This window comes from Rhodococcus sp. B7740, from assembly GCF_000954115.1.
Lineage (GTDB): Bacteria > Actinomycetota > Actinomycetes > Mycobacteriales > Mycobacteriaceae > Rhodococcoides.
The window spans coordinates 2,645,564-2,760,906 of the sequence record NZ_CP010797.1; the positions used below are offsets into that span (position 1 = coordinate 2,645,564).

A 115,343-nucleotide genomic window follows, 5' to 3' on the forward strand; every position below is an offset into this window, starting at 1 on the left:
TCAGCGCACCCCCGCGCTCGGCGGCCAGTCGACGGCGAGCCCACGAATTCCCTTGGCGATCATGGCAGTCGCCGCTGTGGTGCTGGTTGCCGGCGGGGCCACGAACAATGCATTGTGGGCCGTCGTGCTCGTCACCACTGCGGTCGCAACGCTGATCCCGTTGCGGTGGTGCCTGGCGGCGGCCGTGGCCGCTGCTGGACTTGCAGCAGCTCTTGGCACCCCGGCAGTGGAAACACTGGTGCTCGGTCTCCTCATCGCCTTCATGGCCTTCACCGTCCAACTGTCGGCGTGGCTGCTGCGTATCGTCACCGAACTCGATGCCACCCGCGACGCTGCTGCCGCGCTCTCCGTTGCCGAGGAGCGTCTGCGATTCTCGCGAGATCTGCACGACGTCGTCGGCCGCGCACTCTCGGCCATCGCGGTCAAGAGCGAACTCGCCGCGGCACTGGCGCGTCGAGGTGACGATCGAGCTGCGGCCCAGATGGACGAGGTTCGCATTCTGGCCCAGGAATCCATGGCCGACGCCCGAAAGCTGGTTCGCGGCTATCGATCGATCGATGTGGCCTCGGAACTCGACGGCGCTCGGTCCCTGCTGTCCGCCGCGGGCATCGCCACCGAGCTCGTCGGTGAAACCTCGATGCTCGACGAGCGCGCAGCCGAGGCCGCCGCGTGGGTGGTCCGTGAGGGTGTGACGAACATTCTGCGTCACTCCGAGGCCACCTATTGCCGGATCGAGCTGACCGACAACAGTATTCGACTGATCAACGATCATCCGCAGCCATCGACCGGCCGCGACGACGGCACGGGCCTGAGCGGACTGCGAGAACGGCTGGTCGCCGTCGACGGTACCCTGCACACCGAGCAGACCACCGACGAATTCACCCTCACTGCGACGTTGCCGACCTCGCCCCAGAACGCAAGGACCACACCATGATCCGAGTTCTCTTGGCCGACGACGAGAATCTCATCCGTGCTGCGCTGGCAACCATGCTCGATCTCGAGGACGACATCGAGATCGTCGGGCAGGCCGACTCCGGGGAGAAGGCGCTGACCGCCGCAGCCTCGCTCTCCCCCGATGTGGCCGTGCTGGACCTGCAGATGGGCGGAATCGACGGCATCGAGACGGCCCAGAAGATCGCCGAGACGTTGCCCGACTGCGCGTCGATCATCGTCACCAGCCACGGCCGGCCGGGCTACCTCAAGAAGGCGCTCGAAGCAGGCGTGCGCGGTTTCCTCCCCAAGACCACCTCGGCCGCCACTCTGGCCGAGGTGGTGCGCACCGTGCACGGCGGCGGGCGCTACGTCGACCCGACGCTGGCCGCGGAAGCCATCGGGGCCGGAGACTCGCCGCTGACACCGCGCGAGGCCGATGTGCTCGAGTTCGCCGCCGACGGCGCGTCGATCGCGGAGATCGCACGGCGCGCCCATCTTTCGCCCGGCACCACTCGCAACTACCTGTCTGCGGCGGCTGCGAAACTGGGTGCAGCGAACCGGCACGAGGCCTGCGCTCTTGCCCGACGCCACGGCTGGATCTGAACGCCTCACACCTTCGCGGTGGCGGCCACGGTGTCGAGGGTGGGCAGCCGGTGACCGTCTGCGGGCGGCACCACGGTGATCCGCAAATTGTTGTGTCGCAGTAGATACACGGCCGCGAACAGCCCCGTCGCCAGTGAGATGACGCCGCCGAACACCAGTGGTGCGCGTGGATCGAGGACGTCGGCGAGCCAGCCGAGCACCGGGCTGCCGAGCGGAGTTCCGCCCAGGAAGCACAGCATGTAGATGCCCATCACGCGTCCGCGCATGTCGGACGGCACCGACATCTGCAGAATGTTCATCGCCGACGTCGTGAACGTCAACGTCAGGGCACCGGTGGGTATCAGCAGAAGTGCGACGAGCAGGTAGTTGGGCATCAATCCGACGATCAGCTCGAAGGCTCCGAATGCGATGACGGCACCGATGAACAGCCGCAGGCGCGGCGCGCTCGCCCGCCGCGCCGCCAGGGTCGCGCCGGCCAATGTGCCCACGGCCAGAGTTGTCGAGAGCAGACCGTAGGCGTCTGCCCCGCTACCGAACGTGTTGCGCGCCAACACCGACAGACTCAGCGGAAAGTTGAGGCCGAACGTCGAGACCATGAAGACCGTGGCCAGCAGTACTCGTAGGTCACCGCGTCCCCAGACGTATCGAAAGCCCTCTCGCACCTGCCCTTTGGCGCGTGGGGCGGGTTCGACGCGGAAGAGCTGACCGACGTTCATCGCCACGAGGGCACCGAAGACCGCCGCGAACGACACGGCGTTGATGAGAAACACCCAGCCGGTGCCGACGAGGGTGATCAGTACTCCGGACACGGCAGGGCCGACGATGCGCGCCATGTTGAAGGTCATCGAGTTCAACGCGATCGCATTTGCGAGGGTCTCTTTGCCGACCATCTCGATGGTGAACGATTGCCGTACCGGAGCGTCGATCGCCGACGAGCAGCCGAGGACGAATGCGATGACGTAGACGTGCCAGAGTTCGACCATCCCCCGACGTCGAGGACGCCGAGCACCAGACCGCAGACCGCGGCGAAGACCTGGGTGATCATCAGCAGCTTGCGCTTGTCGTAGCGGTCTGCCAGGACCCCACCCCAGACCGAGAGGAACAGCGTCGGTCCGAACTGCAGGGCCATGACGATGCCGACAGCGAAGCCGTTTCCGCCGGACAGCGTCAGAACGAGCCAGTCCTGGGCGACCCTCTGCATCCACGTGCCGACCAACGAGACGATCTGCCCCGACGCCCACAATCGGTAGTTGTGGGTCTTGAGAGCAGCGAACATCGTCGAGCCGGGGGTACGGGAAGCAGGGGCCACCGTTCAAATAATAAACCTAGGTAACTACTCGGAGTCGCTGACGAGGGCCCCGATGATCGCTACCGCGTCACGGAGTGTGTCGAGTTGCTCGGGACCGAGGCCTGCGAGCTGCGCCGTCATCCATGCTTCGCGGGCACTGGCCTCGTCGGCGATCAGTTCTCGACCGGCCGGTGAGAGCGAGACGATCACCTGCCGCCCGTCGGTGGGATGTGGGGTGCGCGCCACCAGGCCGAGTTCGGCCAACGATGCGATCACCCGTGTCATCGACGGCGGCTGGACCTTCTCCCGCGCGGCCAGTGCGCCCGGCGTCATATCGCCCTCCCGACTCAGCGTGGCCAGAGCCGACAGCTGAGTGAGCGAGACTTGCGAGTCCACTCGCCTACCCCGAAGGTGGCGAGTCAGCCTCACCACCGCAAGCGACAGGTCGCTTGCCAATTTCCGATTGTCCTTCACACCATTTCCCGACGTCACAGCGCAGAGAATACGCCCTGGTACCGACCATGCGTCATGTAACCGCCTCGGTGATGGGTCCGACGGCGAAATATGCGACGAACAGCAACGCGACGATCCACAACAGGGGATGAACCGACTTCGCGCGACCGGAACCGACCGCAAGTACGACCCAGGTGATGAAACCGACGCCGATCCCATTGGCGATGGAGTACGTGAAGGGCATCACCACGATGGTCAGGAAGGCGGGCAGTGCGTAATCGAAGCGGCGGAAGTCGATGTCGAGAACCTGCCCGATCATCAGTGCACCCACCACGACCAGCGCAGGCGCAGCCGCCTCGATCGGAACCACGGCCGTGAGCGGGGTGAAGAACATGGCCAGCAGGAAGAGCAGTCCGGTGACGACGTTGGCCAGTCCGGTACGCGCCCCCTCGGCGATTCCGGACGCCGATTCCACGAACACCGTGTTCGACGACGCCGAAGCACCGCCTCCCACGATCGCTCCTGCTCCCTCGACGACCAGCGCCTTACCGATGTTCGGCAGGGTCCCGTCCTTGTCCAGCTTCGCTTCCTTGCCCAAGCCGGTCATCGTGCCCATCGCATCGAAGAAATTCGCGAGCACCAGCGTGAAGACCAGCAGGCTCGCGGCGAGCACGCCGATGCGCGTGAACGCTCCGAAGAGATCGACGTTGCCGACCAGCGACAGATCGGGAGACTGCACCAACTGGCTCGGCAACTGCGGCACCGACAGATTCCACCCCTTGGGGTCGACGCCGTTGGAGGGCCCCACATCGGTGACGGCCTCGACGATCGCCGCGAAGATCGTCGTGACGACGATGCCGATCAGCAGTCCGCCGCGGACCTTGCGCACCACGAGCACACCCATCAGCAGCAGCCCGAACACGAAGATCACCGTCGGCCACGACGCGATGGACCCGTCGATACCGAGCCCGACGGGAACCGTCGTGCCTGCGGCGTCGGGGATGCGACGCACGAAGCCCGAGTCGACCAATCCGATGAACGCGATGAACGCGCCGATACCGGCGGCGATCGCCGCCTTCAGCTCCGGCGGGATCGCGTTGAACACCGCGGTGCGGAACCCGGTGACGGCCAGCAGCACGATGATGATGCCGTCGATGACGACGAGCCCCATCGCCTCGGGCCACGTCACCTGCGGCGCGATGGTCACCGCGAGCAGGGTGTTGATGCCGAGGCCCGCTGCGATGCCGAAGGGGTAATTGGCGATGATGCCGAAGGCGATGCTCATGAATCCGGCCACCAGCGCCGTGACGGCGGCGACCTGGGCGACCGGCAGTATGTTGCCGAGTACGTCCGTCTTGGCCGCTGCGTCGTCGGCGGAGAAGCTGCCCAGGATCAGCGGATTGAGGACGACGATGTACGCCATGGCCACGAACGTGACCACGCCACCTCGAACCTCGGATCCGACCGTCGAGCCGCGTTCGGTGATCTTGAAGTAGTTGTCGAGTAGCCGCGACGACAATTGCATGAGCGAACGATAAAGCACACCGAAGCAGTTGGGTAACTGCAGCGACGCAACCGAGACCAACGCAGTGGCGTAGCGTGATTTCGTGGCCGACCTCCCCCAGATTCCGCGCAGCCTCACCGATCCGGTGCCGGTGTTGACGATCGGCATACTCGGCTGGATCGTCGCGCTGGTGGTGTTCACCGCCACAGGAGAGCGCACCGACGACGCACTGGCGACGTGTTGGTCCGGTATCGCCGTGGGTGCAGTAGGGTTCGGAATCTTCCTCGCGCAGAGAGCGGCGTCACGTCGCGGAAGCAAAACCGCCCAACGAGGCCTCGATTGAGATCAGGATCACGTTAGCCCGGTCACCGCACCGCCCCTGACGTGGGCAAACTAACCCGTCAGCCGGTTGAGTAACACAAAGTTAACGTGGACCATGGGTTATGTCAGTTCAGATAACCACTAGATCCACGAAAGCCAGGCCATGAAGCTCGTCTCTCAGTACCGCAACCGCCGCAACCACGTCCGCTCGCTCCGCGCCCTCTACGCACGCGCCAACGCTGTCTCCAGCCCGGCCATGCGCGACGAGCTGCTCGTCATCGCCCAGCGCTCCGATTTCTCGCGCTGATCAGCCTGACGGCATAGATCGACCCCAGCCCCCACAGGGCACCGAACACCCAGCCGGCCAGCACGTCCGTGGTCCAGTGCGCACCCAGGTAGATCCGAGAGAATCCGATCAGCAGGGACGCGACCACAGGTAGTACGAGCAGGGCCGGCCGATGCAGCCACGGAGCAGGCGATCGCAGCATCACCGCGATCGCCACCGTGGCAAGCACCATCGACACCATCGCGTGGCCCGACGGAAACGAATGGCTCGCAATGTCCACCAGCCGCTCCGGAATCGGTGGACGCTCCCGCGCGAACGCGAATTTGAGCGCATTCATCAGACCCCACCCGGTCAGCATCGAGCCCGCGACGACAACGGCATCCGATCTGCGTCCGACGCGAAGCAACGCACCCACGATCACCGTGGACAGCAGAAACATCGACACCGTGTTGCCCACCGTGGTGATGATCCAGAACATCGTCGTGACCCAACCGACTCGATGCTCGACCATCCAGTCCAGGGTCACACCGTCAAGCCCCACGAGGTCGCTCCCAACTCTGCGTGCAGTGGACCGTTCCGTCGGCGGTCACCCACCACGGGACTTCTCGATCTCCGCTCACGTCACCGGACAGCCGAACCACCAGCTCGTGATGGACCACCACCCCTCCTGACGGCAGCGGCAATCCCATTACGGCACAGGCCAACACGGCTCCCGGTTCACGATCCCACGAGCTGACGCGTCCTACACCGATCACTTCTCCGCCGATCGCCTCCGACGCCTGCCCGACGTCCAGAACATCGGCCAGTGCCGCAGCGGTTGCCATGTCCGAGAGCACGGCGACCTCCGGCGGTACCACGCTCGCCAGCCACGGAGCGTCGATCACCAGCGCATCCGATGCGTCCACGACTGTGCCGCCGAGCGTGCGGACGCGATCCGGTGGATCGATGTCCGAGACCTCGATGCGTTGCTCTGCAACAGCGGTGGCGATGAGCGTGTGGGTTCGCGCGATCACCGCGGGAGTCGGGTTGCGCTGCGAATCCGACAGCGCCGCCAGCAGCACGCGGGCAGTATCGGCGTTCTCGCAGTTCGACGCACTGAGCACCGCCTGCAGTTCGTCGGCACGCGGATGATCCAGCGGATCGAGCAACCCGGCGAACGTCTCGTCCGATGGCGCTCGGAACTCGATCGGACGCGAATCGTGCAGTCGTGCATGACGCCTGAGCCACCACGCCGTGTAGCCCTCACGATCGACCAGTGCCGCACAGGTACCGGGATCGTCGAGTAGCACCGTCAGGGCCTCGGTCCATGCGTCAGATCGAACGAGGTCGAGATCCCGGACCGCGAGAAGTGTCTCCGGCTCATCGGACAGACTCGACCACCACGCCGCCTCGTCGTCGAGATCGTGATCAGGCCCGGTCGGCAGCTCGTCACGCACCACCGAGAATCCCCACCCGACCCCCACTGCACGCAGCGCACGCTCACCGAACTTGTCCACCACCGCGGACGCGAGAACACCGAACGGCGAGTCCTGAACCAGCAAATCCGCCAACGGCGCTCCGGGAAGCAACAATTCGTCGGCGCTGCGCAATTCGCCCTCGTCGTCCGCGAGGGGCAGGCCGCCCAGCCAACTCGGTAGCTCACCCGCCTCTCCCGCCAGCGCGAGCACGGCATCGACCAGCCGGTCGACCTCCTCGCTCTCGTACCAGTCGAGATCGTCCAGAGCCGCCTCGAGTGCCGGGTCGCTGAGCAGTTCGGTCGCAGTCGCCTCCCGAGCATCCAAGCGTGTGAGCAGCGAACTCACCGCGTCCGGATGCACCAGCCGGACCCAGGTGACCGCGGCAGAGGCATCGGAGCCGATCACCGTCGTGCGCGGGCCGGTCACCGTACGACCGTCTGCGAGCGGAACAGGCAGCGCGGCAAGCTCTTCCGCAGCCACGCCATCGACCACGAGCGGGGTCAAGGCGTCGTACACTCGCCGCCACCAACTCGGCTCGCGATCGAGCCCACCGACCATCTCCGCCAGCCTCGCCAACCCGATCCGGTGCACACCCACCGCCGACAGCGCCGATGCATGCCGCGCACCCGACAGCGATGCGTCGACCGGATTCGGTACGACGTCGACCAGCGCCGAGACGAGTTCCTCGGTGGCGTCCGCGATGACGTTCGCCTGCTCGGGCACGAGGTCACGTCCGTCGGCACCGGGAAGCCATGGTGCACTGGACAATCGGCGGAAGATCAGTTCACGCAGTGCGCCGTCGACCTCACTGCGCGCGAATCCGACTTCGGGTACGAACGACGCCCTCGACCCGGCAGGCAGCGAGGCCACGAAGTCCGGGTACCCGTGCGCAACCGCGTCGAACGAGACACCCGGCAACACGCGCCTCCGATCGGGCTGCATCGGCACATCGGCAATGACCAACGCGGGCAACGACATCAGCTCGTCCGAGCGAGTCGGCGCGCGCAAGACGTCGGGCGGCGAGGGAACGGGCACACCGTCGACGACCGGAGCGAGCCAGCGCGCCGCCGGGGTGACGAACTGCCGCCAGGTTCGCGATCCGATCGTGATCTCGGCGCTGCTGTCATCGAGTGTCGTTCTGACGCAGTCGATCACGACACCATCGATCTCGATGGAGTTCAGCGCCTCCAGTTCGAGCAATAGGTCGACCGCCTCGTCCGCGAAGCCCGCGGCGACAGAATTCGCTGCCGCGTCGGCTCGCACCGTCAGCACGATCTCGGTGTCGAACCCATCGGCGGGCGGGACGGCGACCGGCCACGCGAGCCGCAGCACCGGCACGCCGGTGTCGGGCGTACGCATGTCTCGCTCACGCAGCGACTCGAGCGTGCGATGCGCGCTGAACATCACGCCGCCGTTGCGGGATCGCACCTCGATCTCGTCGGACACCGACCGCACGGCGGTGAACCCGACCCCGAACTGTCCGACGCCCGAATCCGCAGCAGTCTTGCCCGACGCCCTCAAGGCGGTCAACGCGTGCACACCCGAAACATCCAGCGCAGCACCGGTGTTGGCCACATGGACGGCACCGGCGTCATCGGTCCACACCGCCATGCGACCCGGGACGCCGGCGCGTCGGGCAGCATCCGCTGCGTTCTGCGCGAGCTCGGTCAACAGCCGGTCGCGGTAGCCCCCGCGCACCAGATCGGACTCGGACGCCGAATCCTCCCGAAGCCGGGTGGGCGACGAGCCCCACGCCGCGAGAACAGACTCCCGCAACGACCCGGTATCGAACGGATCGATCAGCTCGGAGATGCCGAATCCTCTTCCCGCGCAGCGCGATCGGTGGTGGTCGCGGCATCATCGGCCACTGTGTCGGCCTGGTCGGACGCAACGAGATCGGCAGCCGCGGACTCTGCCGGGGCAGCCTCGGTGACTCCCGTCGTCCCGACGGTGTCGGTCGTCTCGACCGTATCGGCCGATTCAGTTGTCTCGACGCTGTCCGTTGTCTCGACGCTGTCCGTTGTCTCGACGCTGTCCGTTGTCTCGACGCTGTCCGTTGTCTCGACGCTGTCCGTTGTCTCGACGCTGTCGGCTGTCTCGACGCTGTCGGCCGGCTTCACCGGGGGAACCGGCGTTGCGATGACGTCGAGTGCTGCGTCGTCGTACGGCTCGAATTGTGGCGATCCGGCCCCGGTGGGGAGTTCGGTGTCGGAGTGCGCACCGCAGCCGTACTCGGCGTGCACCACGCGTCCGTCGGCGGCGAATTCGTTGCCGCACACCCCGAATGCGGCCGACAGAGAGCCGGCGATGGGGAGATAGAAGCCGCAGAGCCCGCAGGTCGACGGCGCGGCCTTTGCCATCTCGGTATCGGGACCGTAATCACCGTCGTGCCACCGCTGGGCAGCGTCGAGGCGCCCCTCGAGGCTGGTGACCTGTGTTCGGCCCAGACCGATCTCGCCTGCCACCTCGTCGATCGCAGGGTCACCGGACGCCAGGTACCCCGGCACGAGCCGCGGATCGTTCTGACGCGGAGAGAGCAGATCGCCCGGTCCCAGGTCGCCGGGACGGATGCGCTCGTCCCACGGCACCCAGGACGGAGCCACGAGAGCATCGGGGCCAGGAAGCAGAACAAGCTCACTGATCGTGGCGTGGTCCGCGTCCTCCGGGGCGGCGACCACGACGGCCCACTGCCATCCTCGGTACCCCTCGAGATCGCTGGCGAACCGGTGAGTGGCCGCACTGGCGTCCTCAGCGGTGACCCCGAGGTACTCCCCGACACCGCCCTCTCCCAGGTCGAGCAGAGCCTGCCGCGCGAGGTCCACGGCATCGGCCAAGACGGGGCGGATGGAATCGAGCTCTGGAGAAGATACGAAACTCACACATTCAGTTTGCCGCATCGACTCGGTGACGCCCAGTTCGGGCTGCCATCATGGGTGCAATGACCGCCAGCGCTCGCACCTACGCCGCCATAGTCACCTCGCTGCTGGCTGTGTCCGCCTGCTCGTCGTCGACGCAGCCGGCCCCGGTGACCTCCGACTCGGTTCCGGCCCTGACGACAGAGATCGTGCGCGAATACGACCGCGGCGACGACGCATTCACCCAGGGCTTCGAGATCGACGGCGACGTCCTCTACGAGGGCACCGGACTGGAAGGCTCCTCGTTCGTCAGGCGGACCTCGCTCGAGACCATGACCGAACTCGATCGCGTGGATCTGCCGACCGACCTGTTCGGCGAAGGCATCACCGTCGACGGCGACACCCTGTGGCAGATCACCTGGCAGGACGGCGTCGCGATCGCCCGAGACCCGAACACTCTGGCCGAGCGACGCCGGGTGAACTACGACGGCGAGGGCTGGGGGCTGTGCACGCAGACACCGAACGACCGCCTCGTGATGAGCGACGGCTCGTCCACCCTCACCTTCCGCGATCCCACGTCGTTCGACGTCGAGTCCACCGTGAACGTCACGCTCGACGGCAATCCGGTCGAGCGACTCAACGAACTCGAATGCGCCGACGACGGATCGGTGTACGCCAACGTGTGGCAGACATTCGACATCATGCGCATCGATCCCGCGACCGGCACGGTGACCGCCGTGATCGACGGCACCCCACTGTGGAATTCGATGTCGGCCACTGAACGAGGCGGTGCCGACGTGTTCAACGGCATCGCACAGATCCCCGGCACCGACCGGTTCCTCGTGACCGGCAAATACTGGCCCAAGATCTTCGAGGTGCGATTCACCGATACCGCGCCGGTAGGACAGAATTGACCCGTGACCGATCCACGTCTCCCCCACACCCCACCGGGTGCGGACGACCCCGAGCGCAACGGCGCTCCCGACCCCACCGGTCACTCCGCAGGCTCCGCTCCCGACTCCACCGAGCACTCCGCAGGCTCCGCTCCCGACCCCACCGAGCACTCCGCAGGCTCCGCTCCTGACCCCACCGAGCACCCCGGTCTGGCGAACTACCCACCCGCTGTTCCCCTGACGTCCACCCATGTGCCGAGTCGGCGTCAGCCGTTGCCGCCGTTGCACCCGCCGCGGACCGAGCAGATCACTGCCGCGCGTGGCAGGGCCGGCGCACGCAAGCCGCCGCCGATGCCCAAGAAGTTGACCGTCACCCGCGTCGCCGCCATGCGCGGCCGCGAGCTGACCGGCAAGGGCATCGCGTCCTTCCAGCGAGCCGCGAAGGCGGACGGTGCCGACAAGTCCGGTTTGACCGCACTCACGTACGCCACCATGGCGAACTTCGCTTCGGACGCCGCCCTGGCGATCGCATTGGCCAACACGCTCTTCTTCTCGGCTGCCACCGGTGAGGACAAGACCAAGGTCGCGCTGTATCTCGTCATCACCATCGCACCGTTCGCGCTGATCGCGCCGCTCATCGGGCCACTGCTCGACCGATTGCAGCACGGCCGTCGCATCGCGCTGGCCACCTCTTTCGGGTTGCGCACCGTGTTGGCGGTGGTGCTGGTGTTCAACTTCGACAGCTGGGTGTTGTATCCGGCCGCGCTCGGCATGCTCGTCCTGAGCAAGTCCTTTGCGGTGCTCAAGAGCGCGGTGACGCCGCGAGTACTGCCGCCGGAGATCGACCTCGTTCGCGTCAACTCCCGTCTGACGGTGTTCGGTCTGCTCGGCGGCACCATCGCTGCCGGGGCGCTCGCCGGCGGCATCGCGTTCGTCGCAGGTTCACCGGGAGCCCTGTGGTTCGTCGCCGCGATCACCGTGCTCGGCGCGTATCTGAGCATGCGCATCCCGTCCTGGGTCGAGATCACCGAGGGCGAAGTGCCCGCGACCCTGAGCTACCACGCCGATCAGCACGGTGGACGCGATTACGCCGGAAGCGGTGCCCCGACCGAGAACCTCCGCCGCACGGTCTCGGCCCCGCCGACGTCGAGCAGCACCAAGAACCGCAGACAGCCCCTCGGCCGCGCGGTCATCGTCGGTCTGTGGGGCAACGGCACCATCCGGGTTCTCACCGGGTTCCTCACGCTCTACATCGCGTTCGTTGCCAAGTCCCGTACCGAACACGAGCCGCTTCAGCAGGCTGCGATGCTCGGACTCGTCGGGGCCGCCGCCGGTCTCGGCAACTTCTCGGGCAACGCGCTCGGTGCCAGGATCAAGCTCGGTCGGCCGTCCCTGGTCGTCCTGCGGTGCACCATCGCCGTGACCGTGGTGGCCGTGGTCGCTGCCATCACCGACAGCCTGCTGACCGCGGCGGTGGCCGCGCTCGTCGCGTCGAGCGCCAGCGCACTCGCCAAGGTCTCCCTCGACGCATCGCTGCAGGCCGACCTGCCGCCGGAATCGATCGCGTCGGGATTCGGCCGCTCGGAAACCGTCATGCAGCTGTGCTGGGTCCTCGGCGGCACGCTCGGCGTCCTGCTCCCCACCGAGTACTGGCTCGGTTTCACGGTGGTGTCGGTGTTGCTTACGATCGGGCTCGTGCAGACATTCCTCACCTACCGCGGCAGATCGCTTCTGCCCGGCTTCGGCGGCAACCGCCCCGACCACGTCGAACAAGAAGTGTCCGACGGTTCCTTCGGCGAAAACGTGACCAAGTGAATCTCGCTCCCCGTACCAAGAAGATCGCCGCCCTGACCGTCGCTGGTCTGTTCGTCGTCGCCGCTGCGTTCGTCGCGGTCCTCGCACTGTTGATCGGGAACGCACCGGAGAAGGAACCGACCGTCTCCGCCTACGCCAACGGCCGGGCCGTCGAGGTGGAGCCGTACCTGTACTGCGCCGTCACCGACCCGCTGTGCACCAATGTCGGCGAGACGACCGAAATCGAGGTCGGCAAGGCCCCGACGGTGCAGCTCTCACTCCCCGAGGCCGTCTACTCGGCGCCGTGGGTGCTGGCCCGTGTCTACGGCGACGACAGCGGGAACGTCGTCGAGGACAGCGAGTTCAACGAACCCGGAACCAGGCTCAGCGTCACGGTGCCCACCACGGACGACAGCGACCGGACCCTGCTGGGTATCGAAATTCGTCTGCCCACCGGCATCATCGACACCGACACCAATCAGGAGGGCTTCGTCAGCCACGCCATCTGGTCGATCGGCACGCGCCCGTAGTTCCTCCCCGGGATCAGCTGTCCAGCTCGCGGGCGACGGCCCGGACCACCTCGGAGATGCGCTGCGCGATCTTGCGGTCCGGGTACTTGCCCTTGCGGAGCTCGGGCTGCACGGTCGCTTCGAGCAGCGTGATCATGTCCTCGACCATCCCGTGCAGTTCGTCGGGAGTGTGCTTGCGCTCGACGGGTTCGCGGCGGGTGCTGCCGGTGTTCTGACGCACCGACGGTGCGGGCTCGAGGACCTTCAGGCTCAGTGCCTGCGGCCCGCGGCGGCCCGCGGCCATCCCGAACTCGACCCGCTGGCCGGCTTTGAGGCCTTCGACGCCCTCGGGCAGCGCCGAGGAACGCACGTAGACGTCCTCGCCTTCCTCCTGCGAGAGGAATCCGAATCCCTTGTCGACGTCGTACCACTTCACCTTGCCGGTCGGCACTGAGCTCACCCGTTCATCTGTTGCTGTCGATAGTTGCGTTGTTCGTGGGACCGATGGTCGGCCCGCACAAGTTTCGCGCCCCACGAGAACGTAGGACGCGAATACTTCAGTCTAGCGCGGTGAGCCCGGATAGAGCATTCGACTTGTTCCCGCACCGTGCTCCTCACAGCGCCCCGCTTCGCACTACCGTGGGGTACGTGGACACAACGACCCGTAAGAGCAGCACCGCCCTGCTGCGCATCGCGCTGACCCTGTTCGCGATCGGCCTCGTCGCCATCGTCGCGATCCTGATGTTTCCGATCTTCTCCGACGCCAAGCCCCCACTGGGGCTGTATCTGACGGCCATGTTCTCCGCGCCGACCGGCTTCCTGCTGGCCCTGGTGTACGCGCTGGCATCCGGACGACGGGCGCGCTGACCATGCGATTGATTCTGAACATCATCTGGCTGGTCTTCGGCGGCCTGTGGCTGGCGCTCGGCTACTTCCTCGCCGGACTGCTGCTGTGCATCCTCATCGTGACGATCCCGTTCGGGATCGCGTCGTTCCGCATCGGCGTCTACGCGCTGTGGCCGTTCGGGTCGACGATCGTCGACAAGCCGGGGTCCGGATCGGGCGCGCTCATCGGGAACGTGCTCTGGCTGATTCTGGCCGGTTGGTGGCTGGCCCTGACTCACGTGCTCACTGCGCTCGCGATGGCGATCACCATCATCGGCATCCCGCTGGCGATCGCGAACCTCAAGATGATTCCCGTATCCCTCATGCCCCTCGGCAAGGACATCGTTGCCGTTCGGTGACCTCTCGAACGAGGCGACGCCGATGTGACTTCCATCACATCACGCTCGGGTAACGGACAGGCAACGGACAGGGGTTCAATGCCCGGCACGTCCACTAGCTGGGCCGACTCGAGAGACCCGAAACAGGTACGAAATGCGCTCTCGACGACGCCCCGAAATCGACAGTTACCAAATAGTGACGTAAGGCGGGAATTTCAGTACGGTCAGCAGCGGCCGGAAAGTTCGGCCGAATTCCGGCCCGCAGCGCCAAACCTCGTCCCGCGGGAACCGGAACACCCTCGACGATCACCCAGGGGACGAGGACGGGGGACCCACGTCCTCCACGGACAACCGGGAAGTTGTAGCGGCTCACGAAGCCGCCCCGACTTCCCTTGGGGTTAAGCCCAATTGCTCATTCCGAGGAGTGAGCGAAAAGGCCGGGCTACCTCTCAGCCCGAACCCGACAGCTGACCTCGCAGGCGCGTGTGGAGAGGATTTCAACTCGTATGAGCGGACGTCATCGCAAGCCGAGCACCACTGGCAAGACCGTCGCGAAGGTGGCAGTCACCGGAGCCATCATGGGCACCGCGAGCATCGCCTTCACCGGCACCGCCAACGCGGCACCGGATTCCGACTGGGACCGCCTGGCACAGTGTGAAGCCGGCGGCAATTGGGGCATCAACACCGGCAACGGCTACCAGGGCGGGCTGCAGTTCTCCCCCAGCACCTGGAACGCACACGGCGGCCAGCAGTACGCCGCCACGGCCAACCAGGCCAGCCGCGAAGAGCAGATCGCAGTGGCGGAGAAGGTCCTCGACTCGCAGGGCTGGGGCGCATGGCCGTCCTGCTCCTCGAGCCTCGGCCTGAACAGCGCGCCCACCGAGCGCAGCGTTCCGGTCACCCCGAAGGCACCGGAGGTTCCCGCTCTCCCCGACCTCACGTCCATCCCGGCCGTGGACAGCTCGGCCGAGGTCGTCGAAGGCATCGTCACCGCCGTCCAGAACATCACCAACGATCCGCAGATCGCAGCGTTCGTGCAGAACGCGGCTCAGGGCATCCAGCTCGATCCGCAGATCGTGAACTTCTACCAGGCCAACAAGGCATTCCTGCCCCAGTAGGCTGCACGGCAGTTCGAGCTCGTACGAGAAAAGCCCCCGACGATCGTCGGGGGCTTTTTCGTGTTCGAGGTCCGCAATCAGCGATTGACCACGGTCACCGGGTGGGCGTAGGGCAGGTCTTCGACGGGCAGCGGGAACTCGGTGTCCTCACCGAAGGGTGACAAGCCACCCGATCGAGCGGACGAGAGTTCGGTCACCGCGTGGTCACCGCGAGCGGTGTCCGGCCAGCCTGGATCGACGTAGGGCTTCTTCGACTTGTTCACCATGGGCCCATTTTGACACCTGCCCTGCGGCGAGCACCAGCCCAGGTCTCTAATCTGATAGACGATGACCGACACGACTGCGCACCGACACACCGACACGGCTCCTGATCTGCCGCAATGGATCGCAGCTCGCAGCGACGCCGAGCTGATCAAGGCCATGTCGCTGCGTCCGGATCTGACCGCGCCGCCGCCCGCATCCCTGGCCGTGCTGGCCGGACGGGCCGAGCAGCGCCGATCGATCCTGCACACCGCGGACACCCTCGACACCCTGGCCCTGACGATCCTCGAGATCCTCGCCATCGAGGAAGCGTACGAACGACCCGTCACTCGCGCCGCGCTGCTGGCAGTGGTCGCCAAACGCGCACCGGCCAAGAGCGTGGACAGGGCACTGGCCCAGCTGCGCGAACGCCTGCTGGTGTGGGGCGATGCAGCCGGCTTCCGAATCAGCGCCACCGCGGCGGACGCGGTGCCGTGGCGTATCGGCCGCGCACTCGACCCGGTCGACAACCTCACCGAATCACACATCACCGCGGCTCTGGCCGAGCTCGGCGACGGCGAACGCAGCCTTCTCGATACCCTCGCCAGATCGTCCCCGACCGGCCGCACCCGAGACGCCGCACCGGGCACACCGCCCGATCGACCCGTCCAGAAGCTGCTCGCCGCAGGCCTACTGATCTGGTTGGACGAGCAAACCGTCGAGCTTCCCGTCCAGGTCGGGCAGATCCTGCGCGGCGAACCGATGTCCGATCCACGCTCGCTCGCCGAACCCAAGCTCGCCACCAGCACCTATTCGCTCGCCGATGTCGACGCCGCTGCCGCGGGAGAGGCACTGGAGCTGAACCGACACTGCGTGGCCGTGATCGAGGCGTTGTCGGCCTCGCCTGCACCCGCCCTCAAGGCCGGCGGCCTCGGAGTGCGCGAGCTCCGCAAGATCACCAAGGCCACCGGCCTCGACGACGATCGAGTGAGCATCCTCGTCGAGTTGCTGGCCGCCGCCCATCTCATCTCGAGCGGAACACCGGACCCGGTGCCTGCGTCCGACAACGGCGACGACTACTGGGCACCCACACCCGCCGTCGACGCGTGGCTCACCGCGGCCCCCGCCGCCCGCTGGCACACCCTCGCCTCCGCCTGGCTCGAAGTGCCACGGGCACCGTGGGTCATCGGGATGCGTGACCCCAACGACAAGCCCATCGCCGCCCTGTCCGACGAAGTCCGCTCCCCGGCCGCACCCCGGGATCGACGGATGATTCTCGAGTTGCTCGCCGAACTCGGCAGCGGACACGCAGCACAGCCCGCCGATCTCGCCCGCACCCTGGCGTGGCGTCGACCCCGGTGGTCGGGACGCTTCGGCGTCACCCCCGTCGGACATGTTCTCGCCGAAGCTACGGCTCTCGGTATCGTCGCCCGCGGGGCGATCTCGACCCCGGGACGCTCCCTGCTGCACGACGGCAACGCCGAGGCAGACATGCGCGCGACGCTGCCCGAGCCCATCGACTACGTCCTGGTGCAGGCCGACCTCACCCTGGTGGCACCCGGACCCCTCGAGCCCGAACTACAGGATCGAATCGAACTGGTCGCCGACGTGGAGTCCGCGGGCGCAGCCACGATGTATCGGATCAGCGACACCAGCCTGCGCCGCGCCCTCGACGTCGGACTGACCGCCTCCGAACTGCACTCGTTGTTCGCCACCCACTCGCGAACGCCGGTACCCCAGGCCCTGACCTACCTGATCGACGACGTGGCTCGTCGGCACGGCCGCCTACGAGCGGGCGTCGCCGCGTCGTTCGTTCGATGCGAGGACCCGGCCCTGCTGGCCGAGGTGATGGCGTCGCCGGCAGCCGAATCCCTGGCCCTGAGGGCACTGGCTCCGACCGTCGCGATCTCACAGGCCCCGCTCGCCGAGGTGCTCACGGTCCTGGCCGGAGCGGGATTCGCGCCTGCGGGCGAGGACTCGTCCGGCACCATCGTCGATCTGCGTGCCCGCGGGTCGAGGGTATCGGCCAGGCGGCCGCGCCAGACGTTCCGCACTCCGGCCGTCCCGACCGAGGAACAGCTGGGTTCGTTGGTGCGTGGAATGCGCGCAGCCGACAGAGCGGCAGGCAACGGCGGCGCGGTGGTGCGCGCCGACGGATCTCGAGCCAGCAGCACCGCGACGATGACGCTGCTGCAGACCGCGGCGAAGGTCAAACGGAGCGTGAGCATCGGCTACGTCGACGCCCAGGGCGTGGCCACCCATCGCATCGTCGATCCGATCAGCATCGGCGGCGGCCAACTCGACGCGTTCGACCCCGCAACCGGTGGGGTTCGACGCTTCACCCTGCATCGCATCACCTCGGTCGCACTGGTCGAGTAGACCGGGCTCACGTGCACGCGCGCCCCTACCTGTGGACAATGGAGAAGTTGCGCTCTTTCGGGCGCAGCAGATGTCTCTAGGAGGAACCGTGACCGACGGCCCGCTGATCGTCCAGTCCGACAAAACGCTGTTGCTCGAGGTCGATCACGAACTCGCGGGCGCAGCGCGGGCGGCCATCGCACCGTTCGCGGAGCTCGAACGTGCCCCCGAGCACGTGCACACCTATCGCATCACCCCGCTGGCCCTGTGGAACGCCCGTGCCGCGGGCCACGACGCCGAGCAGGTGGTCGACGCGCTGGTGAACTTCTCGCGTTACGCGGTGCCGCAACCGCTGCTGGTCGACATCGTCGACACCATGGCGCGCTACGGCCGGTTGCAGTTGGTCAAGAGCCCGATACACGGTCTGGTCCTGATCAGTCTGGACCGCGCCGTGCTCACAGAGGTGATGCGGCACAAGAAGATTGCACCCATGCTCGGCGCGATGGTCGACGAGGACACGGTGATCGTGCATCCGTCCGAACGCGGCCACGTCAAGCAGATGCTGCTCAAGATCGGCTGGCCTGCCGAGGACCTCGCCGGCTACGTCGACGGCGAAGCTCACCCCATCGAGCTCGACACCGAGGGCGGCAACTGGACGTTGCGCGACTACCAGGAGATGGCGGCCGATTCGTTCTGGGCCGGTGGCTCGGGAGTGGTGGTACTGCCCTGTGGTGCCGGCAAGACGATGGTCGGCGCAGCCGCGATGGCCCGAGCGAAGGCGACCACGCTGATTCTGGTCACCAACACCGTCGCCGGTCGGCAGTGGAAGCGCGAACTCATCGCACGCACCTCGCTCACCGAGGACGAGATCGGCGAGTATTCGGGAGAGCGCAAGGAAATTCGCCCTGTGACAATCGCCACGTATCAGGTGATCACGCGTCGCACCAAGGGTGAGTACAAGCACCTGGAGCTCTTCGATTCCCGCGACTGGGGATTGGTGATCTACGACGAGGTGCACCTGCTCCCCGCGCCGGTGTTCCGCATGACCGCCGATCTGCAGTCCCGTCGACGCCTCGGCCTCACCGCGACCCTCGTCCGCGAGGACGGCCGCGAGGGCGACGTCTTCTCGCTGATCGGACCCAAGCGGTACGACGCTCCGTGGAAGGACATCGAGGCACAGGGCTGGATCGCGCCTGCCGAGTGCATCGAGGTTCGCGTCACCCTCACCGATGCCGAGCGCATGTCCTATGCCGTCGCCGAGCCCGAGGAGCGCTACAAGCTGTGCTCGACGGCGCACACCAAGATCGCCGTCGTGAAGTCGATCCTCGCCAAACATCAGGACGCTCCGACGTTGGTCATCGGCGCGTATCTCGATCAGTTGAACGAGCTCGGTGAAGCGCTGAACGCTCCGGTCATTCAGGGCTCGACCAAGAACAAGGAGCGTGAGGTGCTGTTCGACGCGTTCCGCAAGGGCGAGATCCAGACGCTCGTGGTGAGCAAGGTGGCGAACTTCTCGATCGACCTTCCGGAAGCCTCTGTGGCAGTTCAGGTTTCGGGAACGTTCGGCTCCAGGCAAGAAGAGGCGCAGCGCCTCGGCCGATTGCTCCGGCCGAAGCATGACGGCGGTCAGGCGCATTTCTACTCGGTGGTCTCCCGCGACACCCTCGACGCCGAGTACGCAGCCCACCGTCAGCGTTTCCTCGCCGAACAGGGCTACGCCTACCGCATCACCGACGCGGACGATCTGCTCGGTCCGGCGATCTGAGACGTCGGGTCCACTCGGGACCGTGCTAGGAATACCTCTGTGCGCAAGTTCGAGTTCCCTGTAGACGTAGCCCACGCGAAGTCGGTCAACGAGACGTTCACCGAGCTTCGTCGGCTGCGTTCCTCCGCAGCGCTGACCGCCGTGTTCCTCATCGCGCTCGGGTCCTGGTTCATCTGGATCGCCGCTCCGTGGTCGTACATCCTCGGCGCAGTGTTCCTGATCGGTGCGGCCACCTCACTCTGGGTGATGCTGTGGGCACCCCGAAAGATGGGTTCCATCGAATCGCAATATGCTGCAGGCGATCTGGTGCCGGCGATGGTGGCCGAGAAGCTACCGAGCGGAGCGATACTGCTGGCTCTGATCGACATCGCGAAGCCGGAGGTGGACGAGCCGCACTACGTGTTGATCACCCGCGTCGTGCGCACGCTTCCCGGCCACGCCGTCGAGCGGGGCGCTCAGGTACCTGCGGTGTCGGTTCTCGCGGACCGTGGCCGCAACACCGGTGGGCGAACGTGGCAGTTGGCCACGGCGATGCCCATCGCATGGGGAACCACCGATCCGGGGGTCATCGCGCGGGCAGTCGAGGAGATCACCGAGGGCGAGTGGGCGTTGCTGCACGCCAACATCGGCCTGTCGGAGAAGGTCCGCACCGCCAAGAACCAACAGTTGCTCATCGATCCTGCGGATCTTCCCGACGACCTGCGCTGAACCGAACCGCATCCCCGGCCTAGGCCAGGGCGGGGATCACCTCGCGCTCGAAGAGTTCGATACCGGACCGGTCGTACGCCGCTTCGGGGAAGTAGAAGATGCCGTACGTCATCCCTTGTTCCTGCAGCGCCGTCAGATTCTCGACGATCTGCTCAGGAGTTCCCACTGCGGTCATCCCGCGGTACGCGTCGAGGGCACTGTGGGCCTTCTCTGCACCCACGTACTCGGTCAGGCGACTTTCGAGGGCGCGCAGTCGGTCTTCCACCTCGGCCTCGGTTGCACCGATGGCGACGTTGTAGTTCGCCGAGCGGACGATGGCATCGAAATCGGTACCCACGGTTGCACAATGTTCACGCAACAGAGCGGACTTGGTGGCGAAACCGGTGGGGGTTCCGTCGAAGTTGGTGTAGTTGGCGTACTTCGCGGCGATCTTCAGGGTGACCTTCTCGCCGCCACCCGCGATCCACAGCGGGATGCCGCCCTCCTGCAACGGCAGGGGTCGCACCACGGCACCGTCGATCTCGTAGTACTTTCCGTCGAGGAACACCTCGCCGGCCGTCCATGCCTGCTTGAAGATCTGCACGCCCTCGTCGAGCCTGCCCAATCGTTCTCCGGCAGAGGGAAATCCGTAGCCGTAGGCTCGGAACTCGTGCTCGTGCCAGCCGCCGCCGATGCCCATCTCGACGCGGCCGCCCGACACGATGTCCACGGTGGCAGCAACTTTGGCCAGGTAGGCCGGGTTGCGGTACGCCATCGCCGTGCACATCTGCCCGAGCCTGATCCGCGAGGTGGACGCGGCCAACGCGGACATCAGCGACCAGGCCTCGTGCGTGGCCTCGTCGGTCGCGGTGGGAACGGTATGGAAGTGGTCGTAGACCCACAGAGATTCCCACGGACCGGCCTCGGCGGCGAGCGCGTGGTCGCGCATCGCACTCCACTGCCGGGCAGGGTCGATACCGACGAGATCGAGACGCCACCCCTGTGGCACGAACAATCCGAATCGCATGACAGGCACAGTACAGACGCAGGGCGAACGACCGGCTGCCGTCTGTGAACTACGCTGCAGGAATGTCCGAGTCGTTCCCCTCGCGCACAGTGGCACGGTTGCGCCCGTTCGCATCGACGATCTTCGCCGAGATGACCGCGCTCGCCGTCCGGAAGAATGCCGTCAACCTCGGGCAGGGCTTCCCGGACACCGACGGCCCACCCGCCATGCTCGAAGCCGCGCGCCAGGCCATCGCCAGTGGCCTCAACCAGTACTCCCCCGGCCCTGGCATGCCGGTGCTGCGCGCTGCCATCGCCGAGGACCGGTCGGCGCGATTCGGTCTGCGCCACGACCCCGATTCGCAGATACTCGTCACCGTCGGTGCCACCGAGGCGATCTCGGCGTCCCTCCTCGGTCTGATCGAGCCGGGCGACGACGTCCTGCTGATCGAGCCGTTCTACGACTCCTATGCCGCCGCCATCGCTCTCGCCGGTGCCACCCGGACCGCCGTGTCGCTGGTCGCCGACGGCAACGGGTGGACCGTCGACACCGACGCCCTCCAACGCGCCATCGGGCCTCGCACGCGCATGCTGATCGTCAATTCCCCGCACAATCCCACCGGCACGGTCTTCGACCGCGACACCATGATCCGCATCGCCGAGATCGCGGTGGCACACGATCTGCTGGTCCTCACCGACGAGGTCTACGAGCATCTCGTCTTCGACGGCCGCGTACACACGCCGATCGCGACACTGCCCGGGATGTTCGAGCGAACCGTCACCGTCTCGAGCGCCGCCAAGACCTTCAACGCCACCGGGTGGAAGACGGGGTGGGCGTTGGGGCCTGCCGAACTGATCGACGCCGTCCGCGCCGCCAAACAGTTCATGAGTTTCGTCGGCGGTACTCCCTTCCAACCGGCCGTGGCCTACGCGCTCGAGCACGAACAGGCCTGGATAGCCACGATGCGCGACGGCCTGCAACGCAAGCGGGACACGCTCTCGGCCGCGCTCGCCGCCGCAGGAGCAGATGTAAAGTACAGCGCGGGAACGTATTTCGTCTGTGCCGACATCGCGGCGATCGGGCGCGGTGACGCCTACGAATTCTGCCGTGCCCTCCCGGACCTGGTCGGCGTGGCGGCGGTTCCGGTGACCGCGTTCGTCGACGAGCCGGGCCCGTGGAAATCATTGGTGCGCTTCGCTTTCTGCAAGCAGGACGAGGTTCTCGCCGACGCAGCCGAGAGGCTACGAAAATTGTGACTGCGCAACCGACGATCCCGGCGTACTTCGTCAGGCAGGCCGTCGACCTCGCGACGAAGAGCGGGGTGGACCTGACCTACCCGCTGTCGATGGCCGGCATCGGTTCCACCATCCTCGACAATCCTGCGGAGCGCCTGACCACCCGGCAGGTCACCGCGTTCACCCAGGCGGTCTGGGCGATGACCGGCGACGAACTGTTCGGCCTCGCCGCAGTTCCGGTGCGACGCGGCAGCTTTCGCGTGGTGTGCCAGACGCTGATACACACCGAAAACCTGTGGGCTGCGCTGGTTCGGATGTCCGAGACCATGCGGGTGCTGATTCCGGTGCGCCCCATGACGATGGACCGAACCGAGGAATCCACGGTGTTGACCGTGCACGTCACCCCCACCACCCACCTGAGCCCGGAGGGAAACGAACTCGCCGAGCGACTGCTGACCGACTTCCTGTTGATTCTGCTGCACCGATTCGCGGCGTGGCTCATCGGCAACCGGGTCAAACTTCTGTCGGTCCAACTGCCCTACCCGCTGCCGGGACCCGAAGCGGGAAAGATGTACGACGCCATCTTCGGCACTCATGTGGAGTTCGGAACCGATCTGGCCACACTGGAATTCGACAGCGCAGTGATGCGGGCACCGATCGTGCAGACCGAGGCGACGCTGGCGGACTATCTCGCGGAGTCGCCCAATCTACTGTTCTCGTCTCGAGATTACGACAGCACGGCGTCGAGCCAGGTCCGCCGCGCCCTGGAAACCGGTTTCAAAGGTGGAGCACCGGGAACCGACGAGATCGCGGCGATGCTCAACATCAGCCCACCGCACCTGCGACGCATTCTTCGGCAGGAGGGCACCTCCATCAACCAACTGCGCGAAGAAGTACTGCGCGATGCGGCGATCTCCGGGCTCAGTCGCGGCGACAGCGTCGACGACATCTCGACCCGCCTGGGGTTCTCCGAGCCCAGTGCCTTCCGCCGGGCCTTCAAGCGATGGACCGGCCAGACTCCCGGTGCTTACCGGCTCAACTGACGCAGAACTCGTTGCCCTCCGGATCGGTCATGGTGATCCAGACACTGGGGCCTTGGTGTCCTCGATGCAGTACCGATGCACCCCGGGCCTGCAGTTGCGTGACCACCGTCTCGCGCTCGTCGCCGACGCGGATGTCGAGGTGCAACCGATTCTTCACCGTTTTCGGTTCGGGCACCGATTGGAACAACACCCGCGGACTGCCGGGCGACTCGGGATCCGAGATGCCGGCGCCCGCCCGCCACACCAGAACGCCCTCGAAGACGGTCGTGTCCTCTTCGCGGGCGTGACCCGCGGCGACCATCTCACGGATGAAAGTCTCGTTGCTGGGTTCGACCTGCCAGCCCAGTGTCTGCGCCCACCACTTCGCCAGCGCATGGGGGTTCGAGCTGTCGACCACAACCTGAAGTCCGTATCCCATGCGGGCACGATACCGCCACTCACTGGTAATGGGAACACCTGTTCGATACAGTCGATCCATGTCGCTCGCGATGCAAGGCTCCCTGTTCGGTGACGACGACGGTGGCGTCGGATCGCTGCAGTCCGTCACCCGCCGCGAACTCACGCTCGGGGCGTGGGTGGACGTTCGACCGGGCTGGTTGGCCGGTTCCCACCTGTTCGATTCGCTGGTGGACGCCGTCGATTGGCGAGCCGAACGTAGGCAGATGTACGACCGCGTGGTCGACGTGCCGCGCCTGGTTCGGTTCTACGCCGAGCGCGAACGGTGGCCCGACGCAGCCCTGTACGACGCACGCGATGCGCTCGACGATCACTACCGCACCGAACTCGGTGAATCGTTCGCCACCGCCGGACTGTGCTACTACCGCGACGGATCCGACAGCGTCGCCTGGCACGGCGACAACATCGGTCGCAGCGCCACCGAGGACACCATGGTCGCGATCGTATCGCTGGGTGCCACACGGCAACTCATGCTTCGACCGCGTGGCGGCGGAACGTCGCTGAAGTTCACGCTGGCCCACGGGGACCTGGTGGTGATGGGCGGCTCGTGCCAACGCACCTGGGAGCATGCGATTCCCAAGTCGACCCGCGCGATCGGCCCACGCATCAGCGTGCAGTTCCGACCGCGCGGGGTTCGCTGACGGGCCGGGTTCGTCAACGAGCGGTGATCGAGTTCCGTCGCTCCACCACCGCTGCGCCCAACGTGTCCAATTGCGTTGCCGTCGTGTCCCAATCGAGGCAGGCGTCGGTGATCGACTGCCCGTACACCAGCTCGTCCCGGTGGCCGAGTTCGAGATCCTGACGGCCCGCGACCAGGAAGCTCTCCAGCATCAGTCCGACGGTGCCGTGTTCGCCTGCCGCCACCCGAGCGGCCACGTCGGTGACCACGTCGACCTGCTTGTTGTGGTCCTTACGACTGTTGCCGTGGCTGGCGTCGATGACCACCCGCTCCGGCAGACCCGACTTACGCAGTCGCGCAACGGTATCGGCGACCGATTCGGCGTCGTAGTTCGGCCCGTCGACACCGCCGCGCAGGATCACGTGGCAGTCGGGGTTCCCGACGGTGCGGATGAGAGCCGCCTGACCGTCGAGATCGGTGCCGGGGAAGACGTGGCTCGCGGCGGCAGCGCGGGTGCCGTCGACCGCAACCTGGATGTCCCCCTCGGTGGAGTTCTTGATCCCCACCGGCATCGACAACGCGCTGCACAGCTGCCGGTGCACCTGGCTGGCCGCCGTTCGCGCACCGATTGCGCCGTAGCTGACCAGGTCTGCGATGTACTGCGGGGTGATCGGGTCGAGGAACTCGCACCCGACCGGCAGACCGAGCGCGGAAATGTCGAGCAGCAGTTGGCGTCCCACTCGCAGACCGGCGTTGATGTCGAAGCTGCCGTCGAGGTGCGGATCGTTGATCAAACCCTTCCAGCCCAGCGTCGTTCGCGGCTTCTCGAAGTAGACGCGCATGACGATGTGCAGGCGATCGCCCAGTTCGGATGCCTTGGCGGCGAGGCGTCGGGCATAGTCGAGAGCAGCGGCGGTGTCGTGCACCGAGCACGGGCCGACGACGACGATCAGCCGATCGTCGCGGCCGTCCAGCACGTCGACCACGCCGGCGCGGCCGGTACGGACCGTGGCCGAGATCGCGTCGTCGACGGCATGCTCGCGGCGCAGCACCGACGGAGCGATCAACGGACTGATGCTGATGGTCCGCTGATCGTCGAGAGGTGGGGTGTCGAGAGAGAGTGTCATGAGAGGGCGTTCCTGTTCCCAGGCCGGCTCCTCATGCTCCACACGCACTTCGAGCCGGTCTGTATCCGGCTCGTGGGGTGGAAGTTCAGCGCATGGCGTCGCTGGCTGACCCACCCGGGGCCGGCCTGCTAAACCAGAAATACGTGCGCTGCATGAGAGCACCGTAGCAGACGCTTCGTCGATGCATCTATGCTCGTCCCTGCAGTCGGTTCGCCAGGTGGTCATGAGGAGCCCCGAAGTTCACCACGGCGCCGAAGCGATGCGTGCGGTACGGCGCGTCGTGAGAGGGAACCCGGTGAGAGTCCGGGACTGTCCCGCAGCGGTATGCAGGAACGACCGCCGTCAACAGCACTGAAGAGGCCTCTTCGGGAAGCGACGGCCAGTAGGAGTGGACTGTTCGTCCACGTGCCCGCGAGTCCGAATACCTGCCGTCTGTGCTGTGCACGCCGTGCGCAGCGGTTCACCGCCTCGTGGAATGGGCGCGTAACCCTGGTACGGCTGCTCGTGGGGCTCTCCGGGATGCGCGCGCCCGAGAAGGCGGTGCGCCATCGATGCAGCAGTCACTTGGAGAACTACCGTGAGTATCGAATTCACCGCCACCGTGCTCGGTTCCGCCCGTATCGGACCGAACCGAGAACTGAAGAAAGCCGTCGAATCCTACTGGGCCGGAACGCTCGACGCAGCCGCACTCGAATCCGTCGCGCGAACATTGCGCGAGAACACCTGGCGAGAACTCGTCGCTGCCGGACTCGATTCCGTTCCGGTGAACACCTTTTCGTACTACGACCACGTGCTCGACACCGCGGTCATGCTCGGCGCACTACCCGAGCGGGTTCGGAGCATCGACAGCGAGCTGGACCGCTGTTTCGCCGCCGCCCGAGGCAACGAGACCGTCGCACCACTGGAGATGACCAAGTGGTTCGACACCAACTACCACTACCTCGTGCCCGAAATCTCCCCGGCGACAACCTTTTCACTGCATCCCGAGAAGGTGCTCGCCGAGCTCGAAGAAGCTCGCGCGCTCGATGTCCCGGCTCGACCGGTCGTCCTGGGACCGGTGACGTTCCTGTTGCTGTCGAAAGCAGTCGGCAGCAGCGCCCCGCTACTGGACCGCCTCGACGAGATTCTGCCGCTGTACGCGGAGCTGCTGACACACCTCGCCGATGCCGGGGCGAAGTGGGTCCAGCTCGACGAACCTGCGCTCGTGGCCGACCGCACGCAGCACGAGATCGACTGTGCGAAGAAGGCTTACGACTACCTGAGCGCAGTGTCGACAAGGCCTGCCATACTGCTGGCGTCGTACTTCGGTGACCTCGGTGCGGTACTGCCCGTGCTCGCGTCGACCGGTATCGAGGGATTGTCGATCGATCTGACGGTGCCGGGCACCGTCGAGCACGTTGCCGTGATACCTGCGCTCGCGAGCAAGCACATAGTCGCGGGCGTCGTTGACGGGCGCAACATTTGGCGGACGGATCTCGACAAGGCGCTGGCAACGTTGGCGAGCCTGTTGGGTAGTGCCGGCACGCTCGCGGTGTCGAGTTCGTGTTCGCTGCTGCACGTTCCGTACACCCTCGACGGAGAGACCGACATCGTCGATCCGCTCCGATCCTGGCTGGCCTTCGGTACCGAGAAGGTTGCCGAGGTGGCCGTCCTCGCGAGGGCGCTGCGAGAGGGCACCGAATCGGTGTCGTCCGAGCTCGAGCAGGCCCGAGCCGCGCTCGAGACTCGTCGCACCGACCCTCGTCTGCACGACGCGGCCGTTCGGGCACGTCTCGACGCGGGAATCTCCGTCGACCGCACCCCGGCCGAGGAACGCTGCCGGGCTCAGGCTGCGCGACTGGACTTGCCGTCGTTGCCGACGACCACCATCGGTTCGTATCCGCAGACCACGCAGATTCGACTCGCTCGGGCAGCCCTGCGCACCGGTGAGATCGACGACGCCGAATACGTATCCCGGATGCAATCCGAGATCGCCGATGTCGTTGCACTGCAGGAGAAGATCGGCCTCGATGTGCTGGTCCACGGCGAGCCCGAGCGAAACGACATGGTGCAGTACTTCGCCGAGCAGCTCAGTGGCTTCGCGGCCACGTCGAACGGCTGGGTCCAGTCGTACGGATCTCGGTGCGTTCGGCCGCCGATTCTGTACGGCGACGTCTCGCGCCCGAAACCGATGACCGTGCACTGGTCCGAGTACGCGCAGTCGCTCACCGACAAGCCGGTCAAAGGCATGTTGACCGGCCCGGTGACGATTCTGGCGTGGTCGTTCGTCCGAGACGACCTACCGTTGGCCGAATCCGCAGCCCAGATCGCCCTGGCGATTCGCGACGAGACGATCGATCTGGAGGCAGCGGGTATTCGAATCGTCCAGGTGGACGAACCTGCCCTTCGTGAGCTCCTCCCCCTGCGCTCGAAAGACACAGCGGCGTACCTGGACTGGGCCGTGCGATCGTTCAAGATCTCGACATCCGGCGTGTCCGACCACACGCAGATTCACACGCATCTGTGCTACTCGGAGTTCGGTGAGATTATCGACGCGATCGCCGACCTCGACGCCGACGTGACGTCGATCGAGGCGGCCCGCTCGCACATGGAAGTACTCGACGACCTGAACTCGATCGGATTCGACCTCGGTGTCGGCCCCGGCGTGTACGACATCCATTCACCGCGGGTGCCGAGCGTCGACGAGATCACCGAATCGCTGCGGGCGGCATTGAAAGCAGTTCCTGCCGAACGACTCTGGGTCAACCCCGACTGTGGACTCAAGACCCGCGGCGTGGCGGAGGTCGAGCGGTCGCTGAGAAACATGGTGCAGGCGGCGGCCGCGCTGCGCTGACCCAGGTGAGCGGAACTTCGACCCCTGCTACGAAGTTCCGCTCACCTCGTTCGCCCCGTACAGGCTAGGCTTACCTGCCTACGCCCGATCTGTGAAAGAGAACGAAGTGAAACGTCTACTCCTGGCCACCACGATCGCCGCGGTCACCGCACTGACCACTGTCGCCTGCGGCGGCACCGCCGAGCAGACGGCCACTCCCTCCACCGCGTCGACGTCGGTCACAGCCGATGCGGCCACCGACGCCCCCGGCCCGACCGGCATCCCCGACGGCATGGGTTCCGGTGCCGCGGACGGCGTGTTCCCCCGCACGGTCGGCCACTTCGGCGGCTCGACCGAGATCCCCGCCGAACCGAAGAAGATCGTCGTGATCGCCACCGGCCAGCTCGACGCAGCTCTCACCCTGGGCGTCGTACCCACCGGAGTCGCCTACGGGGACGGCGCCGCACTGGTCCCGGACTACATCAGCTTCTCGTTCCCGCAGTACGCGGATCGCATGTCGCAGTTCGTCGACGTCGGCAACCGACAGGAGGTCGACATCGAGGCCATCGCCGCCATCGAACCCGACCTCATCCTGGCGAACAAGACCGGCTCCGAGGACATCTACCCGACACTGTCGACCATCGCGCCGACCGTGCTCACCGAAGGCACCGGAGTGAACTGGAAGCAGGACTTCCTCCTTCTCGCCGACGCGTTGGGCCGAACCGATCAGGCTCAGACCTTCATCGACACCTTCACCTCCGACGCTGCGGCACTGGGTGGTTCGTTTGCCGACACCGGCGCACCCACGGTCTCGTTCGTCCGCTTCACCGCCGATCGAGCGCGAGTGTTCGGCATCCCGTCGTTCGCCGGATACATCGCCTGGGACGCCGGACTGGCGCGCCCGGAAAGCCAGCAGTTCGACAAGACCTCGCAGGATTTCAGCGAGGAGGAAATTCAGCTCGCGAACGCGGACTGGGTGTTCGTATCGAGCCAGGATGCCGGAGCCGATTCCAGCGCCGCGTCGTACACCACCAACCCGCTGTGGACCGGAATGAGCGCGGCAACCGAGAACCACATCGTGCGCGTCGACGACGACCCGTGGTACCTCAATGCAGGCCCGACGGCGGCAACGATCGTGCTCGACGGCCTGAAGAGCGCCCTGCAGAGCTGACCCCCGTGTGCATGGAACTTCGTAGCCCACTACGAAGTTCCATGCACATCGAGCAGGTAGGTTGCGCACAACTTAACCGTGCACTACTGTTCTTGACGTGACCAACGAACTCGCACTCGACCGTCAGGTGTGCTTCGCGCTGTACTCCGCATCGCGGGCTACCACCGCGGTGTATCGCCCGATGCTCGACGAGCTCGGCGTCACGTATCCGCAGTACCTCGTACTGCTGGTGCTGTGGGAACGGGACGGGCGCGGCGTCAAGGACATCTGCGCCGAACTCGATCTCGACACCGGCACGCTGTCGCCGATGCTCAAGCGCCTCGAAGGCCTCGGTTTCATCGAGCGCCGACGCCTGAGCACCGACGAACGTCGGGTCGAGATCCACCTCACCGAGACCGGAAGTGCCATGCGCGCAAAGGCACTCGACATTCCACGAAAGCTGGCCGAGAAGACCGGCATGGACGTCGACGATCTCGTCAAACTCAAGGAGTCGCTCGACGCATTGACGAGCGCTCTGCATCACACCGATTCCGGCACGACAGAAGGAGCATCATGAAGACGATCTACACCGCCGAGGCACTGGCCACCGGTGAAGGCCGAAACGGCCACGCCCGCACTTCCGACGGACGGCTCGATCTGGACCTCGCCATCCCGGAGGCCATGGGCGGCAGCGGCAACGGCACCAACCCCGAGCAGCTCTTCGCCGCCGGCTACGCCGCATGCTTCCACTCCGCGCTGCAGATGGTCGCTCGTCAGGACAAGGCCGACGTCACCGATTCGGCCGTCGGCGCTCGTGTCGACATCGGCCCCAACGACGCGGGCGGCTTCCAGCTCGCCGTCACCCTCGAGGTGACCCTGCCCAATTTGAGCCGCGAGAACGCCCAGGCCCTGGCCGACAAGGCCCACCAGGTGTGCCCGTACTCCAACGCCACCCGCGGCAACATCGACGTCACCGTCACAGTCACCGAAGACGAGTAGAGGAAATCCCTTGAAGGCACACGAAATTCACCTCGCGTCCCGCCCAGAAGGCTGGCCGACGGAAGACAACTTTCGCGCGGAGGTCGTCGACCTTCCCGAACTCGCCGACGGGCAGATCCTCGTCCGCAACATCGTGATGTCGGTCGATCCGTACATGCGTGGGCGGATGAACGATGTGAAGTCGTACGTCCCGCCGTTCCAGCTCGACGCCCCGCTCGACGGCGGTGCCGTCGGCGAGATCATCGAATCCAAGGCCGAGGGTTTCGCTGTCGGCGACGCCGTTCTGCACGGTAAGGGCTGGCGCGATGTCGCCGTCGTCCCCGCCAAGGGCGCAAGCAAGGTCGATCTCTCGGCCGCGAAGGCGTCCGCATACCTCAGCGCACTCGGAATGACCGGCACGACGGCGTACGCAGGCCTGACCGAAGTCGCTTCGTTCAAGGAGGGCGACGTCGTCTTCGTCTCCGGCGCTGCAGGCGCAGTCGGTTCGCTCGTCGGACAGATCGCCAAGGCCCTCGGCGCATCTCGGGTCATCGGCAGTGCCGGATCCCCCGCCAAGGTGGCTCGCCTGCTCGAGCTCGGCTTCGACGCGGCGTTCGATTACCACGACGGCCCGGTTGCCGAGCAGTTGCGACAGGCAGCACCGGACGGCATCGACGTGTACTTCGACAACGTCGGCGGCGAGCACCTCGAGGCCGCCATCGGTTCGATGAACAAGTACGGCCGAATTGCCATGTGCGGAGCCATCGCTCAGTACAACTCGACCGAACCGACACCGGCACCGCGCAACCTTGCCCTCGCCATCGGCAAGGAGCTGACGCTCAAGGGCTTCATTGTCGGCTCCTACGCGCACGTGACCGAGGAGTTCCGCTCGAAGATGACCGAGTGGCTGGGCAGCGGCGTAGTCGAATTCGACGAGACGGTCGTCGACGGTCTGAACAACGCCCCCTCGGCGTTCATCGGCCTGATGAAGGGCGAGAACACCGGCAAGATGGTTGTCACCATCTAGGTAGAACCCGAACGGTTTCACCGCAGACCACACCCCGGCCGGAATTTCCGGCCGGGGTGTTTCCATGCCCAGACCGATTACAGTCGGTGCATGCCCGCCGCTCCCCTCCCGTTGCGCGACGGCCTCGATCCCACTCGGGTGCGGATGCCGGAGGTCGCGACCGGAGCGACGGTGCTCGAGTACCTGCGCGCCCGGTTCCCGCAGGACGCCGCCCGACTGACCGAGAAAGTTGCGGGCGGCCAGATCGTCGACGCAGCAGGCGTACCCGTCGATTCGACGACCGTCGCGAGACCGCGGGCGGACATCTACCTCTACCGCGACCCGCCGGTGGAGCCGACGGTTCCGTTCTCACTCGACGTCCTCCATCGCGACGAGAACTTGCTCGTCGTCGACAAGCCGCATTTTCTGGCCACCACTCCGCGCGGCGCATACATCGCTCGCTCGGCCCTCGTTCTGCTCCGCCGCCGATTCGACCTGCCCGAGCTCAGCCCGGCGCACCGTCTGGACAGGCTCACCGCAGGGGTTCTGGTGTTCACCGTGCGACAGCAGGCCCGCCGGCCGTACCAGGAACTCTTCGCTCAACGCACCATCACCAAGCAGTACGAGGCGATTGCCCCACGCTCCCGGGACATCGACTTCCCGCTGACGGTACGCAGCCGAATCATCAAGGAGCGCGGCGTTCTTCAGGCCCGAGAGATACCGGGCGAGCCCAACGCGGAAACACTCGTCGAGCTCGTCGACACGTTCGGATCCCACGGCCTGTACCGATTGCGTCCGCGAACCGGAAAGACGCATCAACTTCGAGTTCATCTGTGCTCGTTGGGCATTCCGATCGTCGGCGACAATTTCTATCCATCGTTCCGTGAGGTCGCCGACGACGACTACTCCGACCCGCTTCGCTTGCTGGCGCGTTCGATCGAATTCGTCGATCCGCTCAGCGGCCTGATTCGACGGTTCGAGAGCAATCGGAGTCTCGATCCGCCTGCGTCGCAGCAGCTTCCGACGTGAGCTCGGCGGTACGGACGGTGATTCGATGCGAGATGACCGCGAGCGCGAACAGTCCCACCGCCACATTCCCCAGCGCGGCGAAACCCTCCTGAGCGAAGTCCACGAGGGCGTTGAGAAGAGTGAAGATCAACGCGGACACCCGGAGGGTTCGCAGCGGCCAGAGCGGTCCTCGAACACGTAAGCACAGCATCGCAGGCAGCGCCGTGACGAAGGTGAGGCAGGCACTGACGAACAGGATCCCGCTCGCGATTCCCATTCTGTCGACGTCGATCGTCAGGTCGCGTCGATCGATGTGCAGGTCCCCGATGACGAGCTCGACGATCCCGAACACCACCCCCGCCCCGGAGAGCAGAACCAACCCCCACCCGACGACGGGAATCCACCGGGCGCTGGTGAAGAACGCGGGAATCAGCCGGGGAACGACATTTTTCAGCGAGTGGGTCCGCGACGTCGACTGTCGAGCGCGGCCGAGCAACAGTCGGATCCCGGCCACGGTGTCCGCGTCGGCACCCTCGGCCTCGGCCCGCGCGACCATGCGTAGCGCCCAGTCGCGTCGATGCTCGGGTAGGCCGTGCGCGACGCCGTCGGCTGCGATCGCAGCCGCGTTGGCCAGGGATTCGTCGACCGAGGGCCGGCGGAACTCCCGAACGATCCTGCTGAACACCAACAGCAGCACCACCAGGACGTACATGATCTCCGACGAGGGTCCGTAGAAGTAGTCGTTGTCCTTGGTGACGAATTTGCCGACTTCGTCGAGAAAGAGCCCGAATCCGATTCCGCCGAGCACCACCGTGAACACTCGAACGCCGAACCCGGTGAACATCCACCCGATCAGCAACGCGAGCATCATCGCCGCGCCGCCGTACAGGGCGTGAGCGATGTGCAACGATTTGCCCCCGACCTGGGGATAGTCGGTCAATTCCAGGTAAGCCCTTGTGATCAGAATGGTCGCGATGGCGACGACCATGAACGCCTCGGATGCACTGCTTCCGTAGGCATCGCGGATCATGCCACTGCGGTATGTGGTCCCCGGACGACCGGTCATCGATCGAGTATGTGCCGCCTGCCGTCGCCCGCGGGCCGTTTTCGCGGGCCGTTTTCGCGCCTCGATGTTTCCTGGGTTGACAAACCTCGTTGCCGAACCTGCAATGGTGTCATGGAAGATTCGAACACCGGCCTGGACGAGGTCATCGCAGGCCTCGGTCCCCGCCTCAAGCGCATCAGGATGGAGAAGAACACCACCCTGGCATCGCTGTCGGACACCACGGGAATTTCGATCAGCACACTGTCGCGACTCGAGTCCGGTGACCGCAAGCCCAGCCTCGAATTGCTGTGGCCCATCGCTCGTGCGCATCAGATGAAACTCGACGATCTGGTGACCGCGCCGCCCGTGGCGGACCCTCGGGTGCGCACCACGGCCACCGTTCGCGAACACGTGACCATCCTGCCGCTGACGCTGCGTCCCGGCGGCCTTCAGGCGTACAAGCTCCTGGTCCGCCCGGAGGGCTCGGAGCCGCGTCCGCGGACACACGAGGGGTACGAGTGGTTGTACGTCCTCGACGGCACCCTGCGGCTGATTCTCGGCGAGCACGATCTGACGATGAAGGCAGGCGAGGCAGCCGAATTCGACACTCGTGTGCCGCACTGGTTCGGTGCCGTCGGAAACCGACCGGTGGAGCTTCTGAGCCTGTTCGGACCCCAGGGCGAGCGGATGCACGTGCGGGCGAAACCGACGGTATGAAATGTCATGTCCGTGTGAGACAGTGAAGCCGCTCGACGCCAGGATCCACTTCGGTCATCCGCACCGACCACACACCATCTCGAGGAAAAAGATGACCGACAGACTGCCCGAATCGCCTGCGTCCCGCACTCACGTGGACATCGCAACCGGAGTGCTCATCGGGATCCACGGTGGATCCGTTGCCGACGCCATCGACGAGCTGTTCACGACCGCGAGACATCACCGGGTCAGTTTGTTCGAGCTCTCTCGCACGCTCATCACCGTCGCGGAGGGCCGCGACATCGAGCGATCCTCCGCCACCGACGCGGTGTACGAGGTCTGGGGATCGGCACTCGGCCGTCGAGGCGCAGAGACGACCTTCGGCCTGGTCACCGATTCCGCTGCCCTCTGATCGAACGAGCGCTCCGGAGAGCTAGCCGCGAACGGATGGGTCGCTGCGCAGCTCCGGAAAGCGTGCCGTCATCGCGTCGATGTGTCGGTACATCTCGTAGAGCTCGGTTCGGAGCGTCGACGCTTCGGACTCGAACGCTCGGGCCCGTGATTCGGCGCGATCCGCGCGAGCTCGAAACGCCTTGGACTGCGCCAGTTCGATGGACGCCGAGCACGTCTCGATATGTTCGGCCAGCCCTCTCGCGAACACCCTCGCCTGCTCGAGGTTGACGGCATAGTTGTCGTCTCGCGGAGCCGGTGACGCCGCACCGTTCGCTGTGCCCATGGAAACTCGTCACCCTCGATCGTCGGCGGAAATTCTTTCGCGACTCTACGCTCGGTGCCGCATGCTTCGTCCGTGAACCGGCGTCACCCGAAGACGAGTGCCAGCACCACCGATGCCGAGGTGGCAGCGATCGCGATGACGATGGTCGCCGCGATCGCCCGCTGCCGCACCGTTCGGTAACTCGACCCTGCGCGGTCGTACTCCGAGTCGTCCTGATCGCCGTCCCGGCCGTAGAAGTCGTCCGAGTTCAGCCCGTCCTCGTCGAAATACACGACGTCTCGTGGCGGCACCCAGTGCTGACCGTTGGCTTCGATCGCAGCTCCCAGCCGCTCCAGCCGTATCCGAGCGCGGGTGGGATACCAATCGGAGGGCGCGTGGATGGGCAGAGCCCGCGCCATCATCAGAGGCGACCGGTACTGCTTCTCCAGGGCGGCGAACGCTGCGGACGCCGTCGGATCGGCGTCGGACTTGTCGGTGAGGAACCAGACGGCTCCGGCCGCCGCACGATCGCCGAGTACCAGATACGTGTACGCGAGCAATTCGAGGATGCCGGGCGACGTCGGGTTCCGGATCAGTGCGCCGAGCAGTCGATCTCGAGCGGCGATACTGTCTCCGCGCGCCAGATCCTCCTGCGCTCGATCGATCACGTCCACGCGTCGACAATAACTCCTGGGAACGAAAAAGCCCCTGCCGGACGACCGGAAGGGGCTTTCATCGTGCTTGTCGATCCAACACCGTGGTGGCCAGGGCCGGGATCGAACCGGCGACCTTCCGCTTTTCAGGCGGACGCTCGTACCAACTGAGCTACCTGGCCGGGCGGCACCGGTGAAACAATGCCATCGCAATGTCGGTACCTTCGTACCGATGTTGCGACCCTGACGGGACTCGAACCCGCGACCTCCGCCGTGACAGGGCGGCGCGCTAACCAACTGCGCCACAGGGCCTTGCTGTTGTTGCCGCGCTATTTCTAGCGCACCAACTCTCCGAACTGCAAATCCGCATCACGCGGGAAGCGAGACGAAGAATGCTGTACTGCCGACCGGATTGTCAATCCGATCTCTTCCTACGTACCCCCTACGGGATTCGAACCCGCGCTACCGCCTTGAAAGGGCGGCGTCCTAGGCCGCTAGACGAAGGGGGCCCGCCGAACTACTTCGACGTTACCCTCAACGGCGTTCCGTTGGGAGCTGGGATAGCTTAGGACACTTTCGCTGCAAATCTCAAACCGGCAGGTCAGAGGTGGTTTTCGCGCAGTTTTCGCCGTAGTGCTCCCACCCGTGCAGTTTGAACTCGGCGAGCCAACGCTCGGACGCCATGGCGAGCAGTACGACCTCGACGGATTCCTCGAACCGCTCGCGCAGATCTGCGTTGTCGGCAACCAGATCCGACATGTACCGCTGACCGGCCATCGACGCGGCAAGCACCCGCACGAACTTGGCTGCGTCGAACTCCGGCTTGAGGTCGCCCATCGCGAGAGCGCGCTCGGCTTGCTTGTGGCCTTGAGCTCCCCAGACGCGACCGCCCCCGGAGTGCACCTCCGCGTAGAACTCCGGCTCGACTATCAACCGGAACTCGGCGCGCACGATCACGTCGTTCTGGAAGTTCTGCGCGATGTCGTCCACGATCCCGCGGATGACGTAGAACGGGTGTGCGGTGGTGTCGGCCCACTTCTCCGTGATGGCGACGTACCGATCCAGACCGGCCGCGAGCACGGCTCGGGCCAGATCCTCCTTCGACTGGAAATGGAAATACATCGCACCCTTGGTGGCGTTGGAGCCCTCCAAGATGGTGTTGACGGATGCCGCTGCGTATCCACGCTTGGCGAATTCCGCCGCCGCCGCCTCCACGATGGCAGCCCGGGTCCGCCGTGCGCGCTCTTGTTGTGCCATTTATTCCGTGCCTCCGAGCCCCAAGCGCCCTGCGTATCCGCAGGTAGTACATATAGAGAGTACTTCACCCGAACGACACGTGAGTCGACTCACCTACGGTTCGCTTCGCCACACACATCCGTCGGAAAAATCGGTTAGGCGTCCGAAACAAGCCGGATGGTATGATCTGCGCGGCTCGAGTGCGCTGCAGGGGGTGCGCACTCGAGCCGCTTTCCACTCGGTCCACCGCTGTCGCCGACGCAACCTTCTTCGGACCGCCCCCCCTTACCGACCGCGTGCCGACTCGCGGCTCGACCGATTCGCCATCGGCAGCGACCGAGGTACAGCCGAGTTCCGTGAAACGAACGATCGACGCATCGTTCACGTCGCTTGGAGCACACCACGCACTTTCGGTTGAAAACCGAATTACATTTCACGGTAACGGATCTCGGACCAGAACTGATTCGCGTTGCTCGTTAGCATTTCAAATCTAGTGATCGGCAATCGAATACGCCGAAACCGCTGTCTGACCTCGGTCAAATCCATTGCCCGGTAATCGATACGAGAAAGACCGGTCGGTAACGTTTTCGACACGTTCCCGGACTCGCACCGAACTCGCACCTGTACTGACTTACTGTGACATGCACCACATGGAGTAGTTCCGCCGATCGGAAACGAGTGCATGCCATGAAGGTGTCGATTCGCGTATTTCGTTCCATCACAACGTCGTTCGCGGTGGTCGTACTCGCTCTGTCGACGACCGGCACGGCGCCTGCAGACCCCCTGGGTAACTTCGTGGCCCCCGTCGCCGACCCGGCTCTCTATCTACCCACCCCACTGGGTGAGCCCTGGTTCGATCCCCCTGCAGGCTACGAACAACAACCTCCCGGGACCGTACTCGCAACCAGAAAAGTGACCGTCGGACCGTTGTTCACGCCGGTCACCTCGACTCAGATCCTGTTCCGCACCAACGATTCCAAGGACCGTCCCGTCGCTGCGGCCACCACCGTGATCGTGCCGGTCGCACCGTGGACCGGAGCCGGGAGCCGACCCGTCGTGGCATACAACATGGCCATCAATTCACTCGGCAACACCTGTGCGCCGTCGTGGCTGCTTCCTCGCGGCCTCGCCCGAGAGATACCGGCCGTTCAGGCGTTTCTGGCCAAGAACTACGCCGTCGTCGTCACCGATCACGAGGGGCCACGGCAGGCCTACGCCGCCGGACGCATGGCCGCACACGCGGTGCTCGACGCCCTCCGAGCCATGGTTCGACTGCCCGAGCTCGGCGTGCCTGCGTCTTCTCCCATCGCCATGACGGGGTACTCGGGTGGGGCGATCGCCACAGGATGGGCGGCACAATTGGCCCCCACGTACGCGCCCGATGTGAATCTGGTGGGCGCGGCGTTCGGTGGACCCCCGACCGATTACCGGATTCTGCTGACGTCGATGAACGGCACGGCCGCATCGACGCTCTTCCTGTCGGCGGCGCTCGGGGTGGCACGGGAGTACCCCGAGATGTTCTCGCTGATGAACGCCGACGGACTGCGTCTGGCCACGATCGCCAAGGACATGTGCGTCGGTCTGCTCGCCCCCGGTGGCGTGGTGGCTCCGATCCCGGCACAGGCGCTCTCGAACGTTCCGAATGTCGATCGCACCGAGATCGCCGAGAGCATCATCGCCGCGACACGTCTCGGCGGCGACCTCGCGCCCACCATCCCCACCATGATCTATCAGGGCAAGCAGGAGTTCTGGATTCCTCGACAGGGAGCCGAGACCCTCTACGACGAGTGGTGCGCCCAGGGTGCGAACGTCAGACTCGAGGAATATCTCGGCGAGCACCTGATCGTCGCGCTCAGCGGCATTCCCGGCGCGTACGCCTGGATCGACGACCGGCTGGCAGGCATTCCGGTGCCGAGCGGATGCAGCAGCTTCGGGCGCTGACCCGTCGGAACCCACTGCCGGGGGTACTGCCCGGTGGCGCTACGCGGCCCACTACACTTTCGAGCCGCGCCCCTATAGCTCAGTTGGTAGAGCTACGGACTTTTAATCCGCAGGTCGTAGGTTCGAGTCCTACTGGGGGCACCACACACCGTCCGAGTAACAGTGCTCACACCTGTCCGGAACGTACACTCGGGCGTAACGATCGGCCGAGACCGAACGACGTGTTGGGGGAACTGCAGCGGTCGTGCACTCGCGAAGGCCGGTCGCAAGATCGACGCTCCGGGGAGACTTCGCGCCGATCGACACCGAACATCACGACCGCCGGAACAGCAAGTGAACAGCCGCGACGAGGTTCACACCGAACCTACGGTGCCGTAAGCTGGACCGGTCGTACGCAATCTATGGAGGCGATCTAATGGCGAGGGATCTGACACAGCTCGAGCTTCTGCAAGAGCTGGTGCCCACTGCCGAGGACAATGTGAACCGTCACATCTCGATGGCTCGCGAGTGGCACCCTCACGACTACGTGCCGTGGGACGAAGGTCGTAACTTCGCCGCACTCGGCGGCCAGGACTACGACCCGGAGCAGTCCAAGCTCTCCGACGTCGCACAGGCCGCGATGATCACCAACCTCCTCACCGAGGACAACCTGCCGTCGTACCACCGGGAGATCGCCGAGAACTTCTCCCAGGACGGTGCCTGGGGCACCTGGGTCGGCCGGTGGACCGCCGAGGAGAACCGGCACGGCATCGTCATGCGTGACTACCTCGTCGTCACCCGCGGCGTCGATCCCGTCGCCCTCGAAGAAGCCCGCATGATCCACATGACCAACGGGTTCGCCTCACCGGCGGGGTCGCAGACGGGTCTGCTCCACTCGGTCGCCTACGTGACGTTCCAGGAGCTCGCCACCCGTGTCTCGCACCGCAACACCGGCAAGGTCTGCGACGATCCGATCGCCGACCGCATGCTCCAGCGCATCGCCGCCGACGAGAACCTGCACATGATCTTCTACCGCAACATCACCGGCGCGGCGATGGACATCGCTCCCGATCAGACCCTCGACGCGGTCTCCGACATCGTGACGAACTTCGTCATGCCCGGTGCCGGTATGCCGAACTTCCGCCGCAACGGTGTGTTGATGGCCAAGCACGGCATCTACGACCTGCGTCAGCACCTCGAGGACGTCGTCTGGCCGGTCCTGCGCAAGTGGAGCGTGTTCGAGCGCAACGACTTCACCGGCCGCGGCGAGAACAAGCGCGAGGAACTCGCCGCGTTCCTCGAAGACCTCGAGCGTCAGGCCACCAAGTTCGAGGAGATGCGCGATCGCTCCCTCGCCCGCGAACGCGCGAAGGCCGAAGCACGCGCGTCGTAAGCTCAGATCGGCTGGTGTGCCCGGTACCGACTTCGGTGCCGGGCACCACTGTTTTCGGTCCGTCGCTCTCGGCCCACCGCTGTCACCATGATCACGTTCCCTCCGTTCCAAAGGCTTCTCTCATGACACTGCAGATCGGCTCGCTGGAGTTGGCCAGCCCCGTCGTCCTGGCACCGATGGCCGGCGTCACCAATGTGGCGTTCCGCACGCTGTGCAGGGAGCAGGAGTTGCAGCGGGCGGGCAGTACCTCGGGTCTGTACGTGTGCGAGATGGTCACCGCACGCGCGCTCGTCGAACGCCAGCCGGCGACGATGCACATGACGACCTTCGGCCCCACCGAAACCCCGCGGTCGCTGCAGCTCTACACCGTCGATCCGGACACCACGTACGACGCGGCGAAGATGATCGTCGACGACGATCTGGCCGACCACATCGACATGAACTTCGGCTGCCCGGTTCCGAAAGTCACCCGGAAGGGCGGCGGTGCTGCGCTGCCCTACAAGCGGAACCTGTTCGGTCGTATCGTCGCTGCGGCCGTCAAGGCGACCGAGGGCACCGACATTCCCGTCACCGTCAAGTTCCGCGTCGGCATCGACGAGAACCACCACACTCATCTCGATGCAGGTCGAATCGCCGCAGGCGAGGGCGCGGCGGCAGTGGCACTGCACGCCAGAACCGCCTCTCAGCGTTACTCCGGCACTGCCGACTGGAACGAGATCGCGCGACTGAAGGAACACGTCTCCGGCATCCCGGTACTGGGCAACGGCGACATCTTCTCGGCGTCCGATGCGGTTCGCATGATGGCGGAGACCGGGTGCGACGGCGTCGTCGTCGGGCGTGGTTGCCTCGGTCGGCCCTGGCTGTTCGCAGAACTCAGCGCCCGCCTGAACGGCAGGCCCGAACCCACTCCACCGACCCTCGGCGAGGTGGCCACCATCATCGCCCGGCATGCCGAGCTGCTCGCTCAGCATCACGGTGAGAGCAAGGGCCTGCGCGAGCTGCGCAAGCATGTGTCCTGGTATCTCCGCGGGTTCCCGGCGGGATCGGATCTTCGGGTCTCGATGGCGTTGGTGTCCACTCTCGGCGAACTGGACGACCTTCTGGCGCAACTCGATCCGACCGTTCCGTTTCCCAAGGACGCCGAGGGCCCCCGTGGTCGGCAGGGCTCGCCGGGCGCGGTTGCGTTGCCGGACGGTTGGCTCGACGACCCGGAGGACGTCTGCGTTCCTGCCGGTGCCGATCTGATCCATTCCGGCGGCTGATTCGCGGCTGACCAGCAGCCCACCTCGCACGAGTGGACCATGCCGCTCGAGTCAGTACTATGGCTGGGATTGCCGAGTTGACGGCGCGTGCGTGTGATGGAAGGCCAGGTTCGAATTCGTGGGAGACGATCGAGAGTCGGGCCCGTCTGTGCCCGAGGGTCGCGCCCCATGGGAGCGCCCGCTGTCTTCAATCGGACGTTCCGGACAGCGCCCACCTCGCTCCGAACGTCCTGCAACACCGGACGCAGAGCAACCACCGCAGCCCGGAGACAGCGGCAGGCTCGGCAAACGATCACCGCGTAACGCCGACACCGTCTCGGTCGCCGAGTTGGTGGACAAGATGTCGCGCTCGGGATCGATGCGGCGGGTGCCTGACGAACGTCCCGAAGTCGAAGAGCCGACCGAGGTCATCGCCCCCATCACCGATTCCACTCCCTCGCCTGCCCGGGCAGTGCCGCCGACTCCGCCGCCGCATGCGGCACCGGAACCGGTGGGCGCGCCCGCAGCGGATCGACCGACTCTGACGCGGTTGGCGATGAGTCGGGTACGTCGCCGCCGTCGGGTACGGATGATCGGCCGGAGCCTGGTCTCCCTCGTCGCGATCCTGGCCGTGGCCTTGACCGGAGTGGTGTGGGGATACCTACGCAACACCGATCAAGGATTTCTCCAGGTCGCCGCTCTCGATCCCGATTCGACCGACGTCGTCGACGCCGCAGGCCAGTACGGTGACGAGACGTACCTGATCGTGGGCACCGACACCCGCGCCGGGGCCAGCGGCGAGGTGGGAGCCGGAACCGTCGCCGACGCCGAGGGATCGCGCTCGGACACCGTCATGTTGGTCAACATCCCTGCCGACCGCAGTCGCGTCGTCGCGGTGTCCTTCCCCGCGACCTCGACGTGACGCGACCGGAGTGCGAGCAGTTCGACAACATCACCAATACCTACACCGGGGAGATGTTCCCCGAGGCCTACGGCGACAAGCTCAACGCCACCTACGCCCTCGGCGGCCCGAAGTGTCTGGTCAAGACCATCCAGAAGATCTCGGGCCTGCGTATCGGACACTTCGTCGGGATGGACTTCGCCGGGTTCGAGTCCATGGTCGACGAGGTCGGCGGTGTCGAGGTCTGCACCGCGCAACCCCTGTTCGACTACGAACTCGGAAATGTCCTTCCCAACGTCGGAACACAACGTATCGACGGCCGCACCGCGCTGAACTACGTTCGGGCTCGCAACGTCGAGTCCGAGGGCAACGGCGACTACGGCCGCATCAAGCGACAGCAGCGTTTCCTGTCGTCGCTGCTGCGGTCCGCGCTCTCGAACAACGTGCTGCTCGATCCTGGCAAGCTCAACGGGTTCGTCAACGCGTTCACCTCGGACACGTTCGTGGAGAACGTCAAGACTCAGGACCTGGTGACACTGGGACGCTCGCTGCAGAACGTGGACGCCGGCGCGGTCACCTTCCTGACCATCCCCACCACCGGCACCAACGACTACGGCAACGAGATCCCGAACGACGACGCGATCGGTGCGATCTTCCAGGCCATCATCGACGACGCTCCGTTGCCCGGCGAGGAACGAGCGGAGCCGGTGACACCCGAATCATCCGCACCTGCCGCCGTACCCGACGCGCCACTGTTGGCCGTGGACCCGTCGACCGTGTCGATTCAGGTGTCCAACGCATCCGACATCGCCGGGATGGCGCAGACGGCGTCCGACGAACTCGCGGTCTACGGATTCCAGATCCTGACGGTCGGCAACTTCTCGGGCACCGCAGCGCAGACCGTGGTGCGCTACTCCCAGGATCAGGAAGCCGCCGCTGCGACGGTCGCGTCGGCGATTCCCGGCGCCGCCATCGAGTTGGCACCGAGCCTGAACAATGTCGTCGAGGTCGTGCTCGGCTCGAACTATCCCGGATACACCCAGTACCCGACGGCGTTCGGTACCGAAATCGATCCCACTCAGGTGGAAGGAACCACCCAGAGTGCGCCCCTTCCGGAGGATCTCTCGTACACCAACGCGGCCGACGACACGTGCGCCTGACTTCATTCATGCTCCGTTAACCCTCGGGACAGGGAACTGGTCGGTGTGAGCTACTAAACTTCGCTCATGCGCGTCGCCTACAACGAACAGATGAACGAGCTTGCCGATCTCCTCGGAGAGATGGCGAGCCTGGCTGGTGCGGCCATGGAAAAGGCCACTCAGTCCCTCCTTCAAGCAGACCTGGTGCTCGCCGAGCAGGTCATTTCCGAACACGACAGGATCACCGAGCTCAGCGCGGTGTGCGAGGAGAAGGCATTCACCCTTCTCGCCCTGCAGGCTCCGGTCGCAGGCGATCTCCGTTCGGTGGTGGCCGGCATTCAGATCGTTGCCGACATCGACCGTATGGGCGCGCTCGCACTGCACGTTGCCAAGATCACCCGCCGCAGGCACCCGAACCACGCCCTCCCCGAGGTCGTCAACGGGTACTTCGCCGAGATGGGTCGCCTCGCCGTCCAGATCGGCGCGTCGGCTCGTGAGGTCCTCGAGACCCGCGATCCCGAGCGCGCTGCCAAGCTGCAGGAGGAGGACGAGGCGATGGACGATCTGCACCGTCACCTCTTCACGGTGTTGATGGACCGTGAGTGGAGCCACGGGGTCGCTGCTGCGGTGGACGTGACCCTGCTCGGTCGCTTCTACGAGCGGTTCGCCGACCACGCCGTCGAGGTCGGCCGTCGAGTGATCTTCCTGGTGACGGGTGAGCTGCCCATCGACCTGAGCCACAACAACATCCCCACCTCGTAGGCCTGCCCTCGTCGAGAACCGAGTAGCGCTGCGCTGCAACGCTACTCGGTTCTCGCATCGGGGCAACGAGCGCAGATGTCGAAAAAGCCCCCGCCGAGCCTGTGCTCAGCGGGGGCTTCTTCGTTCGTGTGTGGTTATCCGAAGCGGCCGGAGATGTAGTCCTCGGTGGCCTTCTGCGTCGGGTTGGAGAAGATCTTCTCGGTGTCGTCGATCTCGATGAGCTTGCCGGGCTTGCCGGTCGCCTCGAGGTTGAAGAAGCCGGTCTGGTCGCTCACACGGGCGGCCTGCTGCATGTTGTGCGTGACGATCACGATCGTGAAGTCCTGCTTGAGTTCCTGGATCAGGTCCTCGATGGCGAGGGTGGAGATGGGGTCAAGAGCCGAGCACGGCTCGTCCATCAGCAGGACGTCGGGAGAGACGGCGATCGCGCGAGCGATGCACAGACGCTGCTGCTGACCGCCGGAGAGGCCGCCACCGGGCTTGTCGAGGCGATCCTTGACCTCGTTCCAGAGGTTCGCTCCCTTGAGCGAGCGCTCGGCGATCTCGTCGAGTTCCTTCTTGCCGCGGCCGCCCTGCAACTTCAGGCCCGCAACGACGTTGTCCCGGATCGACATCGTCGGGAACGGGTTGGGGCGCTGGAAGACCATGCCGATGGTGCGACGCACACCCACGGGGTCGACGCCGCTGCCGTAGATGTCCTCGCCGTCGAGCAGCACCGAACCCTCGACGCGGGCACCCGGGGTGACTTCGTGCATACGGTTCAGCGAACGCAGGACGGTCGACTTACCGCAGCCGGACGGCCCGATGAACGCGGTGACGCTGCGCGGCGGTACGGCCAGAGTGACGTCGGAGACGGCGTGGAACTTGCCGTAGTAGATGTTGACGTCCTTGAGATCGAGACGCTTTGCCATGTTCTTCGTTCCTTAGAATTCGCTGGAGTCGGGTGGGTCAGAAGTTCTTGGGCGAGAAGAACTTCGAGACCAACTTCGCGCCGATGTTGAGTATTGCGACGATCAGGATCAGCGTCAGGGCTGCTCCCCACATGCGCTCAGCGGTGAGCACGCCGGTTCCTGCTTTCTGCAGGTCGACCATCATGAGCGGCAGAGACGTCTGCGGCCCGGAGAAGATGTTGAAGTTGATGGCGGTGGCCGATCCAACCAGGATCAGCACCGGTGCCGTCTCGCCCATCACGCGGGCCAGGGCGAGCATGATGCCGGTGACGATGCCGGACAGGGCCGTGGGAATGACGATCTTGGCGATGGTCTTCCACTTCGGGACGCCAAGGGCGTAGGACGCCTCGCGCAGGTCTTGCGGGACGATGCGCAGCATTTCCTCGGCCGAGCGCACGATCACGGGGATCATCAGGAGCACAAGGGCGAATGCGACGGCGACACCGGAGCGCTGGAATCCGAAGGTGGCGATCCACAGCGCGTAGATGAACAGGGCCGCGACGATCGACGGAACACCGGTCAGAATGTCGACCATGAAGGTCGTCACTCGAGCCAGTCGTGTACCGGCCCCGTACTCGACGAGGTAGATGGCGACAAAGATGCCGATCGGGATGGAGATGATGGCGCAGAACAGTCCTTGCAGGAGTGTTCCGACGATGGCGTGGTAAGCGCCGCCGCCTGCGATGAACTGGGTGACGCCGGCCTGCGAGTTCTGCCACCAGGTGGGCGAGACCACGGCGGACAGTCCGCGCGAGATCACCGTGTAGAGCACCCAGATGAGCGGAACGAGTGCGACGAGCACCGAGAGGCTGACGAGGATCGTCGCCGTGAGGTTGGACGCTTTACGCCGAGCGCTGACGCCCTGGAACGTCGGTTCCTTGACGGGCTTGTCCATGGTTGCGGTCACGGGTCAGTCCTTCTTTCCGGCGATGGCGGCGCGGGCACCGGCGTTGACGACGAAGGTGAGGATGAAGAGCACCAGACCCGCGGCGATGTAGGCACCGGCTTGGAGCGGGTTGTTGAACTCGCCCGCGGCCAGCGCGATCTTCGTGGCGAACGTGGAACCGCCGTCGAACAATGTTCCGCCGAAGGTTGCCTGAGTGCTGCGGATGATGATGTAGAGCGCGATGGTCTCACCGAGTGCACGACCGAGACCGAGCATGGAGCCGCTGACGTAGCCGGACTTTCCGAACGGAATGACCGTGGTGCGCACGACCTCCCAGCGGGTGGCTCCGAGGGCCAGAGCTGCTTCGATCTGCCCCTTCGGCGTCTGCATGAAGACCTCGCGAGTCACCGCTGCGATGATCGGCAGGATCATGACCGCGAGCACGATGCCACCGGTGAAGATGGTGCCACCGCCTGCGATGGAGACCGAGCCGGTGCCGAAGAGCGGGAACCAACCCAGGTTGGCGTTCAGCCACTCTGCGAACGGGCTGATAGCGGGCGCGAGGACGTACAGGCCCCAGAGGCCGAAGACGATCGACGGAACTGCGGCCAGGAGGTCGATGACGTAACCGAGCGGTCCCGCGACTCGCTTGGGTGCGTAGTTCGTCAGGTAGATGGCGATGCCGAGTGCGACAGGCATCGCGAGGATCAGCGCGAAGAGAGACACCGTGACGGTGACCAGGAAGAGATCGAGAACGCCGAACACCATGGCCGAGGTGTTGGAAGTGTCCCACGCGCCGTTGTAGGTCAGGAAGTTGACCGTGTTGTTCGACAGTGAGGGGATGGCACGCCAGAGCAAGAAGATGCCCACGGCGGCGATCAGGGCGATGATGAAGATGCCCGAGCCCGTGGCGAGGCCGGAGAAGATCCTGTCACCGGGACGTGTGACGGTCCCCGTCTTGTTCTTGTCTGACAATTGTGGTTCTTCCGGTTTGTGCGCGGCACCCGCGGTGGGCACGGTAGCCGCAGAGGGGACGCCGGTCATCGAGTGGGTGTCGCTCATACCGCTCACTGTCTCGTGTGGAGGTCGAGGACGGTCCTGCTTCGGCTCGCGTTGCCACGAGCCGAAGCAGGGTTACGTCTCATTGAATCAGGCGATTGCTTCGATAGCGGTGGTCAGACGCTCCTTGAAGGACTCGGGGAGCGGCACGTAGCCGGCTTCCTCGAGGCCCTGCTGACCCTCGTTGGCTGCGCTGAGCAGGAACGACTTGACTGCTGCCGAGGTCTCGGGGTCGTAGCCCGCCGAGCAGACGATCTCGTAGGTTGCGAGAACCAGCGGGTAGGTCTCGGCCTCGTTGCTGGCGTACAGCGCGTCGATGTCGATGACGAGGTCGTTGCCCTCGCCGGAGAACGTTGCCGCGTCGATGGCTGCGGCAGCCGACTCGGTGGTGAGCTCGACCGGTCCGTTGCCGAAGTCGACGGCAGCCGTGCCGAGGCTCTCCTGGTCGGCGAAGCCCTTCTCGACGTAGGTGACCGAGCCGGGGGTGGCTGCGACTGCCTGGGCCACGCCCGAGGATCCGTTGGCACCTTCGCCGACGCCGCCGGCCCAGTCGGAGCTGTGGTTCAGGGTCCACGCCTCGGGAGCCGAAGCGGCGAGGAAGCGCTGGAAGTTGTCGCTGGTGCCCGAGGAATCGGAGCGGTAGACGGGGGTGACCGCGGTGGCCGGCAGGTCGACGCCCTCGTTGAGTGCGGCGATGGCGGGATCGTTCCAGGTGGTGATCTGGCCGGTGAACATGCGCGCGATGACGTCCGGGTTCAGCGCGATGTTGTCGACGCCGTCGAGGTTGTAGGCCACTGCGACCGGCCCGAATACGAGCGGCAGGTTCCACGCCGGGTTGCTGTCGCAGCGGGTGGCCGCCTCGACTGCCTGCTCGTCCTTGATCGCGGAGTCGGAGCCGGCGAAGTCGACCAGTCCGGCGACGAACTGCGTGCGGCCGTTACCCGAGCCGCTGGTGGTGTACTCGACTGCCTTGCCGGCACACACGCCGGAGTAGATCGAGGTGAAGTTGGACATTGCGTTCTGCTGCGCGGACGAGCCTTCGCCGGTCAGCGGGGATTTGCCCTCGCAGGTAGCCGAGGAGTCGGATGCGCCGTCCGTGGTGGCGACGTTGGCGTCGCTACCGCATGCGGTCAGCAACATGGCACTGATGGCCACTGCACTCATGAGAGCACCGTTGCGCTTGAGGTTCACCTGTTTCCTCCGGGGAATCTGTAGGCCGTGTCCACGGCTCGGACCTGAGCGGCCGCGCTGTGACTGTGTGGGTGCCGGCTCCGAAAGAAACCTCGCACCAGGCGACGTAGGTTGTCGCCCATCGAGAAAGGTAAGGGCAGGTGGTAGACGTTTACCCCCGCATAGGTGAACGGGAGATGAACACCGCAGTCGGTGTGTCCGTTCACGCACTGCGCGCGTATGCGGCATCCACGTGGTAGTTCTCGAAGCCCAGCTTGGTGTACGTGTGCACGGCAGCGGTGTTGTCGGCCTCGACGTAGAGCATGATCTGGCCCAGTTCTCTGCTGCGTAGATAGTGCAGGCCGGCCAGCGTCAGCACCCGTCCCAGACCACGACCCTGCGACTGCGGGTCGATTCCGACCACGTACACCTCGCCGATGGCCGGTTCCGCACCCTCGGCCCGGTGGACCTTCGTCCAGTGGAAACCGAGGAGGCGGTCACTGCCTTCCTCGAACGCCAGGAACAGGCCCGCCGGATCGAACCACGATTCTTCTCGCCGTGCGTCGATGTCGCGATCGGTCCAGCCACCCTGTTCGGGATGCCACGAGAAGGCCGCATTGTTCACGCGCAGCAGCTCGGCGTCGTCCTGATGCCCCCGGTAGGTTCGGAGCGAAATACCTTCCGGCACAACAACATCCGGAAGATCGGGATGCCCGGACGAGCGACGCATCTGGAGCAACTCGCGAACCACCTGCAGCCCGAGCGCCGCAGCGACGGACCGTGCGGCGGGCAGATTGCCGTGCGCCCAGATGCGGGTATCGGAGCCGACATCGAGTGCGCGAGAAACCAATTCGCGCCCGACACCGTGACCGCGGAAGGAAGGGTCGACAACGGCCTCGGCCATCCCGTCGGCGATTCCGACGTAGCCCACCACACGATCGCCCTCGGTCGCGACGAACCGAACGACCTCGTCGCCGTCGTCGACGGTCTTCACGGCCTGCTCCGACAAGGGCGCAGTGCCGTCGGCTTCCGTTGCGCGCGAAAGGATTCGATGAATCTCGTAGGAAACTCGGGAAGACGGTGCTCCGCCGTCGATCGAATGGACGTCGAAGGCAGGATCCGAACTCATCTACGAGAGCGTACTCTCTTGCTCGAACTCGAAATCCGCATCGTCGGAATCCCCGCCGGCAGCGTCCGATGCCACCGGTCCACCCTTGGCATTGCGCGCCGGACGAACAGCCTTGTATCCCACGTTTCGTACGGTTCCGATGAGCGACTCGTACTCGGTACCGAGCTTTGCGCGGAGGCGTCGAACATGGACGTCGACGGTGCGCGTACCACCGAAGAAGTCGTAGCCCCACACTTCCTGCAGGAGCTGGGCGCGAGTGAAGACCCGGCCCGCATGCTGCGCCAGATACTTCAGCAGCTCGAATTCCTTGTAGGTCAGATCGAGCGGACGGCCTCGTAGACGCGCGGTGTACGTGCCTTCGTCGATGACCAGTTCGCCGAGCGTGATCTTGCCCGAGGTCTCCGGGCTGGCAACTCCCCCGCTACGGCCGACCAGCAACCGCAGTCGAGCGTCGAGCTCCGCGGGGCCGGTGCCGGGGAGCAGGATGTCGTCGAGGCCCCAATCGGAGTTCACCGCGACGAGTCCGCCCTCGGTGAGAACTGCCACGACGGGGATGGCCGATCCGGTACTCCCCAGCAGGCGACACAGACCACGAGCAGCAGCGAGATCGGTGCGCGCGTCGACCAGTGCGATGTCTGCCGAACCGGCTTCGAGAAGCGAGGACACCTCGGTGGGCACCGGGCGTACGTGATGCGCCAGGAGAGCGAGGGACGGCAGAACGCCCTCCGGATGGGGATCGGAGGTCAGTAGTAGGAGCTCCACTGCGTCTCCATTCTTACTGCTGGCCGGTCCAGCCCAGGCTGGATTGGAGTGATCGTCAAGGACACAGACTAGCTTGTCCGTACAACCGGCCGAAGAGGGCAGTACGCGATCCGTCGGTCACAATGGACCCGTGCGCACACTTCTCATCGGACTCGCCAGCCTGCTGGCCCTCGCGCTCGTGGTCGATTTCGGCGCAGCGGCCTACTCGGAGTACCGGGTCTCCCGCGCGATCCGAGCGGGCGGTGAACTCACCTCGGATCCTCAGGTGATCGTGCACGGCTTCCCGTTCCTCACCCAGGCGGCGGACGGCCGCTACCAGAACATCGAGATCCGAGCGCAGGACGTGCCGACCGACTACGTCGGCTCGACGACGATCGAGGCCAATCTCCGCGGCGTGCACATCGCGCTGTCCGACCTGATCGACAACAACGTTCGAGCGATCCCGGTGGACGAGCTCGACGGCCGCGTCCGTATCGAGGCGACGGACCTCGGCCGGTTCCTCGGCATCGTCGACCTGCAGGTTTCCGCCCCGCCGGCCGACAAGTCGGACGGTACCGGCGGTTCCGGTGGGTCGGGCAAGACCACGACCGGTGGCGTCGTGCTGACCGGAACGGTTCCGGTCGGCCCCCTCGAGACGACGGTGAGCGTCAAGGCCGACCTGTTGCTCGAAGGTGACAGCGTCGCCATCGTGGCGTCGGACTTCTATTTCGGCCCGGAGGGTCAGGCAGATTTCTCGATCCCCGATTTCGCCGAGCCCACGGTGCTGGGACTGTTCACCAAGACCATCGAGCGTCAGAGCCTGCCATTCGGGCTCCTCCCGACCGACGTCTACGCGGAGGGCTCGCAGATCGTCATCGAAGGGTCGGGCGAGAACGTGACCATCGACCTCAACGAGATCGAGAAGCCGTGACAGGGATCACAGTTCTGGTCGTCGTGGCGATACTGGCCGTCGCTACCGGATTGTTCCTCCGCAGCCGATCGGGTGCAGTGCGGGCAGTGCGTACCACCGAATCCGAAAACGACGCTCTGTACCCACTTCTGCTCGACGCGGGTGCCGCGACCGACTCCGCGACGGTACTGCACTTCTCGGCAGATTGGTGCGGGCCGTGCGCAGCTGTGCGACGCGTCGTCGGGCAGGTGTTGGACGGGCGAAACGACGCTCGGGAACTCGAACTCGACATCGACGCCCATCCGATCCTCGCCCGCGAGCTGGGCGTGCTGTCACTGCCCACGACTTTCGTCCTCGACAGCGCATTGCAACGGCGCTCCAGAATCGCGGGGGTGCCGTCCGCGGCGGCGCTACGGTCCGCGCTCGACAACCTCTGACCGGCCCTCCCGAGACCGACGGTAGGACCCGACGCTGGTAGCGGGTAGGATGCTCTTCGTGTTCTCCCGCCGCGAGCTGATGCTCACCAGTCGACGCACAGTTGATCTGTGTCGACTGGGCGGTTGTTGCTGTCGCTGCTGCTGATTTCCTTCTGCCGCCACGCCCATGCGTGATGTCCGGCCCGATGATCGAAATCCACGTCCGAGCACTGCCCATGCTGGCGTGCCCCGGCCTCGCACAGGAGTACATCTCGATGTCGACACCCGACACCAGAACCACCACCGACACCACCGTCGACCAGGTCGATGTTCGCGGACCGCGCTTCGCCGCGTGGATCACCACCGCCGTCCTGGTCCTCGTTCTCGTCCTCACCACGTTCTCGGTCCCCGCGGCGGCAATCCTGCTCGGGCTACAGGCGATCGTGTTCGGAATCGGAGCCGTCCGCGGACCCAAGCACAGTCCGTACGGCACGATCTACGCGACATTCGTCGCACCGAGGCTGTCCCCCACCAGCGAACGCGAGCCGGTGGCACCGTTGAAGTTCGCTCAACTGGTGGGCTTCGTGTTCGCCGCCGTCGGAGTTCTCGGCTTCGCGCTCGGCGCTCCCGTCGTCGGCACCGTGGCCACGGGCTTCGCGTTGTTCGCGGCCTTCCTCAACGCCGCATTCGCGGTATGCCTCGGCTGCATGATCTACCCCCTCGCTGCGCGACTGCGCACCACCTCGCGCACCACTGCTTGACCTACACCGATCCATAGAGAAACACCGAAAGGAACACCATGGCTCGCTCCGACGTCCTGGTCTCTGCCGACTGGGCCGAGCAGAACCTGAACGCACCGAAGACCGTCTTCGTCGAGGTCGACGAAGACGCAAGCGCCTACGACGGCGGACACATCGAAGGTGCGGTCAAGCTCGACTGGCGCAAGGACCTGCAGGACCCGGTTCGCCGCGACTTCCTGAACCAGGAACAGTTCTCGGACCTGCTGTCGGCCAAGGGCATCAGCAACGACGACACCGTCGTCCTGTACGGCGGAAACAACAACTGGTTCGCCGCCTACGCCTACTGGTACTTCAAGCTGTACGGCCACAAGGACGTCAAGCTCATCGACGGTGGCCGCAAGAAGTGGGAGCTCGACGGCCGCGCGCTGTCCAAGGACGTCGTCAGCCGTGAGACCACGCAGTACCGAGCCGAGGCACCCGACCTGTCGATCCGCGCGTTCCGCGACGAGGTCATCGACGCCATCGGCAACAAGAACCTGATCGACGTGCGTTCGCCCGACGAGTTCTCGGGCAAGATCCTCGCCCCGGCTCACCTTCCGCAGGAACAGGCGCAGCAGCGTGGCCATGTGCCGTCCGCGATCAACATCCCGTGGAGCACGACCGCCAACGAGGACGGCACGTTCAAGTCCGACGAAGCGCTCGAAGAGCTGTACAAGACCAAGGGCTACGACGACAGCAAGGCCACCATCGCCTACTGCCGCATCGGCGAGCGTTCGAGCCACACCTGGTTCGTCCTCAAGGAGCTTCTGGGCAAGGAAGACGTCAAGAACTACGACGGCAGCTGGGTCGAATACGGCTCTCTCGTCGGAGCACCCATCGAGCTGGAGGTTCGCTGATATGTGTGGAGCACCCGTGCAAGGCCAGACCATCCCCGCAGGCGTCGACGTCGAGAAGGAGACGGTCATCACCGGCCGCGTCCTCGCAGGCGACGGTGAGCCCGTAGCCGGCGCATTCGTGCGTCTGCTCGACGGCAGCGGCGAATTCACCGCAGAGGTCGTCGCGTCGGGCACCGGAGACTTCCGGTTCTTCGCCGCCCCCGGACAGTGGACGCTGCGTGCACTGTCGGCATCGGGCAACGGCGACACCGTCATCGCTCCCGACGGCGCAGGCGTGCACTCGGCGAACGTCACCGTCGGAGTCTGATTCCGCCCGTTCGTATCTCACGAGAAAAACCCCCGCACCTGCTCGCAGGTGCGGGGGTTTTCGCTCTTCCGGAGGCCTCTTAGTTGGGAACGGGTGCCGGGGCCGCCGGATCGGGAACCGTCGAGTACTGCGGCGGGAACATCCCTTCCGGTACCGGGATTCCCTGGGACTCGAGGAACGCGCCGAGATCGCTGATCTGGGTGACCGTCCCCGGCTCCGGCAGCAATCGAGGTTCGGCCGGGGCCTCGGCGGGCGGGTCCTGCGGTGCGGCGGTGTCGGGAGCAGGTGCTTGTTTCTTCTCGCGCTCGGTGCGGGCGAGGTCCGTCACCCACGCGACGATCTTCTCGCTCTCCCACTCGTAACCGTCGTTGGGGTCGTTATACCAGTACGACAGGTGCTGCAGGAATCCGAGCAGCAGGTACGGCCCGAGTACGACGTCGGCGATGCCCTTGTTGTTCTCGACCATTCCTTCGCCCTCGGCGCGCAGCTTGGCCTCGACGGTGTCCGCACCCGGCCCGAGTGCCCAGTTGAGGTCGGCGAGCAGCTGGTCGGGGGACAGAGCCGCCACCGCCTTGGCGTCGTCGACCTGATACTGCTGGTCGGACACCTTCACCAGGACCTGTAGCAGCGTTTCGTCCGATTCGAGCCACGACTTGTTCGTCGCGATGTCGACGATCGCACGAGTGGCGATCGTGGACACCGTCCGGGCGAAATCGGCCACCGTCTGAACGGGGTTGAGCAGGGTGAAGCGCATCTGGCCCAGAACCCCCAAGGCCAGCTGCAGCAGTTCGATCTTGTCGGGTGCATCGCACGAGAGATCCCAGGGTCGGCACGACCAGGTGACCTTGTCGGTCAACGTTCCGTAGTCCCGAGGCGACTGGTCCATGAATCCACCGAGCGACTCGCCGGGCTCGTCATCGAAATTCGGCACCCCGGCCGGCCGGTACGGCGATCCGACCATCATCACTCCGGCGATATCGTCGGCGGTGACCAGCGCGTCGGGATCGCGGTGGCCGATCTCGACGGCCATCCGGTCGAGTATCTCGCCGCCGACGCTGTACCCGACCAGAACGAACTTCGTCCTGTCACCGCACTTGGTCTTGTACTCGTCCATCAGACGATTCGTCGACGCGATGCCTTCGGCGATGGTGTTCTGATAGGTCGAAACGTCGTCGAGCACACCGACGCCGTACGTCGATGCGTAGGGAACGTACAGCCAGCCGACCGTGCCCGGGCTGCCTGCATTGACCTCACCGGTGGGAACCGTGACGTTGCCGACCCAGTTCGACGCCACGGTCGACGATTCCTCGTTCAGAGGATTGCGCCCCGAATCCGAGTCGGTGGCACCGGACACGGCGAGCATCAACACATCCGGGCAGTCCTGCGCGTAATTGTTGGGGTCGATGTTCGGGCCCTGCGACGACCCGAAGTCGGACGAGCCGGAATCCGCCGATCCCGAATCCGGGGCGGCGAGCGCGGCTGCCGGTGCGGCGAGAGCCAACGCCAGTGCACACACCGCCGATTTGAACGACACGGATCCGAACGACGATGTCCGTTTACGACGCAGCATTGTTACGGAGACCTCCCCAGCCTTCGAGACAGAACACAGTGAAAAACGTCGAGCCCTCGCCCTCGAGCACCCGACGCCCCCCGAAGAAGGTACCTGCTCGCCGGACTTTCTCCATCAATACGAGTGATCCAGCGCACTGACGACCCCGAAGTTGGGTAGATGTCACCAAGGACACAGCCCGGATTCGGGCCGCTGTTCTCGACGACGATCGCAGCGGGTTAAACTCGCTCTCGTGGTCATCTTCTTCGAGGTATTGCTGGCGCTTGCGGCAGTAGCCATCATCGCGTTCTCGCTGTATGTCGTCTACCGACTGGTCAACGACGAATCGTGACAGAACCGGTTGCGGGTCGACCCGGCAGTGCTGACGAGGGGCTCGATACCCCCATCACCAGTGGCGACGAAGCAATAGCGGCTGCCGAGCAGAAGTTCGCCGACGCGTCGACGCGGAACGTCCCGGTCCTGCCGGACATCCCGCATCCCGACGACACGGCCAACCTCCGCCTCGGCCCCGATCTGCACCCGTCGATGCTCGCACTGTTGCCGCTCGTCGGCGTGTGGCGCGGTGAAGGCGAAGGCCACGACCCCGAGTCCGGTACCGACTACCCCTTCGGTCAGCAGATCGTCGTCACCCACGACGGCGGTAGCTACCTGAGCTGGGAATCACGTTCGTGGCGACTCGATTCCGACGGTAACTTCGCACACCCCGATCTCCGCGAAACCGGGTTCTGGCGCATGAGCGGTGGCAACGGGCTCAAGGGTTCCGAGGACGAAGAGGTCGTCGAGCTGTTGCTGACACACAGCACCGGCGTCGTCGAACTGTATTACGGCCATGCACTCACCAAGTCGTCCTGGGAACTGGCCACCGATGTCGTCATCCGTAGCACATCGGGTGCGTTGGTCGGCGGGGCCAAGCGGCTCTACGGCATTGTCGAAGGCGGGGATCTCGCGTACGTCGAAGAACGAGTCGTCGCCGACGGCCCATTGGCACCGCGGTTGTCCGCGCGCCTGACTCGTTACATCGGCTGACTCTCCAGCACTACCCACTGCACGCGAACGGCCCCCGAGCCATACCTGATGTCAGGTCCCGACCGGACAGGTCGGGGGCTCGGGGGCCGGGTAGCTGTCTGGGATTCGCTTGCCGCTCGCGCGGTCTTCGCAGTGAATCCGTCAGCGATTGCGGCTAGCTGACAGCCACCTCACGCGTCCTAGAGTTCATCAACTTCAGACCACCTCCTCTCTCGTGTACTTCACAACGTACGCCCGAGTTTCCGAGTCGGCAAAGAGTTTTTTCGCACTGTCCGAGCCGAGGTCGATCACCTGGTCGGCGTCGGTGCGCTCCGGTAGTTGATGGGTGACGACCACCACTGTTCGGTCGGCTCCGAACAATCCTCCGTCCGTGGTGAGCAGCTGGCGCAGTATCGATTCGCCGGAGATTCGGTCCAGGTGCTCGGTCGGTTCGTCGAGCAGCACGATCGGTGCCGTGCTGAGCACGGCCCGCGCGAGCAGCAGTCTGCGGCGCTCTCCCCCGGAGACGGCCTGTGCGCCGCCCACCAGGGTGGTGTGGACTCCGAGCGGCAGAGCGTCGAGCCATGGGCCGAGGCCGACTTTCTGCAGTGCCCTGATTGCTTCCTGCTCGTCCACATCGCCGCGCACCACCCGCAGGTTCTCCAGAATCGAGGTGTCGAACAGGTGCGCGTCCTCGGCGAACAGCGCTGCCTCCGAACCGCATTCCTCGGCGAACTCCCGCAGCATCGTGCTCTTGCCCGATCCGCTGGGTCCGATCAGTGCGCTTCGCGCAGTGGTGCGGTCAAGTGCCTCAGAGGGCACATGACCACGCCACTGCGGCGGAGCCGCATCGAGCATGGCGAGGATTCGAGTTGCCGCGATTCGTCCACGCATCAGGGCGATTGCCGCTCCGGGCAGTGCCGCCGTCGCTTCGAAGGCGGCCAGCGGAACCAGCACGACGATGGCCAGGGCCATCGGTGTCATGCCACCTGCGGTGCCTCCGGTCGGTCCGTACAGCCCGATGCCGACGAGCAAGGACCCGATCACCGATGCACCGATCGACAGCGGACCGGCGGCATCGGCCAGCGCCGACGGTCGTGCCGCCCGGTCGCGTGCGAGAACCGAGTCCTGAGCTGCCCCATGGGCTTCGGTGAGCGTCGCATCGAGTCGTCCGGCGACCCGCAGCTCTGCGGCGTGGTCGAGTGCCCGAACGGCCGTCTCGGTGAACCGCGCGTCGGCGTCGGCTCCGGCCTCTTCGGCGACCCGTGCCGACCGCGCCGCCAGGATCGGTGCGCCCACCCCCGCGATCAGCAAGGACACCGCCAGGATCGCCGCGGCGGCAGGCGCGATACCGGCGACCAGGCCCACGGCTGCGAGCATCATCACGACGCTGACGCAGATGGGAACGATCGCGCGTACGACGACGTCGCCGAGCACGTCGACGTCCGCCCCGGTGCGAGCCAGGACGTCACCGCGCCGCAGAGTGAGCGCGCCCTGCCCGTTCGCCAGTCGTTCGTAGATCCTCGTGCGTGCTGCCGTCGTACCGCGCAGGGCCGCGTCGTGTGTGGTCAATCGTTCGAGATAGCGAAACACGCCGCGGGAGATGCCCAATGCACGAACGGCCACCACTGCGACGGTCAGATCCAGCACCGGAGGCATCTGCCACGCTCGGGTGATCAACCATGCCGACAGTGCGGCGAGTGCCAGTGCGCTGCCGAGAGTTGCCACGCCCGCGGCCACGGCCAGTGCCACCCGCCGTGGGGAGAGCTCGAACAGGGCCAGCGCGCGTCGTAGATCAGACATGATCGAACTCCCGTGCCACCTCTGAGCTGCTTCGCACCTCGACGACGCGGTCTGCGGCGTGCAGTACCGAGCGCCGGTGACCGACCATCACCACGGTGACGCCGCGATCGGCCGCATCTCGAAGGGCCTGCAGCACAGTCCGTTCGCTCGCCGCATCCAGGTGCGCCGTGGGCTCGTCCAGCACCATCACCGGAGCAGCGGAGACGAACGTTCGGGTCAGGGCCAGACGTTGCAGCTCGCCGAGCGACAGACCGACTCCACCCTGACCGACGCGAGTGTTCCAGCCGTTCGGGTGCTCTCGCAGTACGGCATCGAATCCCGAAGCGCGGCAGGCCGCGTCCAGTGCGGCGGCGTCGGGCACGCCGTGGAGGGTGACGTTCTCGTGGAGCGTGCCGGGAAGCAGTATCGGCCGCTGCGGAAGCCAGGCGACCTGTGCCCACCATCGGTCGAGATCGAGATCGACCACGGGCACACCGCCGACCAGAACCGCGCCGCTCGTGGGCGTCGTGAGTCCCAGAACCGCGTGCAGTGCAGTCGATTTACCCGAGCCGTTGGGCCCGGTCAGTACCGTGATGGTGCCCGGTCGGCACAGCGCACTCAACTGGGCCGGAGCGTCGCCGTCCCGGCTCGCGACGGTGAGTCCGGCGAGTTCGATGTTCGCGGTCGCAGCGTCGACGGTCCGGCGGCCGGTCGGCTGTGTCGTACGCCTGTCCAGGACTCGGAAGGCGCGCTCCGCGGCCTCGACGCCGTCCTCAGCTGCGTGGAACTGGGTCCCCACGGCGCGCAGCGGAAAATACACCTCGGGGGCCAGGATCAACGCGATGATGCCCGCTTCGAGAGTCATCTCGCCGAAGACCAAGCGCAATCCGATGCCGACGGCCACGAGCGCCACACACAGGGTCGCAAGCAACTCGAGCACCATCGACGACAGGAAGGCGATCTTCAACGCGCGCATGGTGGTTCGTCGGTGCGCGTCGCCCAGTGCGCGGATGCGAGCGGCCGGTCCGTGTTCGCGACGCAGCGCGCGCAAGGTCGGCAGGCCGGCCAGAAGATCGAGCAACTGCGCAGACAGCCTGGTCATCGTGGAGAGCGTCGCCGCGGCTCGGCCCTTGGTCAGCAACCCGATCAGAATCATGAAGATCGGAATGAGCGGCAAGGTCACCGCGATGACCACCGCCGACGTCACGTCCTGGGTGACGATGACGATCAGAACCAGCGGAGTGACGATGGCCGCCGACACCAGCGCCGGCAGGTATCCGGTCAGGTACGCCCGCAGACCCCCGATTGCTCGAGTCACGACGACGACCAATTCTTCCCGCTCGCGGTCGAGCTCGCGAGGCTCGAATCGCGTTGCTGCAGTGAGCACCTCCACTTCCAGCTCGGCCACCACACGTGACGCCGACCGGTGCGCGTAGCGGGACTGAGCTCCGGTTGCGAGCACACGGACGGCCACTGCGCCCGCCAGCACCGCCAGTTCCGTCGTCCAGGCGGACAGCGATCTGGCCGTCGGTTCGGTGATGACCCCTGCCAGCACAGTTCCGATTGTCAACGCGCTCAAGATGATGCAGAGCGTGACGACGGTCGACAGAGCAACCGTGACGATCAGGTAGCCCCGCGCGGATCGAGAGTATTTCCACAGTCGGGGATCGACCGGTCCCCGCGTGCGAGCGGAGGCGGTCACGATTTCACCGTCAGTCCGATCGAGTCCGGGATGTGGGCACTCGAAATGCGTTGGCGGAAGACCCAGTACGTCCACCCCTGGTATCCGATGACGACGGGTGCGGCGAATGCTGCGGCCCAGGTCATCACTTTCAGTGTGTACGGGCTGGACGACGCGTTCGCGATGGTGAGATCGAAGGCGGCATCCGTGCTCGACGGCATGACGTTCGGGAACAGGGAGGCGAACAGCAGCACCACAACCGCAACGATGGCAATGCTGGTGAACACGAAGGCCCAGCCTTCGCGCACTCTCGCCGTCAGCGCGACGACGAGAAGCAGGGCCACCGCTGCCACGCCGACGAGTACCCAGGTCCATGTCTTGCCGTGGGCGAGTTGGGTCCACACAGCGAATGATCCGCCGACGAGAACTGCCGGAATTGCCAATCGCGCTGCGATTTTCACCGAGTCCTCGTGCACGTCTCCCGAGGTCTTGAGTGCGATGAACACCGCGCCGTGCAGCGCGAACACCAGTGCCATCGTGACTCCGCCGAGCAGTGCATAGGGGTTGAGCAGATCGAAGAAGCCGGCGGTGACCTTCTTGTTCTCGTCGATGGCTACGCCGCGCACGATGTTGGCGAAGGCAACGCCCCACAGCACCGCCGGTACCCACGAGCCGATACCGATGCCGATGTCGCAGCGCCTGCGCCACACCGGATCGTCGATCTTGCCACGCCATTCGATGGCGCAGATGCGCAGGATCAATGCCACCAGGATCAGCAGCAGCGGCAGGTAGAAGCCCGAGAACAATGTTGCGTACCACTCGGGGAACGCTGCGAACAGCGCGCCGCCTGCGGTGATGAGCCATACTTCGTTGCCGTCCCAGACCGGGCCGATCGTGTTCAGTACGGTGCGTCGACGCTTCTCCCCCGTGGCGGAATCGGGGTGCCGCCCGAGAATGGGCATGAGCATTCCGACGCCGAAGTCGAACCCTTCGAGCACGAAGTAGCCGACGAAGAAGAAGCCGATGACGAAGAACCAGAATTCGGGCAGTGACATTGCTATCCCCTAGTAGGCGAACGAGAGCTGTTTGGGCTCTTCGTCTTCCGATTCCGGTGGGTCGACGTGCGGATGCGCGTCGTGTTCGAGAGGCCCTTCGACCACGTAGCGTCGGAGCAGGTAGAACCACACCCCACCGAGAGCGGCGTAGAGCAGTGTGAACGTCACCAGTGAGGCGAGAACGAGGCCGACGGGATGGTCCGAGACACCTTGGTCGACGGTGAGCCGAATCTGATCGACGCCGGACAGGTTGGGTGCGACGACCCATGGCTGGCGGCCCATTTCGGTGAAGATCCAACCGGCGCTGTTCGCGAGGAACGGCGTCGGAATGGCCAGCAGTGACAACCGCGAGAACCACTTCTGGTCGGGAATCCGGCCACCCCGAGTGACCCACAGTCCCGCGATCGCGAGCAGTGCCGAGCCTGCGGCCAGTCCGATCATCATCCTGAATGCCCAGTAGGTGACGAACAGGTTGGGCTTGTAGTTGCCCGGGCCGAACTGCTGCTCGTACTGCTCCTGCAGTTGGTTGACTCCCTGCACGGTGGCACCGAAGTCGTTCTCCGCCAGGAACGAGGTGAGGCCGGGGATCGAGATGAGGTGGACCACGGACTCGCAGTTGTTGTGGGTGCCCACGGTCAGGAGCGAGAAACTGGCTCCGGTCTCGGTGTCGCACAACGATTCTGCGGATGCCATCTTCATCGGCTGTTGCTCGAACATGAGCTTGCCCTGGATGTCTCCGGTGATGGCGAGGGCGCCGCCCGCGACGATCATGACGATGAAGGACATGCGCGCTGCCGACCTGAACATCGAACGTGAGTCGGTGGCCGGGGCCGGGAGTGGAGCCTGCGCAGTGACCCCGGTGGCCGGGGCTGGGAGCGTGTCGAACTCGTTCTCGTTCTTCGCTTTGCGAGCCTCGCGGACCATCCACCAGCCGGAGATACCTGCGACGAAGGTCGCGGCGGTGAGGAACGCTCCGGCCACGGCGTGTGGAAACGCTGCCAGCGCAGTGTTGTTGGTGAGCAGTGCCCAGATGTCGGTCAGTTCGGCGCGGCCGGTCTCTTCGTTGTAGATCGCGCCGACGGGATGCTGCATCCAGGAATTGGCGGCGATGATGAAGTACGCCGAGGCGTTGACGCCGATGGCGACGAGCCAGATCGTGGCCAGGTGAACGAGTTTGGGGAGTCTGCTCCATCCGAATATCCACAGTCCGAGGAACGTGGATTCGAGGAAGAAGGCGACGAGGCCTTCGAGTGCGAGCGGAGCGCCGAACACGTCACCGACGAAGCGGGAGTATTCGCTCCAGTTCATGCCGAATTGGAATTCCTGGACGATGCCGGTGGCGACACCGAGGGCGAAGTTGATGAGGAAGAGTTTGCCGAAGAACTTGGTCAGTCGGTACCAGGAGTCCTTGCCGGTGATCACCCACATGGTCTGCATGGCAGCCACCATCGGAGCGAGGCCGATCGTGAGGGGAACGAGTATGAAGTGGTAGACGGTGGTGATACCGAACTGCCATCGTGAGACATCCAAGGCGTCCATCAAGGCTCCGAACTCTTCCACCCGTACTGTGACGGGTAACACCGCAGGTCAGGGCGTTGGCCCGCGACGAATTCGACAGTACTACTACGAGTAGTAGTAGGGAAGAGTCCTTCGGCAGAGTCGTTGGACTCCTACCGAGTTTCGGCCGTCTCCACGGCGGCATCGACCATCGATCGAACGTCGTCGGTGTGCCGCCGAGTGCCCAGCGGGACGCCGTTCATCGTCGTGACCCGCGCGGCGAGAGTGACGCTCGAGACCAGCCAAACACCATCTGCGGCAATGAGATCCGCCGGATACAGGTGTCCGCGTTCGCACGTCCAACCGGCGGACTCGGCTACGGAGAACAACCCGGCGACCGTGGTTCCGGCCAGGATGCCCTGTTCGACCGACGGTGTGACGAGAGTCTTACCGCGCGCGAGCACCACCGTCGAGCGCGGACCTTCGAGCACCCGCCCCTCGCTGCTGAGATAGATGACGTCGTCGACGCCCTGAGCGGACGCGTGCCGAAGCGCGGCCATGTTGGTGGCATACGACAACGTCTTGGCCCCCGCGAGCTGCCACGGCGCTCGGGACGAGAAGTCCACCGAGTAGCCGCGGTCGAGCGTGATCACCGACACCCCGTCGGTGCGCGCGGCTCGCACTCGCTCGGGCAGCGCTCCCACCGTCACGTACGCGGTGGGGTCACCGCCGCCCTCGCGTCCGCGGCTGAGAACCAGACGCAGGACTGCCTCGTCCTCGGACTCTAGTGCCCACAGTTCGACGGACTGTTCGACGACGGCGCGCCACTGGTCGAGATCGGGAACGGGCAGGTCCAGTGCCTTCGCTGACGCCACCAGCCGAGCCAGATGCAACTCGACCGCACACGCCGCGCCGTCGCGCACGAGCAGCGTCTCGAACACCCCGTCGCCGCGCACCGCGGCCAGATCGTCGGCGAACAGCAACGGCCGATTCGCGTCGTGCACACGGCCGTCCAACGTCACCACTACCGACTCCGACATGCCCGTCACCCTAGAGGGGAGCGGACGCGTTCGATCAATCCGCTCGGTCGGCCGCCGCCATCGCGTCGGCGTACTCGTCGAGGTCGAGATCCTCGGCGACGACGACCTTGGTGCCGTTGTAGACCTCGCGGTCGATCTCGTCGTCGGCGTTGGCGACGAGCATGGCGACGAACGTGTCTCCGTTGACGTTGAGGAACGTACGGAAGATTCCGGCGAACCAGTCGACGGCGATCAACAGGCCGACGGCCTCGAACGGTAGGTCGAGCGAGGTCGCGAGGAACATCGCGACGACGGGGAATCCACCGGGCACGGTGATGGTGCCCATGTTGAGCAGAACCGCCAGGCCCATGCCGAGCACGATCTGCCCGAGACTCAGCTCGATGTTGCCTGCCTGCGCGAGGAACATCACCACGATCATGTAGTTGAGAACGGCACCGTACGAGCCCATGGTGAGCCCGATCGACAGCGTGAAGTTGGCGACCTTCTGGCTGACGCCGACCTTCTCGACGGTGTTGCGCAGCACCGTCGGGAAGGTGACGGCCGAGCTCGTGGTCGTCACTGCGACGGCCGTCTGCTCGGTGAGCTTGCTGGGCAGCTTCCACGGGTTCAATCGGGTTCGCATCGTCACGACCACGACGAAGAGCGCGAACAGAATCAGCACCCCGAGGAGCGTGGTGCCGAGGTAGCTCAGTGCGGTGGAGACCACGGAGAACCCGACGTCTCCGGCCAGCGCGGCGAGCAGACAGAACACACCGACCGGGGCGATGACCATGACGAGCCGGATCATCGTCAGGACGATCTGCTGAATCTGGTCCATGAACGAGAGCACCTGGGTGTTGCCGGTCTTGGTGATGTGACTGCGCAGCGCGATACCGAAGAGCAGCGAGAAGACGATGATCGGCACCATCGTCGCCGTCGACATGGCGTCGAACACGTTGGTGCTGACGAAGTTGAGCAACGTGTCCTGCCAGCCGAGCGCCTCTCCCGCCGATTCCTCGAGCGACGGATCGAGCTGCTGGGTGTACACCATGCCCGCGCCCGGGCGGACGATGCTGCTCAGCACCCAGGCCAGCACGGCAGCGACCACCGAGAACCCGATCATCCACTTGAAGGTGCGGAAGGCGATCCTGCCGGTTCCCGCTCCTGCCATCGATCCGGTGGCGACGATGACCGAGGCCATCACCAGCGGGACGATCGACATCTGGATCAGTCGGATGAACAGGTCGCCGATGAACTTCAGGTTCGCGGCCCACTCGCCGACCACCAACCCGAACACGATGCCGGCGATCGCGGCGAGGCCGATCTGCGCGGCTGGATGCGCCAGTTTCTTCATGGATCGACACGCTAGGTATGCGCCGTCGCGGTGCCGTGTCATCGCCGTTTCGGGGGTGTAAAGGGACCGGTCATCGAGTTGCCTCGCCGACGGGCTCCTACTATGGAGCTGTGTCCGACACAGTCACGATCAGCCCGAGTCCACTTCTGACACTCCCCGGCGCAGTGCCCTCCCCCGACGACAGCGTCGATGCCGGGGTGGCCTGGCACTACGGCAATCCGTTCGGTGAACAACGCGACGCGGTCAGCGGCGCTGCCGTCATCGATCGGTCCCACCGCTTCGTCCTCGCCATCAGCGGAGACGAGCGCCTGAGTTGGTTGAACACCATCTCGAGCCAACTCGTGACGAACCTGGCCGACGGCAGCTCGGCCGAGAATCTCAGTCTCGACGTCAACGGCCGCATCGAGCATCACTTCGTGCAGACCGACCTGGCCGGCGTCACGTACATCGACACCGAGCGCGCAGCCGGCCCGGATCTGCTCTCGTTTCTGAAGAAGATGGTGTTCTGGGCCAAGGCCGAACCCCGCCAGGCCGACGAACTCGCCGTTCTCACCGTCCTCGGATCCGACGCGTCCTCGGTGCTCGGCAAGGCCGACCTGCCTGCTCCGAGCGAGATCTACGGTGCTTCGCCGATCGACGGCGGCGGTTTCGTTCGGCGGATGCCCTGGCCGGGCAAGAATTCGTACGACGTTGTGATCCCCCGTGAGAACATCACCGACTGGTTCGTCCGGCTGCGCGACGCCGGAGCCGCTCCCGCCGGAACCTGGGCGTTCGACGCGTTGCGCGTGGAATCGTTGCGTCCGCGCGTAGGAGTGGACACCGACGAGAAGACCATCCCGCACGAGGTTCGCTGGATCGGCAGCGCCGCCGAGTTCGGCGCGGTGCATCTGGAGAAGGGCTGCTACCGCGGGCAGGAGACCGTCTCCCGCGTGCACAATCTCGGTCGCCCGCCGCGGCACCTGGTGCTGCTGCATCTCGACGGTTCTGCGGACGGTCGGCCCGGCACCGGCGATCCGGTCACCGCAGGCGGACGCTCCGTCGGCCGCCTCGGTACCGTCATAGATCACTTCGAGCTGGGGCCGATCGCACTGGCTCTGCTCAAGCGGACCGTTCCGGTCGATACCGCCCTCGAGGCGGGTCCGTGTGCGGCGTCGATCGATCCCGATTCGATCCCGTCGTACGACGACGTCCAGGCCGGTCGCGCTGCGGTGGACCGCCTGCGCGGCCGGTGATCGGCACCGTTCTCGCTGTCTGCGTCGTGCACGCCGATGTTCCGTTCGGACGCCGCGCGGTGGTCGACAGTGGCATCGACAAACGGCCCGTCGACGGGCCGGTGGACGTCCACGAGCTCGGCATCGGCGGTGATCACTGCCGCGACACGAAGTTCCACGGCGGACTCGATCAGGCCGTCTATGCCTACGACGAGGACGAGGCGAGGTACTGGGCCGATCGGCTGGGCACGCCCGTTCCTCCCGGACGTTTCGGTGAGAACCTGCGGACCACCGGTGTCCCGGTGACCGATGCGGTGATCGGCTCGCGGTGGCGAGTGGGCAGTGTGGAGTTGGAGGTGACGATCGCCCGCAAGCCCTGCGGAACGTTCGCACGGTGGATGGGCGAGCCCGGTTGGATCCGTCGCTTCACCGCGCGCGGTGATGTGGGTGCGTATCTCCGAGTGCTCGAACCCGGAGTCTTCGGCGGCGGTGACGCCGTGAGCGTGACGTCGGTCCCCGAGCACGGGGTGACGGTGCGGATGCTGTTCGAGGGGAGGGATCACGCAGCGATGCAGACTCTGCTGGACGCGCCGGGATTGGCACCGAAGGTGTACCGCGACGCCGCTGCAGCGCTCGAATCGTTGCGGAGACCATGACGCGCAGCACTACCGATTTCGTGTCGCAGAACGAAGATAGTTTGCCTCTGCACGGATATGCGCAGGTACAGGCGGCATCGACCCCCGGCCCGGGCGTGTCGCATCACCATGCGCGCCCCCAACACGTGGTGCCGTATGCGCATCGCAGCGATTCGCGCGCTAGAGTGTGTGCCAGGAAGAAATACCAACTCTAACGGGGCCGCCAAATTTCCCCAGGCCGCCCCGCAAGTCCGCGAGGGGGCACCGCCATGGGCCGAGGCAGGGCTAAGGCAAAGCAGACAAAGGTCGCTCGTGAGCTCAAGTACAGCTCGCCGACAACGGACTTGGAGAGTCTGCAAAGAGAGCTCTCCGGTGGTTCGTCCAACTCCCATCGTGGCATCCACTCTGACTCGGATGTGCATTCCCGAGTCGAGGAAGACGAGTACGAGGACTGGCGACGCTAGTACTGTGCACGACAACGACTGAGGGGGAGCCGCGCAGCGGCTCCCCCTCACTTGTTCGCCCGATGTTCGGACGATCAGAACCTTGCCGCGGTCAGAACCGCGGATGGTTACCGAGCAGCAACGCACGCTCGTCGGCGACGTCCTTACCGGTCGCCTTCTTCACCGTGCCGAGAGTCCAGCAGTCGATGTGGCGTGCGGTCAGCACTGCAAGTGCTCGGTCGACGTCCTCGGGTGCCACGATGGCGACCATGCCGACACCCATGTTGAACGTCTGCTCCATCTCGGCCCGCTCGACGCGTCCGCGCTGAGCGATCAGCGAGAAGATCGGAGCCGGGCTCCAGGTGGTGCGGTCGAGTTCGGCGACCAGACCCTCGGGCATGACCCGCGAGAGGTTGTTCGCCAGTCCGCCGCCGGTCACGTGGCAGAACGTGCGGACGTCGGTCTCGGCTGCGAGCGCGAGGCAGTCCTTGGCGTAGATCTTGGTGGGTTCGAGCAGTTCTTCACCGAGCGTGCGGCCGAATTCCTCGACGTGTCCGCCGAGATCCATGTGGTTGATCTCGAGTAGCACCTTGCGGGCGAGGGAGTAGCCGTTGGAGTGCAGACCCGACGATCCCATGCCGATGACGACGTCACCGGGACGCACCCGCTCGGGTCCGAGGATCGAATCCGCCTCGACGACGCCGATGCCGGTGGCCGAGAGGTCGTAATCGCCGTCGGCCATCAGTCCCGGGTGCTCGGCCGTCTCGCCGCCGAGCAGAGCGCAGCCGGCGATGATGCAGCCTTCTGCTATGCCCTTGACCAGCTCGGCGACCTGCTCGGGAACGACGCGGCCCACGGCGATGTAGTCCTGCAGGAACAACGGCTCGGCACCACAGACGACGAGATCGTCCACGACCATGGCCACGAGGTCGAGGCCGAGGGTGTCGTGCTTCCCGAGGGCCTGCGCGACGGCGACCTTGGTGCCGACGCCGTCGGTCGAGGCCGCCAGGACCGGCTCGCGGTAGTCGCCCTTGAGTGCGAAGAGACCGGCGAAACCGCCGAGACCGCCCATCACCTCGGGCCTACTGGCCTTCTTGGCGAGCGGCGCGAACAGCTGCACTGCTCGGTCTCCTGCGGCGATGTCGACCCCGGCCGCCGCGTAGGAGGCACCGCCCGAGTGAGTTGCGCTCGTGGGTTGGGATTCCTCGGTCATTCGGCTCCAGCCTGTGTACTAGTTCATGTCAGCGCCCGGTGCGGCGCGGCCCCAACGGTACCGGAGTGCCCGGTCAGGAGAAGAACTCACGTGTGCAGGCGCTTGCCGGGAATCGCAGCCAACAGCTTCTTCGTGTAGTCCGCCTCCGGGGATCGCAGAATCTTCCACGGTGTTCCCTCTTCGACGATTCCCCCGTTGCGCAGCACCACCACCCGATGCGCGACGCGGTCCACCACGGCGAGATCGTGGCTGATGAACAGGCACGCGAAACCGAATTCCTGCTGTAGCGCCTCGAACAGGTCCAGCACCGCTGCCTGCACCGAGACGTCGAGGGCACTGGTCGGCTCGTCCGCCACCACCAGATCCGGACCGAGCACCAGTGCCCGCGCCAGGCTGACGCGTTGCCGCTGCCCACCGGAGAGCTCGTGTGGGTAGCGCTTGTCGGTGCCCGACGGCAGTTGTACGGCGTCGAGCAGTTCGGTGGTCCTCGCGGCGATCGCATCCGTGGAGCCGTACTTGTGCACGATCATCGGCTCGGCGATGCATTGCCCGACGGTCAGTCGCGGATTCAGTGACGCCGACGGGTCCTGGAAGACGAAGCCGAATCGCTTGCGCAGCGGCTTGAGCTTGCGTTCGCTCACGCCTGCGATGTTCTGTCCCATCACCGTCACGCTGCCACTCGTCGGCTTCTGCAGTGCTGCAACACATCTGCCGATCGTGGACTTGCCCGAGCCGGATTCTCCCACCAGTCCGAGGGTTTCGCCGCGGTGGATGGTCAGCGAGACGTCGTCGACGGCCCTGAACGCAGGTGAGCCGACGCCGCCGGAGAACTGCACCACCAGACGCGAGACGTCGAGTACCGGTTCACCCGAGGTGTCGACCGTCTTGTCGGACTCCACCGCGGCCAGTGTGGGCACCGCGGCCAGCAGCTTCTTGGTGTAGTCGTCCGCGGGTGCGTCGAAGAGCTGCGCCACCGGGGCTTCCTCTACGACGCGACCGTTCTGCATGACGACGACGCGGTCCGCCAGATCCGAGACGACGCCCATGCTGTGGGTGATCAGCACGATCGCGCAGCCGAGCCGGTCCTTGAGATCGCGGAGCAACTCCAGGATCTCGGCCTGCACCGTGACGTCGAGGGCGGTGGTCGGCTCGTCGGCGATGATTACCTTCGCCTCGCACGAGATGGCGATCGCAATCATGACGCGTTGCTTCTGCCCGCCCGAGAGCTCGTGCGGGTAGTACGAGAACCGCTGCTCGGGACTGGGCAGACCCACCATCGACAGCAGTTCGACGGCTCGCGTCTTGGCGTCCTTGGCCGACATCCGCTTACCGTCCGCGTCTGTGTGCGCACGCAGCGCCTCGACGATCTGATATCCGATGGTGAACAGCGGATCGAGGGCGCTACCCGGTTCCTGGAACACCATCGAAATCTTGTTGCCGCGCAACTGCGCCCACGCCTTGTTGCTCAGCGTCGTCACGTCCTGGCCACCGAGAACCACGTGTCCCTCGACGCGTGCGGTGTCGGGTAGCAGTCCGATGGCGGACCGGACGCTGACGGATTTGCCCGATCCGGACTCACCCACCACAGCCAGGACCTCGCCGGGATACACCTCGAACGAGACCTCGGTGACGGCGTCGACTTCGCCGGCATCGGTGGCGAACGTGACGGACAGCGACTTCACCGACAGTGCGGACTCGCGTGGAGTCACAACGCTCGATGTCATACCTTCACCGCCTTCTTGAACTTCTTGCGGGTGCGCAGCAGCGGATTGAGTGTCTCGCTTGCGCTTTCGCCCACCATGGTCAGGCCGAGCACCACGAGCACGATGCCCAGGCCGGGGAACACCGACGTCCACCAGATGCCGTTGGAGATGTCCGGCAGCGCCTTGTTGATGTCGTAGCCCCACTCCGAGGCGGAGGTGGGTTCGATACCGAAGCCGAGGAATCCGAGCCCGGCGAGGGTCAGGATGGCCTCGGCACCGTTGAGGGTGATGATGACCGGCAGTGTCTGCACCACGTTGGCGAGGATGTGCCGGAACAGGATTCGTGGAGTACCGGCCCCGGTGACCCGGGCGGCGTCCACGTACGGTTCGGTCTTGACCGCCACCGTGGCGTTGCGTACCACGCGGAAGTACTGCGGCACGAAGATCGCCGTGATGGCGATCGCCGCGGACGCGATACCGCCGAAACTGGACGACTGTCCGCCTGCGACGACGATCGAGATGACCACCGCGAGGAGCAGCGACGGAAAGGCGTACATCGCGTCCATGAACAGTACGAGGACGCGATCGAACCAACGGCCGATGTAGCCCGAGGCCAGGCCGAGCGGAACACCGATGATCAGCGAGAGCACCAACGACGATGCGATCACCATCAATGCTGTTCTCGCACCGTAGATCACGCGGGAGAACACGTCCTCGCCGCGGACCGACGTGCCGAACCAATGCTGCGCGGACGGAGCCGCCTGGCGGGCGAAATCCTGCCCGGCGTCGCTGGTCTGCGAGAACCCGTACGGCGCGAGGAGCGGAGCGAACACTGCGGCGACAACGAACCCGACCATCAGGGCCAACCCGACGATCAGGGTGACGCGTTGCAGCCCCGACGTGGACTTGACGAACGCGACGCCCGGAAATCCTCGGCGGTGCGGACGGGTGGGAGGGACGTCGGACAGCACGACTTCGGTGCTCATCAGAACCTCACTCTCGGGTCGATGAGTGCGACGATCGCGTCGGTGACGAAGCTGACGACGGCGACCACCACGGCCAGGAACGTCACGATGCCCTGCACCGCAACGAAATCGCGGGCCTGCAGGTACCGGGCGAGTTCGTAGCCCAGGCCCTGCCACTCGAAGGTCGTCTCGGTCAGCACCGCCCCGCCGAGCAGTACGGCGATCTGCAGGCCGATGACGGTGACGATGGGAATCATGGCGTTGCGGAACGCATGCCGTCGCGTCACCGTGCCCTCGCTCAATCCGCGAGCGCGCGCGGCGTCGACGAAGGGTGCCTGCAGGGTCTGGATCAGATTGACGCGCACCAGCCTCAGGAACACTCCGGCCGTCAGCAGACCCAGAGCGAGTGCGGGAAGTACCGCATGCTCGAGCACGTCCACGGTGTAGCTCGTCTCTCCGTAGAGAAACGAATCGACGATGAGGATGTTGGTCTTGGGCGAGACGTTCTGCAGTGCCAGTTCCACGTTCGTGCTGGCTCGTCCTGCCACCGGCAGCCAGCCGAGCTTGACCGCGAACAGCAGTTTGAGCAGCATGCCGACGAAGAACACCGGTGCCGCATACGCCAGGATCGCGAAGATCCGCAGCGAGGCGTCACCGAATCGGTCCCGATGGGTGGCGGCGAAGAAGCCGAGCGGGATGCCGACCGCGAAGGCGACCAGCAGTGCCCAGAACGCCAATTCCAGTGTCGCAGCACCGTTGACGAGCAGAACGTCACTGATCGCGCGATTGTCGGTCGCTGAGCGGCCGAAATCGCCGCGCAGCAATCCGGTCAGGTACTCCCAGTACTGCGTCAGGATCGGCCGGTCGTAGCCGGCTTCGGCCTTGCGCTGGGCGATCTGTTCGGCGGGAAGGCGGCCGCCGAGGGCGGCGGTGATCGGATCACCGATCACACGCATGAGAAAGAAGACGACGGTGACGAGAATCCAGGCAGTCGGAATGATCAGCAGAAATCTGACCCCGAGATAGCGGGCGAGCGCGCCGTACCGTGACGGCGCGCTCGCCTGCTGCGCTTGCTTCTCCCCTACCGGCGCGTCCGCGGTAGTGGGCACCGGTCAGCTCTTGGCGAGAGTGACGAAACGGAACTTGAACGAGGCGTCGAGAGTCTCGTCCACACCGCTGATCTCGTCGGTGGCGACGGCGATCTGCTTGCCCTCCAACAACGGAAGCGTCGGCAGGTAGTTCGTCGCGAGCTCGGTCTGAATCTGACCGATGATCTGCATCCGAGCGTCCTCGTCGGCGGTCGTGCGTTCGAGATCGAGCAGCGAGGTGATGGCCGGGCTCTCGAAGTGCGACTGCAGGAAGTTGTCCGGCGCGAAGAACGGCGTCAGGTAGTTGTCTGCATCGGGATAGTCCGGGAACCAGCCCAGCTGGTACACCGGGTAGGCGTCGGCGACGCGTTCCTTGGTGTAGGTGCTCCACTCGGTGGACTGCAGGTTCACGTTGAACAGGCCCGTCGCGTCGAGCTGGCTCTTGATCGCGGCGTATTCCTCGCTCGAGCTCGAACCGTAGTGATCCGGGTTGTACTGCAGGTTGAGCTGAACGGGAGTGGCAATGCCTGCGGCGGAAAGGAATCCAGCCGCCTCGTCGCGGTTCGGCGTGGTGCCGTAGACATCGCCGTAGGCGGTGTTCGCGCCGGCCAGTCCGGTGGGAACCACGGAGTACAGCGGGGTGTAGGTGCCCTTGTAGACGCCGTCGGACAGCGCCTGACGATCGACCGAGGACGCAATCGCCTTGCGCACGGCCAACTTCTGCTCCGGGGTGTCGCCGGGCATCGTGTTCATGTTGAACACCATGTAGCGCGATTCGCCGCCGGGTCCCTCGTGCACCGTCAGTCCGTCCACACTGCCGAGCGATTCGACGTCCGTCGGGGTCAGCGAGCGCCACGCGACATCGATGGCCTTGTTCTGCACGTCGAGCTTGAGGTTGTCGGAGCTGGTGTAGTACTTGACGTTGATCGACGACGTCTTCGGCGTTCCGAGAATGCCGTTGTAGTCACCGTTCGCGGCGAAGCTGACGAGGGAGTTCTTGGCGTAGCTCGAGATCGAGTACGGGCCCGCGAACGGAGTACCCGCCACGATGGCGTCGTCGTCGAGAATCGAATCGGCCGGGAAGACGGTCTGATCGACGATCGGTCCTGCCGGGGTCGCCAGAATCTGCGGGAAGGTCTGGTCGTTCGCAGCCTTCAGGGTGAATTCGACGGTCTTCTCGTCGGGCGTGGCGATGCTGTCGAGATTGGTGAGCAACGACGCGGGGCCGTTGGGGTCGTTGATCGCGACGATCCGATCGAACGAGTACTTCACGCTCTCGCTCGTCAGCGGGTTGCCGTTGGCGAACTTCAGGTCGTCCTTCAACGTGCACGTGTAGACGGTCGGCTCGGTGAAGTCGCAGCTCTCGGCCGCGTCGGGCTCGAGTTCGGAGCTACCGGGCGCGAAGTTCATCAGGAACGGATACGTCTGGTTCATCACCATGAACGAACCGTTGTCGTACGAGCCGGCCGGGTCGAGCGATGTCACCTGATCGGTGGTGCCGACCGTGATGGTCTCGCCGCCGCTGTCGCCGGATCCTCCGGCGTCGGTGCGTCCCGAGCCGCAGGCTGCGGCCGTCAGTGCGAGTACCGACAGTGCTGCCACTGCAGCGGTCTTCCTGCCGTGCTTGCGCACTGCAGTCTTCGATGCCGCGCTGTAGCGCTGCATGCGTCCGTCGTCGGGCGACAGGGTCATCTGAATGCCTCTATCCAAATCGGTGTGTCCTATGTAACTCGGGACAGTACCGACGGACTGTTTCCAATATGTGGCATTGAGAAAACCCCGCTGTTCCCTTGCAGGAACGCCCAGCTCACGGACGACTAAGAGCGCTCACATTCGCGTCGTTGTCCACCGGCTGCCCGGCCGCCGAGGACAACAGACCTTCGAGTACGTGCTTGCCGAGCGCATTGTCCGCAGGCAGATCGATGGGGTACTTGCCCGTGAAACAAGCTGCGCACAAGCGTGATTCGGGCTGCTCCGACGCGGCGATCATGCCGTCGATGGAGATGTACCCCAGCGAGTCGGCACCGATGGCCTGGCGGACGCCTTCGAGGATCCCGTCCTCGGAGTCGACACCGTTGGCGATCAGCTCTGCGGGAGAAGCGAAGTCGATGCCGTAGAAGCAGGGCCAGCGCACCGGCGGCGACGCGATACGCACGTGAATCTCCAGCGCACCGGCCTCGCGCAGCATCCTGATCAGGGCTCGCTGGGTGTTGCCGCGAACGATCGAATCGTCCACCACCACCAGTCTTTTGCCCCGTATGACCTCTTTGAGAGGATTGAGCTTGAGTCGGATACCGAGCTGGCGGATGGTCTGCGACGGTTGAATGAACGTGCGGCCCACGTAGGCGTTCTTCATCAGGCCCTGGCCGTAGGGAATGCCGGAGCCCTGCGCGAAACCGACCGCAGCCGGAGTTCCGCTCTCGGGCACCGGAATCACCAGGTCGCCGTCGGCCGGATGCTCCTTGGCGAGGCGTCGTCCGATCTCGACACGCGTCGAGTGCACCGAACGGCCACCGATGACGCTGTCCGGCCGAGCGAGGTAGACGTACTCGAACACGCAGCCCTTGGGCTCGGGGGCCGCGAATCGTGAGGACCGAACGCCGTCGGCATCGATAGCGAGGAGCTCACCGGGTTCGATGTCGCGGACGAACGCGGCACCGACGATGTCGAGTGCTGCCGTCTCGCTGGCCACCACCCAGCCGCGATCGAGGCGGCCGAGGCACAACGGACGGACGCCGTGCGGGTCGCGCGCGGCGTAGAGGGTGTGCTCGTCCATGAACGTCAGGCAGAAGGCACCCTGGAGCTGCGGCAGCAACTCCATCGCAGCCTGCTCGATGGTGCAGTCGGCGGCCTTGTGGGCCAGCAGCGCGGTCACCACGTCGGAATCCGACGTGCCGTTGCCCTGCAGCCGGTCGCTGATCAGCCCTGCGTCGCGTGCCTTGGTGGCGAGCTCGGCGAAGTTCACCAGATTTCCGTTGTGGCCGAGCGCAATCCCGGTCCCGGCGGTGGTGGTGCGGAAGATCGGTTGCGCGTTCTCCCACGTGACCGATCCACTGGTGGAGTAGCGGCAGTGTCCGATGGCGACGTGCCCGGGCATGGCACCGAGTGTCTGCTCGTCGAACACCTGGCTGACGAGCCCGAGATCCTTGAACACCAACACCTGGGAACCGTCGGAGACGGCGATGCCGGCAGCTTCCTGACCACGGTGTTGCAGCGCATAGAGGCCGTAATACGAGAGCTTGGCCACATCCTCGCCCGGTGCCCACACTCCGAAGACTCCGCACTCCTCGCGCGGCTCGTTCTCCGGTTCGTCGAGCGGTTTGCCTACCAGAAGATTCGGACTGTCGACCGACAAATCGGCGTTGGTCACGGGCATTGCTCCCTTGGGGGTACGGGGCGGGGGGCCATGCCCGAGTCTACGGGCACACGGCCCGAGTCAACGCATCGTGTGGACGGGAGATTCCCAGCAGGTGAACGCGTGTCCGAATTGGAGCCGATCACCTGATGGACATCAGTGGCAGCCAGCGCCCCACCTCGGCCGCCCTACTGCCCGACGCATCGATCGAGCCGTCGGCGAGTGCGTCGGCGAAATTCCGGATTCCGGTCACCACCTGCAGCCACGTCAGCGCATCGGTCTCGACCACGTTCGGCGGAGTTCCGCGGGTGTGGCGCGGCCCCACGATGCATTGCACCGCGACGAACGGCGGCACCCGCACCTCAACCGAGGATCCCGGCGCGTTCTGCCCGAGAGTTCGGGCAGTGGTGCGTACCGCTGCGGCGATCTGCGCCCGCGCAGGCTTGTCCGCCTCGCCCTTGATCCAGTCCTCGACGGCCAGCACGGCGTCGCGTACCTCGGCGGGGCCGACTTCCTTGTGTGGTGGCACTACGTCGAACTCCTGTCGTTCGCAGCGAGATGCGCCAGAACGGCGCCGCCGGCGTTGAGGAAGTAATGCAGCAAGGCCGGCGCGAGCACACTCCCGCTACGGGCTCGCAGCCACGAGAACACCACCCCCGCCGCGGCCGTCGCCACGACCGTCCCGACCACGGTGTCACCGGCCGCGCGAGCGGGGTGAATGTGCCAGAGCCCGAAGAAGATCGGCGACAGAGCGGGCGATGCAGCGTCGAGCACACCGCGAAAGAGCAACTCCTCGGTGAGCACGGTTCCCACCGGGATTCGAAACAGAACCCACTCCGCAAGCTCGTCCGCGGACGGCCGGACCCGGCGTCGCAACGCGGGAATCGCGGCCACGACGGCCGATCCGAGTACCGGAACGGCCGACGCCGCCGCGCCCCACTTCACGCCTGCAACCGTGTTGCGCAATCCCAGTTGCGCGGCGCTGCGGCCCGAGACCGCCGCAACGGCCACCGCGAACGAGGCATTGGCCACCGCCCGTCCACGGGCACCGAGGCCTGCCGAGGGCAGCACGACCGTGCTCCACGCCGTCGTTGCGGAGCCGATCGCCAACGCCTCGGTGGTCACTTCTCGGGACCGTCTCGGCCGGCGAACTGCTCCATGACTCCGCGGACTCGTTCGGTGTCGCGGTCGGTCCACCCCTCCGGCGCGGCGACGGCAACCCAGCCGTCGAGCACGAGGGTTCCGTAATTGTGGCCGTGCCCGTCGGGAACGCCCGCAGCGTTGGTCAGGTCGGCGGCCACCTGCCAGAAGGTGACGACCGGGAACCACCGCATACTCGGCAGCCGGTCCGGACCGGGTGGCTCGGACAACCAGTCGGGACGCTCGAACAGCAGATCGGGTGACCACCAGACCACCGGATCCGACGCGTGCTGGACGTAGAGGATTCTCGGTTCGTACCAGGGCTGATCCTCCGGCGGGATGCCCGACGAGTTGTCGGCGAATCGGACCGTCAGTCCCTCGGAGTAGACCGGCCGAACCTCGGGGCTTCCCGGGTCGCGTCGGCTGACGAACTGACTCCAGATGCGGTTGTTGTTCGGTGGCCCCACCCACAGCACGCCGTCGGTGGTGTCCCGGATGTCGGCCAACCCGTCGAACGCGCCCTCGCCCGCCTGGGTGCCGAGGCTCTCGCCGTAGACGTAGAACTTGGGGCGGGTGGCCTCCGGTTCCTGCAGCCAGCGGTCGTGCACCTTGTCGATCAGAGCTCTGCCCGCCTGCGCGGCCTTGTCGCCCTCCGCGATGAAGGAGATCCAACTCGGCAGGTAGGAGTACTGGGATGCGACGGTGGCGACATCGCCGTCGAACATGAGCTCTTCGGCTTCGATGGCGGTGGGATTGACCCATCCGGTTCCGGTGGTCGGAACGACGACGAGAGCCGCGCGCTGGAATGCCCCGGTACGTTCGAGTTCTGCGACCACGATGTTCAGTCGCTCGTCCTGGGTCTCGGCGGTTTCCAGGCCGGCGTACGCCCTGATCGGCTCGAGGCTGGGACGGCCGGTGGCCCGCTCCATCTCGTCGGCGCGCAGTCCGCTGGAGACGAAGTTGCGGCCCTCGAATCCGAGGGTGTCCCACGGTGCCAACGAGTTCGGACTACCGGAGCGTTCGTCGGCCACGGGTTGTTCTGCACCGTCGCGGGTTTCGTCGTTCTGCAGGCTGAAAGCCGAGTTGGTGACCTCGGAGACGGCCCGGAGCAGGACGCCCTGAACCAGCGCTACGGACAGCACGACGAGGACGACGACTCCGAGCGCGTTGGCAACTTCGCGTGGCATCTTCACGACGCGGTTTATCTGCCGGGCGAGCAGCCGAACGAGGTCGCGCAACACCCGCCACACCGAAATCAACAGCGCCGCAACGGCGATACTGAGTGCACCGGTTCGGAAGTATCCCGTGGTGGTGGTACCCTCGGCGTCCATCAGTGCGGCCAGCTCACGCTGCCATTCCGCCGAGATCGCCAACATGATCATCGACGCTGCGATCGCGAGGACGGGTACGGCGACCTTGACGGCAAGTTCGATCTTGCGCGGCAACGGCCACCACGATCGGGACGAGAGCCACCAACGGGTGACAGCCCATCCCACCGCCACGCCGAATGCGTAGCCGATGGCCGCGTTGATACCGCCGATGATGCCCTGGAACAACCATCCCCGCGGGAGCAGTGACGGAGTCAACGACCAGCAGAAGAACAACGCGCCGAACGCAATTCCGGTGAAGTCCAGGCGCAGCAGGCCCCAGGCCCACATGACGAACGGGTGCTTGTCCGGTGAGGGAACCACGGACTCGAGCGTCGGCAGGTGGTAGCGGTGATGCTCGTTCTGCTCGAGTGCGGAGTCGGGCTCGGCGAGCTGCTGCTCCGATGTGTGTCCCCCCACCTCGGTCAGCCGAAGAGTCTGGGAAGAGTGCTCTCGAACGTCTCGCGCAGTTCCGTCATCGGGACGGAGAACTGCCCTTGCACCTCGATCGAATCCGAGCCCTCGTCGACGACGCCGATGCGCACCCACGGCAGACCGCGGGCGGTGCACATGCCGGTGAAGCGAGTCTCTTCCGTGCGCGGTACGGCGACCAGTACGCGGCCCGAGGACTCGGAGAACAGTGTCACGAACGGATCGGCGCCCTCGGGAACGATGATGCGGCAACCGGTTTCACCGGCCAGAGCAGCTTCGACGACGGCCTGCGCGAGGCCACCCTCGGACAGATCGTGGGCTGCCGAGACCAGTCCGTCACGCGAGGACGAGAGCAAGATGTCTGCCAGCAGTTGCTCACGGGCGAGATCGACCTTGGGCGGCACGCCGCCGAGGTGGTCGTGCTCGACCTGCGCCCAGATGGACCCGTCGAACTCGTCGTGGGTGTCGCCGAGCAGGATCAGCGTCTCGCCGGGCTCGAGTCCGAGGCCGGTGGGGATGCGGCGATGCACGTCGTCGATGACGCCGAGTACACCGACGACGGGCGTCGGCAGGATCGGCTCTGCACCGGTCTGGTTGTAGAAGCTGACGTTGCCGCCGGTCACTGGAATACCGAGGGTGACGCAGCCGTCTGCCAGTCCGCGCACGGCCTGCTGGAACTGCCACATGACACCCGGATCCTCGGGCGAGCCGAAGTTCAGGCAGTTGGTGACGGCCTTGGGCGTCGAGCCGGTGACAGCGACGTTGCGGAACGCCTCGGCGAGCGCGAGCTGCGCGCCCTGGTAGGGATCGAGTGCGGTGTAGCGGCCCGACGCGTCGGTGGCCAAAGCGATTCCGCGACCGGTCTTCTCGTCGATGCGGATGACGCCTGCGTCGGCGTTCTCGGCGAGGACGGTGTTTCCGCGCACGTAGCGGTCGTACTGCTCGGTGATGAATCGACGGCTGCACAGCTGCGGCGAGCCGATCATCTTCAGCAGCGTCGCCCGCAGCTCGTCACCGGTCTCCGGACGCTTCAGCGACGCCGTGGTGTTCGCGACCAGATCGTCCTGGGTGGCGGGTCGCTGCACGGGACGGTTGTACACCGGTCCCTCGTGCGCAACGGTCTTCGGCGGAACGTCGACCACGGTCTCGCCGTGCCACGTGATCTGCAGATGCTCGCCGTCGGTGACCTCACCGATGACGGTGGCCAACACGTCCCACTTCTTGCAGACAGCCATGAATGCATCGACGTTCTCGGGCGTCACCACGGCGCACATGCGCTCCTGGGATTCGCTCGACAGCACCTCGGCGGGCGTCATGCCGGTGGCGCGCATCGGCACCTTCTCCAGCTCGATGTGCATGCCGCCACTACCCGCCGAGGCGAGTTCGGAAGTGGCACAGGACAATCCGGCACCGCCGAGATCCTGGATGCCGACGACCAACTTGTTGGAGTACAGCTCGAGGCAGGCTTCGATGAGCACCTTCTCGGTGAACGGATCGCCGACCTGAACGGCCGGGAGCTTCTTACGGCCCCCGCCGGTCTCGTCCCCATCGAACGTCTCCGAGGCCAGCACGGACACGCCGCCGATGCCGTCGAGACCGGTTCGTGCGCCGAACAGAATGATCTTGTTGCCCAGGCCCGACGCGAACGCCAGATGCATGTCCTCGACACGCATGACGCCGGCACACAGAGCGTTGAGCAGGGGGTTACCGGCGTAGGAGGCGTCGAACACCGTCTCGCCGCCGATGTTCGGCAGTCCGAGCGAGTTTCCGTAACCGCCGACACCCGCGACGATGCCGCTCAGGACACGGCGCGTGTCGGGTGCATCGGCGGCACCGAATCGCAGCTGGTCCATGACGGCGATCGGGCGGGCACCCATGGCCATGATGTCGCGGACGATGCCGCCGACGCCGGTCGCTGCACCCTGATAGGGCTCGACGTACGACGGGTGATTGTGGCTCTCGACCTTGAACGTGACGGCCCAACCGTCACCGACGTCGACGACGCCCGCGTTCTCACCGATACCCGCGAGCATCGGCTTGCGCATCTCGTCGGTGGTGGTCTCGCCGAAGTACTTCAGGTGCACCTTCGAGGACTTGTACGAGCAGTGCTCGCTCCACATGACGGAATACATCGCCAATTCGGCGTCGGTGGGCCGACGGCCGAGGATTTCCTTGATGCGGACGTATTCGTCGTCCTTGAGTCCGAGTTCTTTGTACGGCTGCGCAACGTCGGGGGTGGCGACGGCGTTGGAGACGGTGTCTGTGGGTACAGAGCTAGCGGACACGAGGAATAGGTCCCTTCGATGGAGCGAAATGCCAGGGAGAGTCTATCGGGACCCGCAGACATGTACGGCATCGGTCGTGCAGGGCCGAGCGTCGCCTCGTGCGAACATCACCTGATGGACATCGCGCTGACCGAGAACGATCTGGACGAAACAGGCGTCATCGACCCGTCGATGGTGGCCAAGGGAGTCGACGTTCCGCCGAAAGCCGTCGTCTGTTTCTTCTCCGAGGTGATCGAGAGCATCTGCGCGAAAGGCGACGCCCGAGTCGTGTCGGTCATGCGCTCCGAGCACGGCGAACACCCCGTCTACGAGATCGAACGACACGGAGAGAAGCTCGCCGTGTTCCACCCCGGCGTCGGTGCGCCGTTGGCGGCACTGTTCCTCGAAGAGGCCATCGCGATGGGATGCACCCAGTTCGTGGCCGTCGGCGGTGCGGGAGCACTGTCCGACGACCTGGGCATGGGACACGTGATGGTGGTCGACAGCGCCGTCCGCGACGAGGGCACCTCGTTCCACTACCTGCCGCCGGGCCGCGTGGTCGACGCCGACCCGGCAGGCGTGGCCGTGCTGCAATCCGTACTGACCGACGCCGGAGTCGACTTCGTCACCGGGCGTTCCTGGACCACCGATGCGCTCTACCGGGAGACCCGTGCCCGCGTCTCCCGCCGAGTCGAAGAAGGCTGCCGAACCGTCGACATGGAGGCCTCGGCCTTCTGCGCCGTGGCCCGATTCCGCGGAGTGCGATTCGCGCAACTGCTGTACGCCGGCGACTCCCTCGCCGCCGACTGGGATCACCGCGGCTGGACCAAGGCGACGACAGTGCGCGAACAATTGTTCTGGCTCGCGGCAGATGCGTGCCTGCAACTGAGCCCGGTCTAGCCGAGTCGCGGGTTCACCGATCCTGGGTTGCCGGCTCACCCCTTGCCCACCCCCCGGCCCCCGCAAACGCGCGCGCGTTTGCCATACGCGCGCGGAATTGCCACCGAGCGGGTTACGAATCCGCGCGCACCTGACGAATGCGCGTGCGTTTGCGACTGGCCGACCGAGAAACGGGGAACGGGGAACGCCGAACGATGTTGCGCCGCGGTATTCAGCTTCCGCCCACACCCTCCGCCCCCCGACCCCCGCAAATGCGCGCGCGTTTGCCATACGCGCGCGAAATCGCCACCGAGCGGGTCACGAATCCGCGCGCACCCGACGACTGCGCGCGCGTTTGCGACTGGCCGACCGAGAAACGGGGAACGGGGAACGCCGAACGGGGTCGCGCCGCGGTATTCAGCTTCCGCCCACACCCTCCGCCCCCGACCCCCGCAAATGCGCGCGCGTTTGCCATACGCGCGCAGAATTGCCACCGCACGGGTCACGAATCCGCGCGCACCTGACGAATGCGCGCGCGTTTGCGCCGCCGATCGAGCTCAGGCAGGAGCCAAGAATGCCGCCAACGCGTCGGCGTATGCCTTCACGTCGGCAGCTCCCATCAATTCTCGTGACGAGTGCATGGCCAGCTGCGCTGCTCCCACGTCCACCGTCGACAGGCCGGTGCGCGATGCGGTGATGGGTCCGATGGTCGATCCGCACGGTAGATCGGCGCGATGTACGTAGCGCTGCATGGGAACCCCGGCCTGGTCGCAGGCGAGCGCGAAGGCACCAGCTCCCGCGGAATCCGTTGCGTAGCGCAGATTCTGGTTGACCTTGAGCACCGGTCCCCCACCGAGTTCGATGCGATGCGCGGGCTCGTGCCGGTCCGGGTAGTTGGGATGCGTCGCGTGCGCCATATCGCCTGAGGCACAGATGGATCCGGCCATCGTGCGCAGGAATTCCTCACGCCCACCGCCGCGTCCGAGCACGATGCGCTCGAGTACGGTGTTCAGCAGGTCCGAGAACGCGCCGCGGTCGGACATACTGCCGACTTCCTCGTGGTCGAACAGTGCCAGCACCGGCGTGACTGCGGTCGGATTGTCCACTGCGGCAAGCAAAGCCTGAGTTCCGGCGTAGCAGGTTCCTTGATTGTCCAGACGCGGCGCACTGACCAGTTCGGACTCGACGCCCACGACGGCACTGGGTGCGAGGTCGTGGGTCATCAACTCCCAACCCAGTACCGAATGCGGGTCGACGCCTTCTCTTTCGGCGACGTAGGCGATGAACGACTGAGGTGAATTGCCGACGCCCCAAATGGCATTGACGTGTCGCTGCGGATCGAGGGTGACGCCCTTGCGATCCTCGGACAGGTGGATTGCCAGCTGCGGAACTCGCAGAATGGGCTCGTCGACCTTCACCAGTACCTCGCGGGCGGTGTTGCCGTCGCGCACACTCAACCGGCCGGAGATACCCAGATCGCGATCGAGCCAGGAGTTGAGCCAGGCACCACCGTACGGTTCGAGGCCCACCATCTGCCAGCCCGCGGATTGCAGATCTGGATGCTGCTTCACCCGAAGATTCGGGCTGTCGGTGTGCCCGCCGACGATTCGGAAGGGGCCGTCAGGAGTGGAGCCTGCGGAACGACCCGAATTACTGTGCTCGGTACTCCACGCGACGAGTGATCCGCCACGAACGAGGTAGTAGCGGCCCGGGTCCGTCGACCAGGCGTCGGTCTCCTCGAGGCGTACGAAACCGGCGTCCTCGAGCTGCACCGACACCGTGTTGCAGACGTGGAACGGTGACGGCGAGACGTCGACGAAGTTGCAGAGACCGGTGGCGGAGGCGTGAGTCGACATGGGAACCATTGTGGCAGCCGCCGCGTCGAACACCTCGAGAGCACACACCGACCGGGGGGACGACGTCATGAAATTTCATTCTTTGCCCGACTACGGCGCAGTTCACGCGACCACATTCGCCATCGTGCGGATGAAGACGATCGAAGCATTTCGCAAGCGCGGGGTGGTGGTTCACCGCGAGGACGCGACTACTTTGGCGGTGGGCTCGGGCGTTCGCATGTCACTGAACAATGTGTTCGCCCGATGCTCCGGGGTGAGTCGATCGGCGTGGGACGGCATCATCGCCGGCCATGTCGACCTCATGATCGAGACGATGCGCGAGGCGGATCCCACGTTCTTCACCGGATTGTCGGACGACGAATTCCACTCGAGGCTGCGCGAGCGTGTCATCGCTCCGTCAGCCCTGGCGGCTATGGGTGAGTGCGAGTACGAGTATTCCGTCCCACTACTCGACGTGCCGGGCGCACCGCGACGGGTGCTGAACCTGTCTTCTCCGAATCGCGCTGTGACACTGGCAGATCGGCATCTCGTCGGCCGAGACCTGAACGCCGCCTGGGCAGCCGGACGAAGGAACACCGCGGCGCTGAAGTTCGAGGACGGCCGAATTCTCAGCAGAAACAGCATCGACATCGAGGTCCTCAGCGGTGATTCGATCTACCTCGCGTCGAAGGTTGCCGATATGACCACGCTGATCTCCGCGCACCTCGGCGAATGTCTGTACGGCGTATTGTTCGTGGTTCCCAATGCCTACGAGTTCGTTTTTCACCGGCCGCGCAACGCCGACGTGGCGCTCATGGCAGCAGCCGAGCTCGCCGAACTGGCCGACGCGTTCTCGCGCGACACACCGAGCCCACTGTCGCGCTCGGTGTTCTTCTGGCGAGACGGCGAGTACTGCCAGGTGTTCGACGGGATCTCGATCGAACCCACCGGCATCTTCGCCTCGACTGTGACCGAGCTGCGAGAGTGTGCGGCATGACTGTGTTCGACGGTCCGAACGCCTGGCATTCACGACGAACGCAACGCATTCCAGAGACGGAATGCTGGGCGCTCGTGTCCTGATAGGACGCGTGCTATTCGGGCGGCGGGACGGTGGGTCGTCCCGCTGCGGCGTCGCGAATCCACTGAGGTACCTCACGCCCGTTGCGTTCACGGATTGCGATCGATGCGCGAGCCGCGGCCGCGGCGACTTCCGGACGCCCAGCTTTGATCTTGCGTTCCTCGGCGGTGGTCAACGCGGTTCCTCCAGTTCATCGACTCGATTGTCAGTGTCCTCGCATTCAGAGGGTTCCGCCAGTGCGCGTCGGAGGGCGCGATCGGCAACGGCAACGAGAACGTCCTGTTCTGTTCTGGTTATGAGTGGCGAATCTGTGACAGCCCCGTAGATATCCCACCCCAGGGCAGCTTCGGCGTCGTCCGTGCTGACTGTGTGGTCGAGGCACCAGGTGATCCGCTGCCAGGTTCACTGTTGGACAGTTGTGTCCGGGGAGCTATCAAAGATCACCCAGGATCGGCTGTCGTGTGCTGCGCGGCCCGCGGGCAGGTACTTATAGTCAGCTGCTTGGACTTGCTCGCCAGGTGATAAGGATGCGGTTGTAGAGGAGTCGACGTACTTGGGCATCGGGAAGAGCGGCGTGGGTGTTATTACGAAGTTGTCGGAGGGTCTCCGGGGGAGGCCAGCTGACGGGTGCGGTATGCCTCCAACTGCCCCGCAACCGTTTGACAACTGCGGTGGAAACCCATGTGGCAAACCAATACGGGGCTTCGCGCGCTGATGGTTTGACGAAGGTCACCAGAGCAAGAGTCCCGCCGGGACGCACCAACGCGGACAACCGGCGGAGCGCGGCGCGGGTATCGCCTAGGTGGTGAAGGGTGGCATTGGAAACCACTGCGTCGAAGCTGTGTTCGGGCAGATCTACGATCGCGACGTCACCGTTCATCCACCGAACAGGGACGTCCGGGAACCGCGCCTCGGCGCGTTGCAGCACCGGTTCATCGACGTCCAAGGCAGTTACCCGCGCAATACGCCTGGCCAAGCGGGCGGCCAGGAACCCGTCACCGCATCCGACGTCGAGGACATCGTGCGCGTCGGAAGAAACCAAGGAGTCGAGCAATCCGTCGTAGTGAATGTTGATGTTCCATGGACGCTCTTCGTGGCTCGGGTCGCTATCAGGTTCAAGTGTCACGTACGGCGCTTTCCTGTAGTCGAGATTTCGGCTTGCCGCCACCGGAGAGCTGGCAGTCTGGTTAGCAGGCGGGGACAACCCAGAATAGTGCTCGCGAATCCGTGGTGTGAATCTCGTCGACTCGGTCACTTCAGTCGTAGTATCCCAGCGGAAGTTGAATCGAATCCACATGCAATTGAGTAAAATTCGTCGAGTTGTGCCTCGTAGTCGACGTGTAGCCACTCGACATCGGTGGTTCGTAAATCGGAAACGATGTAGGAGACGAGCTGGGTCCCGATTGCTTGGTGTCGCCATCGTGTAGCAACCGCGGTGTCGAGCAGGAACGCGTGCTTGCCTCCGTCCCATGCTGCGTGCACGAACCCGCAGAGCTCCCCACTATCGAAGGCACAAATCCATGACTTGCTGTGCCTCTCCAGCCGAGATCTCCACGGCACAAACTCGTAGACCCCGCCGAACGCATCGTGATGCAGTCGCGACAGCTCATCGTCGTCGACGGGAGGTCGGACTCGGAAATCAATGGCCATGTCGAACAGCTTAGAAATATGCGCTACCTCGCAAAACGTTTGCCGCGATGAAGTACTGGTTTCTGGGAGACGTGTGAGACAGGTCGTGCCAAGGATCGATAGCGAAGTCGGCCGTCCAGGGAAGCTTCAGGTGATGCGCCTAGGGATGTCGCCCAGCCTGATTCGGACGCAGATACACCAGATTGAGCTGCTCCTGCTGGAGGGTCAGTTCGACGACGAGAGCAGAAAGGACTTCTATTCGCAGTTCGCGTTCCTTAATCTGCTGGACAAGTTCGTCATTACGTTTGCCGAGTTGCTCGACGGCTGATTCTGCGAGTTGCAGCTGCTTTTGGACACCGACCGGGGCGAATGACCCCGCTTGCGTTCTAAAGTGTTCGACCAGGTCAGGGAACTCGTCGTAGAGCCTCTGCCGGTGCAAACCTGCTTCCTTCGCCAGGTTGCTGACCGTAAGCTTGCCGTCTGAGCAGGTCGGGTTCCCCGAGATGAGGTTTGCGATTGCTTTCTGAATCAGAACTCGCTTGTCCACGTTTCCGCCTGTGGTTGATGTTTGTGCAGATTGGATGCTGATGTCGCCGTGCCTCGATGGTCGGAGATGATCGCCGAGTTCGACGTTGTGCGTTCGTTGAGACGCGCCCGCAGCGGAAGCGGTAGATGCAGCTGGAGCGGGTCGCTGATCAAATCATCGTTGTGCGCTTCGAGAGCATCGATGTCCTGGTCCGTTCGAGCGATGTTGCGACAGCTGGGCTTGCATTTCCGCCAGACCGGAGCGGTATCGCTTTGGGCCGCATCTCGACACGCTGCTGTCTCAGCTCGGTAGACGCAGGTGAGGAACGCTCCGTGATGAATCTGCAGGGTTTCGTTGGCGAGTAACGCCCGTGCTTGCGCTGGGGAACTCACGCTGTGCCCGAGGAATTCTCGGGCAGCGGTGACCCTGCCGATGTAACTGCTGGCCGCTGGGCCGGAAACTTGTTCGCCAGATTGTAGTCGTTGGTGGTCCGCATGGATGGTCTCGCAGCGCAGCAAGAACTCCTCAAATCCGACATCGTCGTTGAATCCTGCATCAGCCTGACCGGCATAACCTTGGGTGATCTGAGTTCGCAGATGCCCGTACTGAATTGCTCCGGCAATGAGTCCACCCGGTCGGCGGACGATGTGCCAGGCCAATGTACGGCGAAATCGAGACAGCGTGATCGGCCCATGGGGGTCGGCGGCTATCTGCTCGTGTCCGACTGTCCCGGCAATGTCGGTGTTGAACCACTCGACAAAAGCACGCACTCGCTGGTTTGCACGACTGGCGGACATAACACGAGAACTGGAGTGCTGAAACGCATCTGGCGTGTATCTCCCGGCGTAGGGGAACAGTAGTTCTCCTGGAGCCAGTTGTTCCAGGAGAGCGATGGCCCTGCCGACGTGCTCGGTGACAACCCACGGAATGGTCGCAGGTGAGCGTTCGCGGCGACCGGGTTGGGTTTTCTCTTGGGTGCCCGAGAGGAATACGAGCTCGAGGGTTTTCGAGCGGCTGATGCAACCGCGTCTGAGATTCAGCGCTTCCCCTGGCCTGATGCCCGACAAGTAGGTGGTGAGTACCAAACACGCTGCGACGACGTGGTCGATCAGTTTGAGCAACTCACGGGCCCCGACGGGTTCATCCCGCCATCGGTGGCCAGTGATCTCTGAAAAGTCTGTTACTCGCAGGAGGTCCACTGTGGTCGGGATCCGTTGTTGCGCAATGTCGGAGATCAGTGAGGCCATCCCCTTGAGGGTTGTCGTGTCCATGAAGCTGCCGACCGCAAGGCCTTCGACATCTATGCCGAGGGCGCTGCCTCCGATCCCAGGTATAGGGATCTTCGCCTCCCGCAACGCCGGAAGTAGGGTCTCGAACCTCGCTGTCGCGCCGGCCAGATCAGGCTTACCCCATCGAGATGGCTGTTGCCTGCCAATGCTTTCGTGGGCAATTCGGCGCATGGTCGATACCGTGATGGCGGTACCGACTATGTCAGGGCCGATGACGTCGATGGTGACGAGCGCGGCGGACAGCAGTGCTCCCATGACATCCGGGGTGATGCGAGATGTTGCGTTCTCCGATCTGCTTGCATTTGAAACGCCTACGATCTGACCTGCGGTGGCTGCTCCCCACAAAGAACGAACGACCTGCAGTCGACAGTGTTCTGGCAGGTATTCCCGGTATGCGTGCAGTCTCATGACTGCGCACAACAACGAGCGTTTGACCCTCGCCGAAGTATCTTCTCTGGAAAGTACGAGCCTGGCGTAGTCGTCGAGGTCATCGTCGTGGAGTTGATCGAACCTGTGATAGCCGCGTCCGACAAGCCACCCGGCAAAACGTCGCAAGTGTTGCAGGTCGTGCTTGATCGTCGGAAGGGATGGAAATCCGCTGTTGGCGGCGACGAGCCGTGGGGAACGGTTTGTGACGTTGATCAGCGCGAAGGTGTAAAGCTTCATCGGTTCACGGAACTCGGCGGGAAATGCCAGCCAGTTCACGGTCACTTTCCGGTGTCTGAGATGCATCGCGGGTGTGAGGTCCCAGAAATCGTCACCGAACCGAGGTGCACCGATCGACCCGACTTCGTGCAATGGCCTGCGGTGGAACACGGGAGCATCGGGAACTGCTGCAATGCCGTCGATTACGGGAAATTCGGGCGCAGATGCCGATGCTGGCCGACTCATGGCGTGTCGAACACTCCGTCCAGTAATCGCAGAGCCAGGCGGCGCTCATCGTCGGAGATCTTCTCGCGGGCCACGCGTACTTGTGCAGGCTCGTATGCGCTGATCATGTCCTCGATCTGCGCGACACGACCGGCGTATTCGAGTGCCCATCGGTGGGCTGTCAGAGCGGCTCTGAGGTCGCGCAGCGCGTCGAGGACGGCGAGCTGCATGGGTAGATGCCGAGGTAACGCTCTGGCATTGGAACAGTCCAGACAACTGAGGAAGTTTTGAGAGCATGTCCGACCACCATCGAGAGGTGAATGAGTGAAGTCGGTGCATACCCCCAACGCCGTATCGTCGCCCGCGACCATCGCATTCTGCTCGAGTGTCATCTCACGGCGCGCAAGCGCCGACTCGACTTGTTCGGCCAATGCTTCGTGGACGATCTGAAATCCCTCGAAGCGGACAGTGTCCATCCGGGAGAGGTAGCCGGCCAATGTTGCTGGAGTGTGCGCGGTCGGCGTCCGGGTCCGCTCCAGGTAGGTCTTGCGCATACGGTTGAAGCCAATCCCGAGGAGCAGTGCGTCGTCCTGTTCGTTTCCGGTCAGCCAGGGCCGAAGCCAGCGGGGATGGCAACGGCGGTGGTCCCCGTCGGCGGGCAGTCCATCGCTCAATACGACCGCGCCCCGGGCGGGCGGGGTTGGGTTGTAGTAGACGAACGCGCACTGGGTGTTCAAGACTGCTCTGCCGGGCTCGGTGAGGTCGAGGAGGAGGGTGAACACTCCGTATGCACTGGTCAGTGACGTCTCTGCAATGCGCGGTGGTCGGGGGTCGGCCATGGGCGAACGTAGCTCAGGCGGCACGCCGGTCAGGGGAACGGTCATTCGAGCTCGCCGGCCTCTGCGGGGTTTGTTCATCTCGACCAGGGCAATCTGAGGCTCGTCCGCTGCGGTCGCGAGATGGTGACGGGCAGGGAGGGCTTCGATGACCGATCGGTTGTGTCCGGTGGTCGCGGCCAGCAACATCGCGAATGCCCACGCTTCCCCAGCGGTCAGGTGAATCAGCGTGTGGAGGGGACGGCTGCCGCCGACGAGATACGCCTGCCACGCCCTGGCGGATCGCTTCGGTGTGCGTATGCCGGTCAGGGGAAGTGAGCCGGTCCGCATGCAGTAGTCGAGCACCTCGGCAAGAACCACGCGTGGTTCGTTTCGATCGAGATCATCGAATTTTCCGGCTCGGTAGTCCGTGACCAGCTGACGATGTTCACGCAGCCGGCTTTTCGCGTTCCGAACCATCGCGCGCAATACCGTTGTGATGCGCTGAAACTCGACGTCGGAATACGGCTGCGCGGGGTCGGATCGAACCTTTTTATCGAACTGAGCGAACCTGTCGATGACGCCCGGTCGGAGCTGCACCGTGCCGGCACGCAGAAGCACCCGAAACTCGTAACAACGTTTGTCCCCACTCGGCAACCGCAGCGCCATGCAGATCATCTCGATGTCCGCAGCGGTCAACTCGCTCAGCGACCGTAGTCCCGGGCGCGTCTTCGCCAGCCACTTCGAGACGAACCGCACTGTGCCCCAATAAGATTGCGCAGTTTTAACGCGACGGCTCGTCCCCAACGGCCCGTTCACGGCGGTGAAGCACGTCGCCAGTTCTTTTCGCACCCTGACGTCACAGGGCAGGCGATCGAAATCGAAGACGGCGCGCTGCGTCCCATCCTCACTGATGAACGGCACCTGAAGCTCTGGACCGCATACAAATGGTGCCACCCACCCCGCCGGAGGCGGCGTAGCAGGCCTCCCCACCGTCACGGCCCGATCCCCTCGATGACACGCGGATGCCCGGCACCGACAGCGCCGGCCAACCGCTCCAGCGCGTCCCGATCGTCTGCGTCCATCAGCGCCACCAGCTGTTCGACCTGCAACCCTTGAAACGGCTCCAGATAGACCTGCCTGGTAGTTTCCGCACTTCGGTGCCCGAGCAACGTCGCCAACAAGAACCAGACGTCGCCCAGCTGGTTGCGGAAATCTCGGCGCTCGGCGACGGTGAGCATGTCGGTTCGTTGCCAGGCGACGAAGGTCGCAATGCAGTACCACCGCAGCGCGAAGCTGTGCCGCAGCATGTGCGGGCGACACCACAGCCTCCCGGACCGGTCACCCAGCTCCTTTGCCGCTCGCCTGTTCGCATCACGAAAGGTGTTGTACCAAGCTGCTTTATGTCGCGGAAGACCATCCATATTGAGGAACAACATCATCGGTTCCAATCCCGCCGGAGTACGGATGAACAGTCGACTCCGCAACGAAGGACCCACGCTGTCCACATTCACCCGACGTCGCACCCCGTCCTGATCGGTTGCCAGCAAGATGCCGTTCGAACCGATCTCATCGACCACCCATTTATTAGGGACGACGTCGTACCGTCCATTGCGCTGAGCTGCTGCCACTACCGCCTGACGGCTACCGTCCTCGATGTAGAACCGAACAGCCTGTAAGACCGCTCGCCGCAACCAGTAGGGACGAGAGACGCCGGACTTTGCGCAGGCCGATGCGAGCCTGAGACGCAGTAGTCGCTCCGTCGAGACCCCGGGAATTTCGGACGTGAGCACGCTGGCCCACTCCCCCATCCGCAGCCCGGCACCGTAGAGCCCGTCTGCGTACGCGACGTCGCGGTCCTCTGTGCGTCCAACCCACCGTTCACGCTGCTGGCCGTCGCGCGTGTATCCGCTCAAACCGATGGTGCGCCATTGCCGAAATGCCGAAGGAGTCATCCATTTGACGTCTGACGTGCGGATATCCGAAGGCGTGGCGTCCAGCCGAGTTTCGCCTCGGTAGCCGCCCGACAGCACATGGCTCCGCACGGGATTCGCCACGCCGCACTCGTCTGCAGCCCACAGATACAGCTTCCGCACGGCAGCCAGGTCCAACCGGAATGTGTTGGCAGATACAGGATCCGGATTGCTTTCTACTGACATCCGCCAGTTCTTGAACACTGCGAGGTCGTTCGAGGTGGCCGCGGTCCATTCGACGTCCACGGCGTGTAGGAAGTCCAACCAGACTTTGATGCTGAGGGCGTAGCGACGGACTGTGCTATCTGCTGCGCCCCAAAGCACCGGCGAGCGCCAAAAAGCGTTGAGTCGGCCATCTGCCCTGCCCCCTGGACTCAGAAAGTAAGGCGTTCCATGTCTGGCCCCGTTGGCTTTGGCTAGTGCGAGTACATCGTCGAAGGCGATCCCCGCGACGTCAACTCGAACTAACGGGCGGCTGAAATCGTAGAATCTCACGAACCAGCCGACCGCCACGATTCACCTCAACCGATATTGAGTTGCGCTCGGTCCAGACCTTGCCTCATACCTGCAGGGTATTACCGACCGTAAAGCGACCTGCGCCAGACACGCGGACCGACTGTCCGAACAGAACTTCACCAGTCCTCGAACACGGATCCCGTCACATGCGCAGTGTCTATCCTGTGGGAATGGCACTCCACGACCGTCGCGAACGCTGGCTCGCGAACGCCCGCTCCGTGCACTCGACCACGGATCAAATGCTGACGGGCGGCCTACCCGTCGACCGCGACGCACGGATAAACATGGCCACTGACGGCGCTCATCGAAATTCCCCACTAGCGCTCATCGAAATTCCCCACCCGTGTGGCACCGCCAACGAGGGCGGGTCTCCAACGAAGCTGATGGTCTCTGACCACGCACCAGCTATCCGAAGGAGACCCGCTCCTCATGCTTACACAGGAGGAAGATGTGGAAATCAACGCCTTGCACAAACGAGGCTGGAAGATCGCGGACATCGCGCGTCACACCGGCCGCGACCGCAAGACCATCAGGTCGTACCTGAACGGCACCACCACTCCCGGGGTGCGTAAACGCAGCGCACCGGACCCATTCGAGGTGTTCCTCGCCTACGTCACTGCACGTCTGATCGACGACCCACACCTGTGGGTCCGCACGCTCTGCGACGAACTCGAGGACCTCGGCTATCTGATGTCGTATCAAACGCTGCACCGCAAGATCCGCGAACTCAAACTCCGGCCGATCTGCCAAGCGTGCCTGACGGCCACCGAAAGACCCAACGCGGTCATCGAACACCCGCCAGGGGAAGAGACACAATGGGATTGGGTCGATCTACCCAACCCACCCGCCTCGTGGGGCTGGGGATCGATGGCCCACCTGTTCGTCGGAACTCTGGCGTGTTCGGGCAAATGGCGCGGCGTCCTCGCACCGAACATGACCCAACCACATGTCGTCGACGGACTCGACCGGATCTGCCGAGGCCTCGGCGGGATCAGCCGAGTCTGGCGGTTCGACCGAATGGCCACAGTCTGCCACCCCGAGTCCGGCCGGGTCACCGCCAGCTTCACCGGCGTCGCGAAACATTACGGTGTCTCCGTTGCGATCTGCCCACCGAGGCGCGGCAACCGCAAAGGTGCAGTGGAGAAGTCCAATCACACTGCAGCGCAGCGGTGGTGGCGAAATCTCTCCGACGATCTGAGCGTCGAGCAAGCCCAAGCGAGCCTCGATCGGTTCTGCAGTCTGCGCGGCGATACTCGCTTGCGGCCGACGAAGGACGGCAAAACTTCGGTAGCGACGATCGCCACCGCCGAAGGACTGCATCCGATGCCGCCGTCCGCGTATCCCGCGATCCTGTCCACTCATCGAGTCGTATCCCGGCAGGCGTTGGTGTCCTACCGCGGCAACCGCTACTCAGTGCCGCCCGAGCTCGCGTCCGCGCAGGTCACCGTCACCCACGTTCTCGGGACCGACGTCATCGACATCGTCACCACCTCGGGTATCGCCATCGCCCGGCACCGGCTGGCGGCCGATGGGACCGGGGCGATGGTCCGCGATCACGGCCACATCTACGCCCTCGAGCAAGCAGCGATGGCCGGCGCGAACACCGGACGTCCGCACCGCCGCAAGGAACGTATTCCGCCCGGACCGGACGCACTCGCCGCTGCAGAGAAGCTCCGAACAACAACCAGTGCAACATATCCCGACGCAGCGGACAGATCGGAAAACGACAGTCACGCAACCGAATCCGATACCGCAGGAGCGATTATCTACGACCTGTCGATCTATGAACGCGCCGCACACGGAAGGAACACCCTGTCATGACCGACCAGAAAGCTGCCACGAACGCCGACCGGTTACCGGCCCCGAACACCGCCGCTGCAGCCAGCCTTTACCAACGCCTGCGGGGGCATCTCGCTGTCCTGAAACTTCACGACGCCGCCGAAGCGCTGCCGTCGGTCCTCGATCAAGCAGCCGCCGAAGAACTGTCGATGACCGCGGCGTTGGACCGGTTGCTCTCGATCGAGGTCGAGGCCACCGAAGCCCGCCGACTGAACGGCAGACTCCGATTCGCGTGCCTGCCGACACCGGCATCGCTCGAGGACTTCGACTACGACGCAGCCGCTGGTGTCGACAGGAAGTTGATCGAGGAGTTGGCGACCTGCCGATACTTGGAGACAGCGACGAATGTGCTGCTCATCGGCCCGCCCGGGGTCGGCAAAACGCATCTGTCGGTCGGGCTGGCGCGTGCCGCAGCTCATGCCGGCTATCGAACGTATTTCACCACCGCAGCTGATCTCGCTGCCCGCTGTCATCGAGCCGCTCTCGAAGGAAGGTGGGCTACGACGATGCGGTTCTACGCTGGACCGACACTTCTCGTCGTTGATGAACTCGGCTACCTACCGTTGCCCGGCGAGGCAGCGTCGGCGTTGTTTCAGGTTGTCTCGCAACGGTATATGAAGACGTCGATCGTGATGACCACCAACCGTGGCGTGGGATCGTGGGGTGAAGTGCTCGGTGACAACACCGTCGCAGCAGCCATGCTCGACCGGCTTCTGCATCGATCCGTCGTGCTCAACCTCGACGGTGATTCCTACCGTCTCCGAGACCACAACGCCAGATCGGAGAAGCTCCGCAAAGCCACCACAGGAACCCGCCAACCACTACAGTGAAGTTCGCTCACGAGTGGGGAATTTCGGTGAGCGCGGTTGGGGAATTTCGCTGAGCCTCGTCACCACTATCGTAGGAACGCTCCAAGGCGTGTTCGCGGACCAGATCGAAGCTCTCGACGGCGATGCGCCCGCGGGACACATCGCGCTAGCCATCGCTCCGCTGGCGGCGGCTCTGCACAAGTTCGATTCACTGGGCAAACCTAACCTCCCTAAAACGAACGGTGAGCTGCGCGACGCATTGGATGAGCTACGAGCTGCCGCTGGATCGGTTGCGACAACCCTGGATGGGGACCCCTCCCTACGCGTGCAAACGGTCGACGAAGTGATCGCCGAATTCGCCGAGAGCTACCGGGTCGCGCTGCTGCTCACACTGACCGCGTGCCACGCGCTGTCGACGAAAATCGTTGAGTGGCGTGAATCAAAGGACAACGGCAAGGCCGTCGGTGACCACCTGAATGTGCCGACAATGAAGCTGCAGAGCACAAATACTGATGGTGCAGTTCCCATGTCGATGTTATCGAGCCTGATGACCGCTCCCCCTTCCATCATGACACCCGGAAACGAAGCCGCCGCTTTTGCTGAGATGTTCAGCGGTGGCACACCTCCACCCCTGTACCGGATGGCATATGGCCAATGGTTCGGCACCATCGCTGCGATGTGGGAAGACGTGTATCGGGAAAGACTTGCGACCGCACACGGAACTGACGCCGAAGGCCACGGTTGGGACAGGAACGATGTGAAGTCGGAGTTCTTCTACGAGCTCTCTCAAATCCGGCACGACTTCGCGCACAAAGACGGCTTGTGTGTGGAAAGCGCCGGAAACTCCATTCTGAAGTGGGGAGTCGCCGGGCAACCGCTCGCACCCACCCCGCGCCAGATGATGTCTTTGCTCGACCTATTTCCGACCGAGGAGCTAAGCAAAACCCCGGTACGGACGCCACGCACTTCCGAACGATTGCCGTTCAATTTCCCGTCCGAGTGGGTTGCGAAGGTCAGAAAAAGGGTTACCGAAATCGAAGAGGTCAAGCGCCTTCGACCCGATGTCCTCAAGCGCGTCATCGACAGATGGCTGGACGAGATTGTTTAAAGCATTGAGGCACCTGCCAATTCCATTGGCAGGTGCCCGATAGTCGGACCGCCGACCTCGATGCCTTCACAGGCGACCACGTCCATCGCGGTCACGCAATCAACGAACAATTCCACCCAGACCTTGAGACACCCCTTCTCGCACCTTCGTCGGGGGTTCTGCCTCAGCGCGACCTGCCTGGTGTTGGCGCGCCTTCAACCTCATCCGCGCCACGAAGCACTTTGCGAGACGAGAGCACTTCGCAGAAATACTCCGGACACGTGTCCAACGGACTAGTGAAGCCATGCCTGCGCTCGTTTGTCGGCGACGGTGCGCTGGCGAATGGTGAGAGCGACTCCGACGACGGCGAGGACGCCCACCACCAGAGTCACCCATGCCTGGGCCGGCATTCACTGCTCAGTGCGACCCGGACACGCAGAACACGTTGCCGTCGGGGTCGCTCAGCGTCACCCAGCGAAAGTCGCCCATGGTGTGCTGCGCAACTTCGCGTGCACCCGCCTCGACCAGCCGCGCGACCTCAGCGTCGAGGTCAAGGGTGGTCATGTCGAGGTGGACGCGATTCTTGCCCGGCGTCGGGTCGTCGACCTTCTGAAACGCCATTCGGTACGGTGCCGCAGCGAGTTCGACGACGTAGAACCAGCCGTCGTTATCTTCCACGATCGTTCCGTCCACCTGTGCCGCCCACCAGTGTGCGAGCGGTTCCGGATCGGTTGTGTCGAACGTGATCATGCCCAAGGTCAGTGTCATGGCGGCACAATAACCGCGACCACCGACACGAAACTCAGGCGTTGACGATCGTGTCCAGTGCCGAGTAGAAGATCCCCAGGCCGTCGTCGCTCGGTCCGGTCAACGGCTCGGTGGCGTGCTCGGGGTGCGGCATCAAACCGACGACCCGACCGTTGGCCGAGGATATTCCTGCGATCCCCCGCTGCGATCCGTTCGGGTTGGTGCCGCTGTAGCGGAACACGACGCGACCCTCGCCCTCGAGCTCGTCGAGCACGTTCTGCGGTGCCTGGAACCGGCCCTCGGCATTCTTGACCGGGATCAGGATCTCGGCACCGGGCTCGTAGCGCGACGACCATGCGGTGTCGGTGTTCTCCACCTTCAGCCACTGATCGCGGCAGACGAAGTGCAGACCCTCGTTACGGGTCAGCGCGCCGGGGAGCAGGCCCACCTCGCAGAGCACCTGAAAGCCGTTGCAAATGCCGAGGATCGGCATGCCACCCTCGGCGGCCTTCACGACGGACTCCATCACGGGGGCGAAGCGAGCGATTGCACCGGCCCGGAGGTAGTCGCCGTACGAGAATCCGCCGGGGACGACGATGGCGTCGACGTTCTTCAGATCCGCATCGGCATGCCACAGACTGACGGCCTCGCCACCGGCGAGGGTTACGGCGCGCGAGGCGTCGACGTCGTCGAGGGTCCCGGGAAACGTGATGACCCCTACGCGGGCGCTCATGCGGCGGGCTCCACCGAGACGCGAGTGACCGTCCAGTCCTCGATCACGGTGTTGGCCAGCAGTGATTCTGCGATCTTCTCGAGTTCAGCGTCGTCGACGGTGTCGTCGACCTCGAGCTCGAAGCGCTTGCCCTGGCGGACGTCGGACACGCCGGAGATCCCCAGACGGCCGAGCGCTCCTGCGATCGCCTGACCCTGCGGATCGAGAATCTCGGCCTTGGGCATGACATCGACAACGACTCGGGCCACGAAAGCGCTCCTTGAAATACGTACAGCAAGACAGTTACCGGCAGGTGGGAGTCTACGCAGCCCTGGCGGGAGGCGCGAAACCGCGCTTACTGTGGAGTCCATGCGGCTGACACACTTCGGACATTCCTGCGTTCTCGTCGAACTCAACGGCACCACCGCGTTGTTCGATCCCGGCACGTTCTCTCACGGGTTCGAGGGCATCACCGGACTCGACGCGATCCTCGTCACCCATCAGCATCCGGATCACGTTGATCTGCAACGGCTTCCCGCGCTCGTCGAGGCGAATCCGCGAGCGGCACTGCACGCCGATCCGATGACCGCAGGCCAGCTCGGCGGCAAATGGGCGGCAGCTCCAGCAGGCAAGGCCTTCACCGTCGGCGGCATCACGGTTACCGGCGTCGGCGGCACGCACGCCGTCATCCATCCCGAGCTGCCCGAGATCGACAACACCGGCTACCTGCTGGGCACCCCGGAGAACCCCGGCCAGCTCTTCCATCCGGGCGACTCGCTGTTCGTTCCAGAACAACAGGTCGACGTGCTCGCACTTCCTGCGGCAGCACCCTGGTCGAAGCTGTCCGAAACCGTCGAATTCTTGCGTGCGGTGGCGCCGCGGATGGCCTTCCCCATTCACCAGGCCGTGGTTGCGGAGCAGGCCAGGGGCATCTATTACGGCCGCTTCAAGGAGATGTCCGACGCCGAAATCCGCGAGCTACCCGAGGAATCCTCCGTCTCGATCTAGCCCGTGACCTCGGGCGGGAGGGTCCCGATCATGGTCACTTGCGTCCCGTCCCACCGATAGTCGATCGTCACCGGGCCGCCGGTCGGATTCGCGTTGGCGTCGTTCGCGAGCGGCCAGCGATAGTTCACCGTGATCGTGTCGGCGGATTGCGCCGCGACAGAGGTGAACCCGTAGGGCTCGAGGGTGGCCGTGCCCAGATAGTCGGCGTCATGGAAGAACAGCAGATGCGTCGGCGAACTCACCGTCGCGCCGTACGGCAAGGCTTCGACCCAGGTGAACGACGCACACGGATCGCCCATCCGCGTCGCCACCCACGGTGAATCGGCGAACACCAGCGGCAACGCGTCAACGGCCCGTGTCACCGGCCCCGACGCCAGATCCAGACACTGCGGCTCGGTGTCCGGCGGGCCAGTCGGAACCAGGTCGCCGGCCTCCTCGGGCGGTGTCCGCTGCGGCTGCGTGCCTTCGGTGACGGTGGCCGAGTCGGGTGTCACCGGAGTCGTGCTCGCCGCCGTGGCCGCCGGAACAGCCGAGGACGGTGCTGCCGCGGGCGTTCCTTGCTCCGCTCCGCCGCAGGCGACGAGAGCCGATGCACCGAGGGCGAGGAATAGAAGTCGTTTCATGAAGACCACCTGGTTCGATTCGTCCGACGCCAGGTATGTCGACCGCAAACGTGTTCCGTTACATCACGTTTCGGTCAAGAGGGCGTTACCTTCGCTGCGATCTGCATTTTTCGCACCACTACGCGCACATTTCGCGGCATTCCCGCGGATACTGCGGCACAGTGGAACGCCAGGTGCACATTGGAGCGCGCGTCATTCAGGCCAGCCGATGTCGAGCCGAACCAATTGACGAATTGCCGACTCGTCGACCGTGTCGAGTCCGTCGAGGAACGCGGCAGCGAAGGATCCCGGCCGCGACGTCGACCGGGCCGCGATCTCCGACGCCACCGCGACATGCGCGTGCGCCGCGACGGCACCGATCAGCGCATTCGGTGACACCGAGCAATAGGCAGCCGTCAGTGCACCGAGCGCACACCCGGTAGCCGTAACTCGCTGCAGCAGTGCACTTCCGCCGCCCACCTTCACCAGGCCGCCGGGACCGAGGATGTGATCGATCCCCCCTGATGCAGCCACCACGTCCACTCGATCGAGCAGCGACCGGGCCGCTTCGACCGAATCTGCCACGGCTGCAGACGAATCCACGCCGCGCGATCCACCGTCAGCGCCCGCCAGTCCCATGACTTCCGATGCATTTGCGCGAATGACGCTGGGCCGGTTGGCAAGCAGTTCCACGGCCACCTGGGTTCGCCACGGCAGACCGCCCGCTCCCACCGGATCGAGTACCCACGGCTTCCCCGCTGCCCTCGCCGCGGCCGACGCCAGCCGAGAACTTTCCACCTGCGCCGCCGTCGGAGTTCCGAGATTGACCAGGACCGCGTCGGCGATCTCCGCGAAACCGGCCGCCTCCTCTGGGTTGTCCACCATCGCCGGAGCCGCCCCTGCGGACAACAGTGCGTTCGCGACGAACTGAACCGACACGGTGTTGGTCAGACACTGCACCAGCGGATTGCGATCGCGCAGAATACGATGCGCGGCGACGATGTCGTCCAGGGTCACAGTCGAGACACTCATTGTTGCGAGTCTACGACCGCGCCCACCCCGTTCGCGTCAATGGACCATTGCATACGTCTGAGCGCTGCAAAGTGCCATTCACGCCACAACCCCGTGCTCGTGAATGTCGCATTGCATACGTCTGGGGAGTGCAATGGTCCATTGACGCGCGAGCGAGCGAAGCGGTCCGCTAGGCCACGCGTGATTTGGTGCGCGGGGTCCATTCGTAGACCCCGGCCTCGGCTCCGTGGTGCAGGGAGAGGTCGATGGCGTCGAGGATTGCCTGGCGCGGTCCGGGTCGTCCGAGTTGCTTGGCGCTGATGGCCAGGCGTACCACTCCGTCGCGGCGGGCGGTGCGGCCTGCGCCGAGTACCAGTGCTTTGAACCACCAGGGTTCGGCTTTGAATCCTTCGCCGATTCCCCAGACCCGGGCGCGGACGACACCGTCCCGGTCGAGGTCGTGAATACCGTTGAGCGCAGCCAACGTTCGAAATCCCGCGTCGGGCAGTGCTTCCACGGCACCGGGTGAAGCGATCCAGCGGGGAGCGGCGAACACCCGGGTGCGCAGGCCGGTCTGTTCCATGACGCGGTCGGCGGCCATCAGTCGAAGTCGGGCTTCGTGACGCGGCAGTGCGGAGAACTCGGAGCGTCGACGCTTCGTCGCGGCCTGGTCGTAGCCGTGCAGAACGATCGCGTCGCCGCCGTCGCGTCGCGCCCGCAACCATTCCTGGGTTGGCGCGTCCGCTGCGAGACGGTATTTGTCCTTCAACCGAGGCGCGACGAGCAGTGAGAGCGGAACGCCTCGTCCGTCGAGGATCCGCGCGAACTCGGCGGCGTGCTCGTAGGTGTCGTTCTTGATACCGCTCACCGACACGATCAGGCGTCCAGACATGACTCGAGCCTCGCACACCAGCGTGAACGAGGCTCGAAGTCGATGCAGACAGAAGCTAAACGGTCATCGTTTCCTTCGGCAGGATCTTGTCGATCGCTGCGAGCACCTCGGGGGCGTCCGGCTCGGTGCGCGGACGGAAACGGTTGGTGACGACGCCGTCGGGCGAGATCAGGAACTTCTCGAAGTTCCACTGGACGTCTCCGGCCTTGCCTTCGGCGTCTTCGGTCTTGGTCAGTTCGGCGTACAACGGGTGCTGATTGTCACCGTTGACGTCGACCTTCTCGGTCATCGCGAACGTGATGCCGTAGGTGGTGGAGCAGAAGGTTTCGATCTCTTCTGCCGTGCCGGGCTCCTGGCCACCGAACTGGTTGCAGGGCACTCCGACGACCGACAGGCCACGAGAGGAGTAATCGTTGGCGAGCTTCTCGAGCTTTTCGTACTGTGGGGTCAGTCCACACTTGGACGCGACATTGACCACGAGCACGGCCCGTCCGGCGTACTCGTCGAGCGAGGTGGGCGCACCGCCCAGCGTGTTGATGCCGATGTTCTGAACTTCAGTCATCATCCGAACTTACCTGTGAGTACGCCGAGAACGGGAACCGACGTGGAAAACAAGAACGACCCCGCTGGTGGCGGGGTCGTTCTCGGTTTTCCGAACCGGGCGACGGGGGGATGCGCGGCGCCCGGCAGGCACTACGCCTTGGCGGCGTGCTTTTCGATGATGACCTGCTTGTCTGCAGGCCGGTCGTCCTCGGGGAGGTGGTCGTCGACCATGGTCTCCTCGTCGAACGGAAGGCCGCCGTCGAGCACCGTGTTGACCCGGTCCTTGTCGATGGTCTTGGTCCAGGTGCCGACCAGCAGGGTGGCGACGGCGTTACCCGAGAAGTTCGTCAGCGCACGGGCCTCGGACATGAAGCGGTCGATTCCGACGATCAGGCCGACTCCGTCGAGCAGTTCGGGGCGATGGCTCTGCAAGCCACCGGCCAGCGTGGCCAGACCGGCTCCGGAGACGCCGGCTGCGCCCTTGGAGGCGATGATCATGAAGAGCAGCAGCGAGAACTGCTCGCCGATCGAGAGCGGCATGTTCATGGCGTCGGCGATGAAGATCGAGGCCATCGTCAGGTAGATCGCGGTGCCGTCGAGGTTGAACGAGTATCCGGTGGGGACGACGATGCCGACGGTGGTGCGCTCGACTCCGACGTGCTCCATCTTGGCGATCAGACGCGGCAGGGCCGACTCGGAGGACGACGTGGCGACGATGAGCAGGTACTCACGGGCCAGGTACTTGACCAGCTTGAAGATCGAGAAGCCGGAGACGAAGCGCAGGATCAGTCCGAGGAAGAAGAAGACGAAGATGAAGCAGGTGATGTAGAAGGCGAGCATCAGGGTGCCGAGCTGGATGACGGCGTCGAACCCGGTCTTGCCGACGACACCGGCAATGGCTCCGAAGGCACCGATCGGGGCGAGCCACAGGATCATGGTCAGGATGCGGAAGACGAGCTTCTGCACCGAACCGATGCCCTTGAGGATGCCCTCGCCGCTCTTGCCCATGGCCTGCAGCGCGAAGCCGACGAGGATGGCGACGAACAGCGTCTGCAGGACGGATCCGGCGGTCAGCGACGACAGCAAGCTCTCCGGGATGATGCCGGCGATGAAGTCCATGGTTCCGCCTGCACCCTCTGCGGTTTTGGCGTACTCATCGCCACCGCCGGGCACGATATTGAGTCCCTCGCCGGGCTGAATCAGGTTGCCGACGACCATGCCGATACCGAGGGCGATGGTCGACATCGTGATGAAGTAGGCCAGGGCAAGGCCACCGACTCGGCCGACGCTGGCTGCCGCTCGAACCGATCCGATACCGAGGACGATGGTGCAGAAGATGACCGGGCTGATCATCATCTTGATCAGGCTGACGAAGAGCGTGCCGAGGACCGCGAGCTCGACGGCGAAGTCCTTGGCGGTCAGTCCTACGATGACGCCGGCGACGACGGCGATGATCACGGCGATGTAGAGCCAGTGAGTCTTGTCGCGCTTCTTCTTGGGCTCGGTGGGCGGATTGTCGAACCGCTCCGCATCGATGGTTGTCATGAATGTTCCTTCTGGGTTCCGGTGAAGCGCGAGTCGAACTGCTGACTTCGTGACTACTGGGAGTGGAGTGAGGTGGATCACCCCTGCTGAGAGATGATGTTGCTGCACCGGGTGACAGGAGTCACCTATACGTTCATTTCGTTCACGTTCGATGTATTGCACGAAAGGATTGCGTTGTCCTCGAAGCGCCCACTGAGCGTCGCCGGCCAGGTGTTGGTGCTCCAGCTCGTCGTCATGGCGGTCGTCGTGTTCGCCGGCGGCATCCTGACGGTGCTCAACGAGCGGTCCAACAGCGACGACGCGACCCGACGCGAAGTCACGGCGATCGCGGTCAGTATCGCCAACGAACCGTCGACGCCCATTGCTATCGAGTCCGACGATCCGACGTCCCGGCTGCAGCCGGAAACCGAGAAGATCCGTCAGGTCACGGGTGTCGATTTCATCGTGGTCATGGCCCCGGATCGGACCCGTTACACCCACACGACCGTCGACCTGATCGGTAAGCCGTTCAGCGGCAACATCGATCGCGCGTTGCAGGGCGAGACGTTCACCGAGACGTACGTGGGTTCTCTCGGCCCGTCGATCCGTTCGGTCACTCCGGTCACCGATTCCTCCGGCGAGATCGTCGGCCTCGTCTCGGCGGGCGTGACCAGGGCCAAGATCAGCGACCAGTTCTTCCAGGGTCTACCCCTCATCGTCGGGGTCGTTCTCGCCGCCTTCGTAGTCGCCGCCGCGGGATCGACGCTGCTCAGCCGCCGGCTCCGGCGTCAGACACTGGGGATGGCTCCTGCGGAGCTGCGCACGATGTACGAGCATCACGACGCCGTTCTGCATTCCATCGGTGAAGGCTTGCTGGTGTTCGGCCGGGGTGACGAGGCGGAGTTGGTCAACGACGAGGCCCGACGCCTCCTCGATCTGCCCGAGGGCCCTGTCTCGTTCGGCTCGTTGCCGGAGTCCATGCAGCAGATGGACACCGGCATCGTGCGCGGTGAACTGCATCTGACGAAGGATCGCGTGCTCGTGGTCAATCAGGATCCGGTGATGTGGGAGGGCCGACGCCTGGGCAACGTACTCACGATTCGCGATCAGACCGAATTGCGTTCGTTGATGGGTGAATTGGACTCGGTGCGCAGTTTCGCGGAGTCGCTGCGTTCGCAGGCTCACGAGTCGGCGAACAGGCTGCACACCGTCATCACGATGGTCGAGCTCGGCCGACCCGAGGAGGCAGTCGAATTCGCGACGGCCGATCTGGAGCTGTCGCAGGCTCTCATCGATCGCCTGATGAACGCGGTCAGCGAACCTGCGCTCGCTGCACTGCTGCTGGGCAAGGTCAGTCAGGCCGCCGAGCAGGGCGTGGAGCTGACGATCACCGACGACACGGCCATGGAGCACGAGGGTGTGCTCACTGCACGTGAATTGGTCACGCTGGTAGGCAATCTGATAGACAATGCCATCGATGCCTCGAAAGAATCCGACCAGCCGTGGGTCGAAGTGACGGTCCGTGACGCCGATGGTGAACTCGTCGTCCGAGTCGCCGACAGCGGTCCCGGAATGCCGCCGGAAACGCTCAAAGCTGCTCTGCGGCGCGGCTACTCGACCAAGTCCGGCTCACGCGGTCTCGGCCTCGCCCTGGTGACTCAGGTGATCGGTCGCCATCGCGGCACCTTGACCTCGGAAGTGACGTACGGATCGGTCATGGTCGCCACCATCCCGGGATCGCTCTCGTGATCCGCGTCCTGATCGTCGACGACGAACCGCTGATCGCCGAAGCGCACAAGACGTACGTCGAGCGCACCCCGGGCTTCGAGGTGGCGGGGGTGGCGCACACCGGAGCGTCGGCCATGCGCTTCGCCAGCACCGAGGCCGTCGATCTGGTGTTGCTCGACATCGGTCTGCCCGACGCGAGCGGCATCGACGTGGCGGCGGCGCTCGGCGGTCTACGCCCGAGTCCCGACGTCATCGCCATCACCTCCGAACGGGATCTGTCGGTGGTGCGCTCCGCCGTGGCACACGGCATCGTGCTGTATCTGCTCAAGCCGTTCACGTTCGCCGCGTTCCGCGACAAGCTCGAGCGCTATCGCGAATTCCATGCCGCGTTGCCTGCCGGAGAGAACGCGTCGAGTCAACGCGACATCGACCGCGCGATGGCGCATCTGCGGACGGCCGACGAACGCGTCTCGACACCCAAGGGCATCGCCCCGCAGACGATGGACGGCATCACCGCGAGCATCAAGGAAGCGGCCGACGGACTCAATGCATCCGAGGCTGCCAAGGTCGTCGGAGTGTCCCGAGTGACGGCGTGGCGATATCTCGAGCGCCTCGCCGACGACGGACTGGTCACCCGGCACACCGAATACGGCAAGGCCGGGCGACCGCAGGTCCGCTACGTGTGGCGTTAGAGCGGCTGCGCCGCATGTGAGCGGAAATTCGTAGCAGGCTACGAATTTCTATGCACGTGCGCCGGAGGCGCTCACAATCCACGCGTACTCGAAAGCCGCTTCCTTCCATTTCTCGTAGCGTCCGCTGACGCCGCCGTGTCCGGCGCTCATCTCGGTCTTGAGCAGCAGGTCCGAGTCACCGGTCTTCGTCGCACGCAGAGCCGCAACCCATTTGGCGGGTTCGACGTAGAGGACGCGAGTGTCGTTGATGGACGTGATCGCCAGGATCGACGGGTAGTCCTTGGCCTCGACGTTCTCGTAGGGGCTGTACGACTTCATGTAGTCGTACACCTCCTTGTCGGCCAACGGGTTTCCCCATTCGTCCCATTCGATGACCGTCAGCGGCAGCGACGGGTCGAGAATGGAGGTGAGCGGATCGACGAACGGAACGTTGGCGAGGATGCCGTTGAACAGCTCCGGTGCCATGTTCGCCACCGCTCCCATGAGCAGTCCGCCTGCGCTGCCGCCGTCGGCGACCAGATGCTTCGGTGAGGTGCGCCCGGTGTCGATGAGATGCTGTGCGGCAGCGATGAAGTCGGTGAAGGTGTTCTTCTTCTTCAGTGTCTTGCCGTTGTCGTACCAGTGCCGACCCATCTCGCCGCCGCCGCGTACGTGTGCGACGACGAACACGATGCCGCGGTCGAGCAACGACAACCGGGCGACCGAGAACGACGGGTCCATCGACGCCTCGTACGATCCGTAGCCGTAGAGCAACGTGGGAGCCGGCCCCTCGGGGACATCCTTGCGCGCGATGACCGACAGCGGGACCTGAGTTCCGTCCGGCGCAGTGGCCCACTCTCGGTGCTGCACGTAGTCACCGGCATCGAACTTGCCCAGAACCGGCTGTGATTTGCGGAGCAGCAGTTCGCCACTGGCGATGTCGAGGTCGTAGACCTGGCCGGGGGTGATGAACGAGGTGTAGACCATCCGCAGCAGCGGCTGATCCCATTCCGGGTTCGAACCTGCGCCGACGGAGTAGAGCTCCTCGTCGAATTCGAGCTCGCGGTACTCGCCGTACCCCTCGTCGGTCAGCGGCCAGATCGCCATGCGCGTCAAGGCTTCTCGTCGGTACGTGAAGATCAGGTGGCCGGCGAACGCATCGATGTCCTCGACGCGGACGTCGTCGCGGTGCGGAACCAGCGTGCGCTGATCGAGTGGGTCCGAGACCGGAGCCTCGGCGAGCAGGAAGTTCTCGGCCTTCTCCCCCTCGGTGCCCCAACCGTTCACCGAGCCGTTGTGGGTGATGAGGAATCGATCCTCACCGGCCACGACGGCGTGCTCGATGCTGTATTCGACGCCGTCCGTGCGGGGCAGTACGACGCGGAACTCGCCCTCGGGATCGGTGGATTCGAGCACGAGGCACTCGGAGGTGATCTTCGAGCCGACCCAGATCATCAGGTACTTCTCGCTGCGGGTGGAACCGAAACCGACCCAGTAACTTTCGTCGGGCTCGTGGAAGACCTCGACGTCCCCCGACTTGCCGAGGGTGTGCCGCCAGACGGTATCGGGACGCCAGGATTCGTCGACCGTCAGGTAGAACACGTGGGTCGCGTCGGCCGTCCAGGTGGCCCCGGGCGCGACGTTCTCGATGGTGTCGGCGAGCAGCTCGCCGGTCTCGAGGTTCTTGAAACGCAGTGTGTAGCGCTCGTCGCCCTCGGTGTCGGTGGAATAGGCCAGCAGGTTGCCGTCGAGGCTGATCGAGAACGCGCCGAGGGAGAAGAAGTCGTGTCCCTTCGCCTCTTCGTTGGCATCGAGCAGGATCTGCTCACCGGGGACGTCCACGTCGGACGACAGGGTGGGCGGTGTCCAGTCGTCGGGAGAGTCGACGGGACAACGGCATTGAAGTCCGTAGGACTGTCCTTCGACGGTGCGCGAGTAGTACCACCACTGCCCCATGCGCGTGGGCACGGACAGGTCGGTCTCCTGGGTTCGCGACTTGATCTCGTCGAAGATCTTTCCTCGCAGTGACTCGAGGCCGGCCGTCTGCTGCTCGGTGTAGGCGTTCTCGGCTTCGAGGTGGGCGATCACCTCGGGATCGTCCTTGGCACGCAACCACTCGTAGTTGTCGATGAACGTGTCCCCGTGATGGGTGCGCTCGTGCGGCACCTTCTTGGCAACGGGAGGGGTGATCGTCATGGCGTGACCCAATCGTCGAAGTTCAGACCCGAGATGCGCTCGTAGGCCTCGATGTAGCGGCTGCGGGTTGCGGCGACGATGTCGTCCGGCAACGGTGGCGGTGGAGTGTCGGAGCTGCGATCCCAGCCGGATTCGCCCGTCAACCAGTCGCGGACGAACTGCTTGTCGAAGCTGGGCTGGACGCGGCCTTCCTGGTACGAATCGGCAGGCCAGTAGCGTGAGGAATCAGGGGTGAGAACCTCGTCGGCGAGGACCAGGTTGCCGTCGGCGTCGGTACCGAACTCGAACTTGGTGTCGGCCAGAATGATTCCGCGTTCCAGAGCGAAGTTGGCTGCGCGCGTGTAGATCTCGATGGTGTCCTCACGCAGCTTGAACGCGAGTTCGGCACCGACCTGCTCGACGGCCTGGTCGAAGGTGATGTTCTCGTCGTGGTCGCCGATCTCGGCCTTCGACGCGGGAGTGAAGATCGCCTGGTCGAGTTTGCTGGATTCCACGAGCCCGGGGGGAAGCTGCACACCGCACACGGCTCCGGTCGCGTTGTAGTCCGCCAACCCGGATCCGGTGAGGTACCCACGCGCGACGCATTCGATCGGCACCATGTTCAGCTTCTTCACCACGAGGGCACGGCCGAGCAGTTCGGCGGGAATGCGTTCGTCGAGCGGATCGCCGGCCAGGTGGTTGACGCCGCCGAGCTCCTCGAAGAAGAACACGCTCATCGCCGTCAGCACGCGTCCCTTGTCCGGGATCGGGGTGTCGAGGATGTGGTCGTAGGCCGAGATTCGGTCGCTCGCGACGAGCAACAGATGCGCGTCGTCGATCGTGTACAGATCGCGGACCTTGCCGCCGGCCAGATGCTCGTAGCTACTCAGTGATGGTCGCACGGTGTTCAACACTATCTGGGCCGGTGGCCGCGGGGGTGCCGGCAGGCATCAGACTGGTAGCTGTGGCAACGAACAACACGACATCGGATGTCGGATTCCGCTCCGAACGAGGACCGATACTGGTTGCGCTGATGCTCAGCACGTCTCTGGTCGCTCTCGACTCGACCATCATCGCCACGGCGGTGCTGTCCATCGTCGACGACCTGGGCGGGTTCACTCAGTTTCCGTGGCTGTTCTCCATCTATCTTCTGGCGCAGGCGGTGTCGGTGCCGCTGTACGGCAAACTGGCCGACCTGTTCGGCCGCAAGAAGATCATGCTGTTCGGCATCGCGGTGTTTCTACTCGGCTCGATCCTGTGCGGCCTGGCCTGGAGCATGCCCGCCCTGATCGCTTTCCGTGCTGTCCAGGGTCTCGGCGCGGGTGCCGTGCAGCCGATGGCCATCACCATCGCCGGCGACATCTACACCCTGGCCGAGCGCGCCAAGGTGCAGGGCTACCTCGCCAGCGTATGGGCGATGTCCTCGGTACTCGGCCCGGCGCTCGGCGGTATCTTCTCCGAATTCCTGACGTGGCGTTGGATCTTCTTCGTCAACATTCCGCTGTGCGCGCTGGCCGCGGTGATGCTGTGGCGCAAGTTCGACGAGGGAGCCGTGGAGCGCACCAAGCCCAAGATCGACTACCTCGGTGCAGGCCTGCTGACGGTGGGCGCAGCGATGGTGCTGCTCGGGCTGCTCGAGGGCGGACAGTCCTGGGCCTGGAACTCCCCCGTCAGCATCGCCATCTTCGTCGCCGGATTCTCCTTGCTGGCCGCGTTCGCAGTGGTGCAGACCAAAGTCGAGGAGCCGATCCTGCCGCTGTGGGTGTTCACCCGTCGGGTGCTGGTGGTCAGCAGTTCCATCTCACTGCTCGTCGGGGCATTGATTCTCGGCCTGACGTCCTACGTTCCGACGTTCGTGCAGGGCGTGCTCGGCACCGGCGCGATCGTCGCCGGATTCGCCCTGTCCACCCTCACACTCGGCTGGCCCATCGCGGCATCACTCTCCGGGCGGGTGTACCTGCGGTTCGGCTTCCGCACCACGGCGCTCATCGGTGCCTCCATCGCGGTCGTCGGAGCGGCATTCGCCACCGGCCTCGGTGCCGGTTCACAGGTGTGGCAGGTGGGCGCGGTGTGCTTCGTCATCGGCCTCGGTATGGGTCTGATCGCCAGCCCCACCCTCATCGCCGCTCAGTCGAGCGTCGAATGGTCCGAGCGCGGCGTCGCCACCTCGACCAACATGTTCGCCCGCTCCATCGGCAGCGCAGTCGGAGTCGCGGTGTTCGGTGCCATCGTCAACTCACGGATCTCCGCCGACCCGAGCCCCGAACAACTGTCCGACGCCATCCATCCGGTCTTTCTCGGTGTCCTGGCCGCGGCGGCGGTGATGGCCGTCGCGGCACTGTTCATGCCCAAGCGTGGAGCGGAGCCGACCCGATAGCGTCCCTTTCGGTTGCTTGTCGGCATGGCACTCGTTTCGTCGGTCCGGCGCGTGATCGTGCCCGACACGGCCGGTCGTGCCGGTGCGTCTGCGAAAACTAGTCCGCCGAACCCGCGAACCAGTGCACCGTCGATGTCACCGTGACGTCGACGGCGGTGCCGGGGGCAAGTCGGTCGCCGGTCCGGGCGATGGCTCGAAGCCGCAGCCCGGTGGCGCTGTGCCGCAGGGTGACCGAGGATTCGGGGCCGGTGAAGAGCTCGTGTTCGACGACGAACGCGCCGTCGTCGAACTCCGAGACCAGCAGCTGCTCGGGCCGAAGCAACGCCTGTCCGTTTCCCGTCTCTCGGGTCGTGGATTCGAGACGCCCCAGGACGGTGTCGACGTGGCCGCCGTGGGCCGCAGCGTCGACGAAGTAGGCGTCGCCGACGAAGCGCGCGATCGCGGGTGTGGCGGGTCGCTCGTACACCTCACGCGGGGTGTCGATCTGGGCGCAGCGACCACCCAGCAGCACGGCGACCCGATCGGCAGTTCCAAGTGCCTCGGCGCGGTCGTGAGTGACCAGGATCGACGCGGTCTTGCTGGACTGCAACAACTCTCGCACGTCCTGCCTGATCGAGGTACGCAGCCCCGCGTCGAGGGCGGCGAACGGCTCGTCCATCAGCACCACCGACGGAGCAGGCGCGAGCGCCCGCGCCAACGCGATGCGCTGCTGTTGGCCGCCCGAGAGCTCGCTGGGTCTGACCCCACCGGCGTCGGGCAGTCCGACGAGCTCGAGCATCTCGTCGACCCGCCGCGTGCGCTCTGCGCGACCGGACAGATGGGGTCGCAGAAACCCTGCACGCAAACCGAATTCGATGTTTTTTCGTACCGTCAGGTGTGGGAAGAGTCCACCTTCCTGCGGCATCAGGCCTATTCCCCGCTTCTCCGGTGGCACCTGAATCTGCCCCGCCACCGAGATGTCCCGCCCGTCCGAGGTGATCCGGCCCGCGTCGATGCGATGCAGTCCCGCAATGGATCGCAACAGCGTCGTCTTGCCGCAGCCGGAGGGTCCGAGAACGGCAAGCATCTCGCCGTCGCCGAGGTCGAGGTCGATCCCGTGCAGCACGGCCGTACTGCCGTACGAGGCAACGAGTCCGGAAATCACCATGCTCATGGCAGTGCTACTCGCTTCCGCGTCGTGCGCCCCAGCGCCCGTGTCAGTACGACGGTCGGGACCACCGAGATCAGGATCAGGGCCAGGGCGTAGGGAGCCGCCTCGCCGTATCGGAACGCCTCGGTGGTGGACCACAGCGTGGTCGCGAGCGTGTCGACTCCCCGAGGGCGCAGCATCAGCGTCGCCGGTAGCTCCTTGGCGACGGTCAGGAACACCAGAGCGGCCCCGGCGGCGATGCCGGGAGCCGCGATCGGAATCGTCACTCGAAGGTCGGTCTGCAGCCGGCCCGCGCCCAGGGTCCGTGAGACATCCTCGAGGACAACGGGAGTGGCGTCGACGACCGCTCTCGTACTGCCGACGGCCAACGGCAGGAACAACACCACGTATGCCAGCACCAGCAGCACCGCCGTCTGGTAGAACGACGGCAGGAACCTGATTCCGAGAAAGACCGTGGCGAGCCCGACGGTGATACCCGGTAGTCCGTGCGCGATGTAGGTGGACAATTCGGCACCGCGGGCGGCCCTCGACGTGGATCGGGCCGCGAACAGCGCGACCGGCAACGCGAGCACGGCCACCACCACCGCGGCGGTCGCGGAGTACTGGACGGTCTTGGCCGTGACGGCCAGCACGTCCACCCAGTCGACGGTGAAGCGCAACGATCGACTCAGCCACCGGGCCAGGGCCAGAATCGGTACCAGCACCGAAACACCGAGGGCTGCAACGACAACGGCCAGAGCAGGCACGCGCCACCGGCCCAGAACCACAGGCTCGGCCATCCGGTCCGTTCCTGATCCCACCCTCGCCGTGGCACCGCGTCGGGCACGCCGTTCGAGGAGGGTGAGCACCAACGCGCCCACCACGAGGACCAGTCCGAGAACCGCGGCCGCGGTGCGATCGAGTCCCCCGCGGTACGCACTGTAGATGCCGAGCGTGAAGGCGTCGTATCGCATCAGAGCCACCGCCCCGAAGTCACTGATGGTGTAGAGCGCGACCAGCAGCGCACCCGCCGCCGCGGCCGGAACGACGCGACGGCACTCGACGGTCAGCGCCGTGCGCACAGCGCCTCGACCGAGGGTGCGCGAGACCTCGGCCAACGACGGGTCCGCAGTGGCGAAGGCCGCGGACACCGGCAGCATCACCAGCGGGAAACAGGACAGCGTGAGGACCAGGGCTGCACCGGAAAAGCCTGCCAACGAGGGGAACTCGGCGATCCACAGATATCCGGACACGTAGGACGGGATGGCCAGCGGGGCGGCGAGCACCATCGCGAAGAAGCGTCGCCCCGGTAGATCGGTCCTAACGGTCAACCACGCCAGCAGCGTCCCGACCACGACCGACGCAACGAGCACGGTGAGCGTCAGTGTTGCCGTGCGGACGGCGAGGTCGAGTGTGCGTTGCCGCAACAGCAGCCCCAGGACCTTCTCGGTGCCGCCGTCGAACGCTCGGACGAACAGATACACCAGCGGTGTCAGCGTCAGCGCTCCCACGCACAACGCGGCCGTCCCGAGAACGGGACGACCGCCGAAGTGGTGCCGCCGAAGCGGCTGGAGTGCAGACACGAGCCCGGAACCGAGGATTGCCTAGATGATTCCGACGTCGGTCAGCAGAGTCTGGGTGGCCTCGAGAGACGAGAGGCGACCCAGATCGAGATCGGTCGAGCCCAGCTCCGACAGCGGCGGCAGGTCGTAGTCGGAGGTGACTCCGTCGATGACGGGATATTCGGCGGTCTCGTTCGCGAAGTAGGTCTGCGATTCGGTCGAGAGCAACTCGCGCACGAAATCGAAGGCCGCTTCCTGGTTGTCCGAAGCAGCCAGCACACCCGCACCGGCGACGTTGATCAGTGCGCCGGGGTCGCCGGGCTCGAAGTAGTGCAGCTCGACCGGGGCGTCGTCGCCGTTCTCGTCCTTGAAGGGGTACCAGTAGTAGTGGTTGAGCAGGCCGGTGGCCACCTGTCCGTCGTTGACGGCGGTCAACAGCGGGCCGTTGCCCTCGAAGGCGACGGGCTCGTTGGCGACGAATCCCTCGAGCCAGGTGCGGGCGCCGTCCTCGCCGCGCTGCACGCGCAGGGCGGTGACGAAGGCCTGGAACGAGGCGTTGGTCGGTGCGTAGCCGATTTGTCCGCGCCAGCGTGGGTCGAGCAGTCCGTCGATGCCGGTGGGCAGGTCGGCTGCCTGCACCGAATCGGAGTTGTAGGCCAGCACACGAGCCCGCGCGGAGGTGGCGACCCAGGTGCCGTCGGCACCGCGGTACTGCTCGGGGACGAGGGAGAGGATGTCCTCGGGCAGCGGTGCGAGAGCGCCCGCCTCGTCGAGGGCACCGAGTGCTCCTGCGTCCTGTCCGTAGAAGACGTCCGCCGGGGTCGCGTCGCCCTCTTCGAGGATCTTTGCGGCCTGGGCGTTGGTGTTGCCGGAGTAATCGACCTCGATACCGCCGCCGATGCGCTCGATCAGGGGGTCGACGAGCTCTTCACCGCGGCCGGAGTAGACCACGAGGGCAGACTCAGCGGAGGCGGACTCGGAGGTGGACGTGCCGTCGTCGGACGAGCCGTCCGAGCTGCATGCGACGAGACCGAGGGCGAGGGTTGCGCTGATCGAGAGCAGCGCCAGACGGCGAACGGTGAACACGGTTCTCCTGACGAAAACGGGACATTGAAGACAATTCGATGAAAGTACACCACAAAGGTGAGGCTCAGCTACTTTCCCTCCGGGATTGAACGACCGGCCGCCCGGGCATGCGCGCCCCATGACTTCTCGTGTTCTCGTCACCGGTGCCAGCATCGCCGGTCCCACCGTGGCGTTCTGGCTGGACCGAGCCGGCTTCGAGGTCACCGTCCTCGAACGCTCACCGCAACTGCGACTCGGCGGCCAGAACATCGACGTTCGCGGCTCCGGCCGCGAGGTGCTGCAGCGCATGGGCCTGGACGCGACCCTCCTCGCGAACGGCACCACCGAGAAGGGCACCCGATTCGTCGACGACGCCGACGCCACCATCGCGGCCTTCCCGGCCGGCGACGGAACCCATGACGGGCCGACGGCGGAGTTGGAGATTCTGCGGGGCGAGTTCGCGCGGATCCTCGTAGAATCCGCCGGACCACGAACCGAGTATCGCTACGGCGATCGCGTCGTCGGCGTGGTCCAGGATGCCGACGGAGTCGATGTGACATTCGCAACGGGCGCAGCGGAAAGGTTCGACCTCGTTCTCTTCGCCGACGGAATACGTTCCAGCAGCAGGGAACTGGTGTTCTCCGGGGAGGCCGAGACCACACCCGTCGGCCTGTACACCGCCTACGGCGTACTGCCGAAGGGACCGAGCGACGACGGCTGGTGGCGCTGGTACAACGCCCCCGGATCTCGCGTGGCGAATCTACGACCGGACAACCTCGGCACGACGCGATTCAGCCTGTCCTGGGTGTCCGACGACAGCGGCTACGAGGGCGTGTCCACCGAACGCGTCATCGCCGCCCTGCGTTCGACATTCGCCGATGTCGGTTGGGAAGTGCCCCGGATCCTGGACTCGCTGGGACCGGATTCGGAGCTGTACGTCGACTATCTGGCGCAGGTGAAGGCCCCGCGCTGGTCCGACGGCAGAATCGGCATGCTCGGCGATGCCGCCTGGTGCGCAACGCCGTTGAGCGGCATGGGAACAACATTGTCGGTCACCGGCGCGTACGTGCTCGCGGGCGAGCTCGCGCGGGCGAGCGATCATCGCGCCGGATTCGAGGCCTTCGAGGCGCGGATGCGGCCGTTCGTCGAGCAGGCGCAGAAACTCCCACCCGGCGTGCCTCGCGTCGCGCATCCGAAGACCTCGGCAGGAGTCACTGCATTCCGCACCGTGCTGCGCCTGGCCGGATCCAAGCCTGTACAGGCCGTGACCAGCAAGTTCCTCGGTCCCGACGCGGCGACGCTAGAGCTGCCGGATTACGAGTTCGACGCAGCCCCACGTGAGCGGTAATTCGACCCCTGCTACGAAGTTGTGCTCACCTACAGTCCGACACGTTCCAGCAGCGCATCGAATGCCTCGCTGGCTTCCTGCTCCGAGCGGCCGGATTCGATGACGCCGTTGTACACCGCCAGCGCCTCCTCCTGGTATTGCTTGTACTTCTCGAGCCACTTCTCGGAGTCGGCGCGCCAGTATCCGATGATGTCGAAATACGCGATGTCGTAGCCCAATTCCTTGCGGAAGTGCTTGCGCACCCGACGCGAGGACGACGCCTCGCCGGCGAACCACACGTAGCCACGTCCCTCGGGCAATGGGTACGCCAGCACCGCGTCGTCGAGAACGCTTGCGCTGTCGCCGTTTCCGGATCCGATACGCCAATCGAACGTCACGTCGGCGGGGGTCTCGAAGGATTGGATGTCGCCGCGCTCGAGCACCTCGACGATCGCGTGCGCACGCGTTCCGGCGGGCAACTGCTCGACGAGACGACCGAGCGCGGGCAACCCGGTCATGTCCGCGACCAACAGCAGCCATTCGACGTCGGCGGGCGGTGAATACCAGGAGCGGGGGCGGGTGAACAGCACCGTCTGCCCCGGGGCGGCCTGCTGGGCCCAGGTCGATGCGACACCGCCCTCGTGTGCGAAGAAGTCGATGGTCAGCTCACCGCGCTCCTCGTCGAGGCGGCGAATGGTGTAGTTGCGACCTTCG

The 115,343-nt window shown here is 65.1% G+C and carries 105 protein-coding genes, 4 tRNA genes, 3 pseudogenes and 2 riboswitches (2 of these 114 running past the window's edge); of the genes and pseudogenes, 49 read left to right on the forward strand and 63 right to left on the reverse strand.

Translation table 11 applies throughout. From position 1 onward, the window contains the following. Both NY08_RS12175 and NY08_RS12180 read left to right on the forward strand, forming a co-directional pair. Window positions 1-934 carry the 3' portion of a sensor histidine kinase gene (locus NY08_RS12175; protein ID WP_045196614.1) on the forward strand. It extends 203 nt beyond the left edge of the window, so 934 of the gene's 1,137 nt are visible here — the last part of the coding sequence; the start codon falls outside the window, past its left edge; it ends in the stop codon at window positions 932-934. Continuing rightward, a complete protein-coding gene (locus NY08_RS12180) occupies window positions 931-1,536 on the forward strand; it encodes a response regulator transcription factor (protein ID WP_045196615.1) in 606 nt (201 codons plus the stop codon). The genes NY08_RS12175 and NY08_RS12180 overlap by 4 nt, the downstream gene beginning before the upstream one ends. A gap of 5 nt (window positions 1,537-1,541) precedes the next feature. Here NY08_RS12180 and NY08_RS12185 read toward each other — a convergent pair. From NY08_RS12185 to NY08_RS12195, 3 genes and pseudogenes are all read right to left on the reverse strand, one after another. Further along, window positions 1,542-2,812, reverse strand: a pseudogene (locus NY08_RS12185) (MFS transporter). A 57-nt stretch (window positions 2,813-2,869) separates the two neighbouring features. Further along, window positions 2,870-3,298 (reverse strand): MarR family winged helix-turn-helix transcriptional regulator, encoded by a 429-nt coding sequence (locus NY08_RS12190; RefSeq protein ID WP_032396280.1) that lies wholly within the window; start codon window positions 3,296-3,298, stop codon window positions 2,870-2,872. 52 nt (window positions 3,299-3,350) lie between these two features. Next, entirely contained in the window at window positions 3,351-4,802 is a 1,452-nt protein-coding gene (locus NY08_RS12195) for an NCS2 family permease (RefSeq protein WP_032395850.1), read from the reverse strand. 82 nt (window positions 4,803-4,884) lie between these two features. Between NY08_RS12195 and NY08_RS12200 the strand changes: the two genes are divergently transcribed. Together NY08_RS12200 and NY08_RS26070 are read left to right on the forward strand one after the other, a co-directional pair. Next, entirely contained in the window at window positions 4,885-5,124 is a 240-nt protein-coding gene (locus NY08_RS12200; protein ID WP_032395851.1) for a DUF2530 domain-containing protein, read from the forward strand. A gap of 141 nt (window positions 5,125-5,265) precedes the next feature. Continuing rightward, window positions 5,266-5,409 carry a hypothetical protein gene (locus NY08_RS26070; protein ID WP_155289340.1) on the forward strand — a complete coding sequence of 48 codons (144 nt, stop codon included), beginning with the start codon at window positions 5,266-5,268 and terminating at the stop codon, window positions 5,407-5,409. Here NY08_RS26070 and NY08_RS12205 read toward each other — a convergent pair. From NY08_RS12205 to NY08_RS12215, 3 genes and pseudogenes are all read right to left on the reverse strand, one after another. After that, window positions 5,378-5,929 (reverse strand): phosphatase PAP2 family protein, encoded by a 552-nt coding sequence (locus tag NY08_RS12205; protein WP_235387187.1) that lies wholly within the window; start codon window positions 5,927-5,929, stop codon window positions 5,378-5,380. The genes NY08_RS26070 and NY08_RS12205 overlap by 32 nt on opposite strands. Then, window positions 5,919-8,621 carry a sacsin N-terminal ATP-binding-like domain-containing protein gene (locus tag NY08_RS12210; protein ID WP_235387189.1) on the reverse strand — a complete coding sequence of 901 codons (2,703 nt, stop codon included), beginning with the start codon at window positions 8,619-8,621 and terminating at the stop codon, window positions 5,919-5,921. Before NY08_RS12210 ends, NY08_RS12205 begins: the two co-directional genes overlap by 11 nt. Window positions 8,622-8,991: 370 nt before the next feature. Further along, a pseudogene (locus tag NY08_RS12215) lies at window positions 8,992-9,742 on the reverse strand (DUF3027 domain-containing protein); the annotation flags it as partial. A gap of 32 nt (window positions 9,743-9,774) precedes the next feature. Here NY08_RS12215 and NY08_RS12220 point away from each other — a divergent pair. The 3 genes from NY08_RS12220 to NY08_RS12230 are packed head-to-tail and all read left to right on the forward strand — an operon-like array spanning window position 9,775 to window position 12,917. Continuing rightward, a complete protein-coding gene (locus NY08_RS12220; RefSeq protein WP_082073785.1) occupies window positions 9,775-10,614 on the forward strand; it encodes a glutaminyl-peptide cyclotransferase in 840 nt (279 codons plus the stop codon). A gap of 3 nt (window positions 10,615-10,617) precedes the next feature. After that, window positions 10,618-12,408, forward strand: a complete 1,791-nt coding sequence (locus NY08_RS12225) for an MFS transporter (protein WP_235387191.1) — start codon at window positions 10,618-10,620, stop codon at window positions 12,406-12,408. Beyond that, window positions 12,405-12,917 carry a DUF2771 domain-containing protein gene (locus NY08_RS12230; RefSeq protein ID WP_032395853.1) on the forward strand — a complete coding sequence of 171 codons (513 nt, stop codon included), beginning with the start codon at window positions 12,405-12,407 and terminating at the stop codon, window positions 12,915-12,917. Before NY08_RS12225 ends, NY08_RS12230 begins: the two co-directional genes overlap by 4 nt. Before the next feature lie 13 nt (window positions 12,918-12,930). Here NY08_RS12230 and NY08_RS12235 read toward each other — a convergent pair whose 3' ends face one another. Continuing rightward, a complete protein-coding gene (locus NY08_RS12235; RefSeq protein ID WP_008719325.1) occupies window positions 12,931-13,347 on the reverse strand; it encodes a cold-shock protein in 417 nt (138 codons plus the stop codon). Between the two features lie 197 nt (window positions 13,348-13,544). Between NY08_RS12235 and NY08_RS12240 the strand changes: the two genes are divergently transcribed. From NY08_RS12240 to NY08_RS12250, 3 genes are all read left to right on the forward strand, one after another. Continuing rightward, complete coding sequence (locus NY08_RS12240; RefSeq protein ID WP_032395854.1) at window positions 13,545-13,763, forward strand: hypothetical protein; 219 nt, start codon at window positions 13,545-13,547, stop codon at window positions 13,761-13,763. 2 nt (window positions 13,764-13,765) lie between these two features. After that, the gene (locus NY08_RS12245; protein ID WP_032395855.1) at window positions 13,766-14,140 is read left to right on the forward strand and encodes a YccF domain-containing protein; all 375 of its coding nucleotides are present in this window, start codon (window positions 13,766-13,768) and stop codon (window positions 14,138-14,140) included. A 276-nt stretch (window positions 14,141-14,416) separates the two neighbouring features. Next, window positions 14,417-14,617: riboswitch (cyclic di-AMP (ydaO/yuaA leader) on the forward strand. Between the two features lie 8 nt (window positions 14,618-14,625). Continuing rightward, on the forward strand, window positions 14,626-15,237 hold the full coding sequence (locus NY08_RS12250) for a resuscitation-promoting factor Rpf1 domain-containing protein (protein ID WP_045196618.1): 612 nt from the start codon (window positions 14,626-14,628) through the stop codon (window positions 15,235-15,237). A gap of 77 nt (window positions 15,238-15,314) precedes the next feature. Here NY08_RS12250 and NY08_RS12255 read toward each other — a convergent pair whose 3' ends face one another. Then, window positions 15,315-15,503 carry a hypothetical protein gene (locus tag NY08_RS12255; protein WP_032395857.1) on the reverse strand — a complete coding sequence of 63 codons (189 nt, stop codon included), beginning with the start codon at window positions 15,501-15,503 and terminating at the stop codon, window positions 15,315-15,317. A 61-nt stretch (window positions 15,504-15,564) separates the two neighbouring features. Between NY08_RS12255 and NY08_RS12260 the strand changes: the two genes are divergently transcribed. The 3 genes from NY08_RS12260 (at window position 15,565) to NY08_RS12270 (ending at window position 20,308) form a co-directional block, all read left to right on the forward strand. Then, on the forward strand, window positions 15,565-17,856 hold the full coding sequence (locus NY08_RS12260; RefSeq protein ID WP_045196619.1) for a helicase-associated domain-containing protein: 2,292 nt from the start codon (window positions 15,565-15,567) through the stop codon (window positions 17,854-17,856). Window positions 17,857-17,944: 88 nt separating this feature from the next. Beyond that, the gene (locus NY08_RS12265) at window positions 17,945-19,600 is read left to right on the forward strand and encodes a DNA repair helicase XPB (protein WP_032396285.1); all 1,656 of its coding nucleotides are present in this window, start codon (window positions 17,945-17,947) and stop codon (window positions 19,598-19,600) included. A gap of 39 nt (window positions 19,601-19,639) precedes the next feature. Continuing rightward, entirely contained in the window at window positions 19,640-20,308 is a 669-nt protein-coding gene (locus tag NY08_RS12270) for a DUF3239 domain-containing protein (RefSeq protein WP_045196620.1), read from the forward strand. A gap of 19 nt (window positions 20,309-20,327) precedes the next feature. On the opposite strand, the gene NY08_RS12275 is transcribed toward NY08_RS12270, so the two are convergent. Beyond that, entirely contained in the window at window positions 20,328-21,314 is a 987-nt protein-coding gene (locus NY08_RS12275; protein WP_045196621.1) for an LLM class F420-dependent oxidoreductase, read from the reverse strand. 62 nt (window positions 21,315-21,376) lie between these two features. On the opposite strand from NY08_RS12275, the gene NY08_RS12280 reads away from it, so the two are divergent. Further along, window positions 21,377-22,549, forward strand: coding sequence for a pyridoxal phosphate-dependent aminotransferase (locus tag NY08_RS12280; protein WP_045200276.1), 1,173 nt, complete (start codon window positions 21,377-21,379; stop codon window positions 22,547-22,549). Continuing rightward, window positions 22,546-23,571: an AraC family transcriptional regulator gene (locus NY08_RS12285; protein ID WP_045196622.1), complete on the forward strand. Its 1,026-nt coding sequence runs from the start codon at window positions 22,546-22,548 to the stop codon at window positions 23,569-23,571. Before NY08_RS12280 ends, NY08_RS12285 begins: the two co-directional genes overlap by 4 nt. Here NY08_RS12285 and NY08_RS12290 read toward each other — a convergent pair. Further along, a complete protein-coding gene (locus NY08_RS12290) occupies window positions 23,564-23,989 on the reverse strand; it encodes a VOC family protein (protein ID WP_045200278.1) in 426 nt (141 codons plus the stop codon). The genes NY08_RS12285 and NY08_RS12290 overlap by 8 nt on opposite strands. Before the next feature lie 58 nt (window positions 23,990-24,047). On the opposite strand from NY08_RS12290, the gene NY08_RS12295 reads away from it, so the two are divergent. Then, window positions 24,048-24,668 (forward strand): alpha-ketoglutarate-dependent dioxygenase AlkB, encoded by a 621-nt coding sequence (locus tag NY08_RS12295; RefSeq protein WP_032395863.1) that lies wholly within the window; start codon window positions 24,048-24,050, stop codon window positions 24,666-24,668. 13 nt (window positions 24,669-24,681) lie between these two features. On the opposite strand, the gene NY08_RS12300 is transcribed toward NY08_RS12295, so the two are convergent. Beyond that, the gene (locus NY08_RS12300; protein ID WP_045200280.1) at window positions 24,682-25,773 is read right to left on the reverse strand and encodes a 3-deoxy-7-phosphoheptulonate synthase; all 1,092 of its coding nucleotides are present in this window, start codon (window positions 25,771-25,773) and stop codon (window positions 24,682-24,684) included. A 249-nt stretch (window positions 25,774-26,022) separates the two neighbouring features. Then, window positions 26,023-26,220: riboswitch (cobalamin riboswitch) on the forward strand. A gap of 130 nt (window positions 26,221-26,350) precedes the next feature. On the opposite strand from NY08_RS12300, the gene metE reads away from it, so the two are divergent. The 6 genes from metE (at window position 26,351) to NY08_RS12330 (ending at window position 32,748) form a co-directional block, all read left to right on the forward strand. Further along, window positions 26,351-28,606 (forward strand): 5-methyltetrahydropteroyltriglutamate--homocysteine S-methyltransferase, encoded by a 2,256-nt coding sequence (metE, locus tag NY08_RS12305; protein WP_032395864.1) that lies wholly within the window; start codon window positions 26,351-26,353, stop codon window positions 28,604-28,606. Window positions 28,607-28,712: 106 nt separating this feature from the next. Next, window positions 28,713-29,756 (forward strand): ABC transporter substrate-binding protein, encoded by a 1,044-nt coding sequence (locus tag NY08_RS12310; RefSeq protein WP_045200282.1) that lies wholly within the window; start codon window positions 28,713-28,715, stop codon window positions 29,754-29,756. A 97-nt stretch (window positions 29,757-29,853) separates the two neighbouring features. Beyond that, window positions 29,854-30,312 carry a MarR family winged helix-turn-helix transcriptional regulator gene (locus NY08_RS12315; protein ID WP_045196626.1) on the forward strand — a complete coding sequence of 153 codons (459 nt, stop codon included), beginning with the start codon at window positions 29,854-29,856 and terminating at the stop codon, window positions 30,310-30,312. Continuing rightward, window positions 30,309-30,734, forward strand: a complete 426-nt coding sequence (locus NY08_RS12320) for an organic hydroperoxide resistance protein (protein WP_027495882.1) — start codon at window positions 30,309-30,311, stop codon at window positions 30,732-30,734. The genes NY08_RS12315 and NY08_RS12320 overlap by 4 nt, the downstream gene beginning before the upstream one ends. A gap of 10 nt (window positions 30,735-30,744) precedes the next feature. Next, on the forward strand, window positions 30,745-31,740 hold the full coding sequence (locus NY08_RS12325) for an NADP-dependent oxidoreductase (RefSeq protein WP_045196628.1): 996 nt from the start codon (window positions 30,745-30,747) through the stop codon (window positions 31,738-31,740). Window positions 31,741-31,830: 90 nt separating this feature from the next. Further along, window positions 31,831-32,748, forward strand: coding sequence for a pseudouridine synthase (locus NY08_RS12330; RefSeq protein WP_045196629.1), 918 nt, complete (start codon window positions 31,831-31,833; stop codon window positions 32,746-32,748). Here the strand turns inward: NY08_RS12330 and NY08_RS12335 are convergent. Then, entirely contained in the window at window positions 32,675-33,793 is a 1,119-nt protein-coding gene (locus NY08_RS12335) for a hypothetical protein (protein WP_045196630.1), read from the reverse strand. The genes NY08_RS12330 and NY08_RS12335 overlap by 74 nt on opposite strands. 111 nt (window positions 33,794-33,904) lie before the next feature. Here NY08_RS12335 and NY08_RS12340 point away from each other — a divergent pair, with 111 nt between their 5' ends. Further along, window positions 33,905-34,489: a helix-turn-helix domain-containing protein gene (locus NY08_RS12340; RefSeq protein ID WP_032395868.1), complete on the forward strand. Its 585-nt coding sequence runs from the start codon at window positions 33,905-33,907 to the stop codon at window positions 34,487-34,489. A gap of 91 nt (window positions 34,490-34,580) precedes the next feature. Beyond that, the gene (locus NY08_RS12345) at window positions 34,581-34,880 is read left to right on the forward strand and encodes an ANTAR domain-containing protein (protein ID WP_141214673.1); all 300 of its coding nucleotides are present in this window, start codon (window positions 34,581-34,583) and stop codon (window positions 34,878-34,880) included. A 21-nt stretch (window positions 34,881-34,901) separates the two neighbouring features. On the opposite strand, the gene NY08_RS12350 is transcribed toward NY08_RS12345, so the two are convergent. From NY08_RS12350 to NY08_RS12375, 6 genes are all read right to left on the reverse strand, one after another. Then, window positions 34,902-35,204 (reverse strand): hypothetical protein, encoded by a 303-nt coding sequence (locus NY08_RS12350; RefSeq protein ID WP_032395870.1) that lies wholly within the window; start codon window positions 35,202-35,204, stop codon window positions 34,902-34,904. Between the two features lie 83 nt (window positions 35,205-35,287). After that, on the reverse strand, window positions 35,288-35,857 hold the full coding sequence (locus NY08_RS12355; RefSeq protein ID WP_045196631.1) for a DUF6584 family protein: 570 nt from the start codon (window positions 35,855-35,857) through the stop codon (window positions 35,288-35,290). 84 nt (window positions 35,858-35,941) lie between these two features. Then, window positions 35,942-36,018 (reverse strand) — tRNA-Phe (locus NY08_RS12360). 56 nt (window positions 36,019-36,074) lie between these two features. After that, window positions 36,075-36,148, reverse strand: a tRNA-Asp gene (locus NY08_RS12365). A 124-nt stretch (window positions 36,149-36,272) separates the two neighbouring features. Beyond that, window positions 36,273-36,345 (reverse strand) — tRNA-Glu (locus tag NY08_RS12370). Window positions 36,346-36,424: 79 nt separating this feature from the next. Further along, window positions 36,425-37,093 (reverse strand): TetR/AcrR family transcriptional regulator, encoded by a 669-nt coding sequence (locus NY08_RS12375; protein ID WP_032377441.1) that lies wholly within the window; start codon window positions 37,091-37,093, stop codon window positions 36,425-36,427. A gap of 666 nt (window positions 37,094-37,759) precedes the next feature. On the opposite strand from NY08_RS12375, the gene NY08_RS12380 reads away from it, so the two are divergent. The 6 genes and pseudogenes from NY08_RS12380 (at window position 37,760) to phoU (ending at window position 44,428) form a co-directional block, all read left to right on the forward strand. Beyond that, a complete protein-coding gene (locus NY08_RS12380; protein ID WP_045196633.1) occupies window positions 37,760-39,013 on the forward strand; it encodes a lipase family protein in 1,254 nt (417 codons plus the stop codon). A gap of 68 nt (window positions 39,014-39,081) precedes the next feature. Then, a tRNA-Lys gene (locus NY08_RS12385) sits at window positions 39,082-39,157 on the forward strand. A 271-nt stretch (window positions 39,158-39,428) separates the two neighbouring features. Then, window positions 39,429-40,385, forward strand: coding sequence for an acyl-ACP desaturase (locus NY08_RS12390; protein WP_045196634.1), 957 nt, complete (start codon window positions 39,429-39,431; stop codon window positions 40,383-40,385). A gap of 122 nt (window positions 40,386-40,507) precedes the next feature. Then, on the forward strand, window positions 40,508-41,647 hold the full coding sequence (dusB, locus tag NY08_RS12395; protein ID WP_045196635.1) for a tRNA dihydrouridine synthase DusB: 1,140 nt from the start codon (window positions 40,508-40,510) through the stop codon (window positions 41,645-41,647). 118 nt (window positions 41,648-41,765) lie between these two features. Continuing rightward, window positions 41,766-43,687, forward strand: a pseudogene (locus NY08_RS12400) (LCP family protein). A gap of 66 nt (window positions 43,688-43,753) precedes the next feature. Further along, window positions 43,754-44,428: a phosphate signaling complex protein PhoU gene (gene phoU, locus NY08_RS12405; RefSeq protein ID WP_032395895.1), complete on the forward strand. Its 675-nt coding sequence runs from the start codon at window positions 43,754-43,756 to the stop codon at window positions 44,426-44,428. A 134-nt stretch (window positions 44,429-44,562) separates the two neighbouring features. On the opposite strand, the gene pstB is transcribed toward phoU, so the two are convergent. From pstB to NY08_RS12435, 6 genes are all read right to left on the reverse strand, one after another. Then, window positions 44,563-45,339, reverse strand: coding sequence for a phosphate ABC transporter ATP-binding protein PstB (pstB, locus tag NY08_RS12410; protein ID WP_032395896.1), 777 nt, complete (start codon window positions 45,337-45,339; stop codon window positions 44,563-44,565). A gap of 37 nt (window positions 45,340-45,376) precedes the next feature. Then, complete coding sequence (gene pstA, locus NY08_RS12415; protein ID WP_032395897.1) at window positions 45,377-46,285, reverse strand: phosphate ABC transporter permease PstA; 909 nt, start codon at window positions 46,283-46,285, stop codon at window positions 45,377-45,379. A 3-nt stretch (window positions 46,286-46,288) separates the two neighbouring features. Next, on the reverse strand, window positions 46,289-47,326 hold the full coding sequence (gene pstC / locus NY08_RS12420; RefSeq protein ID WP_045196637.1) for a phosphate ABC transporter permease subunit PstC: 1,038 nt from the start codon (window positions 47,324-47,326) through the stop codon (window positions 46,289-46,291). Between the two features lie 87 nt (window positions 47,327-47,413). After that, window positions 47,414-48,514, reverse strand: a complete 1,101-nt coding sequence (gene pstS, locus NY08_RS12425; RefSeq protein ID WP_032395899.1) for a phosphate ABC transporter substrate-binding protein PstS — start codon at window positions 48,512-48,514, stop codon at window positions 47,414-47,416. 202 nt (window positions 48,515-48,716) lie between these two features. Then, the gene (gene mshD, locus NY08_RS12430; RefSeq protein ID WP_045196639.1) at window positions 48,717-49,622 is read right to left on the reverse strand and encodes a mycothiol synthase; all 906 of its coding nucleotides are present in this window, start codon (window positions 49,620-49,622) and stop codon (window positions 48,717-48,719) included. Continuing rightward, a complete protein-coding gene (locus tag NY08_RS12435) occupies window positions 49,623-50,384 on the reverse strand; it encodes a winged helix-turn-helix transcriptional regulator (RefSeq protein WP_032395901.1) in 762 nt (253 codons plus the stop codon). Between the two features lie 130 nt (window positions 50,385-50,514). On the opposite strand from NY08_RS12435, the gene NY08_RS12440 reads away from it, so the two are divergent. The 5 genes from NY08_RS12440 to NY08_RS12460 all read left to right on the forward strand — a co-directional run bounded on the left by NY08_RS12440 (window position 50,515) and on the right by NY08_RS12460 (window position 53,632). Next, complete coding sequence (locus tag NY08_RS12440) at window positions 50,515-51,294, forward strand: LmeA family phospholipid-binding protein (RefSeq protein ID WP_045196641.1); 780 nt, start codon at window positions 50,515-50,517, stop codon at window positions 51,292-51,294. After that, window positions 51,291-51,710 carry a thioredoxin family protein gene (locus NY08_RS12445; RefSeq protein ID WP_045196642.1) on the forward strand — a complete coding sequence of 140 codons (420 nt, stop codon included), beginning with the start codon at window positions 51,291-51,293 and terminating at the stop codon, window positions 51,708-51,710. The genes NY08_RS12440 and NY08_RS12445 overlap by 4 nt, the downstream gene beginning before the upstream one ends. A 254-nt stretch (window positions 51,711-51,964) precedes the next feature. Then, window positions 51,965-52,450 (forward strand): DUF4395 domain-containing protein, encoded by a 486-nt coding sequence (locus NY08_RS12450; RefSeq protein WP_032396296.1) that lies wholly within the window; start codon window positions 51,965-51,967, stop codon window positions 52,448-52,450. 38 nt (window positions 52,451-52,488) lie between these two features. Then, the gene (locus NY08_RS12455; RefSeq protein WP_032395904.1) at window positions 52,489-53,325 is read left to right on the forward strand and encodes a sulfurtransferase; all 837 of its coding nucleotides are present in this window, start codon (window positions 52,489-52,491) and stop codon (window positions 53,323-53,325) included. 1 nt (window position 53,326) lies between these two features. After that, window positions 53,327-53,632, forward strand: coding sequence for a DUF1416 domain-containing protein (locus NY08_RS12460; RefSeq protein ID WP_032395905.1), 306 nt, complete (start codon window positions 53,327-53,329; stop codon window positions 53,630-53,632). 79 nt (window positions 53,633-53,711) lie between these two features. Here NY08_RS12460 and NY08_RS12465 read toward each other — a convergent pair whose 3' ends face one another. Then, a complete protein-coding gene (locus tag NY08_RS12465; protein WP_045196645.1) occupies window positions 53,712-55,202 on the reverse strand; it encodes a cutinase family protein in 1,491 nt (496 codons plus the stop codon). A gap of 384 nt (window positions 55,203-55,586) precedes the next feature. Between NY08_RS12465 and NY08_RS12475 the strand changes: the two genes are divergently transcribed. Continuing rightward, window positions 55,587-56,228, forward strand: a complete 642-nt coding sequence (locus tag NY08_RS12475) for an FABP family protein (RefSeq protein ID WP_045200287.1) — start codon at window positions 55,587-55,589, stop codon at window positions 56,226-56,228. Window positions 56,229-56,423: 195 nt separating this feature from the next. Here the strand turns inward: NY08_RS12475 and NY08_RS12480 are convergent, their stop codons facing one another. The 6 genes from NY08_RS12480 to NY08_RS12505 all read right to left on the reverse strand — a co-directional run bounded on the left by NY08_RS12480 (window position 56,424) and on the right by NY08_RS12505 (window position 64,595). Beyond that, window positions 56,424-58,010 carry an ATP-binding cassette domain-containing protein gene (locus NY08_RS12480; RefSeq protein ID WP_045196646.1) on the reverse strand — a complete coding sequence of 529 codons (1,587 nt, stop codon included), beginning with the start codon at window positions 58,008-58,010 and terminating at the stop codon, window positions 56,424-56,426. Beyond that, window positions 58,003-59,694 carry a thiol reductant ABC exporter subunit CydD gene (cydD, locus tag NY08_RS12485; protein WP_045200289.1) on the reverse strand — a complete coding sequence of 564 codons (1,692 nt, stop codon included), beginning with the start codon at window positions 59,692-59,694 and terminating at the stop codon, window positions 58,003-58,005. Before cydD ends, NY08_RS12480 begins: the two co-directional genes overlap by 8 nt. Continuing rightward, a complete protein-coding gene (gene cydB, locus NY08_RS12490; protein ID WP_045196648.1) occupies window positions 59,688-60,725 on the reverse strand; it encodes a cytochrome d ubiquinol oxidase subunit II in 1,038 nt (345 codons plus the stop codon). Before cydB ends, cydD begins: the two co-directional genes overlap by 7 nt. A 9-nt stretch (window positions 60,726-60,734) precedes the next feature. After that, a complete protein-coding gene (locus tag NY08_RS12495; RefSeq protein ID WP_045200291.1) occupies window positions 60,735-62,264 on the reverse strand; it encodes a cytochrome ubiquinol oxidase subunit I in 1,530 nt (509 codons plus the stop codon). Between the two features lie 131 nt (window positions 62,265-62,395). Beyond that, entirely contained in the window at window positions 62,396-63,262 is an 867-nt protein-coding gene (locus NY08_RS12500) for an aminodeoxychorismate lyase (RefSeq protein ID WP_045196650.1), read from the reverse strand. A 34-nt stretch (window positions 63,263-63,296) separates the two neighbouring features. Beyond that, a complete protein-coding gene (locus tag NY08_RS12505; protein WP_045196652.1) occupies window positions 63,297-64,595 on the reverse strand; it encodes a dicarboxylate/amino acid:cation symporter in 1,299 nt (432 codons plus the stop codon). Between the two features lie 110 nt (window positions 64,596-64,705). Here NY08_RS12505 and ygfZ point away from each other — a divergent pair, with 110 nt between their 5' ends. The 3 genes from ygfZ (at window position 64,706) to NY08_RS25535 (ending at window position 66,905) form a co-directional block, all read left to right on the forward strand. Next, a complete protein-coding gene (ygfZ, locus tag NY08_RS12510; RefSeq protein ID WP_045196654.1) occupies window positions 64,706-65,827 on the forward strand; it encodes a CAF17-like 4Fe-4S cluster assembly/insertion protein YgfZ in 1,122 nt (373 codons plus the stop codon). Next, window positions 65,824-66,462 (forward strand): MOSC domain-containing protein, encoded by a 639-nt coding sequence (locus tag NY08_RS12515; protein ID WP_045196656.1) that lies wholly within the window; start codon window positions 65,824-65,826, stop codon window positions 66,460-66,462. The genes ygfZ and NY08_RS12515 overlap by 4 nt, the downstream gene beginning before the upstream one ends. Before the next feature lie 248 nt (window positions 66,463-66,710). After that, window positions 66,711-66,905, forward strand: a complete 195-nt coding sequence (locus NY08_RS25535) for a DUF3073 domain-containing protein (RefSeq protein ID WP_082073787.1) — start codon at window positions 66,711-66,713, stop codon at window positions 66,903-66,905. A 91-nt stretch (window positions 66,906-66,996) separates the two neighbouring features. Here NY08_RS25535 and purM read toward each other — a convergent pair whose 3' ends face one another. From purM to purL, 10 genes are all read right to left on the reverse strand, one after another. Continuing rightward, window positions 66,997-68,097 (reverse strand): phosphoribosylformylglycinamidine cyclo-ligase, encoded by a 1,101-nt coding sequence (purM, locus tag NY08_RS12520; RefSeq protein ID WP_032376541.1) that lies wholly within the window; start codon window positions 68,095-68,097, stop codon window positions 66,997-66,999. Between the two features lie 86 nt (window positions 68,098-68,183). Beyond that, window positions 68,184-69,821, reverse strand: a complete 1,638-nt coding sequence (locus tag NY08_RS12525; protein ID WP_045196658.1) for an ABC transporter ATP-binding protein — start codon at window positions 69,819-69,821, stop codon at window positions 68,184-68,186. Next, window positions 69,818-70,786 carry an ABC transporter permease gene (locus tag NY08_RS12530; RefSeq protein WP_032395914.1) on the reverse strand — a complete coding sequence of 323 codons (969 nt, stop codon included), beginning with the start codon at window positions 70,784-70,786 and terminating at the stop codon, window positions 69,818-69,820. Before NY08_RS12530 ends, NY08_RS12525 begins: the two co-directional genes overlap by 4 nt. Continuing rightward, a complete protein-coding gene (locus tag NY08_RS12535) occupies window positions 70,786-71,772 on the reverse strand; it encodes an ABC transporter permease (RefSeq protein WP_045200293.1) in 987 nt (328 codons plus the stop codon). Before NY08_RS12535 ends, NY08_RS12530 begins: the two co-directional genes overlap by 1 nt. A gap of 105 nt (window positions 71,773-71,877) precedes the next feature. Continuing rightward, window positions 71,878-73,518, reverse strand: coding sequence for an ABC transporter substrate-binding protein (locus tag NY08_RS12540; RefSeq protein WP_045200295.1), 1,641 nt, complete (start codon window positions 73,516-73,518; stop codon window positions 71,878-71,880). A gap of 142 nt (window positions 73,519-73,660) precedes the next feature. After that, window positions 73,661-75,223: an amidophosphoribosyltransferase gene (gene purF, locus NY08_RS12545; RefSeq protein ID WP_032396301.1), complete on the reverse strand. Its 1,563-nt coding sequence runs from the start codon at window positions 75,221-75,223 to the stop codon at window positions 73,661-73,663. A 127-nt stretch (window positions 75,224-75,350) separates the two neighbouring features. Beyond that, a complete protein-coding gene (locus NY08_RS12550) occupies window positions 75,351-75,737 on the reverse strand; it encodes a sterol carrier family protein (protein ID WP_032395916.1) in 387 nt (128 codons plus the stop codon). Further along, window positions 75,737-76,333 (reverse strand): CPBP family intramembrane glutamic endopeptidase, encoded by a 597-nt coding sequence (locus NY08_RS12555; protein ID WP_045196660.1) that lies wholly within the window; start codon window positions 76,331-76,333, stop codon window positions 75,737-75,739. Before NY08_RS12555 ends, NY08_RS12550 begins: the two co-directional genes overlap by 1 nt. Further along, a complete protein-coding gene (locus NY08_RS12560) occupies window positions 76,330-78,057 on the reverse strand; it encodes an alpha/beta-hydrolase family protein (protein ID WP_045200297.1) in 1,728 nt (575 codons plus the stop codon). The genes NY08_RS12555 and NY08_RS12560 overlap by 4 nt, the downstream gene beginning before the upstream one ends. An 83-nt stretch (window positions 78,058-78,140) precedes the next feature. Next, a complete protein-coding gene (gene purL, locus NY08_RS12565; protein WP_032395919.1) occupies window positions 78,141-80,432 on the reverse strand; it encodes a phosphoribosylformylglycinamidine synthase subunit PurL in 2,292 nt (763 codons plus the stop codon). A gap of 114 nt (window positions 80,433-80,546) precedes the next feature. On the opposite strand from purL, the gene NY08_RS12570 reads away from it, so the two are divergent. Further along, window positions 80,547-81,311, forward strand: coding sequence for a nucleoside phosphorylase (locus tag NY08_RS12570; protein WP_235386884.1), 765 nt, complete (start codon window positions 80,547-80,549; stop codon window positions 81,309-81,311). A 536-nt stretch (window positions 81,312-81,847) separates the two neighbouring features. Here NY08_RS12570 and NY08_RS12575 read toward each other — a convergent pair. Beyond that, window positions 81,848-83,155 carry a M18 family aminopeptidase gene (locus NY08_RS12575; RefSeq protein WP_045196662.1) on the reverse strand — a complete coding sequence of 436 codons (1,308 nt, stop codon included), beginning with the start codon at window positions 83,153-83,155 and terminating at the stop codon, window positions 81,848-81,850. A gap of 58 nt (window positions 83,156-83,213) precedes the next feature. Here NY08_RS12575 and NY08_RS12580 point away from each other — a divergent pair, with 58 nt between their 5' ends. Then, window positions 83,214-84,122, forward strand: coding sequence for a hypothetical protein (locus NY08_RS12580; protein WP_045200303.1), 909 nt, complete (start codon window positions 83,214-83,216; stop codon window positions 84,120-84,122). Between the two features lie 94 nt (window positions 84,123-84,216). Here the strand turns inward: NY08_RS12580 and NY08_RS26075 are convergent, their stop codons facing one another. The 7 genes from NY08_RS26075 to NY08_RS12600 all read right to left on the reverse strand — a co-directional run bounded on the left by NY08_RS26075 (window position 84,217) and on the right by NY08_RS12600 (window position 91,818). Then, on the reverse strand, window positions 84,217-84,378 hold the full coding sequence (locus NY08_RS26075) for a hypothetical protein (protein WP_155290807.1): 162 nt from the start codon (window positions 84,376-84,378) through the stop codon (window positions 84,217-84,219). 318 nt (window positions 84,379-84,696) lie between these two features. Beyond that, on the reverse strand, window positions 84,697-85,329 hold the full coding sequence (locus NY08_RS25540; RefSeq protein WP_235386886.1) for a class I SAM-dependent methyltransferase: 633 nt from the start codon (window positions 85,327-85,329) through the stop codon (window positions 84,697-84,699). A 125-nt stretch (window positions 85,330-85,454) separates the two neighbouring features. Next, window positions 85,455-85,853: a GNAT family N-acetyltransferase gene (locus tag NY08_RS26725; protein WP_045196664.1), complete on the reverse strand. Its 399-nt coding sequence runs from the start codon at window positions 85,851-85,853 to the stop codon at window positions 85,455-85,457. 139 nt (window positions 85,854-85,992) lie between these two features. Beyond that, window positions 85,993-86,379, reverse strand: a complete 387-nt coding sequence (locus NY08_RS25855) for a hypothetical protein (RefSeq protein WP_144407359.1) — start codon at window positions 86,377-86,379, stop codon at window positions 85,993-85,995. Next, window positions 86,361-88,538: a hypothetical protein gene (locus NY08_RS12590; RefSeq protein WP_052683785.1), complete on the reverse strand. Its 2,178-nt coding sequence runs from the start codon at window positions 88,536-88,538 to the stop codon at window positions 86,361-86,363. Before NY08_RS12590 ends, NY08_RS25855 begins: the two co-directional genes overlap by 19 nt. Next, a complete protein-coding gene (locus NY08_RS25165) occupies window positions 88,535-90,256 on the reverse strand; it encodes a hypothetical protein (protein WP_144407360.1) in 1,722 nt (573 codons plus the stop codon). The genes NY08_RS12590 and NY08_RS25165 overlap by 4 nt, the downstream gene beginning before the upstream one ends. A 71-nt stretch (window positions 90,257-90,327) precedes the next feature. Continuing rightward, entirely contained in the window at window positions 90,328-91,818 is a 1,491-nt protein-coding gene (locus tag NY08_RS12600; RefSeq protein WP_235386888.1) for a site-specific integrase, read from the reverse strand. A 432-nt stretch (window positions 91,819-92,250) separates the two neighbouring features. Between NY08_RS12600 and NY08_RS12605 the strand changes: the two genes are divergently transcribed. From NY08_RS12605 to NY08_RS12615, 3 genes are all read left to right on the forward strand, one after another. Then, window positions 92,251-93,642, forward strand: a complete 1,392-nt coding sequence (locus tag NY08_RS12605) for a Mu transposase domain-containing protein (protein WP_045194499.1) — start codon at window positions 92,251-92,253, stop codon at window positions 93,640-93,642. Next, entirely contained in the window at window positions 93,639-94,490 is an 852-nt protein-coding gene (gene istB / locus NY08_RS12610; protein ID WP_045194497.1) for an IS21-like element helper ATPase IstB, read from the forward strand. Before NY08_RS12605 ends, istB begins: the two co-directional genes overlap by 4 nt. Window positions 94,491-94,578: 88 nt before the next feature. After that, window positions 94,579-95,577: a hypothetical protein gene (locus NY08_RS12615; RefSeq protein WP_045196671.1), complete on the forward strand. Its 999-nt coding sequence runs from the start codon at window positions 94,579-94,581 to the stop codon at window positions 95,575-95,577. 396 nt (window positions 95,578-95,973) lie between these two features. Here the strand turns inward: NY08_RS12615 and NY08_RS12620 are convergent, their stop codons facing one another. The 3 genes from NY08_RS12620 to purS are packed head-to-tail and all read right to left on the reverse strand — an operon-like array spanning window position 95,974 to window position 97,284. Further along, a complete protein-coding gene (locus NY08_RS12620; RefSeq protein WP_045196673.1) occupies window positions 95,974-96,324 on the reverse strand; it encodes a VOC family protein in 351 nt (116 codons plus the stop codon). Window positions 96,325-96,358: 34 nt separating this feature from the next. Further along, complete coding sequence (gene purQ, locus NY08_RS12625; protein WP_045196674.1) at window positions 96,359-97,036, reverse strand: phosphoribosylformylglycinamidine synthase subunit PurQ; 678 nt, start codon at window positions 97,034-97,036, stop codon at window positions 96,359-96,361. After that, complete coding sequence (purS, locus tag NY08_RS12630; protein WP_032395924.1) at window positions 97,033-97,284, reverse strand: phosphoribosylformylglycinamidine synthase subunit PurS; 252 nt, start codon at window positions 97,282-97,284, stop codon at window positions 97,033-97,035. Before purS ends, purQ begins: the two co-directional genes overlap by 4 nt. 100 nt (window positions 97,285-97,384) lie before the next feature. Here purS and NY08_RS12635 point away from each other — a divergent pair, with 100 nt between their 5' ends. After that, a complete protein-coding gene (locus NY08_RS12635) occupies window positions 97,385-98,023 on the forward strand; it encodes an MBL fold metallo-hydrolase (protein WP_045200309.1) in 639 nt (212 codons plus the stop codon). Here the strand turns inward: NY08_RS12635 and NY08_RS12640 are convergent. The 5 genes from NY08_RS12640 to NY08_RS12660 all read right to left on the reverse strand — a co-directional run bounded on the left by NY08_RS12640 (window position 98,020) and on the right by NY08_RS12660 (window position 102,616). Beyond that, the gene (locus tag NY08_RS12640; RefSeq protein WP_045200311.1) at window positions 98,020-98,646 is read right to left on the reverse strand and encodes an LppP/LprE family lipoprotein; all 627 of its coding nucleotides are present in this window, start codon (window positions 98,644-98,646) and stop codon (window positions 98,020-98,022) included. The genes NY08_RS12635 and NY08_RS12640 overlap by 4 nt on opposite strands. A 192-nt stretch (window positions 98,647-98,838) precedes the next feature. Continuing rightward, entirely contained in the window at window positions 98,839-99,657 is an 819-nt protein-coding gene (gene thiM, locus NY08_RS12645; protein WP_045196675.1) for a hydroxyethylthiazole kinase, read from the reverse strand. Window positions 99,658-99,826: 169 nt separating this feature from the next. Continuing rightward, the gene (locus NY08_RS12650) at window positions 99,827-100,528 is read right to left on the reverse strand and encodes a DUF2334 domain-containing protein (protein WP_045196676.1); all 702 of its coding nucleotides are present in this window, start codon (window positions 100,526-100,528) and stop codon (window positions 99,827-99,829) included. Between the two features lie 55 nt (window positions 100,529-100,583). Beyond that, on the reverse strand, window positions 100,584-101,093 hold the full coding sequence (locus NY08_RS12655) for a glutathione peroxidase (protein WP_032395929.1): 510 nt from the start codon (window positions 101,091-101,093) through the stop codon (window positions 100,584-100,586). A 128-nt stretch (window positions 101,094-101,221) separates the two neighbouring features. Beyond that, window positions 101,222-102,616, reverse strand: a complete 1,395-nt coding sequence (locus tag NY08_RS12660; RefSeq protein WP_032395930.1) for a cation:dicarboxylate symporter family transporter — start codon at window positions 102,614-102,616, stop codon at window positions 101,222-101,224. A 234-nt stretch (window positions 102,617-102,850) separates the two neighbouring features. Here NY08_RS12660 and NY08_RS12665 point away from each other — a divergent pair, with 234 nt between their 5' ends. Then, on the forward strand, window positions 102,851-104,344 hold the full coding sequence (locus NY08_RS12665; protein WP_235387245.1) for a sensor histidine kinase: 1,494 nt from the start codon (window positions 102,851-102,853) through the stop codon (window positions 104,342-104,344). Then, complete coding sequence (locus tag NY08_RS12670) at window positions 104,341-105,015, forward strand: response regulator (RefSeq protein WP_032395931.1); 675 nt, start codon at window positions 104,341-104,343, stop codon at window positions 105,013-105,015. Before NY08_RS12665 ends, NY08_RS12670 begins: the two co-directional genes overlap by 4 nt. Before the next feature lie 48 nt (window positions 105,016-105,063). Here the strand turns inward: NY08_RS12670 and NY08_RS12675 are convergent, their stop codons facing one another. Together NY08_RS12675 and NY08_RS12680 are read right to left on the reverse strand one after the other, a co-directional pair. Beyond that, a complete protein-coding gene (locus tag NY08_RS12675; RefSeq protein ID WP_045196677.1) occupies window positions 105,064-107,190 on the reverse strand; it encodes a S9 family peptidase in 2,127 nt (708 codons plus the stop codon). Beyond that, entirely contained in the window at window positions 107,187-108,071 is an 885-nt protein-coding gene (locus NY08_RS12680; RefSeq protein WP_045200314.1) for a phosphoribosylaminoimidazolesuccinocarboxamide synthase, read from the reverse strand. The genes NY08_RS12675 and NY08_RS12680 overlap by 4 nt, the downstream gene beginning before the upstream one ends. A 62-nt stretch (window positions 108,072-108,133) precedes the next feature. On the opposite strand from NY08_RS12680, the gene NY08_RS12685 reads away from it, so the two are divergent. Continuing rightward, window positions 108,134-109,546, forward strand: a complete 1,413-nt coding sequence (locus NY08_RS12685) for an MDR family MFS transporter (protein ID WP_045200315.1) — start codon at window positions 108,134-108,136, stop codon at window positions 109,544-109,546. A gap of 97 nt (window positions 109,547-109,643) precedes the next feature. Here the strand turns inward: NY08_RS12685 and NY08_RS12690 are convergent, their stop codons facing one another. Genes NY08_RS12690 through NY08_RS12700 form a run of 3 tightly spaced genes read right to left on the reverse strand, consistent with a single transcriptional unit; the run spans window position 109,644 to window position 113,323 of the window. Then, window positions 109,644-110,699 carry an ABC transporter ATP-binding protein gene (locus tag NY08_RS12690; protein ID WP_045196678.1) on the reverse strand — a complete coding sequence of 352 codons (1,056 nt, stop codon included), beginning with the start codon at window positions 110,697-110,699 and terminating at the stop codon, window positions 109,644-109,646. Beyond that, entirely contained in the window at window positions 110,696-112,258 is a 1,563-nt protein-coding gene (locus tag NY08_RS12695; protein WP_235386890.1) for an ABC transporter permease, read from the reverse strand. The genes NY08_RS12690 and NY08_RS12695 overlap by 4 nt, the downstream gene beginning before the upstream one ends. Before the next feature lie 21 nt (window positions 112,259-112,279). Continuing rightward, window positions 112,280-113,323: an iron ABC transporter substrate-binding protein gene (locus NY08_RS12700; RefSeq protein ID WP_045196680.1), complete on the reverse strand. Its 1,044-nt coding sequence runs from the start codon at window positions 113,321-113,323 to the stop codon at window positions 112,280-112,282. Between the two features lie 118 nt (window positions 113,324-113,441). Here NY08_RS12700 and NY08_RS12705 point away from each other — a divergent pair, with 118 nt between their 5' ends. Continuing rightward, window positions 113,442-114,650, forward strand: a complete 1,209-nt coding sequence (locus tag NY08_RS12705) for an FAD-dependent monooxygenase (protein ID WP_045196682.1) — start codon at window positions 113,442-113,444, stop codon at window positions 114,648-114,650. Between the two features lie 29 nt (window positions 114,651-114,679). Here the strand turns inward: NY08_RS12705 and NY08_RS12710 are convergent, their stop codons facing one another. Continuing rightward, window positions 114,680-115,343 carry the 3' portion of a siderophore-interacting protein gene (locus NY08_RS12710; RefSeq protein WP_045196684.1) on the reverse strand. It continues 230 nt past the right edge of the window, so the window shows 664 of its 894 coding nt (coding positions 231-894); its start codon lies beyond the right edge, outside the window; it ends in the stop codon at window positions 114,680-114,682.

Coding starts and splice junctions, on each gene's coding strand:
- NY08_RS12650 (WP_045196676.1), bottom strand. CDS start 100,528: ATGTCTGGACGCCTGATCGTGTCGGTGAGCGGTATCAAGAACGACACC.
- NY08_RS12590 (WP_052683785.1), bottom strand. CDS start 88,538: ATGAGTCGGCCAGCATCGGCATCTGCGCCCGAATTTCCCGTAATCGAC.
- NY08_RS12195 (WP_032395850.1), bottom strand. CDS start 4,802: ATGCAATTGTCGTCGCGGCTACTCGACAACTACTTCAAGATCACCGAA.
- NY08_RS12530 (WP_032395914.1), bottom strand. CDS start 70,786: ATGAGCACCGAAGTCGTGCTGTCCGACGTCCCTCCCACCCGTCCGCAC.
- thiM (WP_045196675.1), bottom strand. CDS start 99,657: ATGAGTGTCTCGACTGTGACCCTGGACGACATCGTCGCCGCGCATCGT.
- NY08_RS26725 (WP_045196664.1), bottom strand. CDS start 85,853: ATGGCCATTGATTTCCGAGTCCGACCTCCCGTCGACGACGATGAGCTG.
- cydB (WP_045196648.1), bottom strand. CDS start 60,725: ATGTCACTGCCCGAATTCTGGTTCTTCGTCATCGGCTTCTTCTTCGTC.
- NY08_RS12350 (WP_032395870.1), bottom strand. CDS start 35,204: ATGGGCACAGCGAACGGTGCGGCGTCACCGGCTCCGCGAGACGACAAC.
- NY08_RS12375 (WP_032377441.1), bottom strand. CDS start 37,093: ATGGCACAACAAGAGCGCGCACGGCGGACCCGGGCTGCCATCGTGGAG.
- NY08_RS12575 (WP_045196662.1), bottom strand. CDS start 83,155: ATGGTTCCCATGTCGACTCACGCCTCCGCCACCGGTCTCTGCAACTTC.
- NY08_RS12380 (WP_045196633.1), top strand. CDS start 37,760: ATGAAGGTGTCGATTCGCGTATTTCGTTCCATCACAACGTCGTTCGCG.
- NY08_RS12335 (WP_045196630.1), bottom strand. CDS start 33,793: ATGACCGGTCGTCCGGGGACCACATACCGCAGTGGCATGATCCGCGAT.
- NY08_RS12570 (WP_235386884.1), top strand. CDS start 80,547: ATGGACATCGCGCTGACCGAGAACGATCTGGACGAAACAGGCGTCATC.
- NY08_RS12675 (WP_045196677.1), bottom strand. CDS start 107,190: ATGACGATCACCCCTCCCGTTGCCAAGAAGGTGCCGCACGAGCGCACC.
- NY08_RS12505 (WP_045196652.1), bottom strand. CDS start 64,595: ATGAAGAAACTGGCGCATCCAGCCGCGCAGATCGGCCTCGCCGCGATC.
- NY08_RS12540 (WP_045200295.1), bottom strand. CDS start 73,518: ATGCAGCGCTACAGCGCGGCATCGAAGACTGCAGTGCGCAAGCACGGC.
- NY08_RS12640 (WP_045200311.1), bottom strand. CDS start 98,646: ATGAAACGACTTCTATTCCTCGCCCTCGGTGCATCGGCTCTCGTCGCC.
- NY08_RS12320 (WP_027495882.1), top strand. CDS start 30,309: ATGAAGACGATCTACACCGCCGAGGCACTGGCCACCGGTGAAGGCCGA.
- NY08_RS12345 (WP_141214673.1), top strand. CDS start 34,581: ATGACCGACAGACTGCCCGAATCGCCTGCGTCCCGCACTCACGTGGAC.
- NY08_RS12480 (WP_045196646.1), bottom strand. CDS start 58,010: ATGTCTGATCTACGACGCGCGCTGGCCCTGTTCGAGCTCTCCCCACGG.
- NY08_RS12255 (WP_032395857.1), bottom strand. CDS start 15,503: ATGGTGAACAAGTCGAAGAAGCCCTACGTCGATCCAGGCTGGCCGGAC.
- pstB (WP_032395896.1), bottom strand. CDS start 45,339: ATGGCAAAGCGTCTCGATCTCAAGGACGTCAACATCTACTACGGCAAG.
- dusB (WP_045196635.1), top strand. CDS start 40,508: ATGACACTGCAGATCGGCTCGCTGGAGTTGGCCAGCCCCGTCGTCCTG.
- NY08_RS12690 (WP_045196678.1), bottom strand. CDS start 110,699: ATGAGCATGGTGATTTCCGGACTCGTTGCCTCGTACGGCAGTACGGCC.
- NY08_RS12260 (WP_045196619.1), top strand. CDS start 15,565: ATGACCGACACGACTGCGCACCGACACACCGACACGGCTCCTGATCTG.
- NY08_RS12525 (WP_045196658.1), bottom strand. CDS start 69,821: ATGACATCGAGCGTTGTGACTCCACGCGAGTCCGCACTGTCGGTGAAG.
- NY08_RS12300 (WP_045200280.1), bottom strand. CDS start 25,773: ATGACACTCTCTCTCGACACCCCACCTCTCGACGATCAGCGGACCATC.
- NY08_RS12495 (WP_045200291.1), bottom strand. CDS start 62,264: ATGGACGCCTTGGATGTCTCACGATGGCAGTTCGGTATCACCACCGTC.
- NY08_RS12280 (WP_045200276.1), top strand. CDS start 21,377: ATGTCCGAGTCGTTCCCCTCGCGCACAGTGGCACGGTTGCGCCCGTTC.
- NY08_RS12655 (WP_032395929.1), bottom strand. CDS start 101,093: ATGATGACTGAAGTTCAGAACATCGGCATCAACACGCTGGGCGGTGCG.
- NY08_RS12275 (WP_045196621.1), bottom strand. CDS start 21,314: ATGCGATTCGGATTGTTCGTGCCACAGGGGTGGCGTCTCGATCTCGTC.
- NY08_RS12290 (WP_045200278.1), bottom strand. CDS start 23,989: ATGGGATACGGACTTCAGGTTGTGGTCGACAGCTCGAACCCCCATGCG.
- NY08_RS12330 (WP_045196629.1), top strand. CDS start 31,831: ATGCCCGCCGCTCCCCTCCCGTTGCGCGACGGCCTCGATCCCACTCGG.
- NY08_RS12665 (WP_235387245.1), top strand. CDS start 102,851: ATGGCGGTCGTCGTGTTCGCCGGCGGCATCCTGACGGTGCTCAACGAG.
- NY08_RS12580 (WP_045200303.1), top strand. CDS start 83,214: ATGAAATTTCATTCTTTGCCCGACTACGGCGCAGTTCACGCGACCACA.
- NY08_RS26070 (WP_155289340.1), top strand. CDS start 5,266: ATGAAGCTCGTCTCTCAGTACCGCAACCGCCGCAACCACGTCCGCTCG.
- purQ (WP_045196674.1), bottom strand. CDS start 97,036: ATGAGCGCCCGCGTAGGGGTCATCACGTTTCCCGGGACCCTCGACGAC.
- NY08_RS12620 (WP_045196673.1), bottom strand. CDS start 96,324: ATGACACTGACCTTGGGCATGATCACGTTCGACACAACCGATCCGGAA.
- NY08_RS12705 (WP_045196682.1), top strand. CDS start 113,442: ATGACTTCTCGTGTTCTCGTCACCGGTGCCAGCATCGCCGGTCCCACC.
- purM (WP_032376541.1), bottom strand. CDS start 68,097: ATGACCGAGGAATCCCAACCCACGAGCGCAACTCACTCGGGCGGTGCC.
- NY08_RS12635 (WP_045200309.1), top strand. CDS start 97,385: ATGCGGCTGACACACTTCGGACATTCCTGCGTTCTCGTCGAACTCAAC.
- NY08_RS12455 (WP_032395904.1), top strand. CDS start 52,489: ATGGCTCGCTCCGACGTCCTGGTCTCTGCCGACTGGGCCGAGCAGAAC.
- NY08_RS12340 (WP_032395868.1), top strand. CDS start 33,905: ATGGAAGATTCGAACACCGGCCTGGACGAGGTCATCGCAGGCCTCGGT.
- NY08_RS12390 (WP_045196634.1), top strand. CDS start 39,429: ATGGCGAGGGATCTGACACAGCTCGAGCTTCTGCAAGAGCTGGTGCCC.
- NY08_RS12250 (WP_045196618.1), top strand. CDS start 14,626: ATGAGCGGACGTCATCGCAAGCCGAGCACCACTGGCAAGACCGTCGCG.
- NY08_RS12245 (WP_032395855.1), top strand. CDS start 13,766: ATGCGATTGATTCTGAACATCATCTGGCTGGTCTTCGGCGGCCTGTGG.
- NY08_RS12220 (WP_082073785.1), top strand. CDS start 9,775: ATGGGTGCAATGACCGCCAGCGCTCGCACCTACGCCGCCATAGTCACC.
- NY08_RS12460 (WP_032395905.1), top strand. CDS start 53,327: ATGTGTGGAGCACCCGTGCAAGGCCAGACCATCCCCGCAGGCGTCGAC.
- phoU (WP_032395895.1), top strand. CDS start 43,754: ATGCGCGTCGCCTACAACGAACAGATGAACGAGCTTGCCGATCTCCTC.
- NY08_RS12295 (WP_032395863.1), top strand. CDS start 24,048: ATGTCGCTCGCGATGCAAGGCTCCCTGTTCGGTGACGACGACGGTGGC.
- NY08_RS12180 (WP_045196615.1), top strand. CDS start 931: ATGATCCGAGTTCTCTTGGCCGACGACGAGAATCTCATCCGTGCTGCG.
- NY08_RS12450 (WP_032396296.1), top strand. CDS start 51,965: ATGTCGACACCCGACACCAGAACCACCACCGACACCACCGTCGACCAG.
- NY08_RS12660 (WP_032395930.1), bottom strand. CDS start 102,616: ATGACAACCATCGATGCGGAGCGGTTCGACAATCCGCCCACCGAGCCC.
- NY08_RS12605 (WP_045194499.1), top strand. CDS start 92,251: ATGCTTACACAGGAGGAAGATGTGGAAATCAACGCCTTGCACAAACGA.
- istB (WP_045194497.1), top strand. CDS start 93,639: ATGACCGACCAGAAAGCTGCCACGAACGCCGACCGGTTACCGGCCCCG.
- NY08_RS25535 (WP_082073787.1), top strand. CDS start 66,711: ATGGGCCGAGGCAGGGCTAAGGCAAAGCAGACAAAGGTCGCTCGTGAG.
- mshD (WP_045196639.1), bottom strand. CDS start 49,622: ATGAGTTCGGATCCTGCCTTCGACGTCCATTCGATCGACGGCGGAGCA.
- NY08_RS12500 (WP_045196650.1), bottom strand. CDS start 63,262: ATGTCGGAGTCGGTAGTGGTGACGTTGGACGGCCGTGTGCACGACGCG.
- pstC (WP_045196637.1), bottom strand. CDS start 47,326: ATGAGCGACACCCACTCGATGACCGGCGTCCCCTCTGCGGCTACCGTG.
- NY08_RS12465 (WP_045196645.1), bottom strand. CDS start 55,202: ATGCTGCGTCGTAAACGGACATCGTCGTTCGGATCCGTGTCGTTCAAA.